Below are 110,490 nucleotides of genomic sequence, written 5' to 3'. Positions count from 1 at the left end.
CGGGCGGATCACCACATGCTTGCCGTCGTCGCTCACCAGCTTGGGCGGCATGCCTTTCATGCGCCCGCCGTAGAACAGGTTGAGCATCAGCGTGGTGACGATGTCGTCGCGGTGGTGGCCCAGCGCCACCTTGGTCGCGCCCAGTTCGCTGGCCACGCGGTAGAGGATGGCGCGGCGCAGGCGCGAGCACACGCTGCAGGTGGTCTTGCCCTCGGGCACCAGGCGCTTGACGATGCTGTAGGTGTCCTGGCTCTCGATGTGGAAGTCCACGCCGATGTGGGTGAGGTATTCGGGCAGCACGTGTTCGGGAAAGCCCGGCTGCTTCTGGTCCAGATTGACGGCGACGATGCTGAATCGGATCGGCGCGCGCCGCTGCAGTTTGCGCAGGATGTCCAGCAGCGTGTAGCTGTCCTTGCCACCCGAGAGGCAGACCATGACCTTGTCGCCCTCTTCGATCATGGCGTAGTCGATGATGGCGCGCGTGGTTTCGCGGCACAGGCGCTTCTCCAGCTTGTGCGCCTCGTGATCGGCCTTGCGCGTGTCGTGGGTGGAGGGGACGGTTTCGAGAACGGATTCGCTTGCTTGCATGGGGTTTACCACTGTCCGGTTTCGACGCGAATGGCGACTTCGCAGTCATCAAAAATTTCCAGCTTCGCGATCTTCACGCGCACGCCGCGCACGCCCGGCAGCAGCAGCAGGCGGCGGGCGAGCTTGCCGATCAGGCTCTCCAGCAGGTTCACGTGCTCGGCGGTGCATTCGTCGATGATGATCTGGCGCACTTTGCGGTAGTCGAGCACGTGCAGGATGTCGTCGTCGGGCGGCGCCAGCGGCTGGGTGCCGAGGTTGAGCTCGGCATCCACGCGGATCGGCTGGGGCGCGTTGCGTTCGTGCGCGAGGATGCCGAGGTTGGCGTCAAAGCGCAGGCCATTGAGCGTGAGGGTCTGCTGGCCTTGGTGGGGCTGGGGTGTGGGCATGGGGTGTGGTGGATGCGTCTACCAGGGCTTGATGCCTATGCGCTCCGTGCCGACCGATGCGCTGTCCGGGTACACGTCCGGCTTGCGCGTGGCAACGCGGGCAGCCTGCACGTCGGGGCGCCGGAGCATGGCGGCGAGGAGGGTGTCGCACAGCGTTTCCTGCAGCTCGTGGTGCTGCGTTCCCACCGCGCTGGCGATCGTCTGGCGGATGAAATCGTAGTCGACGGTCTGGGAGATGTCATCGCGCGCGGCCGGGGCCTGCTCCAGGCGCACGCACAGGTCCACGTCGAACCACAGGCGCTGCGGCGCCTGGCGTTCGAAGGCGTGCACGCCGATGCGCACCTGCTGCTCGTGCTGGCGCAGGCTCAGCAGGCGGCAGTGCGTCGCCAGGCGGGCATCGAGCGCGCCAAAGGCCAGCAGCATGGAATTCATGGCTGCGGATTTTCGCCGATGGCGAACATCACGTCGCGCGCCAGGGGCACCAGGTGCTGGCCGTTGTCCGCCTGCAGCGTGCAGCCGCTGAGCGCGGTGTTCCCGGCGATGAACACGGCGGCGCGTGCAACGTCGGCGGGGTCAATCGGCTGGCGCAGCAGATTGATGCGGCTCGCGCGGTCGAAATTGGCCTGCGTCTGCGGCCCGCTCAGATACATCAGCCCGGGCGAGAGGCCGCACACGCGCACCTGCGGCGCCAGCGCCTGCGCCTGCAGCGCCACGCTGCGCTCCAGCGCCAGCTTGCTCACGGTGTAGGAGAAATAATCCGGGTTGAGGTTGTGCACCTTCTGATCAAGCACGTGCACGACCGAATGCCAGCCGTGTGCCGCATGCGATTCAGCACGTACCTGCGCCGCCAGCGCATTGGCCAGCAGCAGCGGGGTGATGGTGTTGCTGGCAAGGTGCCGCTGCAGCGACTGCGCGTTGGCGTTTGTCGCATCGTCCGCGTCGAACAGCGAGGCGTTGTTGACGATGCACCGCGGTGCGGCGCCGATCAGTGCCGTGCATTGGGCCAGCAAGTGGGTGGCGGCATCGGGCTCGGCCAGGTCGGCGGTCATCAGTCGGCATTGGCGGCCGAGCGCCGCGATCTCGCCGGCCGTGGCCTCGGCGGCGGTCCGCGAATGGCGGTAGTGGCACAGCACATCCCAGCCGGCGCGTGCGAACGCCAAGGCCATTTCCCTGCCGAGGCGGGTGGCGGCGCCGGTGATGAGAACCCAGGAGGACGGTGGAGGCATGGCGCTGTGCACGATGGGATGGATCAAGTCCGGCCATTGTGCACAAGGCAAAATCGGGTCAACGATGACAAGCTTGAGTGCACTTCTGGCGCAGCAGATCCGCGCCACCCTCCGCGCTGCGGGCGGCTGGATAGGCTTTGACCGCTTCATGCGGCAGGCGCTGTACGCGCCCGGCCTGGGCTACTACGCCAACGATCTGCGCAAATTCGGCGCGATGCCCGAAAGCGGCAGCGATTTCGTCACCGCGCCGGAGCTCTCGCCGGTGTTTGGCGCCGTGCTGGCCGGGCAGGTGCGCGAGGCGCTCGCCGCGACGCAGACCGATGACATCTGGGAGTTCGGCGCCGGCAGCGGCGCGCTGGCGGCGCAGGTGCTGGGCGCGCTCGGCGATGGCGTGCGGCGCTACACCATCGTGGATGTCTCCAGCAGTCTGCGCCTGCGCCAGCAGCGGACGCTGGCGCCGTTTGCCGGCAAGGTGCGGTGGGCGCAGCGCCTGCCCGAGCGCATCGAGGGCGTGGTGCTGGGCAACGAGGTGCTGGATGCCATGCCGGTGCAGCTGCTGCAGCGCACCGATGGCGTGTGGTATGAGCGCGGCGTGGTGCTGCAGGGCGACGGCTTTGCGTGGAGCGATCGCCCCACCGACCTGCGCCCGCCGGTGCAAGTGCCGGGCGATCACGACTACCTGACGGAAATCCATTCGCAGGCGGAAGGCTTTGTGCGCACGCTGGCGCGGCATCTGGTGCGCGGCGCGGCCTTTCTGATCGACTATGGCTTTCCCGAAGCCGAGTACTACCACCCGCAGCGCGCGCAGGGCACGCTGGTGTGCCACCGCGCGCACCAGGTGGATGCCGATCCGCTGGCGGATGTGGGCCTGAAGGACATCACCGCGCATGTCAATTTCACCGGGATTGCGCTGGCGGCGCAGGAGGCCGGGCTGAACGTGCTGGGCTACACCAGCCAGGCGCATTTTCTGATGAACAATGGATTGCTGCAAAAATTAGAGCTATTACCACCTGTGGATAAAGCGCCAGCGCTCAAATTGATGCTGGAACACGAGATGGGCGAGCTGTTCAAGGTGCTGGCGCTCGGCCCTGGACCTGCGTGGCAGCCGCGCGGGTTCGCGCAGGGCGATCGCACGCACCGGTTGTGAGGTCGCCGACATGGTGCGCTGGCTCATCGTCGTCTTTCTGGCGCTGGTTTTCATCAGCGGGCTGATGCCGCTGCTGCGCCGCCTCGGGCTGGGGCGGCTGCCGGGCGATTTCGAAATCCGGCTCTTCGGGCGGCAGTGGTCGGTGCCATTGGCCAGCACCGTGCTGCTCAGCCTTTTGCTCAGTCTCGCCGTCAAGTGGCTGTGAAAAGTCCATGAACAGGCTCGGAGCGGTGTTCCGGGTTTCTCCCGGGTATTTGTAATAATTTGTTCTGCTATCCTGCGGCCATGTCCGAATCGATGCTGGCCGAGATGGCGCTCACGCTGTTGCGCGAAAGCGAACTGTCGGTGGCGATCTTCGATGATGGGGACGTGCTGCGCTTTGCCAACGCGGGCTTCGTGCAGCGCTTTCACATGCAGCCGGACGGGCGCATCACCTGGGCGGACATCATGCGCACCAACCATGCGCTCGGCCGGGGCACGCGGGTGAGCGGCGAGGTGGATTTCGAGACCTGGCTGGCATCGGCGCGCTCGCGCCGTGGCAAGCAGCCGTTTCGCGCCTTCGAGGGCGACCGCCACGACGGCCAGTGGCACTGGTTGACGGAAACCACGCTGGCCAATGGCTGGATGCTGTGCACGGTCATGGACACCACCGAACTGCACCGGCAGGGGCGCAGCCTGCGCGCCACGCGCGACCGCGCGCTGCATGCGGCGCAAACCGATGCACTCACCGGCATCAGCAACCGTGCCTGGATGCAGCAGCAACTGGACCGGCTCATGGCCAGGCCGGGAACCTTGACGCTGGTGGCGCTGGACCTGGACCATTTCAAGCAGATCAACGACAGCCTGGGCCATCCTGCGGGCGACGCGGTGCTGCGCGACTTTGCACGCCACCTGCAGGCCGACACGCGCCGCGCCGACAGCTACGGGCGCGTGGGTGGCGAGGAATTCATGCTGCTGCTGCCGGATTGCCCGATGGCGCAGGCGCAGCCCATCGTCGATCGCCTGCTCGGCCGCGCACGCACGTCCATCCCTCTACCCGAAGCGCCGCGGCAGCGCTATACCGTGAGCGCCGGGCTTGCCATGCGCCAGCCCGGGGAAACCGCGCAACAGCTGGTGGCCCGTGCCGATGCGGCGCTGTACCAGGCCAAGCGCGAGGGGCGCGACCGGCTGGTGTGCGCCGCGTGAGCGGTTGAAAAATCCGGTTTCGGCCGCAGGTGGCAGGCAGAGTCTTCCAATGAACCCGCCATGACCACCAGCGAATCCCTGCACGTCGTCTGCCCCCATTGCCACACCACCAACCGAGTCCGCGCGGACGATCTGGCCAGCGCGCCCGATTGCGGCCAGTGCCACCGTCCGCTGTTCGAGGGCGAGCCCTTGCAGCTCGACGCAGCGAGTTTTGACAAGCACATCGCGCGCAGCCAGATTCCCGTCGTCGTGGATTTCTGGGCGCCCTGGTGTGGCCCCTGCCTGCAGATGGCGCCGTTCTTCCATGAGGCGGCGCAGCAGCTCGAACCCCAGGTACGTTTGGCCAAATTGGACACCGAGGCCCACCAGTCCATCGCTGCGCGCTATGGCATCAGGAGCATTCCGACGATGATCGTGTTCCAGGCTGGGCGCGAGCTGGCGCGCACCTCGGGGGCACGCGGCGCGGGCGACATCGTGCGCTGGGTGCGGGGAGCGCTGGGGTAAACCGCTGGGTTGATTCAGCGGGCGCGCTGCGCCGCGCGGTAGGCGGCGATGCGTTCCTGCAGGCCGGGGCGCGCGGCCGATGCCACGAGGCGCGCCAGATCCTGCGCGTCGCCCACGTCGCCCCTGGGCCGGCGCCTGGCGCCGATGGCGGCATGGATGGCGCGCTGGGTGTGGGCTTCCAGCCGGCTCACGCGCTTGAGCAGCGCGTCCTGCTCCCGCGGCAGTGCGGCGTCATCGACTTGGTGCAGCGCAAGACCGCTGGCGCAGGCGTTGGCGGCGTCGATCGTCTCGCCGCCTTCCAGCCAGCGGCTGGCCTGCGCGGCGCCCACGGTGTCGGCCAGCCGAGCGGTGCCCAGCACCAGGCCGAAGCCCGCGCCGGGAAAGGCAAAGCTTGCATCGCCGACGATCCAGCGCTCGCTGCAGGCGGCGAACAGATCGGCGCCGGCGCCCATGGTGCGGCCGTGTGCCAGGGCCAGCGTGGCGCAGGGCAGGCGGTTCAAGGTCTGGAGCATCCACTCCACGCGAGTAAAGCGTGCAAGCAGGGTTTCGTCGGTTTCCGCATCGAGGTTGGAAAGATCGAAACCGGTGCAGAAGTGCTTGCCCGCGCCCGAGAGCACCAGCAGGCGCAGACCGCCGTCCTGGGCGGCATCGTCCAGCGCCGCCTGCAGCGCTGCCACCAGCTGGGCGGACAACGCATTGCCCTTGTCCGGGCGGTTCAGCCGCAGGTGCAGCAGCGCGCCTTCGCGCGCGATGAGCAGCTCGGGCGCACTCATGCGGCAGGCCTGGGCCAGAGGTTGGGCGCGAGCAGGTTGGAATAGCCCGAGACAAAGGTTTTCACCGTGCTCGTGCCGGGCACATAGGCATGGCGGGCCACGCGCCCGATATTGCCGCCGTAGAGGTGGATGCTGATCGAGACGCTGTCGTCAATCGCATTGGACACTTCATGGACGTCGCCGCGCGCCGGCGAGACGATGTCCAGATCGCCAGGTTGCAGCGTGGCGCGCTCGCCAGTGGGCTTCCAGTGGCCCTGCGCATCCGGCGCAAAGCGCTGGCCATTTTCCGCGCCGCGCAGCATGCCGATGATGCCCCACACCGTGTGGTCGTGCACCGGCGTTTTCTGCCCCGGGCCCCAGACAAAGCTCACGAGCGAGAAACGGTCCAGCGGATCGCCGTACAGCAAGTGCTGCTGGTAGTACTGCGGATGCGATGCGGCCATGGCGTCGGGCAGCCAGTCGTCGTGCGTGACCAGGTCGCGCATCAGCGGCGTGGCGCCAGCGATCAGCGCGTCTTCGTCGCTGGTTGCCTGGACGAGCCGTGTCATCGCGGCGACGAAACCCAGCAGCCGTTGGTCATTGGCCATGGTGATTTCCTTGGTGCGTTCTCTGGTGCGCCAGGGCGGCGCGGATTTCCTCGGTGTGTTCGCCCAGGGCGGGTGGGCGGCGGCGGATGGCAAAGCCTTGGCCGTTCAGGCGCAGGGGAGAGGCAAAGGTGCGCGTCTCGTGTCCGCCCGGCAGCGTGAGCGGCTGGATCCAGCCCATGTGCCCGGTCTGCGGATCGGCGAGCGCCGCGGCGTAATCGTTGATGCGCGAGTGCGGCACGCCGGCGGCATTGAAGGCCGCGATCCAGTGCTCGACCGGCTGGCGCGTGAAGGCGGTTTCCAGAAGCTCCTTGAGCGCTCCCTGGTGCTTTGCGCGGTCGGTCGTGGTGAGAAAGCGCGCGTCCTGAGCCAGCTCCGGCAGGCCGACGACTTCCAGCACCGAGAGCCACAGCTTGTGGTTGCCCGCGGCGATCGCAAAATAGCCATCCTGCGCCTGAAAGGCCTGGTAAGGGGCGTTCCTGGGGTGTGCCGAGCCCAGGCGTCCGGGGCTCTTGCCGTTGCCGAAGAATTCACTGGTCTGCAGCGCCGCCACACCCAGGGTGCAGCCGAACATGGGCACGTCGATATGCGCGCCCCGGCCGCCGGCGCGCACCTGCACCAGCAGCGCGGCGATCGCAAACGAGGCGTAGAGCCCGGAGGAAAAATCCGCAATCGGCACGCCGCATTTGGCGGGCGCGCCATCGGCGTCGCCGGTGACGCTCATCACGCCCGATGCGGCCTGGACCGTGAGGTCATAGCCGCCTTCGCCGGAGCGCGGTCCGCTCTGGCCGTAGGCGGAAATCGAGCAGTAGACAAGCGCGGGTTTTTCGGCCGACAGCGCCTCATAGCCCAGTCCGAGGCGCGCCATCACACCGGGGCGGTTGTTCTCCAGCACCACGTCGGATTCCAGGATCAACTGCCTGGCCAATGCTAGATCCTGCGGGTTTTTCAAGTCCAGCACCGCAGAGCGCTTGTTGCGGTTGAGCGAAGCGAAGTTCTCGCTGAAGCCGTCGGTCAGCGGCGGCCACTGGCGCAGCCCGTCGCCGGCGGGGGGTTCGATCTTGACGACATCGGCGCCCATGTCGGCCAGCAGCATGGCGGAAAACGGCCCGGCGGCGGTGGAGCAGAACTCGACGACGCGTACGCCGCCGAGAGGTTGCGAGGGGGTGGATGGGGTCGCGGTCATGGTCATGGAGGCAGGCTGCGTGGGCGTTGGACAGGAGAAGGCGGGAATCAACTATAGCAATCCTGCCCGCTGTGTTGCGCCTTCCTAGCAGAAACGACCCTGTTGCGCAAGAAGGGTTTTGCGGTCATTCGCCCTCATTTGATTAGGGACAATACCTATGTTCAAAGAACTGTAACACAACTAATATTTCAGCCGCGTATTAGAATTTTCCGCCCCCTTTTCTATCTAGAGGACCCATTCCCATGAATACCTTGGCGAAAGATATCCCCCAATATGGTGGGGCATCACCGTCGCAGGCCGCCGCCCATGCAGCGGCGGGCGTCAACGTCAGCGGCCGGCTTGAGCGCCTGCCCATGACCGGCTACCAGCGCATGCTGTTCGCCATCATTGCCACGGCCTGGCTGTTCGATTCGATCGACCTGGGCATCATGACCTTCATGCTCGGCACCATCAAGGCCGAGTTCGGCCTGACGGCGGCGCAGACCGGCATGCTGGCCAGCTCCAGCTTTCTGGGCATGTTCCTCGGTGCGGCGGTGGCCGGCATGCTGGCGGACAAGTTCGGCCGCCGCCCGGTGTTCCAGGTCAGCATGATTTTCTGGGGCGTCGGCAGCCTGATGTGCGGCTATGCGGCCAACGTCGATGAGCTGATGGGCTGGCGCGTGCTGCTGGGCTTTGGCATGGGCATGGAGTTTCCCATCGGTCTTGCGATGGTCTCGGAGATCGTTCCGGCCGACAAGCGCGGCCGCTACGTCGCGATTCTGGAAGGCTTCTGGCCGCTGGGCTTCATCGTCGCCGGCGTGATCGCCTACCTGTCGCTCGGCCATATCGGCTGGCGCGGCATTTTCATCGCGCTGGCCGTGCCCGCGGTGTTCGTGCTGGTGGTGCGCCGCCTGGTGCCCGAATCGGCGCGCTGGCTGGAAGACGCTGGCCGCCATGCGGATGCCGAGCGCGTGATGTCGCACATGGAAACCAAGGTGATGCAGTCCGCCGGCCTGCGCAGCCTGCCCGCGCCGCGCCGCGCCGTCGCCGTGTCGCAGTACCAGACGCGCGGCAGCCTGGTGGGAGAGCTTTTCAAGGGCATCTACGCCAAGCGCACCATCATGCTGTGGTCGCTCTGGTTCCTGGCGCTGCTGGGCTACTACGGTCTCACCTCCTGGCTGGGCGCGCTGCTGCAGCAGGCGGGCTATGAAGTCACCAAGTCGGTGCTCTACACGGTCTACATCTCGCTGGCGGGCATTCCGGGCTTCATCTGCGCGGCCTGGCTGGTCGAGCGCTGGGGCCGCAAGAGCACCTGCATGCTGATGCTGCTGGGCAGCGCGGCAGCGGCGTATTTCTACGGCCAGTCGGCGGCCACGCAGGCGCCGGTGTCGCAACTGATCGGTGCCGGTCTGTGCATGCAGTTCTTCATGTTCGGCATGTGGTCGGTGCTCTACGCCTACACGCCGGAGCTCTATCCGACGCGTTCGCGCGCCACGGGAGCGGGTTTTGCCTCGTCCATCGGCCGCATCGGTTCGCTGATTGGCCCCTATGTGGTCGGGCTGGTGCTGCCGGTGGCCGGTCAGGTGGGTGTCTTCTCGCTGGGGGCGGCCTGCTTCGTGGCCGCGGCGCTGGTGGTGCTGTTGCTGGGCGTGGAAACCAAGGGGCGCTCGCTGGAGGAGGTCTCGCATTGATGCCAGACCCGGTGGCCGGCATTCGCCGGCCAGCGACAAGCCCGGATTCAAAGGCGCCACTGTGCTGGCGCCTTTGGCATTCAGCCGTCAGGCAGCACGGCCGAGCGGGTGTATTGCTCGATGAAATCGATCAGCCGGTCCAGGCCTTGCCCCGCGCCCTGCACGTCCGCGCGGGCGATCGCGTCGGACACGCTGGCGTGCAGCTCGGCCATTTTCGGCAGGTCGGGCGACTGCTTGTAATGGATGAACCAGAAGCGCCGCGAGAGCCCGTGCAGGCTGCGCATCGCGCCTTCGGTGAAGGGGTTGCGGGCGGCGGCGAGGCACTCTTCGTTGAAGTCCCGGTCGGCCTGCATGAAGGCGTCCGAATCCTCGTGCTGCGCCAGGCGCCGGAATTCCTCGGCCAGCTCGACAAAGCGCTGGCGCTGCGCCGGCGTGGCGCGTTTGGCGGCGCTCACGCAGATCAGGCGTTCGAGCTCGCGCCGGGTTTCGAGCACCAGCAGTTGCCTGCTCACCACGACATCGGTGATGAGCAGGCCGCGCTGCGGCAGGATGATGATGAGGTGCTCGCGCGCCAGGCGCTGAATCGCTTCGCGGACCGGTGTGCGGCCTATGCCGGTCATGTCGGCCAGGGTTTGCTCGGAGATCGCCGTGCCGGGCGGCAGCTTGAGCGTGACGATGGCTTCTTCCAGCGTCTCGTAGGCCAGATCGGTCAGGCGGGCGCGCGGCTCCAGCGCCTTGAAGCCGGGCACCGGGCGCTCCGCGCCTTTCTCCGCGCCCTTCCCGGTGTTCCTGGGCGCGGTGCTTTTGGTCGTTGCATTTCTTGGCATGAAAGAAGACTCATGAAACGATTGGTATATCAGTATCGTAGCGGCTGGCTGGCGGGGACACCATGCTGAGCGCGGCCCCTGATCGCGCAGGCGATGTGGTGGAGCTCGGCGATGGCCTGCTCCGGGTGGTGGCGCTGCATGGCATTCAGGGGACGCGTGATTCGTGGGTGCCGGTGGCTACGCGTCTGGCGGATGCCGCGCGCTGGGTGTTGCCCAATCTGCGCGGGCGCGGTGCCGCGCCGCGCGGGCGGGGCACGGCCGACTATGCGCTGGACCCATATGCCGGGGACGTGCGCGCCGTCGTGGCGCGGCATGTGCCGCCCGGAGTGCCCTGGGTGCTGGCGGGCTGGAGCATGGGCGTATCCGTCGCGCTGCAATACCTGATCCGCGACGCCGGCCCGCGCCCCGCGGGTCTGCTGCTGCTCTCGGGTACGCCAGCGCTGTGCGAGGCGCCGTGGTTCAAGGCCAGCGAACCCGGGGCGCTGCTGGCGGAGATTTCGGCGCGGGAAGAAGCCCTCGGCCTGCGCGTGGCGGCCGACCGGGAAGCGGTGGCTGCCACCTGGACCGCCATCCGCGCCACCGACCAGCGCCCGCACCTGAAAGATATTTCCATTCCCGCGCTGGTGATCCACGGCCGGCAGGACGCCGATTCACCCTGGGCCCACGCGGTGCAGCTGGCGCAATCGCTGCCGGCGGCGCGCCTGCTGACCCTGGAGGACGGTGGCCACGGCATTCCGTCCAGCCATGCCGACCCGATTGCCGCCGTGGCGCGTGGTTTTTTCACTGAACTGAAACGAGACATCCCATGAGAACCGAAGATCTGATCCATTTCTGCGCCCCCGCCCGCCTGGTGATGGGCCGCGGCACGCGTGCACAATTGCCGGCGCTGGTACAGCGCCTGGGCTGGCGCTGCGGCGTGCTGGTCACCGACCGCTTCTTCACCCAGAACACGCCCTGGGTGCGCGACTATGTGGAGGCGGCCCGGGCGCGCAAGATCGACGTCATCGTCTTTGACGGCGGCGCGCCAGACCCCAGCACCGTGCTGTGCGACGAAGCCACGGCCAGCGTGCGCCGCAAGGCTGAAGGGCGGGTGATAGACCATGTGATCGCCCTGGGCGGCGGCAGCAACATCGACCTGGCCAAGGCGCTGTGCCTGACGCTGCCGGATGGCAAGCCGGTCAAGGCCTTCGTCGGCGACATCGGTGGCGCGCGGCCGCTGCCGCTGGTGGCGCTGCCGACCACCGCGGGCACGGGCTCGGAGGCCACGCCGGGCGCGATCCTGATCGACCCCGAGAACGCCACCAAGATCGCCGTGATGGACAACGCGCTGCGCCCGCAGATCGCGCTGGTCGATCCCGAATTCACCTACAGCTGCCCGCCGCGCGTGACGGCCGATGCCGGCATCGATGCCTTCACGCACGCGATCGAATCCTTTCTGACGCTGGACAGCGCGCTCTACGACCGCCAGGGCCACCCGGATCCGGGCTACAGCGGCCGCTCGGCGCTCACCATGCTGTTCGCGCGCGAATCCATGCGGCTGTGCGCGCGCTGGATGGTGCCGGTGTATCTGGACGGCAGCCTCAAGGAAGGGCGCGACGCGATGGCCTGCGCCAGCCTGTATGCCGCGCTGTCCTACGGCAGCGCGGGGTTGAACGCGGTGCACGGTCTGGCCTACGCCGTCGCCGCGCAGACGCACAAGAGCCACGGCAGCACCAACGCCGTGATGCTGCCCTATGTGCTCGATGAAATCGCCGCGGTTCGGCCGCGGGAATTTGCGGAACTGGCCGAGGTGCTGGGCCTGGGAACCATGGACGCCGCCGCGGCCAGCCGCGCGGTGCCGGTTCGCGTGCGCGAATGGGTCGGACAGCTGGGCATTCCGACGGACCTGAAGGCCTTCGGCATTGCCGAGGACGCGCTGGAGACCATGGTCAAGGATGGACTGGACGTCGTGCGCCTGGCCAAGGCTTTCCCGGTGGCGGACGTGCCGGCCGCCTACCGCCGGATCGTCCTGAAGGCCTATGCGGGGCGCTTGAGCGGCGACGCCTGAACCGCTTCGCAGGCAACCTAGGGAAAACCATGATATCTTTCCGGTCGATGAACTAATATATTAGTCACATATCAACACCGTCACTTCAGGAGTCCATCGTGTCGATAGCAAGCCCCAGCGCTTCCACGGAAAACAGCCCCTTGTACAACCGCGTGATGACCGAGCGTCAGCGCAAGTTTCGCGAGAAGTACAAATCCAACATCAGCCCGCTGTACAACGGCATCCTGCACCTGGCCGTGACCTACGGCGTGGGCATTGCCGGCATCTGGTGGTGCCTCTCCCATATCGAGAACGCGCGCTGGGAATGGCTGCTGATGATCCCGGTGTTCCTGTTCGGCAACTTCGTCGAGTGGTTCATGCACATGCACGTGATGCACCGCCGCATCGACGTGTACGCGCTGCGCGCCATCTACGAGCGCCACACCCGCGAGCACCACCAGTACTTCACCGACGCCGAGCCCACCATGGATACCACGCGCGAATGGCGCATCGTGTTCTTCCCGTGGCGCGTGCTGACGGTGGTGGGCATAGGCGGCGTGGGCCTGGGCTACCTTGCCTCGCTGATCTTCAACGCCAACGCCGGCTTCATCGTGGCGATGACCATGATGGGTTATTACCTGACGTACGAGACCTTCCACTACTGCTGCCACGTGCACGAGAACTGGTTCGTGCGCCACATGCCCTTCATCAACACCATCCGCCGCCACCACATCCTGCACCACAACTTCGGCATCATGATGAAGTACAACATGAACCTGTCCTTCCCGATCGCCGACTGGTTCATGGGCACCTCCGACCTGCGCCGCGGCCTGATCGGCCACCTGTTCAACGGCTACAGCGAGAAGCACCAGAAGGAAGAGCTCAAGCCCATCATCGCCAGGTTCCGCATCGACGACAGCCGCGTGACCACCGACGGCCCGCAGCTGACGGCGCAGGAGCAGCAGGTGATCAACAACGACCTGAACAACCCGCGCAGCACGGCAGGGGCGATGGCCTGAGCAGGCATAGCCGAATCCACAAAAATGGCGACCTGAGGGTCGCCATTTTTACGTCTGCAGCAGAAGACATACAGCACGGCTGGATGCCGTGCATGTTGCCTATCGCAATGCTTCGTCCAGCATCTCTATCCAGTGGCGCACCGGCGTCTGGGTGCCGTTCTGCAGATGCGTGATGCAGCCGATGTTGGCCGAGAGGATGGCCTGGGCGGGGGCGTCGGGGAAGGCGGCCTCCAGGTTGGCGATCTTGCGGTCGCGCAGCTGGTGCGAGAGCTCGGGGTTCAGCACCGAGTAGGTGCCGGCCGAGCCGCAGCACAAATGCGATTCGCAGGCCGCCAGGCGCAGTTCAAACCCGAGCTCCTTCAGCCCCTTTTCCACGCCACCGCGCAGCTGCTGGCCGTGCTGCAGCGTGCAGGGCGGGTGCCAGGCCATGGGCGCGGCCTGCGGTTTGACCTTGTCCTTGAGCTGCGGCACCAGGTCGGGCAGCAGCTCAGACAGATCGCGCGTGGCGGCGCTGATTTTTGCGGCCTTGTCAGCGTACTCCGGATCGTGCTGCAAGGCGTGTCCGTACTCCTTGACGGTGACGCCGCAGCCCGAGGCATTCATCACGATGCATTCGACCTCGCCGCTTTCGAGCATCGGCAGCCAGGCGTCGATGTTGGTGCGCATCTCGTCCTTGCCGCCGCGCTGGTCGTTGAGGTGGAATTTCACCGCGCCGCAGCAACCGGCCTTGGGCGCGATCAGGGTCTGGATGCCGGCGGCATCGAGCACGCGCGCGGTGGCGCCGTTGATGTTGGGCGCCATCGTGGGTTGCACGCAGCCGGCCAGCAGCAGCACCTTGCGCGCATGCACCGTGGTGGGCCAGTGTCCGGCGCTTTGGCGCGGGGGCACCTTTTCCTTCAGGCGCTGCGGCAACAGGCCGCGCACACTTTGCCCCAGCTTCATCGCGGGGCCGAACAGCGGCGAGGGCAGGCCCTGCGCCAGCGCCCAGCGCACGGCCTTTTCCACCGGTGGGCGGGTGACTTTTTCTTCGACCACGCGCCGGCCGATATCAAGCAGCTTGCCGTATTCCACGCCGCTGGGGCAGGTGGTCTCGCAGTTGCGACAGGTCAGGCACCGGTCCAGGTGCAACTGCGTCCTGCGCGTGACTTCCTGGCCTTCGAGCACCTGCTTCATCAGGTAGATGCGCCCGCGCGGGCCGTCGAGCTCGTCGCCCAGCAGCTGGTAGGTGGGGCAGGTGGCGGTGCAGAAGCCGCAGTGCACGCATTTGCGCAGAATGGCTTCGGCCTCGATGCCGTCGGGCGTGCCGGCGAATTCCGGGGAGAGATGGGTTTGCATGGCTCAGGCCCTCCCAGTGTTCAAGATGCCTGCCGGGTCGAAAGCTTGTTTCAGGCGTTGGTGAATGGCTTGAAGCGCCGGATTTTCAATGCCAAATTCGGCGTTTGCGCTTGCTGCATCTGCGGCAGCAGCTATGAAAACAGTGGCATCTCCTCCGGCCTGGCGCGCGGCGGCGCGCAGTGCGTCACCGGCCGCCAGCGGCGCCTGCACCCAGCGCAGGCCGCCATGCCATTCCACCAGCGGGGCGGCTATGCCCGTGGGCAGGGCGAGCGCCGGCGCGGTCTGCGGCACGGAAAGCCGCCACAGCGCGTGGTCTGCGGCGCGGTTGGCAAACCAGGGCAGACGCTGGTCGCGGCAGGCGACCCAGTCATCCGTCACATCGGCAAGGCGCTCTCCGCCCATGCGTTGGCAGGCGGCTTGCACGGCAGCCTGGGCACCGCGCAGGCGAACGTAGAGCAGTTCCTGCCCATTGGCCTGCACCCAGCAACTGGCGTTCAGCGGCAGCGGCTGCCCGCCCCATTGGTTCAGGCGCTGCAGCGCCTGGTCTTGCGTGCATTCAAAACGCAGCGTGGCTTCCAGCACGGGCAGCGGCAGCACTTTCAGGCTGACTTCGGTAATCACCCCGAGCTGCCCCCAGCTGCCCGCCATGAGGCGCGCGACGTCGTAGCCCGCGACGTTCTTCATCACCTGCCCGCCAAAGCGCAGCAACTGGCCCTGGCCGTTGAGGATTTCCATGCCCAGCACGTAGTCGCGCACCGCGCCGACGCTGGCGCGCGCAGGGCCAGAAAGTCCTGCCGCCACCATGCCGCCCAAGGTGCCGCCCAACGTGCCGCCACCTGTGCCACCCGCGCCGAACTGCGGCGGCTCGAACGGCAGGTATTGGCCATGTTCGGCCAGCGCCGCCTCCATCTCGGCCAGCGGCGTGCCCGCCAGCGCGGTGATGACCAGCTCGGTAGGCTCGTGGCTCAGGATGCCCGAGAGCGGGCGCATATCGAGCGGCTCGCCCGCAAGGCCCGCGGCCTGGGGATGAAAGGCCTTGGTGGCGCCGCCCCGGATGGCCAGCGGCTGGCGAGCGGCGTGGGCGGCGCGCACCTGTTCGGTGAGGGTCTGAAGCGGGTTCATGGTCAGAAGCGCTCCAGCTCGGGGTGCGCAATCCTGCCCGCGCGCACCAGCATCTTGCCGTACTCGGCGCAGCGGTTGAGGGTGGGGATGACCTTGCCCGGATTCAGGTGGCCGCTGGGATCGAAGGCGTTTTTCAGCGCCAGCATCTGCGCGTTTTCCTCGGCGGAAAATTGCACGCACATGGAGTTGAGCTTTTCCACGCCCACGCCGTGCTCGCCGGTCACGGTGCCGCCCATGGCGACGCTGGTTTCCAGAATGTCGGCGCCAAACAGCTCGCAGCGGTGCAGCTCGTCGGCATCGTTGGCATCGAACAGGATCAGCGGGTGCAGGTTGCCGTCGCCCGCGTGGAACACGTTGACGCAGCGCAGGCGGTATTTTTTCTCCATCTCGGCGATCGCCAGCAGGATGTCGGCCAGGCGCTTCCTCGGGATGGTCGAATCCATGCACATGTAGTCCGGGCTGATGCGCCCGCTCGCCGGGAAGGCGTTCTTGCGCCCGCTCCAGAAAGTCAGGCGCTCCTGCTCGGAGTTGCTGACTGCAATTTTCGTAGCGCCAGCCGCAGTCAGCACCTGCGACATGCGGCCGATTTCCTCTTCCACCTCTTCGGGCGTGCCGTCGCTTTCGCATAGCAGGATGGCGGCGGCATCGAGGTCGTAGCCGGCGTGCACGAAGTCCTCGACTGCGGCGGTCATGGGCTTGTCCATCATCTCCAGCCCGGCGGGGATGATGCCGGCGGCGATCACCGCGGCCACCGCCTCGCCCGCGTGGCGCACGTCGGCGAAGCTGGCCATGATGCAGCGCGCCAGCTGCGGCTTGGGGATCAGGCGCACCGTGGCTTCGAGCGTGACGGCGAGCATGCCTTCGCTGCCGATCACGGCGGCCAGCAGGTCGTAGCCGGGGGTGTCGAGCGCCTCCGAGCCGAACTCCACCGGCTCGCCCGCCACCGTGAAGCCGCGCACGCGCAGCACGTTGTGCAAGGTCAGGCCGTATTTCAGGCAGTGCACGCCGCCGGAGTTCTCGGCGATGTTGCCGCCTATGGTGCAGGCGATCTGGCTGCTGGGGTCGGGCGCGTAGTACAGGCCGTGCGCGGCGGCGGCTTCGCTGATCGCGAGGTTCCTCACGCCGCACTGCACGCGGGTGGTGCGGGCCAGCGGATCGATCTGCAGGATGCGGTTGAACTTGGCCAGCGACAGCGTCACGCCCATCGCATGCGGCAGCGCGCCGCCCGAGAGCCCGGTGCCCGCGCCGCGCGCCACCACCGGCACGGCCAGGCGATGGCAGGCGCGCAGCACCGCCTGCACCTGGTCTTCGGTCTCGGGCAGGCAGACGACCAGCGGGCGCTGGCGGTAGGCGGTGAGGCCGTCGCACTCATACGGCGTGGTGTCCTCGGCGTTCCAGAGCAGGGCATGCGCGGGCACGCAATTGAGCAGGGCTTGCACGATCTCTGCCTGGCGTGCGGCGCGGTGGTCGGGGGTGGTGGCTGTCATGAAGGGGAGTGGTTTTGTGGGCGCATGGGTTTCGCGCCCCCGTTCAGCAAGACGCGCCTGATTGTTGGTCATGTGCGGAGCGGTGTCGATAGCCTTGGGCAGTGGTATGACCAGTTACCGCATCGGCCGCGGAAGTGCCATTCAGGGCGCCGTGGGCAGCGCATCCACCACAAGCGGGTGCTCAGACGCTTCTATCTCGCGCAGGCAGGCGATCACCGTATCGATATGCGCGCCAGCCAGCCGCCTGGCCTGCTCGGAATCGCGCGCCAGGATGGCCTTGTAGAGCCGCGCATGCTGACGGTCGATCACGCGCATGTCCTCCTCGCGGTGGTAGAGGTTGTTGACGGATGCGAAGACCGAGGTCAGCAGCAGATCGGCGAGAGAACTCAGCGTGTGCACCAGCACCGGGTTGTGCGAGGCCGCGCAGATTGCTGCGTGAAACGCGTGGTCGCGCTGGGCCAGCGTGGCGGCGCTGGTGGCCGGGCTGCGCGGCGTTTGCATTTCTTCGTAGCGGCGCGTGATGCGCGCGAAATCCGCCGGGGTGCCGCGCAGGGCGGCCAGGCGGGCGGATTCGGCCTCCAGCATCTGGCGCACCTCGAAGAGGTCGTACAGCGTCTCGGGGCGCGACTGCAGCTGGCGCATCAACGGCGGCAGCTCGGCTTTTTTCACCAGGCTGGCCACGATGGAGCCGCGCCCGTGGACGGTCTCGATCAGACCGCGCGCACGCAGGGCGCGCAGTCCTTCGCGTATGGCTGCGCGTGACGCATTGAGCCGCGCCGACAGGCTGCGCTCCGAAGGCAGGGCCTGGCCGGGTTTGAGTATTCCATCGGTGATCAGGGCCTCCAGCCGCTGCACCACCAGATCCGCAACGGGCATGATCGCACTCCTTGGATCAGTGACCGCCGATGGATTCGGCCCTGTGAAGTTTGTACTGGCCGTGGGAGCGGCTTCAGCCGCGAACGGCGGTATTCGCGGCTGAAGCCGCTCCCACAACTTGAGACTCACTGGGTCGACTTTATGGGGGTCAACTGGTCATACCACTTTACCCGCTTGCCGATGCGCCGGGAAGGCGCTCAGGAAGGTTCCGCTGCCGCTGGGTCGTTCAGCCACTGCTGCAGCGCCTGCACCCGCGCGCGGCGGATGGCGTCGCCCACCTGCGGGCCGCGTGCCCCGCTGGCGGCGGCCTGCGCGGCAATCGGCGCGGTGGCCACCTGCTGCACCACCTGCAGTGCCGCCGCCAGGCGCGGGCGCTGCGGGTAGGGCGAATCCTGCAGGCCGCCGCGCCCGCGCGCATCGCATTCGCAGGCCAGCAGCACGTCGACAAAGCGCGCGCTCTGGCGCAGCGCGTCGCAGCGCTCCAGCAGGCGCAGGATGGCGTCGGCATTCAGGCTCTCGCTGCGATGGATGTTGCCGTGCTCGCGCGCCACCACGTCGGCGGTTTCGCGGCAATCGGTGGGCACGCGCAGGCGCTCGCACACATCCTGCAGCAGCGCGGCGCTGCGCCCTTCGTGGCCCAGGTGGCGCGGCAGGATGTGCGCGGGCGTGGTGCCCTTGCCCAGGTCGTGCGTGAGGCAGGCAAAGCGCACGGCAAGCTTGGTCTGCAGGTGCGCGGCCATGTCCAGCACCAGCAGCAGGTGCACGCCGGTGTCCACCTCAGGGTGGTAGTCGGCGCGCTGCGGTACGCCCCAGAGGCGCTCAACCTCGGGCAGCAGCACGGCCAGCGCGCCGCACTCGCGCAGCACCTGCAGCATGCGGGACGGCCTGGCCTCCATCAGCCCGCGCGCGAGTTCCTGCCAGACGCGCTCGGGCACCAGGTGATCGATCTCGCCGTTGTCCACCATCTGGCGCATCAGCGCCAGCGTTTCGGGCGCGACGGAAAAATCAGTGAAGCGCGCCGCAAAGCGCGCCACGCGCAGGATGCGCACCGGGTCTTCGGCAAATGCCGGGCTCACATGGCGCAGCACGCGGGCGTGCAGATCGGCCACGCCGTTATACGGGTCAAATACGGCCCCAGTACCCGTCCATTCTGCGTTTGCAGCTATCGCATTGATGGTGAGATCGCGCCGCGCCAGGTCTTCTTCCAGCGTGACATCGGGACTGGCATGCACCACGAAGCCGTGGTAGCCGCGTCCGCTTTTGCGCTCGGTGCGCGCCAGCGCGTATTCCTCGTGCGTCTGCGGATGCAGAAAGACCGGAAAGTCGCGCCCCACGGGCTGGTAACCGGCGGCGGCCATCTCTTCAGGTGTGCTGCCGACGACCACCCAGTCGCGGTCGTGCACCGCGCGGCCCAGGAGCCTGTCGCGCACGGCGCCGCCGACTTGGTAGATCTGCATGCTTTCGAGTTTAGGGGTGGCTGAACCCAGCTTCGCTCTGGTGACGTATGGCCAGGACAAACGCGGTATCCAGTGGGGGGACGAAGCGGTACAGCGCCACATAGCCTCGTGTACCGTGGCCAATCACCAGTTCACGCAGGCCACCACGCGCAGGCCGTCCGATCAGTGGGCTATGGGTGAGGACTTGCAGGGCCTGCACGATCGCACCGATACGCTCGGGCGCACTCTGCGGGTCGTAGCGGGCGATGTGGTTGAAAAAACGGTCGAAATCGTCCAGGACTTCCGGGGCAAGCTCCAGCTGCGGCATTCAATGTGCGCCGGGTTTGGGTGCGGGCGTTCCGTTGGCACGCGCAGTGATCCAGGTCTTGGCTTCTTCCCAGTCCACCGTCTTGCCGGTGGCTCGGATGCGTGCCCAGCGCTCTTCGGCCAGTGCCTCGAAGGCGTTGTCCTGCTCGACCTGATTCACCCGACGCTCCAAGGCTTCGAGGATGAAGGCGTGCGCCGTTTTCCCTGCTTGCCCGGCGGCGGTGTTGATGCGCTCTTTGAGCGTGTCTTCAAGGCGAATCGTGGTGGTAGACATGGCTGCCTCCAAAGGAATTGAGCCAAATGTAGCGCATGTGTGCTACATCCCGACCGTGCTACCGCCGCAACCGGTACGGCTCCATGAACGCCAGAAAATCCTGCTCGGCGTGCGCCGCATCCACCCAGGCCTTCACGCCCGGCAGCGCCTGCACGCGCTGCACATAGTCCTGCACCTGCCGGGGCAGCGGCAGGGCGTAGGTGGCAAAGCGCATGCACATGGGTGCGTACCAGGCATCGGCGATCGAGAAGGCGCCAAACAGCATCGGCCCGCCATAGGTGGCCAGCAGCTCGGTGATGAGGTCCACGGCGCGCTGCACATCGGCGCGCACGGTCGGCTGGTCGCGCCAGATGATGGCGCCCACGTCGGGCAGCTGCGCTTCTATGCTCATCGAGCAGTGCTGGCGCAGCGCGCCAAAGCCGCTGTGCAGCTCGGCCACCACGCTGCGGGCGCGGGCGCGCGCGCTGCCGTCCTGGGGCCAGAGGTGTTTTTCGGGAAAGCGCTCGGCCAGGTATTCGACGATGGCCAGCGAATCCCAGACCGTGGTGTCGCCGTCGATCAGCAGCGGCACCTTGCCCGTGGGGCTGATGGCGCGCAGGCGCTGCTTGAATTCGGAATCCGGCCCGAAGCCGTCCATGCGCAGCACGGTTTCCTCGTGCGGGATCTGCGCCTGCGCCAGCAGCACGCCCACGCGCATGGACCAGGAGGAATAGTTCTTGTTGCCGGTATGGAACTGCAGCATGGTTTTCCTTCATTGACTCAATACGGCCAGACGATGCCGTTGTCGTTGAAGATGGCGTCAAGCGGCTCGTCGTGCGGCTCGGGCTCGAAATCATCGACATGGCCTTGCGTGTATCCCAGCCCCACGGTGAAGGGGCGCGGCCGCAGCGCGGCCAGCGTGCGGTCGTAAAAGCCGCCGCCATAGCCCAGGCGGTAGCCGCCCGCGCCGTAGCCCACGCAGGGCACGAACAGCAGCGTGGGGTGCAGCACCTCGGTGTCCTTGGGCTTGGGGATGCCATAGGCGTCTTCTTCCATCGGGCAGCCCGGGTACCAGGCGTGAAAGCTCAGCGTCTTGGTGGCCTTGTCGATCACCGGCAGGGCTATGCGCCTGCGCTGGGGCTCCTCCATCAGCTCGCCATCTTCCTTCCAGCGGTGCAGCGCGGGCAGCGGATCGAACTCGCCCTTGATCGGCCAGTAGGCGCCAATCAGCGTGTCGCTGCGCCCCACCAGCCAGAAGCGCATCACCTGCTGCAGCGCGTCGGCGCGCTGCAGGCGGTCGGGCAGGGATTGGCGCTCGGCCACCAGTTTCCGGCGCAGGGCTTGCTTGTCCATCCGATAATTCCTCTCCCATGAAGACCCTGCGCATTCTGACACCGCTGATCGCGGCCCTGGTGGTGATGGCGGCAATGCCCGCGCAGGCGCAAAACGCCAGTGACGAGGCGCTGCTGCAGATGCAGAAGGCCTATCGCAAGGGCGACCGCGCGCAGCTGGCGCAGCTTTTGCCGCAGGCGGCGGGCAGCCCGCTTGAGGCCTGGGCGGCGTATTGGGAGCTCAAGGCGCGGCTGGAGTCCGCCAGCGATGAGGAAGTGCAGGCTTTTTTCCAGCGCTGGAAGGGCACCTACCAGGAAGACCGCCTGCGCAACGACTGGCTGCTGATTCTTGGACAGCGCCGCGACTGGCAGCGTTTTTCCGATGTGCTGCAGGACTTTCGCATGCGCGACGACCCCAACGTCCAGTGCTATGCCTTGCTGGTGGCTGAAATCAGGGGCAGTGCACCCGCCGATGTGGGCGATCAGGTTCTGAACCGCTGGTATGCCCAGAAGAGAAGCAGCGACGGCTGCACCCAGGCGGCCGCGCAGCTGCTGGCCGATGGCCGCATCCAGCCGCTGGATGTCTGGCGCAAGGCGCGCCTGGGGGGCGAAATCAACCATCCGGGGCAGTCGCGTGCGGCCGTGGAGGCGGTGGCGCCGCAGCTGCTGGGGCAGTTCAATGAAGCCTTCGGCGCTCCCAGCAAATACCTCGCGTTGGGCGGTCCCGTTGCGAAGGCCAAGGCCAGCAAGACCAAAGGCAAGCACAAACCTGCGGCGGCACCGGCTGCAGCGGCGCGGCGCGAACATTCCAGCGAACTCGTCACGCTGGCGCTGGTGCGCCTGGCGATGAGCAATTACACCGGCGCGGCACGGCTGCTGTCCGATACCTGGACCGAGCGGTTGAGCAGCGAGCAGCGCGACTGGGTCTGGGGTGCGATCGGGCGGCAGGCGGCGCTGTCGCTGTCCGACGACGCGATGGCCTACTTTGCCAAGGTCACGCGCGATGCCGATTTGCCCGGCGAGATGTTGGCCTGGAAGGCGCGTGCCGCGCTGCGCGCCGGCCAGTGGAAGCAGGTGCGCCAGGCCATCGCCGCCATGCGCCCGGCGCTGCGTGAGGAAAGCACCTGGGTCTATTGGAAGGCTCGTGCGCTGATGGCAGGCCAGCCGAGCGCCGACGTCAAGGCGCAGGCCGAAGCCTTGTTCGCCAGCATCGCCGGCACCACCGGCTTTTACGAGCAACTGGCGATGGAAGAGATCGGCGGGCGTATCCAGACGCCGCCCGCGCCCGCGCCACTCACCGCTGAAGAAAAAGCCGCCGCCCGCGCCAACCCAGGGCTCAACCGCGCGCTCTACGCCATCCTGCTGGGCCTGCGCGGCGAAGGCGTGCGCGAATGGAACTACACCACCAACCTGCACCAGAGCGGCGGCATGGGCGACCGCGAGCTGCTGGCCGCCGCCGATTTCGCCTGCAGCCAGGAGGTCTGGGACCGCTGCATCAACACCAGCGAGCGCACCAAGGGCTTCATCGACAGCGCGCAGCGCTTTCCGATGCCGTTTCACGACGCGGTGCTGCGCCGCACGGCCGAGATCGGGCTGGCCCCGGCCTATGTCTACGGCCTGGTGCGCCAGGAGAGCCGCTTCATCATGGACGCGCGCTCGCACGTTGGCGCCTCGGGCCTGATGCAGGTGATGCCCGCCACGGCGCGCTGGACGGCGAAGAAGATCGGCCTCGCCGGTTTCACCACCGATCAGCTCAACGACAAGGAAACCAACCTGGCCATAGGCACGGCCTACCTCAAGCTGGCGCTGGACGATTTCGACGACTCCATGCCGCTGGCCGCCGCCGCTTACAACGCAGGCCCCGGGCGCCCCAGAAGCTGGCGCAACGGCCCGGTGCTGGAGGCCGCGATCTGGGCCGAGAACGTGCCCTTCAACGAGACGCGCGACTACGTCAAGAAGGTGCTGGCCAATACCGTGAACTACGCCGCCATCATCACTGGCCAGCCGCAGTCGCTCAAGGCGAGGCTGGGCACGATCGGCCCGCGCGCGAGCAATGACCGCGACCCGGAGCCCGATTTGCCCTGAGGGACTGAGAATCTTTCGGGCACGGCCAAAAAACTCTCAGTCTCTGAGGGCGCGATGAAGCATGACCGCGCTGCGCGGCGGTGACGCGCCTTGCGGCGCATGATCCGGGGGCGCGCTTCACTTTTCATGGCGACGCCCGTCGCCGGTCATTTCGTCATGGGTGCGGGCAGTATCCGCAGCAATTGCCCCTTGTCTTCGTCCGTCAGCACATAAAGCCAGCCATCCGGCCCCTGGCGCACGTCGCGGATGCGCCGCTTCAGGTTCTGCAGCAGGCGCTCTTCGCCCACCACGCGGCCATCCCTGAGCGTGAGGCGCGCCAGGTACCGGAACTTGAGCGAACCGACGAACAGGCCCCCTTGCCAGCCGCTGCCATACCGGTCGCTGGTGAGAAACGCCATGCCCGAAGGTGCGATCGAGGGCGTCCAGTGATGCAGCGGCGCCTGCATGCCCGGTGCGCCGCTCTGGCCCGTACCCACGGGCGTGCCGTCGTAGTTCACGCCAAAGCTCACCACCGGCCAGCCGTGGTTGCCGCCGGCGCGCGGCAGGTTGATTTCGTCGCCACCCATGGCGCCATGCTCGGTCATCCAGAACTGCCCATCGGGCGCGATGGCGGCGCCCTGGCCGTTGCGGTGGCCATGGCTCCATATCTCCGGCAGCGTGCCGCCGCGGCCAATGAAGGGATTGTCTTTCGGCACGCTGCCGTCCTTGCCCACGCGCACCACCTTGCCCAGGTGGTTATCCAGGCGCTGCGCCGCATCGCGCTGGCTGAAGCGCTCGCCGAGCGTGAGAAACAGCGTGCCGTCGCTCTTGCCGCCCACCTGCCGCTCGGCGATGCGGCAGCCGAAGTGCAGGCGGCTGGCCACCTTGGGCTGCTGGCGGAAGATCACCTGCACATCCTGCAGACTGGTCAGGTCTTCGTTCAGGCGCGCACGGGCGAGCGCGGTGCCGCTGCTGCCGTTGTTCCCCGGCTCGGCGTAGCAGAAGTAGAGCAGGCGGTTGCGCGCAAAGCCGGAATCAAGCGCTATGTCGAGCAAGCCGCCCTGGCCGCTTGCCGCCACCGCAGGCACGCCGCCAAGGGGTGCATGCACACGCCCATCGGGCTCGATCACGCGCATGCGGCCGGGCCGTTCGGTGACGAGAAAACGGCCCTCGGGCAGGAAGGCGACGGCCCAGGGGTGGTCCAGGTCGGTGGCCATCACCTCAGGCCTGACTTGCGTGGATGGCTGGGCTGCCACCATGTGGCAAAAGGCGACTGTCAGGCAGGCCCACAAGAACCACCTGCTTCGCAGCAGAACAGCAGTGGCAAGGTGTCGAGGCTGGCGTGGTGTGGTGGTAGTCACGGTCAGAGCGGGTCCAGCGGATAGACCGGATACTTCACGTTGGCAAATGTAAAGCGTGCGTAGTCCGAGGTGGTCACGCCGGGGCTGTCGCACTCGACCAATCCGGCCGACAGCGGCACGAACACCGGCCGGCAGTACATGCGTGACTTGAGCAACAGGTAGCGGAACTGCGTCGGATCCATGCCCACGCAGTGGAACACGCCCAGATCCCAGGGCTCATGGGTCTGCTCGGTGACCACGATCTGCGCACTGCCTATGTCCAGGCACACCGATCGGCCCATGTGGCAGCGCTCGCCGGTGTAGATCGGGCCGGTGACGGTGTAGCTGCCGTCGCTGATGGCTCGCACGCGGCCGCGCAGCCGCAGCGGCTGTTTGTGCAGGCCGATGCGTTCGAGCGAAACCTTGTTACCCAGCGCGATTTCGACTTCTTCGCCGATGCCGATCTGGGTCATGGTTGCCACTGCCTCAGGGTCGCAGATAGGGCCCACGGCAATGCCCGTCAGGCCTAGCGCCAGCGCCGCCTGCAGCACGTCCATGGTGTCGCAGGTGCCGCCCGACATGCAGTTGTCGCCATGGTCCAGCAGCAGCACGGGCCGGCTTGCGCCCTTCGCTAGCTCTGCGGCGCGGCGCAGCGAATCGGCCAGGGGTTCGCTGCGGTAAACATATTCGTCCCGACGCCGCCAGATCTGCTGCGCCAGGCCGTCCACGGCGGTTTGGCTTGATTGCTCATCCTTGGCGCGGCAAGTGGCGACCACGCTCATGCAGGGCGCCGCGATGTCAGCCAGCGAGAAGCCGGCGAACACCGTCACCGCAGGCATGCCATCGGCTTCCAGCGCGCGCGCGGCCTGCACGGCGCCCAGCATCGCGCCATCCAGCGTGGTGCTGCGCAGCGTGTGGCTCATCAGCGGCAGCGGGTGCCAGCAGACGCGGTAGCGGGCCTCGCCGCGCAGCATCTGCAGCAGCAGGCGCCCGGCATGCTCGCCGGTCTCGTACATGTCGATATGCGGGTAGGTCTTGAAGCCCACCATCACGTCGGCGTTGGCGATCATCTTCTCGGTGATGTTGCCGTGCAGATCCAGCGCCACGCCCAGGGGCACGCCGGGCGCGGCGGCGCGCACGCGCGCCAGCAGGTCGCCCTCGCCGTCGGCACTGTTCTCGGCCACCATGGCGCCGTGCAGATCCAGCAGGATGGCGTCGCAGCCCGGCACGGCATCGACGATGCGGCGCGTGAGCTCGTCATAGGCCGCGGCATGCACCGGGCCGCTGGGGTAGGCCATGGCCGACACGGGGGTGACCAGCGTTGCGCCCGCGCTTTCCGCCAGGTCGATGAAGGCAGCCATGGCCGTGCGCATGCCCTTGTTGGCGCGGTAGGCCTCTTCGTTATAGCTGGGGTTGAACGCCGCCAGGGGCGTGGGCACGGGCGAGAAGGTGTTGGTCTCGTGGTTCAGCCGCGCGATCAGGATCTTCATGCCACCACCTCGGCCGCCGCCAGCATGGCGCGCAGCAGCACGTTGCAGCCGGCCTCCAGGTGCGCGGGTTCGGCGTTCTCGATCTCGTTGTGGCTGATGCCGTCGTCGCAGGGCACGAAGATCATGGCCGCGGGGGCCACGCGCGCCAGGTACACGGCGTCGTGGCCCGCTCCGCTGACCACGTCCATGCTGCTGTAGCCCAGGTCGCCGGCGTTGGCACGCACGGCTTCCACCAGCTGCGGCGTGAAGGGCTGGGGCGGAAAGTACACCACCTGCTCCACGCCGATCTGCAGGCCGCGTTCGCTGGCGATGCGCGCGCAGGCGGCGCGCAGCGCGGCATCCATGTCCAGCAGCTGGGCGTCGTCGGGCGCGCGCAGGTCCACGCTCAGGCCGGCGCGGCCGGGGATGACGTTGCGCGAGTTGGGGAACAACTCCATCGTGCCCACGGTGCCGCGCGCATGGGGTTTGCGCTGCACGGCAATGCGGTTCACCTCCAGCACCAGCTCGCTGGCGGCGAGCAGCGCATCGCGGCGCAGCTCCATGGGCGTGGGGCCGGCGTGCGCCTCCATGCCCTGGATGCTCACGTCGTACCAGCGCTGGCCCAGCGCGGCGGTCACCACGCCGATGATGCGGTCGTGGTTCTCCAGCACCGGGCCCTGCTCGATATGCGCTTCGAAGTACGCGCCCACGGCCGGCGCCGGGCCGCCCTGGCCGGCGTAGCCGATGGCTTGCAGCGCCTCGCCTACGCTCACGCCCTGGGCGTCGTGCTGCGCCAGCGCATGCTCCAGCGTGAAGGCGCCGGCGAACACGCCCGAGCCCATCATCACCGGCACGAAGCGCGAACCTTCCTCATTCGTCCACACCACCACCTCGATGGGCGCGCGCGTGCGCACTCCCGCAGCGTTGAGGGTGCGCAGCACCTCCAGGCCGGCCAGCACGCCATAGTTGCCGTCGAACTTGCCGCCCGTGGGCTGGGTGTCGATGTGGCTGCCGGTCATCACCGGCGGCAGGTCGTCCTGCGCGCCTGCGCGGCGCGCGAAGATGTTGCCGATGGCGTCCACGCGGATGCTGCAGCCGGCGTCCTTGGCCCACTGCACGAACAGGTCGCGGCCCTGGCGATCCAGCTCGGTGAGCGCGATGCGGCACACGCCGCCCTTGGCCGTGGCGCCGATGCGCGCCAGGTCCATCAGCGATTGCCAAAGGCGTGCGCCGTCGGTGCGCAGCGCGGCGCAGGGGGAAGACTTCATGTCCATGAGAGACTCCTTGTCATACTAGGCCGACGCCCAGGTAACGATCCTTGATGGCGGCGTCCGAGAGGAACTCGGCATTGCTCGCCTCGTGCACGATGGCGCCCTGTTCGATGATGTAGTGGCGATCCGCCAGTTGGGTGCATACCTCGAGGTTCTGCTCGACGAGCAGGATGGTGACGCCCGCGGCCTTGATGGTCTTGAGCTGGGCCACGATCTCCTCGACGATGACCGGGGCCAGGCCTTCGACCGGCTCATCCAGCATCAGCAGGCGCGGCGCATTCATCAGCGCGCGGCCTATGGCCAGCATCTGTTGCTCGCCACCCGAGAGCTGGCCGCCGCCATTGCTGCGGCGCTCCTGCAGGCGCGGGAAGATGCGGTACACGTCCGGCAGCTGCCAGGGCGACTTCTTGCGCTGGGCCAGCAGCAGGTTTTCTTCCACCGTCAGCAACTTGAAGATGCCGCGGTGCTCGGGCACCAGGCAGATGCCGCGCTGCGCCACCTGGTGCGTGGCCAGGCGGCCGGTCGTCGCGCCGGCAAAGCGCACCTGGCCCTGCGTGGGCGGCAGTACGCCGGCGATGGTCTTGAGCGTGGTGGTCTTGCCCGCGCCGTTGCGCCCAAGCAGCGTGACCAGTTCGCCCTCCTGCACCTGCAGCGATACGCCCTGCAGCACATGGCTCTTGCCGTAATGGGCGTGGATGGCCTCTACCGACAGCAATGTTTTCATTCCTTGCCCCCGGTGATCATGTTGCCCAGGTAGGCGCTGCGCACGCGCTCGTCGCTGCGGATTGTGCTGGGCACGCCCTCGGCCAGCACGCGCCCCAGTTGCATGACGGTGATGGTGTCCGAGATGTCCATCACGATGCCCATGTTGTGCTCGATCAGCACCACCGTGTGCTCGTCCTTCAGGCCCTGGATCAGCCGCTTCATGTCGCCCAGGTCGTCTATGCCCATGCCCGAGGTGGGCTCGTCCAGGAAGATGGCCTTGGGCCTGGCGGCCAGCGCCATGCCCACCTCCAGGCGCCGCTGCTGGCCGTGCGAGAGGTTGCCCGCGGGTGTCGCTGCGTAACGGGTCAAGCCCACGCGCTCCAGCACCTGGGCCACGGTGTCGGCACAGGAGCGCGGCCCCACGGGCGGGCTCCAGCAATTGAGCGCTTTCGCGGGCGCTATGCCTTGCGCGGCCAGGCGCAGGTTTTCGCGCACCGGGAGCGACAGAAACAGGCTGGTGACCTGGAACGAGCGTGCCATGCCACGGCGCACGCGCCGGTGGTCGGGTTCGTGCGTCACGTCGTGGCCGTCGAAGACGATGCGCCCGCCGGTCACGGTCTTGGTGCCGGTGAGCATGTGAAACAGCGTGGTCTTGCCCGCGCCGTTGGGGCCGATCACCGAATGCACGGTGTTGGCGCGTACCTGCAGGTCAACGCCGCCCAACGCGACGAACTTGCCGTAGTGCTTGGCCACGCCCTGTGCTTCGAGCAGGATGGGCGATGCGGTGGGGGCGCTCATACCAAGCCTCCGCTGCGTTCGGTCGGGCTGGATTCCGGCAACTCCGCAGGCGCAGCCGGTTCAAGCTTCTTGCGCCGCACCAGCGCCCACAGGCTCTCGCCCAGGCCCCACAGGCCGCGTTGCAGGCCCAGGCTGACCACCATCAGCACCACGCCCAGCAGCAGCAGCCAGCGCGGCCACAATGTGGACAGCCAGTCGCCCAGCAGCACGTAGAAGGCGGCGCCGAGCAGCGAGGCGAGCAGGTTGCTGGTGCCGCCGATCACAGTCATCACGATGATCATCTCGCTGGTGTGGTATTCCACGTTGGACAGCGGTGCGATACCGGTCATCATGGCGTGCAGCGCGCCGGCCAGGCCGGTGACGGCACCCGAAATCACGAAGGCCTGCAGCTTCAACAGGCGCAGGTCGTAGCCCACGGCGGCGGCGCGCTCCTCGTTGTCGCGCACGGCCAGCAGGGTGCGGCCGAAGATCGAATCACAGATGCGTCGCAGCAGCCAGAAGGCGAGCAGGAACAGCACGGCGACGAAGCCGTAGTACTGCCAGGGTGTGGCAAGCGGCCACAGCGTCTGGCCCGCGATGGCAAGCGAGGGGCGCGGAATATCGAGCAGGCCGTTGTCTCCGCCGGTGAGGCCAGGCAGTGAATAGGCGATGAAATAGAACATCTGCGCAAACGCCAGCGTGAGCATCACGAAATAGGTGCCGCGTTGCCGGATGGCGATGGAGCCGATGATGGCAGCGCCCAGCGCCCCCACGGCGATGGCGGCCAGCAAGGCCAGCGGCATGGGCAGAGGCCAACGCGTGAGCAGCAGCGCGATGGTGTAGCTGCCCAGGCCAAAGAAGATGCCCTGGCCGAACGAGAGCAGCCCGGTATAGCCCAGCAGCAGGTTGCAGCCCATCGCAGCCAGCGCGTAGATCAGGACCTCGCTGGCCAGGGACCCCGAGCGCATGAACAGCGGCATGGTCAGAACAATGGCCAGCGCGAGCAGAAAATGTGAATGCTTGGTCATGGTGATTACACCTTGCGGCCCAGCAGGCCATGGGGACGCAGCAGCAGCACGGCGGCCATGGCTACGTAGATCATGATGCGCGCGCCCTCGGGCCAGAGCGTGCTCATCACGCTCTGCACGATGCCGATCAGCAGGCCGCCGACCAGCGCGCCGCTGAAGCTACCCAGGCCGCCCACGACGACGATGACGAAGGCCACGCCCAGCGCCTCTATGCCCATGAAGGGCTCTGCGCCGCGAATCGGCGCCGCCAGCACCCCGGCCAGCGCCGCCGTGGCCGCGCCCAGCGCGAACACCAGGCTGAAGATGGCGAACACGTTCATGCCCAGCAGCGACACCATCTCGGTTGATTCGCTGCCCGCGCGCACCGCGCTGCCCAGCCGTGTGCCTTCCAGCACCCACCACAGCAGCACTGCCAGCACGGCGGTGAAGCCGATCACGAACAGCCGGTACTTGGGGTAGACGAACGCGCCCCACATCACCACGCCCTGCAGCAGATCGGGGGTGGCCACGCTGTCGCCCAGCGGCCCCCACTGCAGTATCACCAGCTCCTGCACCACCAGCGCCAGGCCGACGGTGACCAGGATGTGGAACTCGTGCGGCTTGGCGTAGACATGGCGCAGCAGCAGCTTTTCGGTGGCCCAGCCGATGGCCCCCACGGCCAGCGGCGCGAACAGCAGCGACCACCAGAAGCTGATGCCCCAGCGCGTCATCTGATAGCAGAAGTAGGCGCCCATCAGGTAGAACGCGCCATGCGCGAAATTCACGAAGCGCAGCAGGCCGAAGACGATGGACATGCCGACGGTCAGCAGGAAATACAGCATGCCGATGCCGATGCCGTTGATGGTCTGCAGCAGGTAGATGTTCATGGCGCGGGCTCTGATGGACGGGCCGCGTGGGAATCAGCCCAGCTTGCAGCCGGTCTGATCCACCGGCAGGAAGGATTTGCCGGAACTGACCACGTCCACGAAATCGTCCTTGTTGCTCATCTTGGCCTTGGCCTTGCCCTTGAGCAGGTAGTAGTTCTTGAGCACCTGGTGGTCGCCCTTGCGCACCTCTTCTTCGCCCGTCAGGCCCTGGTATTTCATGCCCTCCAGTGCCGCGATCACGGCCTTCTGGTCGGTGGTGCCCGCCTTGATGATGGCGTCGATGAACAACTTGGTGCAGATGTAGGAGCCGGCCAGGCTGTAGTTGGGGTTGGACTTGAATTTTTCCTGGCAGCGCTTGACCAGGTCCTGATTGAGCGGCGCATCCACCGTGTGCCAGTACTGCGCGCCGAAGTACACGCCTTCGCACAGGTCCGCGCCGAGCGATTCGAACTGCTCCAGCCCCGAGGCCCAGGCGATCAGGATGGTCATGTTCTTGTGCATGCCAAAGCTCACGGCCTGGCGCAGCGTGTCCGAGGACTGCGCGCCGAAATTCAGCAGCAGCAGCACGTCGGGCTTGGCGGCGGCGGCGTTGGTCAGGTAGCCGCTGAATTCCTTCTCGGTCAGCGAGTGGTAGCTGTTGCCCACATGCTCGATGCCCTTTTCCTTGAAGATGTTCTTGGCCGCCGACAGCAGGCCGTCGCCGAAGACGTACTGTGGCGTGATGGTGTACCAGCGCTTGGCCTTGGGGTTGGCGTCGACCAGCGGGCGCACGGTCTGCTCGATGGCGCCAAAGGTGGGCACGGACCAGCGGAAGGTGGCGTTGTTGCAGTCCTTGCCGGTGATCTCGTCGGCGCCGGCGGTGGTGATGAACATGCCGCCGATCTTGTCGAGTTCCTTGCCCATGGCCAGCGCTTCGGACGAAAGAATGCCGCCCGCGAAAAAGCGCGCGCCCTGCTGTTCGGCCGCTTCCTGCACCTTGCGCACGGCGGTGGCAGGCTTGCCTTCGGTGTCTAGCAAGGTATAGGCCAGCGGCTTGCCGAGCGCCTTGCCGTACTGCTCGATCACCAGCTTCATTCCCAGATCGGCGAACTTGCCGTTGGCGGCGAATGGCCCCGACATGGGCACGGGGCAACCGAACTGGATCGTGTCCTTGGCTTGCGCCCAAGCGCTGGAGAGCAAGGACAGGGACGAAGGGAGCGCGCCGAGCGCGGCGGCTTGCAGAAGTTGTCGACGTTGCATGAAGGGGCTCCGGTAGGTGAAACACAAGGGGCGGGTCGGGTACACGTGCAGATTCGCTGATGCAGACACCCCAGCGGGCTAGCCATGTTCCCCGTACCGATTTATAGTGATAAATCGGATAAACATGACGAGTGAAAACCCTAACCGCTGGGCCGTTCGGGTTGCTCATCGCCCACCATTCGCCGAGGACAGCATCACCATGGCCACCCGAAAAGCCGCTTCGCCACGCATTCGCCAGCTCAAGCGCTCCGATCTCGTCGCGCAGGAGATCAAGCGACTGATCACCGAAAAAAACCTGACGCCCGGCGACCGTCTGCCGCACGAAAGCGACTTGCAGGGGCAGTTTCAGGTCAGCAAGGGCACGATCCGCGAGGCGCTCAAGGCTTTGGAGGTGCAGGGCCTCATCACCATTTCCACGGGCCCGACGGGAGGCGGCACGATTGCCGAGGTACCGCTGGATCGCACGCTGCAATTCATGCAGAACTACCTGTTTTTTCAGGAAGTGACGATCGAAAACATCTATACCGTGCGGCAGATGCTGGAGCCCGAACTGGCGGCGGGTGCCGTGCCCCATCTCACGGACGCGGATTTCGAAGCGCTGGAACACAGCATTGCCTGCTGCGACCCGACGCAGAGCCGTGAAGATCTGGTAACGCAGCGGCGTGAGGACGTGAATTTTCACGACATCCTGGCCGCCGCCAATCCCAATCCGTTCCTGCGCTTTTCCTGTGAGCTCATCAACGAGATGATTCGCCATCTCATCGTCTTCGGCAACCGCACGCCGCAGGCCGAGCACCGGCGATTTGGCGAGGCCAATGCGCAGTTTCACCGCGACATCGTGAAGGCGGCGCGGGCGCGAGACGCCGAGGCAGTGCGCGCGCTGATGGCGCAGCACATGCGCGACGCGGCCAGCAGCGTCAAGCGCATGAAGGGGCGGATTCAGGGGCGGTTGATCCTGGATGCGGACACGCTGCGCCGTCCGCGTGGTGTGCTGGCGGGCTCCAGCGTTGTCGTTGCCGCCAGGGGTGTCCGCAAGCGCGCCGCTGGCGGTGGGTAGAAAACCTGCCGCGGCATGGACGGTGCATCGCCTGCGGCTCTTGATGCACCAGCACGGGGCAGTGGCGATCACGGCCGCTTGTGTGCCTGAACGCCGGCAATCCATGCCCAGGCGCGCCCTGCCAGCGGCCACAAGCACTCTCGTGGCGCAAGGGGCGGGGCTTGCGTTCGGGGCCCTGCTTGGGTGAATGCGTTGCCGGCCGTCACCAGCCGGGCTGGTGCGCTGTAGGCCAGCTGGCCGGCGTTCAGTGGATTGTCCAGCAAGTCCGCCACCGTTGGGCCGTCGTCGTCTTTCGCCCGCTGCGCCGCTCACTCGTCCGCCATCCGCCGCGCGGCTTCCGCCAGGAACGCCGTCTCCCGCCCGCGCACCTCCGCATCGGTCGCCAGCCATACGCCGGCCAGCCGCACGGCGACCATGTCCGGCGCTTGCTGCTTCAGCACGCGCAGTTCGGCGATGGCGCGGGGCCAGTCGCCCGCGCCCGCCAGACAGAGAATCAGGCACAGCCGTGTGCTTGCAAGATCGGACTCGCGCAGCGATTGGCGCGCCGTGTCGATGGCGTCGTCGTACGCCCGTGCCGCGAACTGCGCCCACACCAGGTTGCCGAGCAGGTGAAAACGCGCCGGGTCGCGCGGGCTCAGGCGAATGGCTTGCATGCAGCGGCGCAGGCCGCCAGCGGGGTCGCCGGAGACCGCCTCGCACATGCCCAGCCGGGCCAGGGTGATGGCGTCGTTCGGGTTCAGCTCCAGCGAGCTTTGGAAATCCGCCACTGCCTCTGGCAGCTTGCCGCTCACGAACATCAGCCAGCCGCGGCCGCGCCAGGCCAGCGCGTCGTTGCGGTCCATCGCCACGGCGCGCCCGGCCGCCTGGAGCGCGTCGGCCTGTGCCGTCGGCGCGCCGGTGGCGAAATAGATGTGCCATGAAAGCGCATCGACGATGGCGTTGAGCGCCGCGCCGCAGCGCCCGTCGATGGCCAGTGCCTCCTGGGCCAATGTGATGGCGGCATCGCGTGCGCCCCGGTTGGAGCGCGACAGCCCCTCTCGGCACTGAGCCCAGGCGCGCTGCGCCAGCGCGTAGGCGCTGCTGCTGGGCGGCCGTGGCAGCCATGCCCGCTCGATCTCGGCGTGTTCGATATGCGGGGCCATCGCCATCACGATGGCGCGGACCAGCCCGTGCGGTAACGCGGCCTGCTCGCCGACCCCGCTGTCGTAGTGCTCGCTCCAGATCTGCTGGCCGCTCTGTGCATCGATCAGGGCCGCGGCCACGCGCATCTGGGGGCCGAGGCGGCGCGCGCCGCCTGTCAGCAGGTAGCGCACGCCCAGTTCGCGCGCCACCTCGCGCGGGTGCACCGGGCGTCCGCGATAGCCTTGCACGCCGTGGCGCGAAAGGACAAACAGCGAATGCAGGCGCGACAGCGCGTCGATCAGTTCATCGCCCAGCGCGTCGATCAGCATGGCATCGTCTTGATGGTGGCCGGCGCCATCGAAGGGCAGCACGGCGATCGACGGCTTGTCGGGCAGGCCCAGCACCCCATCGCCACCCACTGGCGGCGGCGCCGGCGCGCTGATCGGCAGCGTGAAGCGGTAGCCCTGACCCGCCACGGTGTCCAGCGCGTCGGCGCCCAGCAGCTTGCGCAAGGTGGAGACCTGCACGCTGAGGTTGTTTTCCTCGACCACCGCATCGCGCCACACGCAGCGCAGCAGTTCGTCCTTGGATACCACGCGGTCGCGGTGCTGCACCAGCGTGGCCAGCAGGTCGAACGCCCGCGCACCCAGGCTGACCGGCGCGCCGTTGTCCAGCAGACGGCGCTGATCCAGCAGCAAGGTAAAGCGACCAAACACCAGGGGCTCGGACATGGGGGCTTTCGTGCGACGACGCGCAATCTAACCGCCGCTGTGTCCGTTTAGCAAGATTTAAGAACGATAAAGGACGCAGCACGCGATGGGGCCCACACTGCCAGCGGCATGGCCGATGGCCGTGCCCGGGAGCCAGCCGCGCCGCCAGGTCCTGGCCCCGATACCCTGGTTCGGCGGCATTCGGAGAACCTCATGATTGCATTCGTTCGCGTGGCCAGCATCAAACCCGGAAAGCAGGTGGCCGCAATGGGTTTTGCCAAGGAAATCGCCGGCTTTCTGAAAAGCAGCCACCATCTGGACGTCGAAGTGCTGCGCCCCGTGGGCGGCAACCCGCAGCGTGTTGCCTGGTCCGCCCGCCATGCCGACCTGGCGGCGCTGGAAGCCGCAAACGCCAAGATGACGGCCGACCCAAAATATTGGGACATGGTCAACGGCGCCGCCGACTGCTTCATCGCCGGCAGCATGCACGATGGCATCTGGCAGACGGTGTGAGTGGGCCGCGGCGACTGGCACCGGCACCGGCAATGCCACCAGAGCCGGTGCCCGAATCAAATTCCGAGAAAAGGAGCACATGATGAGCACGCAAGGCTTCACCGTCACCCATGCCCGGGACGCCCGTTTCGAGCGCGGCCTTCGCGCGTTCTTCGAGTACCGCGATCTGGGCATCCGGAAAGCCACCGATGGGCGCGTCGGTGCCCACATCATCCGGGCGGTGGCAGGGCAAAATTTTTCCAACCAGCCGCACCGGCACGACACCGAATTCCAGCTGGTGTACGTCCTGAAAGGCTGGATCGAGTTCGAGTACGAAGGCCAGGGCGCCGTGCGGCTGGAGGCCGGCTCCTGCACCTACCAGCCGCACGACATCCGCCACCGCGAGCTGGGCCACAGCGGCGACGTCGAGATACTGGAGGTGGTGCTTCCGGCCGACTTTGCGACGCAAGAGCTCGAGTCGGTCGAACCCTGAGGTCTTTCGTGCTGCTGCGGGCGCACGCACACCCGCATCAACCCACCGGAGACGAAGATGGAAATCGCCGTGCCAGCCCGGCATTTCCAGCCTGGTGGGGGCCAGCGCTTGCACATCGGCCGCATGCCGATGACCTTCAAGACCATGGCCGCGCACTGACCAAATAGTTGCGGTACCTGGACTGGCCTGATTGGGATACGTACCTCAGCCGCGAAACAACGCTGCTCTGAGATGTGTAAGTAATCGGGTTGACTTGAATCTTTCTGGCTTGAAATCTGCGGATGCAGCTATCAAAAAAGAGCTACACCGTCTCTGCGAATGCATCCCCCAGCGCGCTCACCAGCCGCTGCAGCTCCGCCTCGGTGCTGATGAAGGGTGGCGCGAGCTGGATGCTGTCGCCGCCATAGCGCACGTAGAAGCCCTTCTTCCAGCACGCCATGGCGATCTCGTAGGGGCGCCGTCCCGGCTCGCCCGGCATCTGCGCGATGCTGAAGCCCGCGGCCAGGCCGTAGTTGCGGATGTCCAGCACATGTTTCGCACCCTTGAGGCCGTGCACCAGGTTTTCAAACACCGGCGCCAGCGCCTTCACGCGTGCCGGGGCGTCTTCCTGCTCCAGCAACTGCATCGTGGCGTTGCCCGCCGCGCAGGCCACCGGGTGGGCGGAATAGGTGTAGCCGTGGGCAAACTCCAGCAGGTATTCGGGGCCTGCGGCGTGCATGAAGGTGTCGTAGATTTCCTTGGCTGCCACGCAGCCGCCCAGCGGCTGCGCGCCGTTGGTGATCTGCTTGGCAAAGTTCAGGATGTCGGGCGTGGCGCCGAACACTTCCGAGCCCGTCCAGCCGCCCGCGCGGCCAAAGCCGGTGATGACCTCGTCGAAGATGAGCAGGATGTTGTTCTGCGTGCAGATTTCGCGCAGGCGCTGCAGGTAGCCCGCAGGCGGAATCACCACCCCGGCTGAACCGGAGAAGGGCTCGACGATGACGGCGGCAATGGTGCTCGCGTCGTGCAGCGCGATCACGTCCAGAAGGCGATCGGCCAGCGCCTTGCCATCGAGCGGCGGCATGCCGCGATGGAACGACCCCAGCGGCGGCTGGGTGTGCGGCAGGTGGTCGGCCTCCAGGCCCTGGCCAAAGGCCTTGGTGTTGCCGGCCATGCCGCCCACCGAGATGCCGCCGTAGTTCACGCCGTGGTAGCCCTTCTCGCGCCCCACAAGGCGTGTCTTGCCCGCCTGCCCCTTGGCACGCCAGTAGGCGCGCGCCATCTTGAGCGAGGTATCGGCCGCCTCCGAGCCCGAACTGGTGAAGAACACGTAATCCAGCCCCTGGGGCATGCGCGCCTTGATGCGGTTGGCGAGTTCGAACGAGGCCGGGTGGCCGAACTGGAACGCCGGCGCGTAATCCAGCGTGGCGGCGGCCTGGCCGATGGCCTGCGCGATCTCCTTGCGGCCGTGGCCCAGGCCCGTGGTCCACAGACCCGAGAGACCGTCGAAAATCTTGCGGCCGTCCACGTCGGTGTAGTACGCGCCCTGGCCGCCCACGATCATGCGCGGGTGCGCCTTGAAGTTGCGGTTGGCCGAAAACGGCATCCAGTGCGCTTCGAGCCAGGCGGCATCCAGGCGGGGGGCGGCGGTGGCGGGGGCTTCATCGATCACGGCGAAAGACATGGTGTACTCCTCGGGAAGATGCGGCATTGTGGTAGTGGATAATGATTCGTCAAATCAACAAATATCACAATTTACTTGCGAATTTGTGAAAGCGAATGACGGCTATTGCTCCATCGGTTAGCATGCTTGCACATTCACGTGATGGAGCCGCCATGACCGCCATCGATATCGCCGAGCTGCCTGTGGCCGAGAAGCTGATGCTCATGGAAAAACTGTGGGACGCGCTGAGTGCGCAGGCTGCCAGTGCGGCCGTGCCGACGTGGCACCAGGAGGTACTGGTCCAGCGCCTTCAGCGCCTGGACAGTGGCGCGGAAGCGGCTGCGCCGTGGGCGCAGGCCAGGGAGCGCATCCGTACGCAGACCAAGGCGACGTGACGTGACGCAGGTGCGGATTGCGCGCGTCGGCGACTATTTTTTTGACAGCCTGTCTGCCGATATCGATGCGCTGGCCCTCTACGCGGGTATTCATCCCAAGCCCGATGGCCGCTTGCATCGTGCCCTTGCCGCCCGTTTCCCCTTTGCGATTTATTACGATCTGAAGGACGGCATTGCCACGGTCGTGGCCATACTGGATTGCCGCCAGAATCCCGAATCGATTGTGCAGCGGCTGGGCGATTCGTAGGCAGTGCTCGTGTCGCGCTCGCCGCCACCTTCATCTCGCCCGCGCGCCGTGCTTGGCCAGCTCGCCGACATGGACCTGCGCCTGCTGCAGGTCTTCAAGGCGGTGGTCGAATGCGGCGGCATGGCGGCGGCCGAACTGGAACTGAACATCGGCACCAGCACCGTCAGCCGCCACGTGAAGGACCTGGAGACGCGCCTCGGAATGACGCTGTGCCGCCGGGGCCGCGCCGGGTTTGCGCTGACGCCCGAGGGCCAGCGGGTGTACGAGGAAACCCTGAGGCTGCTGACGGCGATGCGCGGGTTTCGCGACAGCATCGACGACATCCATGCGCGCATGGGCGGGCAGCTGGCGTTGGCGGTATTCGACAAGACCGCCAGCAACCCGGCGGCCCGGATTCACCAGGCGATCGCCGCCTTTGCGGTGCAGGCGCCCGACGTGCAGATGCAACTGCATGTGGGCTCGATCTCGGCGATAGAGCGCGGGGTGATGGACGGCAGCTTTCAGGTGGGCATCATCCCGGCGCACCGCAGTTCGCAGAGCCTGGTGTATGCGGATCTGTTCGGTGAAACCATGCGGCTGTATTGCGGCGTGGGCCATCCCCTGTTCAAGGTCTCGCATGCCGCCCTGGATTGGGACGCACTGCGCCAGCATCCGTTTGCGGGTCTGGGCTACCACTCGCCCAACATGGAACTCTCGCACGAGGCGCGCCTTGCGCGCGCGGCCACAGGGTTCGATCAGGAATCGATAGCGACGCTGGTGCTGTCCGGGCGTTTTCTGGGGTTTCTGCCCGACCATTACGCCGAATCCTTCGAACGCGCCGGGCGGCTGCGGGTGGTGCGGCCGGATCGGTTTCACTACCACTGCCAGTTCGTCAGCCTGCTGCGCCGCTCACCGGCGCCCAGCCGCGCGGCGCTGCTGTTTCAGCAATGCCTGGTGCAGGCGCATGCGGCCTAGGGTTTGCTCCAGCGCCTGAGCAGGTTGTGATAGACGCCGGTGAGCTGCACCAGCCGCGCATCGCCTAGCGCCACCAGCGGCGTGAACTGCTGCACGCTCTGGTCCAGATCGAACAGCAGCGTGCGTTCGGTCTCGTCCTGCACCAGGCTCTCGATCCAGAAAAACGAGGCGATGCGTGCGCCGCGCGTGACGGGCGTCACGCGGTGCAGGCTGCTCGACGGGTAGAGCACCATGTCGCCGGCGGCGAGCTTGACCTGCTGGACGCCGAACGGCCCTTCCACTTCGAGCACGCCGCCCTCGTACTCCTCGGGCTCGGCGAGGAACAGCGTCGCCGATAGATCGGTGCGCATCTGCCGGCTGGCATCGGGCAGAAACATCAGCGCGCTGTCCACATGCGCGCCGTACTCTCCGCCATCGGCGTAGCGGTTGAATTTGGGCGGGTAAATCGTGCGCGGCAGCGCGGCGCTGACGAAGAGCGGCGTGGCCGCCAGGCGCCGCAGGATGTGCTGGCCCAGGCGGGTGGCGAGGGCGCTGCCGTCCTGAAGCTGCTGGTTGTGCTTGACCGCCTTGGCCAGCGTGCCGGCGGTGCGCGCGCCGTCTTCCCAATCCGCTGTGTCGAGCTCGGCGCGAAACTGCGCGACTTCCGTTTTGGTGAGGACTTGGTCAATCGAAATCAGCATGGAGTCAAGACCTCGGGGGTGATGTCGGACAAGGTGGCGCAGCCCGCCTGCGCCATGGTGGCGTGCAGTTCTTCGGTCAGCAGTTGCAGCAGGTGCGCCACGCCGAGCGCGCCGGCGACGGCCAGCGCGTAGAGCTGCAACCGGCCGATGAGCACGGCGTTGGCGCCCAGCGCCAGCGCCTTGAAGGCGTCGAGCCCGCTGCGCACACCGCCATCCATCAGCACCGGGTAATCCGGCCCGACGGCGGCGCGTACGGTGGGCAGCATGGCAAGGCTCGCCGGGCTGCCGTCCAGCCCGCGCCCGCCGTGGTTGGAGACGACGATGCCGGCCACGCCCGCGTCCTGGAGCTGGCGCGCATCGTCTGCATGCAGCACGCCCTTGACCCAGATCGGAAGGCGGGTTTGGCTCAGTAGCCAGCGCAGATCGTCCCAGGTGGGTGCGTGGCGCATCGCGCCCTGGAAGATGCGGCTCTGGCCGTCACGCGGCGCGGGCGCAGGCACCTGCGGGTAGTGCGCCAGGTTCGCCGCCACGCAGTCGGCGGGCAGCACGAAGCCACTGGCCAGCGCGCTGCGGCTGGGCAGCTGCAGATTCGCGTCCAGCGTCAGCACGATGGCGCGATAGCCTGCTGCTTGCGCACGCGCCAGCAAGTCCAGCGTGCGCGCGCGCTCGGGCTGCAGGTAGAGCTGAAACCAGCGCGCCGGGCCTGCTGCCGCGGCGATCTCTTCGAGCGTGCAGGACGTCAATGTGCTGGCGACGAGGCAGCTGCCGGTGGCCTGCGCGGCGCGGGCGGTGGCGCGTTCCGCCTCGGGATGTGCCAACAGGCCATGCGCCACCGGCGCAAGCAGGAAGGGGTGGGGCAGGTCCATGCCGGCAAGCTGCAATCTGGAGTGCCCGCCGCGCACATCGCGCAACAGGCGGGGCACGATGGCCCAGCGCTCGAATGCCGCGCGGTTGGCGGCCACCGTCACGTCCATGCCGCTGCCGCCCGCGATGTAGGCAAAGCGCTGCGCGCCCAGCGCCTCGGGCGCCAGGCGCTCGTAGTCGATGGCGTTGTGGATGCCGGCGGGAATGCGTTCGGTGCTTGCCATCAAATTGCTAGCTGCTTGCGCATGATGGATATGCGCAAACAGCGTATTTCATTCAAAACTCCGGCATTACCTTGGGATCGAGCTTGATGTCGATCAGAAACGGCTTGCTGCGGTCACGCGCCTTGAGCTGCTCCATCGCGGCCTCAAGCTCTTCGCTGCTGGCCACCGTCGCCGCCGGGATGCCCAGCGCCTGTGCCACGGGGGCAAAGTCTGGCCAGTCGAGCAGCGAGAGCGACGGATCCATGTCCTTCTTGGTGAACTGGATGTACTCGGCGCCGTAGCTGCCGTCGTTGCAGACCACGATCACCAGATCGAGCTTCTCGCGCACCGCGGTGGTCAGTTCCGAGAGGCCCGAGAGCATGAAGCTGCCGTCGCCCGCCACCAGCAGCGTGGGTTTGCCTTCGGAGGCGATGGCCGCGCCTATCGCCTCGCCCAGCCCCAGGCCGATCGCGGCAAAGCTCTGCGTGTGCACGAAGTGGCGCGGCGTCTGCACGTCGATCTCGGCCCAGGCGGCGATGGCGAAGCGCCCGCCGTCGGTGGCGAACAGCCGCTCGGGCGGCAGCGCGGCGTTGATCGCCTGCAGCGCCTGCAGCACGTCCACCGTGCCGGGGCGCGGCGTGCCGCGAACCCGGGTGGCCGGTTGCCAGCCCTGGATGCGCTCGCGCAACTCGTCGGTGCGGCAGCCCGAGCCGGGGATTTCGGCCTCGTCCATCAGCGCCACCATGGCGTCGGCGAGGATGTCCAGATCGCCCACCAGTCCGGCCTCGAAATCGGTGTAGCGGCCGATGTCCTCCTGGTGCGGGCTGATCTGGATGATGCGTTTCTTGCTGGTCAGGCTGCCGAGCGCCGCGGTGTATTTGTTCAGGCTCGCGCCAAAGGCGATGATGCAATCGCTTTGCGTCAGCACCTCCAGCGCCAGGGGGTTGCTCAGCGTGCCGCAGAAGCCGAGGTTGAACGGGTCTTCCTGAAACAGGTCCTTGCCGCGCAGCGTGGTGGTGAGCGGCGCCTCGATGCGCGCGGCAAAGCGGCGGATGGCCGCCTGTACCTCGGGCGCCATCGCGCCGCGCCCGGCCAGCACCACCGGCAGGCGCGAGGAGGCGATGATGCCGACCGCGTTGTCCATGTCGTTGCTGGCCGTGGTGGCGCTGCGCACCTCGGGGAACTTGAGCGAGACCTTCTCCGGCGTCGCCTCCTGCCACTGGAAGTCCACCGGCATGTTGAGCACGATGGGGCGGCGCTCCAGCCAGGCGCGGTGAAACGCCCGCACCACGTCCCTGGCGACGGTGCGCGGGCTGCGCAGCTGTTCAAACCCCGCGCCGGTGGCGATGACGAATTCGTGCTGGTTCACCTTCTGCAGGTGCTCGCGGTCTTCCATCGGCGTGTCGCCGGCCAGCAGCACCATGGGCGTGCCCGATTTCACGCCTTCCACCAGCGGCGTGAGCGCGTTGGTCAGGCCGCCGCCATGCGTCACCGTCGCGGCGCCGATGCGGCCCGTGACCTGCGCCCAGCCCAGCGCCATCAGCACCGCGCCGGCTTCGTGCACCGCGCGGACGTAGCGCCCGCCGCCCTGGCGCACGAAGCTGTCCACCATGTAGAGGTTGCCGTCGCCGATCAGGCCGAACAACTCCGTGACGCCCACCTCGTGCAGCGTCTGGGCGATGGCTTCATGGACCTTCATGGCGGGCTTTCAAACGGTGGCAAGAGCCGAAATTTTAGGAGCCTGCGGACAGGCTCCAGGGAGTTCCCCACCAGGATCCCCCCGAAACGCACTCGCGGCCTGCTGCCTTACAGGTCGATGTCCAGCGTCACCCGCACGGCGCGGGCGTCACCCTTGTAGAGGAAGAAGCCGCCGCGGTAGACCGAGGTGTAGTAGTCCTTGTTGCCGACGTTGAGCAGGTTCACGCGCAGCGCGGCGTGCTTGTTGAAGCGGTAGCTGCCGAACAGGTCAAACACCGTGAAGGCCGGAACGGGCTGCGCGCACATGCCGTTGCTGAAGGCCGCGCCGGTATCGGGCTGGCCGCCGCAGCGGCTGCTGTCGTGGCGCATGCGCGCGCCAAACGAGAAGCCGGGCGTGAACTCGTATTTGCCCTGCACCGTATAGCTGGTGTTGGCAAAGTTGGCCAGCGGCAGGCCGACGTTGGCCGGCAGCACCGAATGGAGTACCTTGGAGCGCATGAAGGCCACGCCCGCCTGCACCTGCAGCTTGGGCGTGACGTTGCCGGTCAGGCCGAATTCCACGCCGCGCACGCGGTTCTTGCCGGTGTTGGTGCTGCCCTCGGTGGCGTATTCCTCGGTGCTGAGCGCTTCCATCACGCCGGACTTGGTGGTCTGGAAGGCCGCGGCGGTGAAGAGCAGCTTGTCGTCCAGCAGGTTCCACTTGGTCCCCAGCTCGAAGCTCTGCGAGCGCTCGGGCTTGGAATCGACATAGGCGCCGTTGACCAGCACGATGCCGCCGTAGCCGGCGTTGGTGCCCGCGTCGGGCTCGCCGCCGTTCACATCCTGCGAGGTGGCGTAGCTGGCGTACACCATGCCCTGCGGGTTGATCTTGTAGCTCAGCCCCAGGTGGCCGTTGATGAGCGTGTCGCTGTAGCCATAGTCGCCGGCAAGCGTGCCGGCGTTGGCGCCGGCGTTGTTCCAGCTCTGGATCGAGAGCTTGAGCATGTCGGCGCGCAGTCCGCCGAAGACCGTCCAGCGCGGGTTCAGATCCACCGTGTCCATCGCATACAGCGAGGTGGTCTTGGCGCGCCAGTCCAGGTTTTTGCCCAGGCGCGACCAGCTGCGGCCCGCGAGCTGCGGGAGATTGCCCATGAGCGAGCCATCGGGGTTGTTCAGGCAGTAGGCCTGGCGCGGCCCGTTGCGGCCGCTGACGGTGCAGTTGGTGGGGTTGGCATCGTGCACCTGGTAGGTGCCCTGCCGCACCTTGTGGTCGGTGTACTCGAAGCCGAAGATGAAGGCGTGGTCCATGCCGCCCAGCACGGTGTCCACGCGCAGATTGTCCTGGTGGTCGAAGTAGTTCACGTCCTGCCAGCGGCTGTGGCCGGTGTCCAGCGCGCCGACGTTGGCGCCCGTCATCGCATAGGCGTTCTGCGACGTGCCATAGCGCGTCAGGCTGGTGAGCTTCACGTCGGGCGCGAACTGGTAGTTCACGCGCGCGGTCAGCGTGTCCACGTCCGAACCCAGGAAGTCGTTGGCCTGCGCATACACCGGCACGTTGCGTGCGGGCACGCGGTTGGGCACGGCGCCCACCAGCCAGCCGCCCAGGTCGGGCTGGTCGTCCCGGGCGCGCATGCCGTAGTAATCCAGCGTGACGGAGAGGTCGTCGCTGGGCTTCCACAGCCCGGACAGCGCCAGGCCCTTGCGCTCGCGGCTCGAAGGCCCGCGGTCGGGCACGTCCTCGCTGCCGTACAGGGCGTTGACGCGCAGCGCGAATTTGTCGTTGAACACGTGGTTGGCATCGGCCGTGCCGCGCCAGTACTTGTCCGTTCCGGCGCCCAGATTGAAGCGCGTGAAGTCGTAGTCCAGCGTGGCCTGCTTGGTGATGGCGTTGATTGCGCCGCCCGCCGTGCCGCGCCCGGCGAAGCTTGAATCCGGGCCCTTGGAGATTTCGATCTGCTCCACCGCAAAGCTCTCGCGCGTGGTCATGCCGGTGTCGCGCAGGCCATCGACGAACACATCGCTCTTGGCGGCCTGGCCGCGGATGAAATAGGTGTCGCCGAACATGTTGCCGTTCTCGCCCGTGCCCATGGTGATGCCGGGCTGCGCGCTCAGGATCTGCTTGAGGTCGGTCTCGCCCGAATCCTGGATCGCCGCGCCGGTGATGACGGAAATCGTCGCCGGCGTCTCCGCCAGCGGCTTGGTGTGGCGCGAGTCGGCCGAGGTCTTGGCCTTGTAGGGCGCGCCGACTTCGGCATTCGGATTCGGGTCGATCGCTTCCTCCTTGACCGTCACCGTGGGCAACGCGGCCCCCGTGGGCGCCGCGCCGGTCTGGCTCTGGGCCTGCGCGGCCAGCGGCAGCAGGGCGGCGGCGGACAGGCTGGCGGCGACGCTGGTGGCCAGGCGCAGGCTGGAAGGGCGGAAGATTTGGGAGTGGGATGGCATGGGAATTTGTGAGTGAATGCAAAAGCGATGCGTATTATTATTGAGAATCACTCGCATTCAACAAAAAATCGCCAAACCAAGGGAAAACCCGGATGCTGCAAGGGGCGTGCGCCGCGCCCGCTGTTGCGCCGATGCCAAAAAAGCCGCGCCGCGCGCCTGGGACTGCCCGCGTTCAGGCGTCGTGCAGCACGCCGTCTTCCAGCCGCAGCGCGCCCGACCGGGCCAGCGACTGCACCAGCTGCCCGAACCACGCGCGCCGGTCGGTGGCGCCAAAGAAGCGCTGGTGCACGCACTGGAAATACGCGGTGCGCGAGAGCCAGGCGTAGGCATCGTCCAGCGGCTGGGTGCGCCATTCGATCAGCTTGTATTTGAGCAGCACCTTGGCGGCATGCAGCGCGTGCTTGGCGGGGTCGGCCTCAAAGCCCGCCAGGCGCGCACGGGCGCGCGCCAGCGCGCCGGGAACGTCATCGAACACCCTGCCGTGGCCCGGAATGACGGTGGCCGGCGCCAGCGACTCGATCAGATCCAGCGTGGCGGCCACCTGCGCGAAGGCGTGCTCGCCTTCCAATTCCGGAAACACGACGCCAAAGCCGTTCTCCCACAGCGCATCGCCGGAGATCAACAGGCGCAGATCGGGCTGGAAAAGCACCACCGCATGCGGATCGTGCCCCGGAGCCGCATGGATCCGCCAGCCGCGGCCGCCCAGCACCGTCTCGGTGCCCGGCTGCAGCACGGCGTCCGCATGAAAGCGCGGGCAGAACTGCCCCGTCGGCTCGTAGGAAAGCGCGACCGGGTCCCAATCGCGCACCTGCGCCAGCTGCCCCGGCGGGATGGCGGTCCGCGCCCCCGGCCAGCGCGCCTGCAGCGCGGCATTGCCGCCGCAGTGGTCGCTGTGCAGATGGGTGTTGAGAATGCGCGCGAGCGGACGATCGCCCAGCGCCCGCTCCACCAGCGCCACGGTTTCTGCCGCGTTGGCGTGGTAGCCGGTATCGACCACGGCCGTATCGCCCGTACCGGTGAAAAGGATGTTGTTCGCCGAAAGCCAGCCGCGTTCAAATACGGTCATTTCTGGCGGTAGCGCTTGTGGGCTCTGCGTCATGCACTATCAAATCAAAAGTAATCGATACCTGCGGGTTGTCGGCACTGTAGTGCACGGGCCCGCGCGCCGAGGCGCGAAGGCTTCAAGGCTCCGGATCCCCGCCCAAAGGGGCTCATCTTTGGCCTTTCCCGCTGCGCGTGCAGGTTAGCATTCGGCGATGAGGCGTCCGGGGGGCGTCTGCGCACCGGATGGAACGCACGCATGGCCGCACCGAGCACTACCTTGAACATCGACGATGAAGCCGATCTACTGATCAACCTGCATCTGGCCGGCGAGGCCGATCGCGGCCAGAACCTCGTCGCCGCGCTCACCCAATACACCTCGGCCCTCGCCATCGATCCCCGACGCGCCGACATCTGGGCACGGGTCGGGCGCATCTACGTGAAGATGGACAACTTCGCGCAGGCCCTGCCGGCACTGGAAACGGCGCTGGCGCTGCAGCCCCACATGCCGGCGGCGCAGCACGCGCTGGCCTTCAGCTACTACAGCCTGGGCCAGCGCGAGCGCGCCTGCGAGCTCATCGACCAGGTCGCCAGGCGCAGCCAGCAGAGCTACATCTGGGCCATGCGCGCCTACATCCGCGCGCACACCGACCGCGACCCGATGAACGCGCTGCAGGTCTACCGCGACTGGGGCCGGCGCTTTGCCGATCCGCTCACGCGCAAGGCCAAGCCGCTCATCGCGCGGGACCGCAACCCGCGCAAGCGCCTGAAGGTGGGCTACGTCACGGCGGATTTCCGCGAGCATTCCATCGCCTTCTTCATGCGGCCGGTGCTGGAGCACCACAACCCCGAGAACGTGGAAATCCACGTGTATTCCAGTGGCCGGCACGATGCGTACACCGCCGAGCTGCAGCGCTTCGTGGCGCACTGGCACGACGCCATGGGCGTGAGCGACGAAGACCTGTGCGCGCAGATCCGCGCCGACGGGATCGACATCCTGGTGGATCTTTCCGGCCATACCGCGGGCCACCGCCTGCTCGCCTTCGCCCGCCGCGCCGCGCCGGTGCAGCTCACCTGGCTGGGCTTCATGCTGCCGCTGGGCATGAAGGCGATGGACTATCGCATCGTCGATTACGGCATCGCCCCGGCCGGGCATGAAAAGTATTACGACGAGACGCTGTTTCGCGTCGGCAGCATGGCCAGCTACGCGCCGCCCGCGTATGCGCCGCTGTGCGAAGAGCCGCCGATGCGCAAGAACGGCCATCCCACGCTGATATCGCTCAACAGCTCGGCCAAGATCACCGACGCCATGCTGCGCCTGTGGGCGCGCATCCTGCAGGCGCGTACCGACGCGCGCCTCATCATCATGGTCAAGGAGCGCACTGCAGAGGCCGCGCAGGCCAACATGCAGCCGCGCGTGGAGGCCGCCGGCATGCCACTGGAGCGCGTGTTCGTGATGCACCAGCAGCCGCTCAACCAGTTCATGGAACTGGGCCATGTCGCCGACGTGGCGCTGGATACCGCCCCCGTCTCCGGCGGTACCACCACGCTGCATGCGCTGTGGATGGGCCTGCCCATCGTCGCCCTCAATGCCGAGCGCGGCGTGGATGCCTCCACCGCCCGCATGCTCCAGGGCCTGGGCTGGCCCGAGTGGGTTGCCGATGATGGGGACGGCTATGTGCAACGGGCGCTCCAATGCATGGGCGATCCCGATCGCCTCGCCGCCCTGCGCCATGAAACCCGCGCGCAACTGCAGCGCAGCGTGCTCATGGACTACGCCGCGCGCACCGGCGAGCTGGAAGCCGCCTACCGCCTGATGTGGCTCAACTACCTGCGCGGCAACCGCCAGAGCCGCAGCGTTGAAGACGACCTGCAGGCGCAACTGGACGCCATGGAAGCCCCCGCATGAGCACCAGCGCACCAGAGTGGATTCCCCTGCTGGTGCCCGACATGCCCAGCCCCGAAGAACTGCTGCCCTGGCTGCGGCGCATGCACGCCACGCACCATTACTCCAACTTCGGCCCGCTGGTGCGGGAGCTGGAAGCCGCCTTTGCCCGGCGTTTTGCCCTGCCCCAGGCGCAATTGACCACGGTGGCCAATGCCACCCAGGGGCTGGAACTGGTGCTGCAGGCGCTGGATTTGCCCGCCGGCGCCCGGGTGCTCATCCCCGCCTTCACCTTCGTCGCCACCGCCACCGCCGTGCTGCGCGCCGGATTCACGCCCGTGCTGGCGGATGTGGATGCGCATTGCTGGATGCTCACCCCCGCGATCGCGCGTGACGCATGCCAGCACATGCATATCGACGCCGTGCTGCCCGTCGCCACCTTCGGCATGCCGCACGGCATGCTTGAGTGGCACCAGTTTGAAAAAGAAACCGGCCTGCCGGTCGTCATCGACGCCGCCGCCGCCTACGGCAGCCAATGGCTGCAGGGGGCCGAAGGCACGCTGGTCTTCAGTCTGCACACCACCAAAAGCCTGCCCGCGGGCGAGGGCGGACTGGTCGTCTCCACCCGCCCCGGGCTGGCGGCCAAGGTGCGCCAGCTTTCCAACTTCGGCATCAATCTGGACCCGGCGGCAGACGTTCCGGTGGGCGCGCTGGCAGGCGTGGGCACCAATGCCAAGATGAGTGAATACCATGCCGCCATCGGGCTGGTATCGCTTTCAAAATGGGAGCTTTCCGCGCAGAGTAGGCAGGCGCTGCAGTGCGATTTGACTACTGCTTTGAGTGCTGCCGCCAACGGTCGGCTGGTCTGGCAGGCGCAGGGCTGCGATGCCTCTTTGATGGCACCCACCCTGCTGTGCGCGCGCCTGCCGGACGCGCAAACCCGGGCCACGCTTGAACGCCTCTGCGCAGAGGCGCGCATCATGACGCGGCGCTGGTACCAGCCGCTGTTGACGGGTATGCAGGTTCTCCAGGGTCGGGCGATCGAATTGAATGCGCACCGCGCCATCGACTTGGGCGAAACGCTGCTGGGGCTACCGTTCTTTCCGGATATGGCGCTGGAGCAGCGGCAGCGGATCCAGGACGTGGTGGCGCGGGCCTGCGGGGGGCAGTGAGTTTGCTCGTCAAGCCTTGCCACTGGAAATGACGTGCACCGGGTTTTCGAATGATGGCGAATAAAACGTGCCATCCGGGATCTGGCCGCCATATTGGCGCGGTATGTTGAGGTAGCAGTGGGCCCCAATATCACTCATGCGCGCCAGGCTGGTATTGGCGCAAAGGGTGGTGAAGTTCCCGATCCTGGACAGCTCGCGCACAGAGACGTTGGCTTCCAGCGTCACATAGTCACCGAGGGTGACATCCTCACCCAGCACCCCATTGGGTCTCAGCACGCAGTGGTGCCCCAGGGTGCTTCCGGCGCCGACGAAACAGCCCGGATGAATGATGGTGTTTTCCCCCACGATGGCGCTGGAGTCCACATGTGCATGCGGTGAGATCAAGGATATGGCGTGGTAGCCCAGAGGTTCCACCAGGGTGTGCAGGGCGCGCCGTACATCGTTGATGTAGAACTCATTGACTGCTATGCAGATATTCCATTTTTCAGGTGGAAAATCTGCCAAACCAGTCAGATCAAAACGGTAGTAATCTTCTGATGGAAGATGCAGCGCTTCCACGCGACGATCCGGGTGCACTTCCATCGCCAGGGAATAAACGTCACGCAGTGTGCTGTCGGGGCCGACAATCAACAGGGGTTTCATTGTGCGCTCCTTGTGTCGAGGTGCTGTATGTACCAATGCCCCACCGCTGCTAGCGATGCCTCGTGATCCCCCATCACTCCGATGTGGGGTGCCGAGGCAAGAGCCCTTTGCAAGGCATCAAGCAATACCCTGTCTTCGTCAATGACTCGTTTTTCCGCATGGTGAATACCCCATAGCAAATGAGGTTGGGGTGGAATATTCGGTTTGAGGCGCGCTGTGAAAACCCATGAATGGTATTCAATGCGGTCAGGTGCTGTGGGGGAAAATTGCTGAACGTAAAAATGTTCTCCATGAATCGATCCGAAGTTGACGTTCGGGAAGATGTTGCAAGCGAAGAAAGCACCAGGATCGACTGGCGCATTCAGCAATGGAGAGAACCACCGCGGTGCGTACGGCATGCTGCTGCGCCCGATACGGCTGATGTCTTGGAGGTGGATGGGGTTTGAGAGCTGAATATCTCCGGAAAATCGAATATCAGCGAGAGGCGAGCCCGGGACGAAGAGAAGGGATTTGTCCGGCGCGGCTGCGCTGAATATCCCTCCACTTTCAAATTTCAGCAATGGAGCCAGGGTCTGCCTGTGCACGAATTGCGCGTGGTTCCAGTCAAGAACGTTCTCGAAATTGAGCTTCCAATTGTAGTTTCCCGTGAAAGTGGTGTAGGAAATTTCTGGTGCAAAGTGCACAGATACTTCCTTGAGCAGGCGCAGCAGATCCGTGGAAAATTGCTCTGTTATTGGAATAGGATGAGTGTTCAAATTGACAAAAACAAAATTGCCAATGACTTCCACGGCGTAAGCCAGGAGCTTGATATTTGCTTGGTCACTTTGGCATAGGTTGTATATTTTTTCGTTGGGTATGCCGCGCAATCGGCCATCGTTGTGGTAACTCCAACCATGGTATGGACAGATCAATTTACGGTTGCCGCAGTCTTCAATTTGCAATGGCATGCCGCGGTGCGCGCAGGCGTTGCGGAACGCGCGTATCTCTCCCCCGAGGTTTTGAATGAGAACGGGCACACCACTGAAATTGCGTGTGATGAAGCTGTGTTCCGTTTGCAGTTGCTGCTTGAGGCCCGCGAGCAGCCATAGTTCACCAAATATTTTCTTTTTTTCCAGGTCGAACCACGATTGCTCTGTGTAACAGGCTGGCGGGAGTACTGGATGGATCATGGGTTTATATCTGCGTACAGGATGGTGTCGTAGTAGTAAAACGAATGATGGCGCAGCCGCAGCCGGTACGCAGGCTCGATTTCCCGCACGAGTTGGGCGATGTCCAGCAGGTCATCTGCAAAGTGATAACCCGTGATGGCCAAGCGGGGCTTGCTTTGGGAGATGAGTCGGCGCGCACCACGCAAAATACTGGCCTCGTGACCCTCGACGTCCATCTTGATGAAAGTGGCGTGCTCTACTTCGTCATCCAGCGTGGACGCCTGCACTTGCACGTTGCCGTTGTCGTCCAGGTGGCTGCCCATCGTCCCTGTTTCGGCGAATCGCAATGTGCTCTTGGTACTGGATAACGCCATGTTGCGCGGATGGAAATTGGCAAGATTCTTGAAAATCCCCTGCTGCAATTTTGCGAAGTTGCCGGCGTCTGGCTCAAAGGCGTGGATAGCGTCATATTGCCAGCGGGTGGCAGCCAGGAATTTGCAGACCGTCGTCCCCACATGTGCACCGACGTCGCACAAAATTTCGTTTGTACCCATCGCGAAGGTCACGTCCTTGCCGGCAGGAAAGGGTGAAAAATATTCATCCTCCAGGCTGCACAGAACGGGGGTCATCGCTTCGCGGTCCAGCGTGGTGCGCATCTCCAGCGCCGATCGGAGGGTCTGGATGCTGAATGCGTCGTCCAGCAGGCCTGCCAGCTTGACGTAGTCATCAAGACGGGCCAGCGTTGCATCGCGCATGGCGCTGGCGGTTTGGTAGATGACGGGCAAATCAAATGCATCCAATACCGCCACGATGTCAATGGCGGGAATGCCTGCGTGCCGCGCAGCAGTGGCGAACAGACCGTGCACGAAGACGGAGTTCGCCATATGGATCGCAAGACATGAGACGGGGCGCTCCTGGGCGAAAGCCATGGTGCCCAATACGGAGCATCCCTCGATGCCGGCGGGTGGCGCCGACATTGTGTCGTCAACCAGGACGACTCGCTTGCCAGCCGCCAACAGCCGTTGGGTGATTGGGATGGTGAAGGACTGCCCCAAAAAGGAAGAAGGGGCGAGCAAATAGAGGGTGGAGGCTTGTGCGATCCGCTCAGCGGATTGATTTGAGAGCGATTGAGGGCGGAGCTGCGCAGCCCATTGGCTGAATTCAGATAGCGCTTCTGTACGAAACATGGTGGCTTTATGCATAAATGATCCGGGCGGGATTGCCAAAGACGGTGACATGCGCGGGGACGTCCTTCAGAACGACCGAGCCGATGCCGACCGTCGCGCCATGTCCGATCGTCACACCCTTGGCGATGGTGGCGCGAGGGTGGATCGCCACGCTGTCCTCCACGCGCACGGATCCAGCCAGAAAGCTCATGGCGCCGACCGTGCAGTGTTCGCCTATGTGCACGTCGTGTCCGAGCACGACGTAGGTGTCCACATAACTGAAATCACCAATGGTGCAATCGGTGGACACCACGGCGCCTGGGGTGAGAAAAACACCTGTACCGATGCGCGCGCGTGCTGCGACGGAGGCTTGCCGGGTGTAGCTGTGGAAGGCGGCGCCTTGGGCAATGAGGGGTGCGAGCAGATCGCGCCGCCATTGGGGGTCGCCCACGGCGGGGATGAAGACTTCGTCCGGCTGGGGGCGGTACGTCAGCGGGGAACCGAGCAACGGACACGTCATTTCCGCCGGAAGTTGAAGATCGGCCCGGGTGTCCAGAAAGCCGTGCAGCACGAAAGTCTCGGCGAATGCCGCATCGTGGGACAGCACGTCGTGAACGATGCGGCCCAGCCCGCCAGCGCCTACGATGATGAGTTTCTTGCGCATGCGCGGCTCAGCCGACGGTATGTCCGCCATCCAGCACCAGCGTGGTGCCGGTGATCCAGCGGCTGGCGGGGGAGAGAAAGAAGACGCTGGCATTGGCGACGTCCTCGGGCAGGCCCAGCCCCAGCGGGTAGGCCTTGATGGTTTCATCCAGCCCGCCCGTGGTGCTCAGCGCCGCCTCGAACATGGGGGTGCGCACCAGGCCGGGCGCGAGGCAGTTGACGCGGATACCCTTTTTTGCCACTTCCATCGACAGGCTGCGCGCCATGGCTTCCAGAGCCCCTTTGCTGGCGGCGTAGGAAGACACGCCGTGCACGCCGATGTGCGCGGAGATGGAGGAGATGAAGACGATGGCCCCTCCGGGCTGAATGGCGTTGCGCAGCAGTAGTTGCTGCGTCAGCAGCATGGGCCCGACCAGGTTGGCGGCCAGTTGGCTTTCAATGTGCGAGCGTGTCGCGAGCCGCAGCGGTGCCAGCAGGGAGATGCCCGCACCATGCACCACCCCGTCCAGTTTGCCTATGGTCGGAATCGCGGCTTTGATCGCGGCTTCATCGCACACGTCGAGAACCAAGGCATGGTGCCCGGTGCCATCCAGGGCGGCCAGCGTGGCGTTCAGCCGATCGGTATCGCGCCCCGATGCAACGACGGCGGCGCCGGCTTGGGCACAGCCGAGCGCAATTTGCCGCCCGATGCCCGAACTGGCGCCTGTCACCAGAATGCGTTTGCCACCGAGGGAAAAGGGATCGGTTGAATTCATGGAGTTTGCTTGTTCCCGTTGGGTCATTTCAAACGTCACGCACCCAGTTCTCCATTTGCAGACCGGGGTAGTCGCGAAAGTCGGCCTCGTTGTTGGTCACCAGAACGGCGTTGGCCTCTATGGCGTGTGCCGCAATCAGGCGGTTGAGCGCATCGCGACGGCGTTCACGCACGGCGGCGCACAGTACGCCATAGGCTTGGGCTGTGGTTGCGGTAAATGGCAGTACGGGAATGCGCTGAACAAGCAGTGCGAGCACCCGCGCATCGTGCTCACGGTTGCGTGATTGCATTTCCAGGCCTGCGCACAACTCCGCATAGGTGACGACAGACATCAGCACCTGCCCCTGGCGCAGCGCCGCAAGGCGCTGCAGCACATGCGGCGGCTGGCGCTGGATGAGGTGGATGCAGATGTTGGTGTCGAGCAGGTAGCGCATGGCAGGGTCGCGGTCAGCCCCAGTTGCGTTCCGCCTGTTCGTGCGCTTCGCGTCCGGTGGCCATGAAGTCGGGGCTGAAGGCGGCAAGAATGGACGGCAGATCAGCCAGGGTCTGCTCCTGTACGGGGCGCAGCACCAGAGTGTTGCCGACGCGCTCGATTTCAATGTCCTGCGCCGGGTCAAGGAAGGCCAGGTCCTTGGGGATGCGAACGGCCAGTGAGTTGCCGCTCTTGAAGGCTCGCGTACGCTGCATAGGACGCCTTTCAAAGGATATACAGTATATACAATTCGGTGGTGGCAACAGCGTTGGCGAAAGCGCCTGAGATCAGTCAAGCCTCCAGCAGGGCTGGAAATCCGGCATTTTCAATATCCATAACCACAGATCCCCACGACAGCCCGATGCCAAAGCCCGACAGCAGCAGCTTGTGTTTGCCTTGCGCCAGCGTGTCATGCAGCCGCGCGGTCATGGTCACGGGCAGCGATGCGCCGCTGGTGTTGCCCAGGTCGTGCAGCGTGCTCGGTACCTTTTCCGCTGGCAGTTGCAGCTTCTTGCGGATGGTCTCGTTGATCATCCGGTTGGCTTGGTGGAAGACGAAATAGTCGATCGCGTCCTTGTCCAGCCCGGTGTATTCCAGCAGGCGCTGCACGGCGGGCGGGACGCGCTGGGTGGAAAAACTCAGCACGGCGGGTCCATCAAGGATCAATTCGGCAGGCCAGCGCTGCACGCCGTGTTCGTCGCGCGTGGGAATGAGGTGCTGCACGCCAAAGGGCTCGCGCCCCCCGCCAGCCGGCAGCATGATGGCGCGCTTGCCGCTGCCGTCGCTGTTCAGGTCGAAGTACATGGGCGGTGCGCTGGCATTGAACTCCAGCGCCGTCGCGGTGCCGGCATCGGAAAACAGCGGGTCTTTCACGTTGGCGCACTTATCACCCACCAGCAACAGCGCCTTTTTCACCCCGCCAGCGCTGACCATGCTGCCCAGCAGGTGCAATCCGAACGGATACCCCGAGCAGCCCAGGTTCACGTCAAACGCGATCGTCGAATGCGGCAGCCCCAACTGGTCCTGCAGGATGATGGCGGTGGCGGGGATCAGGTAATCGGGCGATTGCGTCACGACGATCAGCGCATCAACCTCTTCGCGCTGCCACTGCAGTTCTTCCAGCAGCTTTTCCGCCGCCACCAGCGCCAGGTCAGAGAAGGTCTGCCACTCGGGGCAGATGCGCCGGGTCTGGATGCCGATGTTGCGCACCAGGCGTTCGCGCTCGCTGCGCTGGGAGGGCGGGCAGTCGCGCACGTTGTCCAGGACGCGGTGCGGCACGCAGCTGGCCATGCCGGCAAAGCGCACGTTGTGCAGGGTGGAGAGTGCCATGGCGCCTACCCCAGCAGCTTGTATAGGTCGGCGAGAGTCGCGCAGTTCTTGATGTCGTCGCCGGTGATGGTTTTGCCGTGTTCCACGTCAAACATCACGATCACCCCCAGCGCTGCGAGTGAATCCCATTCGGGCAGGCTGCGCAGCTCGGTGCCGGCGGTCACGTTCACGGGCTCCTGAAAGTCCACGGCGGTCTGGAATTGCTCGATGAAATCGTCGATGGAAATAGTCATGGTGTGCGCAGGACGCTATGAAAAATAAAAAAACCGTTCTGCCGCCCATGATAGACGCCAGAACGGCCGAGGCCTTGGAGAAACCTTGTGGAGAGCTGCTCAGCGCTGCAACAGCTGCAGCACCTGCTGCGGTATGGCGTTGGCCTGCGCCACCATGGCGGTGCCGGCCTGCTGCAGGATCTGCGTGCGGCTGAGGTTGGCGGTTTCCTTGGCGAAGTCGGCATCGATGATGCGCCCGCGCGAGGCCGCCAGGTTTTCCACCTGGATATCGATGTTGTTCACCGCGTTTTCAAACCGGCTTTGCAGCGCGCCCAGCTCGGCGCGCGCGCCGTTGACCTGGTCGATGGCGCTGTCAATCTTCTTGAGCGCGATCCAGGCGTCTTTCTGGGTGGCGATGGTGAGCTGGTCTATGCCCTTGATGTCGGTGCCGGTGGCGGGGCTCAGCATGGCGTTCATCGAGGCGTCCGCCAGGCCGGTGGAGGCGGCCTGGAAGCCGGCGAAGGTGACGGCCTCCGGCATCGGCGGGGTTGCGCCATCGAGCTTGGACGACATGAACTCGATCTTGTAGCTGCCGTCGGGGTTCTTGGTCATGAAGGCCGTCACCCCGGTATCCGCGGACTTGTTGTTGATGGCGGCGACCACGTCGCCCAGGCGTTGCACGCCGGAGCCGGCGGGACGGATTTCGCCGATGTCCACCGCCGGGGCGCTGCCGACCTGGATGGTGAGCGATCCGGCGTCGATTTTTGCGGCGAAGGTGCCGACCGTGGCATCGGTGGCATCTACCGCGGCGAGCGAGCCGGTAGAAAACATGATGTTGGAAAGGCCGGCGGCCCGCGTGTCGGTGAGCGCGCCGACGGTGACGTTGTCGCCGGAATTGGCGCCCACCTGGAACACGGCGCCGATGAAGCTGCCGTCCAGAATCTTCTGGCCGTTGAAGGTGGTCTGCTTGGCCACGCGGTCGATTTCGTCCGACAGCTGCTTGACTTCGGCCTGCAGCGCCTTGCGGTCATCGGCGCTGTTGGTGGCGTTGCTCGATTGCACCGCCAGCTCGCGCATGCGCTGCAGCATGTCGCCGATCTTGCCCAGCGATCCTTCGGCCGTCTGCGCCAGCGAGATGCCGTCGTTGGCGTTGCGCGACGCCATGGTCAGGCCCTTGATCTGGGTGTTCATGCGCTCGGCGATGGCCAGGCCTGCGGCGTCGTCCTTGGCGCTGTTGACGCGCAGGCCCGAGGACAGGCGCTGCATGGAAACGGCCAGCGACGCGCTCGACAGGCTCAGGTTGCGCTGGGCGTTGAGTGACGGGACGTTGGTGTTGATAGTGGCAGCCATGTCGGGAAACCTCCACGTTGATTGGGCTTGTTCATCGCCGAAATCCCGGGTTGGGGGACGGTCGAGCAAGCGGCAAGCCCGGCGATGGAGGTGATTCTTCCTGTTTGCCGCCGCGCCATAAGGGGGAAAAAAGCCGGGAACGGGCGCTATCTCGGCGGTTCTGAAGGCGGCCCACAAGGCAGGGTCGAGAAAATTTGTTGCAAAGCCCTCAAGTTCCCCGGCGGCGCCCCGATAACCCTGATAACAAATTCGCGTGAATTTGTCGGTAGCCGGGCTCAGCCGGTACAAGCAATCGAGGCGCTGGACCGCCTCTCAAGGAGTGAGATCATGGCAATGACCATCAACACCAACGTTCCGTCGCTCACGGCCCAGCGCAACCTGGGGCTGTCCGGGGCTTCGTTGTCTATTTCAATGCAGCGCATTTCGTCGGGTTTGCGCGTCAACAGCGCCAAGGACGACGCGGCCGGCCTGGCCATCGCCGAGCGCATGACGACGCAGATCCGCGGTTTCACGGTAGCGTCCCGTAACGCCAACGATGGCATCTCGCTGGCGCAGACGGCTGAAGGCGCCTTGGGCAAGGTGGGCGACATGCTGCAGCGCATGCGTGAACTGGCCGTGCAGGCCAGCAACGCGACCAACAGCAAGGCCGACCGCGAGGCGCTGCAGGCCGAAGTCAAGCAGATGACCAATGAAATCGACCGGGTTGCCAAGTCCTCGTCGTTCAACGGTCAGAAAATCCTCGATGGCAGCTTCGCAGGCGCGCTGTTCCAGGTGGGCGCCAACGCCGGCGACAACATCACCGTCGGGGCACTCACGGATACCCGCGCCGAAGGCCTGTCTTCCATCAAGTACAAGACCAACTACACGGGGTCGGTCGGCGGCGACAACGCCATGGCGGGGAATGCTGCCAGTCTCGATGTCGAGAACACCACGGTGACCGGCTTCGACACGAAAATCGATGCCGGTACCCTGACGATCCAAGTGGGTTCGGGCTCCGCCGTGGATCTGGGTGAAATCCGCGCTGCCGGCTCGGGTGCCCAGCGCCTGGGTGACGTGGTGGCTGCGATCAACAACAAGTCGGCGGAGACGGGGGTGACTGCCTTCCTGACGCTGAACGATGATGGCAAGACCTACAAGCTGGAAGTGGTCTCCCAGAAGCTGGATACGTCGGAGCCGCCGGTGCCGGAAACCGTCACGTTCTCCGCCGGGTTCACGGCAGCCAGCACGGGTTTTGCTGTCGCCGACGTGGCAACGGTGGATGCCGCTGGCACGAACGACAAGGACATCAAGGGCATCGATACGCTCAAGGTGGACACGCAGTTCAATGCCTGGGTGGCCCTGAAGAAGATCGACAAGGCGATCGATCAGGTCAACTCCGCCCGTGCCGATCTGGGCGCCATACAGAGCCGTTTCGAGAACTCGGTGAACAACATCGACATCATGGTCGAGAACGTGTCCGCCTCGCGGGGCCGCATCGTGGATGCCGACTTCGCCAAGGAAACGGCGAACCTGAGCCGCTCGCAGATCCTGCAGCAGGCCGGCACCGCGATGGTGGCGCAGGCCAACCAGCTGCCGCAGCAAGTGCTGTCGCTGCTGCGGTAAGCGCATCGGGCAGGAGGCCGCCTTGGGCGGTAAGAAGGAGCCGGGCCACTGCGCCCGGCGCCCAAAGCGGCTTCAGGCAATGCCTGAGGCCGCTTTTCGTGCTTTCGGCCGCGGGCGTCGCGGCCACAATCGTGGGCGGCGGTGCACCTTGCCGCATGCGTGAACCGCAAGGAGTCTGACATGGCAACGATTTCATCCATAGGCGTGGGCAGCGGGCTCGACGTGCAGGGCATCATCTCCAAGATGGTGGACCTGGAAAAGCAGCCGCTCGCGGGCCTGCAGGCCAAGCAGGCGGGCATCCAGGCGCAGGTGTCCACCTATGCGCAGATCAAGTCGCTCACCGGCAAACTCTCGGATGCGGTATCCAAGCTGACGCTGGACAGCGGCTGGAATGCGCTGGCCACCAAGTCCAGCAGCGATGCGGTCAGCCTGACGGTCTCGGGCCTGGCGCAGCCGGCCAGTTACGACATCGGCGTGAGCCAGCTGGCGCGCGCGCAGACCTCGGTGAGCGACGCGCGCGCGCCGGGCGCCAAGCTGACCGCGGCGGGCACGCTGCAGTTCACGCCCCAGGGCGGCACGGCGATCAATATTGCCTATACGGGCGACGACACGCTGGAGTCGCTCGCCGGCAAGATCAACGATGCGGTGGGCAGCGTGACGGCCACCATCATGCGCGATGCCTCGGGCGAGCGGCTGATGCTGCGCTCCAAGGCGACCGGGGCCGATGCGGCCTTCACGGTGACCGGCGATTTGAATTTCACCCAGAGCCAGACGGCGCAGAACGCCCGGATCACCGTCAACGGCGTGGCCACGGAATCGGGCACGAACAGCTTCGACAGCGTGCTGCCGGGCCTGAAGATTGCCGTCAGCCAGGTGACGACCACGGATGCGCATGTCAGCGTGGCCGCCGATACGGCGGCCACGCGCAAGAACATCCAGGATTTCGTGGATGCCTACAACGAACTCAATGGCCTGCTGGCGGATTCGACCAAGTACGACGCCGATACCAAGACCGCTGGCCTGCTGCAGGGGGATTCGGCCACGGTGGGCCTGCAGAACGCGCTGCGCATGCTGACCATGGGCAGCGCGGGCAATGCCACCGGCAGCCTCAGGCGCCTGGCGGACGTGGGCATACAGATGCAGGCGGGCGGCAAGCTCGCGGTGGACGACACCAAGCTGGGCAAGGCACTGCAGGAGTCGCCGGACGACATCAAATCGCTGTTTGCCGCCAAGGCATCGCCCGATGGCTCCGGCGGCGGCATCGCCGTGAATTTCAAGCAATACACCAGCCAGCTGCTGGCGTTTGACGGCACGCTCAACAGCAAGAGCGATTCGCTGGCGCTGCGCATCAAGTCCAACCAGGGCGAGCAGGACAAGGTCAATGACCGTGCCGGCGTGCTGCAGGCGCGCCTCACGCGCCAGTATTCGGCGCTGGACACGCAGATGGCATCGCTGCAGTCGCTCAGCGCCTACATGCAGCAGCAGGTGGCCAATTGGAACAAGAAAACTTGACGATGCGGGGGCGGGGTTTGTACTTCAGTTTCGGAGGCGTTTGCCGAAAACACAAGGCAAGACGTTGACTACCAAGGATGGCCGATATGTACACCCCCGCAAGCTCCCGCGCTGCCAATGCCTACCGCCAGGTGGGCGTGCAATCCGGTGTCACCAACGCCACGCCGCACACACTGGTGCAGATGCTGTTCGACGGCCTGATGCAGCGCCTGCAGGCGGCGCGCGGCGATCTGCAGCGCAGTGATGTGCAGGCGAAAGGGGTGCACCTGGGGCAGGCGGTGCAGATTTTGGGCGAAGGGCTCAAGGCTTCGCTCAATGCCGAGCAGGGCGGAGAGCTGGCGCAGAATCTGGGCGTCTTGTACGACTACTGCATCCGGCAGCTGACCATGGCCAATCTGCACAATGACATCGAGCCGGTGGAAGAGGTCATCGCGCTCATCGCGCCGGTGGCCCGCGGCTGGAAGGAAATCGGCGCCTCCGGCCAGGCCGCGGAGGGCTGAGTGATGGAGCAGTCCTTGATCGATCTCTACCGCGCCATTGAAGACAGCAGCGCCGCCATGCTGGCCGCCGCATCCCGCGAGGATTGGGATGGCGTGATGCACCATGAAGGCACCTGCGCCGTGCTCATCGAGCAGCTGCGCAGCAGCGCGCAGGGCTGCCGGCTGGCGCCGGAGCTGCGCAAGGAGAAGGCCCGCATCATGCGGCGCATTCTCGACAACGACGCGCAGATCCGCATTCTGGCGGAGCCCTGGCTGGCCAGCCTGGACCCGCTGCTGCAGGGGCGGCCGCAGTTCGTGCATTGACGGCAGGTGCATGCCGCGCGGCAATAATGCGGCGCGCATCCGCTGCGCCGCGGATTGGCTTGTTTTGCTGGGCCTGATTGCGCGTTTGCGGCGCGACCTGACCTGACACAATCAACGCACCATGTTCATTGTCATCGGCTACCTCGTCGTCTTCGGAAGCGTCTTTGGCGTTTTCGTGGCGCATGGCGGCAACATCCATGTGCTGATGGAGGCGCTGCCGTTCGAGATGATCACCATCGGCGGCGCTGCCCTCGGGGCCTTCGTGGTGAACAACCAGTCCAAGGTGCTCAAGGCCACGCTTTCGGCCGTGCCCAGGCTCTTCAAAGGCAGCAAATACACCAAGGCACGCTACCTTGAGCTGCTGGCGATGCTCTACGAGATTCTGCAGAAGGCGCGCAAGGAGGGCCTGATGGCCATCGAGGCGGATGTGGAGGAGCCGGAAAAATCCGAGCTGTTCAAGAAATTTCCCTCGGTCGGTTCGGACCACCACGTGCTCGAATTCACCACCGACTACCTGCGCATGATGGTCTCCGGCAACCTCAACGCGCATGAGATCGAGGCGTTGATGGACAGCGAAATCGACACCCATCACCAGGAGGCGTACGCGCCCGTGGCGGCGCTCACGCGGCTGGCGGGTGCCTTGCCCGCCTTCGGTATCGTGGCGGCGGTGCTGGGGGTGGTGAACACCATGGGTAACGTGGGCCAGCCGCCGGCCGTGCTGGGCGGCATGATCGCCTCGGCGCTGGTAGGCACTTTTCTGGGCATTTTCCTGGCCTACGCCGTGGCCGAGCCGCTGGCGGGGTTGCTGGAGCAGCGCAACGAGGACGCGAGCAAGGAGTTCCTGTGCATCAAGTCCACGCTGCTGGCGAGCATGCAGGGCTACAACCCGGCGACGGCGATCGAGTTCGGCCGCAAGGTGCTTTTCTCCGATGTGCGCCCGAGTTTCAATGAGCTCGAACAGCACGTGAAGGGCAAGAAGTAGGCTCCGGGCCTGCTGGGACATGGCGGTCATGGCTGACAAGCTGCAACCCATCATCATCAAGCGCGTGAAGAAAGGCCGGCACGCGGCGCACGGCGGCGCGTGGAAGATCGCCTACGCCGACTTCGTCACGGCGATGATGGCCTTCTTCCTGCTGATGTGGCTGCTGGGTTCCACGGCCAAGGGCGATCTGCAGGGCATTGCCGAGTATTTCGCATCGCCGATGAAGGTCGCGATGCAGGGCGGCGATGGCGCCGGCAACAGCTCCAGCGTCATTCAGGGCGGCGGCACCGATCTGGCGCGGGTGTACGGCCAGATGAAACGCAGCGAAAGCGATGCGAGCAAGGGCCATTCCAGCCAGCAGCAGAAGCAGGCGCAGAGCATCGAGGCGCAGCGCGCCGAGCGCGCCCGCGTGGATGCGCAGCGCATCAAGGAGCTGCAGGGCAAGCTCGAATCCGTCATCACGCAGGACATGACGCTCAAGGAATACCGCTCGCAGATCCGCATCGACGTGACGCCCGATGGCCTGCAGGTGCAGATCGTCGATGAGCAGAACCGCCCGATGTTCGATAGCGGCAGCGCGCTGGTCAAACCCTATATGCGCAACATTCTGAGCGCCATAGGCGGCGCGTTGGGCGGGGTGGAAAACCGTATCAGCATTGCCGGGCATACCGATGCCACGCCCTATGGCAATGGCGACCGGGGCTACAGCAACTGGGAGCTGTCGGCTGACCGCGCCAACGCTTCGCGCCGCGATCTGGTGGCCGGCGGCATGCCGGACAGCAAGCTGATGCGCGTGGTCGGGCTGGCGTCGAGCGACCCGCTGGAGCCGCAGGACCCGCGCGCCGCATCCAACCGGCGCATCACGGTCACCGTGCTCACCAAAGAGGCGGAGGAGCGCCTGATGAGCCGCGATCTGCCGACGATCACCGTGCCTGCGGAGCCCGAAGAAAAAAAGCCTGACAATGCGGCCAAGGCTGCGCCCGAGTAACCGCTTGTTGCATGTGCCGGCGGCAACGGCAATAGCGTCCCCCTGTTTTTTGACCGAAAGGGTCTCTTGTGTCCTCACCCCTTCGCTTTCTGATCGTTGACGATTTTTCGACCATGCGCCGCATCGTGCGCAATCTGCTCAAGGAGAGCGGGTTCACCGAGGCGGATGAGGCGGAAGACGGCGTGGCGGCGATGCAGAAGCTGCGTTCGAGCAAATTCGATTTTGTCGTCTCCGACATCAACATGCCGAACATGAACGGCTTTCAGCTGCTGAGCGAAATCAAGAAGGACGACGCCCTCAAGCACCTGCCGGTGCTGATGGTGACGGCCGAGGCGCGCAAGGAAGACATCGTGGCCGCGGCGCAGGGCGGAGCGGCGGGTTACATCGTCAAGCCCTTCACCAAGGCCACGCTGGAAGAGAAAGTCACGCTCATTCTCAAGAAGCTGGGGCTGGCCGCATGAGCGAGGATGAACCGAAGGCCGGCACACCTGCTGCCGAGGCCGACGACGTTCACACCCGCATAGGACAGCTGACCCGCCAACTGCACACGGCCCTGACCGAGCTGGGCTACGCCAACCAGCTGCGCAGCACCATGGGCGAGCTGCCGGATGCGCAGAGCCGCCTTTCCTATATCTCGCGGCTGACGGGAGAGGCGGCGGAAAAGGTGCTGGGCCGTGTGGAGATGGCCAAGAACATCCGCGACCAGATGGCCGATGACGGTGCGCGGGTGCTCAAATCCCTGGTGGCCGATCCGGTGGCCGCGGTGGCCAGGGGCGAGGTCTACAACTTCCTCGTGGACCTGGGCAAGGCGGGCGATGCGCTGGATTCGCACCTGACGGAAATCATGATGGCGCAGGATTTCCATGACCTCACGGGCCAGGTGATCGCCCGCGTGGTGACGCTGGCGGCGACGATTGAAGAGCAGCTGTTGCAACTGGTGCTGCAGACGGCGCCGCCGGGCAATGCGCCGGCGCCTGAAACGCCCCAGGCCCCGGCGGCACTGCAGGGCCCGGTGGTGGACCCGGCGAATGCGGCGGACGTGGTGACGGACCAGTCGCAGGTGGATGATCTGCTGGCAAGCCTTGGTTTTTGAATTGTTTATGCCAAAAATGGCATTTACGAAGGCTGGACAAGCGCAACCAGCTATCTTTTTGTTTTGACTCGCCACGGCCTCTTCCGGCCGAATAGCGGCGTACTCCACCCCCTGTTCGCGCTTTAGTCCTTCGCGCTTGTTCCGACAATGGGCTGACCTGATAGCAGGCCAGCCATGGACTCCAGCGAAGACAAACAACTACCGGCAACGGAGCGCAGGCTCCAGAAAGCGCGCGAAGACGGGCAGGCCCCGCGTTCGCAGGAACTGGCGCATCTGGCGGTCCTGGGTGTTCTCGGCCTCATTCTCTGGACCTTCTTCCCGACACTGATCGACGTGCTTTTGCGCGAGATGACGTGGCAGTTCACCTTCGATGCCGCCACCGTGCATGTGCCGGCCAGCATGCTGGCGCGCCTGCGGCCCATGCTGCTGGCGGGTCTGGTGATCAGCCTGATCCTGGCGGTGCTGGCAGCGCTGGCGGCGGTCACTGCCAGCCTGGGCTCGGGCGGCTGGATCTGGAGCCTGAAGGCGCTGCAGCCGCAGTTCAGCCGATTGAGCCCGTTGCAGGGCGCCAAGAACCTGGTGTCCAAGCAGAAGATGGCCAACCTCGGCAAGATGCTGCTGCTGGCCACGGTACTCGTCTGGGCGGCGTGGAAATACATGTCCGGCAGCGCCGAGAAGATGGCGCAGCTGGTGCTGCAGCCCAGTGCCCCGTCGCTGCGCGAGGCGGGCCAATGGATGGGCACCGGCCTGGCCTTGCTGCTGCTGGTGGTGTTCCTGTTTGCCGTGGTGGACGTGCCGCTGCAGCAGTACCTGCACAAATCGCGCCTCAAGATGAGCCATGAGGAGGTGAAGCAGGAGCACAAGGATTCCGATGGCAACCCGCTGATCAAGCGGCGCATCCGCCAGAAGCAGCGCGAGGTGGCCGAGCGCGCCAGCGTGCGGCGCGTGCCCGAGGCGGATTTTGTCGTGATGAACCCGACGCACTACGCGGTGGCGCTGCGCTACGACGACGCCACGATGAGCGCGCCGCAGGTGATTTCCAAGGGAACGGATCTGGTGGCCTTGCGCATCCGCGATCTGGCCACCGAGCACAAGGTACCGGTGCTGCGCTCGCCCATGCTGGCGCGCGCGCTCTACGCCCATGCCGATCTGGAGCGGCCGATCCCGGCGCAGCTCTACACCGCGGTGGCGCAGGTGCTGGCCTATGTCTACCGCCTCAAGGCGGCGCTGCGCGGCGAGGCGCGCATGCCCGACGCCGAGCCGATCCCCGACGCGCACATTCCGCCGGAACTCGACCCCCATTCGCCGCGGGCAGGTAGCGCACGATGAGCCCTTCCATCCAATCCGCCCGCAACTGGGTGGGCGACAACCGCTCCGCGCTGCAGGGGCTTTCCATTCCGGTGCTGGTGGTGGCCATCCTGGCGCTGATGGTGCTGCCCTTCCCGCCGTGGCTGCTGGATACCTTTTTCACCTTCAACATCGCCGTGGCGCTGATGGTGATGATGGTGGCGGCCTACATGATCAAGCCGCTGGATTTCGCGGCGTTTCCGGCGGTGCTGCTGCTCACCACGCTGATGCGGCTCTCGCTCAACGTGGCATCGACCCGCGTGGTGCTGCTGGAAGGCCACACCGGGCCGGGCGCGGCCGGCGCGGTGATCGAGGCCTTCGGGCATTTCCTCATCGGCGGCAATTTCGCCGTCGGCCTGATCGTGTTCGCCATCCTCGTGGTCATCAACTTCATCGTCGTCACCAAGGGTGCGGAGCGCATCGCCGAGGTGTCGGCGCGCTTCACGCTGGATGCGATGCCCGGCAAGCAGATGGCGGTGGATGCGGACCTGAACAGCGGCCTGATCGACGAGAAAACCGCCAAGCAGCGGCGCATCGACATCCAGGACGAGGCCAACTTCTTTGGCGCCATGGACGGCGCGAGCAAGTTCGTGCGCGGCGACGCGATCGCCGGCATTCTGATTCTCATCATCAACATCATCGGCGGCTTTGCCATCGGCATGCTCTCGCACGACCTGAGCGCGAGCCAGGCGGCCAACAGCTACATCCTGCTGGCGGTGGGCGATGCGCTGGTGGCGCAGATTCCGGGCCTGTTGATTTCCGTGGCGGCCGCCATGGTGGTCTCGCGCGTGGGTGCGCGCGACGACGATGTGGGCAGGCAGATCCTGCAGCAGGTCTTCATGTCGCCGCGCGTGCTGGGCATGGCCGGCGGCATTCTGGTGCTGCTGGGCCTGATCCCGGGCATGCCGCACACGGTGTTCCTCATCATCGGCAGCGGGCTGGGCTGGATCGCCTGGATGCTGCTGCAGCGCCAGAAGAAACCGGCGGCCGAGGAAGCGGCGCCGGCGCCGGTGAGCGACGGCGAGGCCAGCTGGGACGATCTGCAGCCCGTGGATCTGCTGGGCCTGGAGCTGGGCTACCGCCTGATCGCGCTGGTGGACAAGAACCGCCAGGGCGATCTGCTCACGCGCATCAAGGGCGTGCGGCGCAAGTTTGCGCAGGAGGTGGGTTTTCTGCCGCCGGCGGTGCATGTGCGCGACAACCTGGAGCTCAAGCCCAGTGGCTACCGCATCCTGCTGCGCGGCGTGGTGGTGGGCGAGGGCGAGGCCTTCCCCGGCATGTTCCTGGCGATCAACCCGGGCGGCATCACCACGCCGCTGATCGGCACGGCCACGACGGACCCGGCCTTCGGCCTGCCGGCGCACTGGATCGACGCGGCGCAGAAGGAAGCGGCGCAAATGGCTGGCTTTACCGTGGTTGATTCGGAAACCGTGATGGCCACCCATTTGTCACACTTGATGCAGGTGCAGGCGGCGCGGCTTCTGAGCCGCACCGAGACGCAGCAGCTCGTGGAGCATGTGATGCGGCTTGCGCCCAAGCTGATTGAAGAAGTGGTGCCCAAGATGGTTTCGATCACGACGTTCCAGAAAGTGCTGCAGCTCTTGCTGGAAGAGGCCGTGCACATCCGCGACATCCGCACCATCATCGAAACCCTGGCCGAATTTGCCGGCAGCACGCAGGACCCGGCAGAGCTGGTCAAGCAGGTGCGCATTGCGCTGGCCCCGGCCATCGTGCAGCAGATCTACGGGCCGACGAACGAGCTCAGCGTGATCGCCATCGAGCCCGGCCTGGAGCACCTGCTGGTGCAGGCGCTTGCGGGCAGCAACGGCCCGGCGCTCGATCCGGGCGTGGCCGACCTGCTCACGCACAAGGCGGCCGAGGTGGCCAACCAGCAGGAAGAGCAGGGCATCCCCGCCTGCCTGCTGGTGCCCGATGCCATCCGCGGCACGATTGCCCGCCTGGTGCGCCGCATGGCGCCGCGCCTGCAGGTGCTCTCGCACAGCGAAATTCCTGAAACCCACACCATCCGCATCGGTCCCGTTCTCAAAGGAGCAACGTCATGAACATCCAGCGTTTTCACGCCTTCACCGCGCGGGAGGCCCTGGCCAAGGCGCGCATGACCTTTGGCGACGGCACGCTCATCCTCTCCAACCGGCCGGTCGATGGCGGCGTGGAAGTGGTGGCGACGGCGGAAGACACGCTGCCCGAGGCACAGACCCAGCCGCAGGCGCGACTGCAACCGGTGGCCGAGACCCGGCGCGGGCGCCTGCAGGACCGTGCCGATGACCTCGCGGCGAGCCCGGTGCGCAGCCAGCACGCCGCGGAAGGTCTGGTGCGCAGCTCGGTGGCCAAGGACACGGAGAAGCTGGCGATGAGCACGCTTTCGTTTCAGGACTATGTGCGCGAACGCATGCTGCGCCGCCGGCATGAGGCCCTGCACGGCGATGCCGCGGCCGCGGGCGCGGAAGCCCCGGCGCCATCAACGGCAGCGCCTGCGCGGCGCAGCGAGGCTGTGCAGCCCCTCTCCGAACGCGCCCTGCAGACGCCCGCGCCGCGGCGCAGCGCGCCGGTCTCCGCCGCGCCCACGCTGGCGGCCGGGGTGGGCCAGCAGCACCTGATGCAGGAACTGCAGGCGATGAAAGACCTGATCGAGGACCGCTTCAATACCCTTGCCTGGCTGGGGCAGGCGCGGCAGAACCCGATTCAATCGAGCCTGATGCTCAAGCTGATCCGTGCCGGCTACTCGCCCGCGCTGTCGCGCGCGGTGCTGGAGCACCTGCCGGACAACCTGCCGGCGGCCAATGCCCTGCACTGGCTCATGGCGGTGCTGGAGCGCAACCTCAAGACCGATGCACTGCAATTGCCGCTGTACGAGGAAGGCGGCATCTACGCGCTGGTGGGCGCCACCGGCGTGGGCAAGACCACGACCGCGGCCAAGCTGGCTGCCATGTGCGCGCGCGTGCACGGCCCGGGCAGCGTCGGATTGATCACGCTGGATACCTACCGCGTGGGCGCGCATGAACAGCTGCGCTCCTACGGCCGCATGCTGGGCGTGGTGGCGCACCTGGCGCATGACCGCGCGGCGCTGCAGGATTTGCTGGGGCTGCTGTCGTCCAAGAAAATGGTGCTGATCGACACCACCGGCATCGCTCCGCGCGATCCGCGCCGCCAGGAGATGCTGCAGGTGCTGGACCTGCCCGACATCCGCCGCCTGCTGGTGCTCAACGCCTGCAACCATGGCGATACCTTCGACGATGTACTGGCCGGCTTCAAGACCACGGGCGTGCAGCAGGCCATTCTTTCCAAGATCGACGAGGCGGTGAAGCTGGGGCCGGCGATCGATGCGCTGATCCGCCACCAGATGGTGCTGCGCGGCGTGACCAATGGCCAGCGCGTGCCCGAGGACTGGCAGGCCGCCGACGCGAACCAGCTGGTGGCTGCGTCCATGCGCAGCACGGTCAAGTCGGCGTTCGACCCCAAGGACATCGAGCTCAATTACTTTTTTGCCCAGGCGCCTGCGGTGCTGACGGCCGACACGGAGCTGGCAAGTGTGGCCTGAAATCCACCAGGGCGCGGGGTTGCTGGGCTTCGCGGCCGGGCAGGGGCCGCGCCTGCTGCCGGTGCTCAGCCATCCCGAGGCGGCGATGGAGCTGGAAGTGCTGTGGCAGCTGGCAGTGCAGTTGCAGCAGCAGGGCTACCCGGTGCTGGTGCTCGATGCCACGGCCGGCGAACAGGCGGGAGAGCCGGGCCTTGCACCGTGGCTGGCACGCCAGACTTCGCCCCGGCCCGATGACACGGGCCTGCCCACCGTGGTGCCTGCCGCACGCGGGGTGGCGCGGGTGCTGATGGCTGGGGCGGACGCTCCGGCGGTGCAGGGCCTGGCGGATGCCGTGCGCCATTTCGCGGCGGTGCTGCTGTATGCGCCGGTGCCCGCCGTTGCCGCACTGATGCGTGACCAGGCCGTGACCCCGCTCGTCATTGCGGCGCCGGGTGAAGCGGCCCTGCTGCGCAGCTATGCGCTGCTCAAGCAGATGGCAGCCTGCAGCCCCTTGCCGTGCACGGTGGCCGTGGTGCTGCCGCCGGGCGGCCGGCGCGACGGCGGAGAGCGGGTGCTGCAGGCGCTGCGCCAGGGCAGTGCGCAGTGGCTCGGCGCCAGTCCGCGCGGGGTGGTGGTGGGCGCTGGCGACGAGGCCGCGCTGGGCGCGCTGGCGTTGCAGCTATTGGAAAACGCTTGCACGATGGCCGGCCCGGCTGCCTCCTGTGCAGTACCGGCCCGCAGCCCTGGCGCAACGCACTGCCACCCTAACCTGACGCATTGAATTTTTCGCATGTACACCGCCAAAGGCCAGCTTGACCGCGATGCTTTGTTTCACCAGCATGTACCGCTGGTGCGCCGCATTGCGCACCACATGATCGCCAAGCTGCCGCCCAATGTGGAGCTGGACGATCTGATCCAGGTGGGCCTGATCGGGCTGAATGACGCGCTGACGCGCTACGAAGTCACGCAGGGCGTGCAGTTCGAGACCTTTGCCACCCAGCGCATCCGCGGCGCCATGCTCGACGAGCTGCGCGAGAACGACTGGATGAGCCGCAGCTCGCGCAAAAGCCAGAAGGACATCGAGCAGGCGGTGCGCCGCGCCGAGCAGAAATTCGGGCGCTGCGCCACCGAGTCGGAAATCGCCCAGGAACTGCAGATGGACCTGGCCGACTACCAGTCGCTGCTGGGCAAGGTGCGCGGCGCACAGCTGGTCTATCTGGAAGACATGGGCCACGCGAGCGATGAAGACGGCGGCAGCGACGGGTTTCTGGACCGCAATGTGGCCGACGAGGGCGCCGATCCGGTCACCCTGCTGCGCGAACAGGGCATACGCAGCGCGCTGGTGGCCGCCATCAAGCTGCTGCCCGAGCGCGAGCAGCACATCATGGGCATGTACTACGAAGAGGACATGAACCTCAAGGAAATCGCCGCCGTGCTCGGCGTGACCGAATCACGCGTGTGCCAGCTGCACAGCCAGGCCGTTGCGCGCCTGCGCAACAAGATGCGTGAACATTGATCGGGTTTGCTTCCAAAAAAGAAGCTGACGGCGCGCGTGCAGCATGCGCAAAGCCGTGATTTTGATCCGAATTTAACCGGGTGCGCGGTAGATCCTGGCCTTGCTGGCGCTCGATGGCCCGTAGGTGACGGCGTCTGCCGGGGGCAGCAGCGATGCGGCCTGCTGCCCGGTGATTGCCAGCACGCGGGCCAGTTGCTCGCGGGTGCTGCCCAGCTGTGCGCCCAGTGCCTGCATGCGCGGTGCGAAATCGTGCGGCAATGCGTCGGCAGGGGTTTGCGCGACCCAATCGGCCAGTGCGCCCATGGCGGCGCGCACGGCCTGGGCGTGCGCCGACACGCCATCGGGGCTGGAAGGGGAGGCAATGCTGGCCTGCAGCTCGGCCAGCGCCGCTTCCAGTCGTTCCAGAGGGGTGCCCACAGGCATGGAGGCCGTCTGCTTCAGTGACTGCGGCGCGTCTGCGCGTAAGACAGGGTTTCGGCGGCGTTTTCCAGCATTTTGTCCGCCACCGCTTCGGCGTTCACGCGGAAGGTTCCTTTTTCCAGGGCGCTTTTGACGGCGGCCACCTTCTCGGCATTGAAGTCGGTGCTGCTGCGCCCCAGCGCCGCCGTGCGCACGTTTTCCGACAGCGTGACCGGGACACCGGCGTTGCCCACCCCGGCGGCGGAGCGCGTCGCGGCTTCGGCGGCGGGAGCAGGCGTGGCTGCGGCTTTGGCCTGCTGCTTGGCGGCAGCGGCGTGCGACAGCGTGCTGGCAAGGTCTGCGTTGTTTCCGATTTTCATGGCACTCTCCGCCGCCCCGGACATGGCATGGGGCCTGTAGGCAGGTTAACGGCAACTCCGGCGCGATCTTGAGGAATTTTGTCCGCGGGGGTGTTGCGCATCATAAGGCGGCTTCAATTGTTCCGTCAGAGTTGACAATTCCTGAAATGACCTTGCCATTGGCCATGCGTATGCGCACATTTTGCCCTGCGGCCCCCGCCGCCATCGCCTGGCCCGATGAGGTGACGGCAAAGCCCGGCCCCTGCACCCGGATCTGTACCGGAGCGCCTGCCTTGAACAGATAGGGCGCGCGCACCATGTTCTGGCGCAGCGCCTGTCCGGCGGACAGCGGCAGCGCGGCCACCTGGCCGACCCAGGCCTGCGGGTTGGTCACCACGGCGGCGGGGTTGGCGGCCCAGTCCACTTCAGACTGCATGGCATCGTTTTCGGTCAGCGTGGCGCCGGTGGCGACGTTGCCGGTGAGCACCCAGGCCGGGCCGAAGGCCTGCACCGTGAGGGGCAGGAAGACGTTCCAGCGGGTTTCCCCCTCCAGGCAGCGCAAGCCCAGCCGGGTGCGCCCCCACAGGCGCGCGCCCGGTGGCAGATAGGGTTCCACGCGGTTGCACGGCGCGAGCCGCAGGCGTGCGTCGAGCTGCCCGACCTGGACCTGCATGCGCAGCGGCGAGGCATCGGCAGGCAGCTGGGCCAGCGCCTGGTCCACCCACTGCTGCGTCAGCGCCACCAGGTCTTGCGGGGTGCTTGCCTGCTGCGCATGCGCGGGCCACGCCAGCACCGCCGACAGAACCGCGGCGGTCATTGCGTGCATCAGGCGAAATGGGTTCATGCTGCCCAACCTCCAGTCTTCCCTTCTCCGGCCCCGCGCAGGGAGCATGCAGGGACTATGGGACGCCTGCCACTGTAGGGCAGCCGCGGCGCGCCGAAGCCGGAAACAGCGGTCGGCAGCCACCCCTTATCGCCCTTTAGAAATCGGCGGCGGTTTCCATAATCGACGCACGCCATGAAGCCCCGGGGCCATGGCGACCCATCCTCTGCACCGTGCGAGGTAGAAGCATGCTCGACAAATTGACCTCTTCGCTGAATCTGCAAGGCAATGCGCTGATGCTGCGTTCCGAGCGCCAGCGCGTGCTTGCGAGCAACATTGCCAATGCCGATACGCCGGGCTACAAGGCACGCGATTTCAAGTTTGCCGAGGCCTTGCAGCAGGCGGGCACGCCGCAGACCGGCAGCCGCCTTGCGGCACAAAGTACCAGCAACCCGCGCCACATTCCCCTGCAGCCGGTGGCTTCCGGCGCGAACAGGCCCGGCTATGCGCTGCAGACCGAGCCGGCGCTGGACAACAACAGCGTGGACATGGACCGCGAGCGCGCCGCCTTCATGGACAACGCGGTGCGCTACGAGGCCACGCTGCGCTTCATCAACTACCAGTCGCGCACGCTGCAGAGCGCGATCACCGGCCAGTGAGGTGACCGCCATGTCGATGTTTTCCATCTTCAACATCTCCGCCAGCGCCATCGGCGCGCAGGCGCAGCGCCTGAATGTGGTGGCCAGCAACCTCGCCAACGTCGATGCGGTGGCCGGCCCCGACGGCCAGAGCTACAAGGCGCGCCAGGTGGTGTTCCAGACCACGCCCATGGGCGGAGACGGCGGCGCCGGCGTGAAGGTCTCCAACATCCAGGAAAGCGATAGCCCTGGGCGGCGCGTGCTCGATCCGACCAACCCGCTGGCCGATGCCCAGGGTTATGTGACGCATTCCAACGTCAACGCCGTCGAGGAGATGGTCAACATGATCTCCGCCTCGCGCGCCTACCAGAACAACGTCGAGGTGATGAACACGGCCAAGGGGCTGCTGCTCAAGACCTTGCAGATGGGCCAGTGAGCCCAGGAGTGTTCCCATGTTCATCAGCCCCATAGACACCAGCGCGCTCGATGCGGGCGCTGCGAGCACGTCCAGCACCACGCAGAAGAACACCGATCCAAATGCCATGCAGGACCGGTTCCTGAAGCTGCTGGTGGCGCAGCTGCAGCACCAGGACCCGATGAACCCGATGGACAACGCGCAGATGACCACGCAGATGGCGCAGATCAACACCGTCACCGGCTTGCAGCAGCTCAACCAGACGGTGCAATCCATGGCGCAGCAGTTTGCCGGCATGCAGCAGCTTGCGGGCGTGTCGCTGATCGGCCGCTCGGTGCTTGCCGATGGCGATCGGCTGACGGTGAGCAATGGCGAGGCGCAGGGGCTGTTCGACCTGGACCAGGCGGCGACCGACGTGAAGGTGGAAATCCTCACCCCCGGCGGGAACGTGGTGGACACGGTGCCACTGGGCGCGCTCGACGGCGGGCGCCACGCCTTCGGCTGGGATGCGAGCGGCTACAAGGGCGATACCAGTGCGCTGCACTACCGCGTCGTCGCCGCCAACGGCAAGGACGCCGTGACCGCCACGCCACTGGTGCAACAGCCGGTCATTGCCACCGGCAGCGATGCCAAAGGGCTCACGCTCACGTTGGGCAACGGCTCCACCGTCGCCTATTCCGCCATTCGTGGCGTCGTCTGACGCCAGCCCCGCGCATTTCAGGAGCACAGGAGCACAACCATGGGATTCCAGCAAGGATTGACCGGCCTCAACGCGTCCAGCAAGAACCTGGATGTGATCGGGCACAACATCGCTAACTCGCAGACGGTGGGTTTCAAGGCCTCGCGCACCGAATTCGCGGAGATGGTGGCCACGGCCATCGGATCGGCGGGCGGCAACAATGCCGGCATCGGCGTGCAGGTGGATGCGATCGCCCAGCAGTTCACCCAGGGCAATATCTCGATCACCGGCAACACCATGGACGTGGCCATCAACGGCAATGGCTTCTTCCAGGTCAGGCAACCCGATGGCAGCATGGCCTACACGCGTGCCGGCAATTTCAAGCTCGACGACAAGGGCAATGTCATCACCAACAACCTGGCGCAGCTCATGGGCTACCCGGTGGATCCCCTGACCGGCCAGCGCAGCGCCAGCTCGCCCATCCCGATGGTGTTTCCGACGGGTGCGCCCATCGCGGCCAAGCAGACCGACAACATCGTGGTCTCGATGAACCTGGATGCGCGCGCCACGGATGCGGCGGGCAGCGCCGGCCCGCCCCCCATCCCTGCAACCCCGCGCTCGGCCTATGGCACTTCCATCAACGTCTATGACAGCCAGGGCGTGGCCGTTCCCGTCAGCCTGTATTTCCAGAAAACGGCCACCGCCAACACCTGGGACATCTACGACAAGCTCGATGACCCGACGGCGACGCCGCCCGTGGTGGCGACACCGGTAGGCCAGCTGGTGTTTGACGGCACAGGCGTGCTGACCAGCGGCTCGCCGCTGACGCTGACCGTGGACCCGGCACTGACCAACCCGAACAACCCGCCGGCGCCGTTTCCGGTGACGATAGACCTGAGCAAGGCGACCCAGTTTGGCACCAAGTTCGCCGTCACGGAGCTGACGCAGGACGGCTATACCTCGGGGCAGCTGACCGGCATCAACATCAGCCCGGATGGGACCATCCTCACGCGCTATTCCAATGGCGTGAGCCGCCCCGAGGGGCAGATTGCGCTGGCGTCATTCCGCAATACCCAGGGGCTGGCCGACGTGGGCAACAACCTCTGGATGGAGACTTTCAGTTCGGGCCAGCCCATCATGGGCACGCCGACCAACGGCAACTTCGGCGCCCTGCGCGCGGGGGCGCTGGAGGATTCCAATGTCGACCTGACGGCCGAACTGGTCAACATGATGACCGCGCAGCGCGCCTACCAGGCCAACGCGCAGACCATCAAGACGCAGGACCAGGTGCTCTCGACCCTGGTCAACCTGCGCTGACGCCGTTTGATGCCCGGAGCACGCCATGGATCGCATCATCTACACCTCGATGACTGGGGCCAACGCCTCGATGAACCGCCAGGCGGTGCTGGCCAACAACCTGGCGAATGCGTCCACCACCGGCTTTCGCGCCGAAATGGCGAATTTCCGCTCGGTGCCCATGCAAGGCGACGGCGCCAAGACGCGCGTTTTCGCACTGGAGGCCACCTCCGGCCATCGCACGGCCGCCGGCCCGGCGCAGACCACCGGCCGGCCGCTGGACGCCATGGCGACGGGCAATGCCTGGTTTGCGGTGCAGGGGCTCGACGGCACCGAGGCCTATACCCGCGCGGGCGACTTTCAGGTGACGGCGCAGGGGCAATTGGTGACCGGCAACGGCCTGCCGGTGCTCTCGGACGGCGGCGCGCCGATCGATATTCCGCTGGGGGCGGACATCGTGCTCGGCGGTGATGGGACGGTCACGGCCAAGCTGCAGGGGCAGCCGGCGCAGACGGTGGGGCGGCTGAAGCTGGCCACCGAAACGGCCGACACGCCGCTCAAGCGTGGCGATGACGGCTTGTTCCGCACCGCGGCCGGCGACCCGCTGGCGCAGGACCCGAACGCCCAGATGCGCGCCGGCATGCTCGAAGGCTCGAACGTGAACCCGGTGGAGTGCATGGTCGGGATGATCGCCGCGGCGCGCCAGTTCGAGCAGCAGATGAAGCTCCTGCAGACGGCGGAGAGCGACGACAAGAGCGCCGGGCGCTTGCTCAGCCTCAACGGATAAGGAGTTTTCGCCATGATGAATTCGCTCTGGATCGCCAAGACCGGCATGACGGCGCAGCAGACGCAGCTGGACGTGATCTCGCACAACCTGGCCAACGTCTCCACCACCGGCTTCAAGCGCAACAACGCGGTGTTCGAGGATCTGGTCTACCAGAATCTGCGCCAGGTCGGCGCGCAGACCGACGAACAGAACCAGCTGCCCACCGGCCTGCACCTGGGCCTGGGCGTGAATGTGGTGGCCACCAGCCGCAAGTTCACGCAGGGCAGCCTGCAGCAGACCGACAACAACCTGGACGTGGCGATCGACGGCAAGGGTTTCCTGGAGGTCAGCATGCCCGACGGCACCACCTCTTACACGCGCGATGGCTCCTTCAAGCTGGATTCGCAGGGGCGCGTGGTGACTTCCAACGGCCTGCCCGTGGCGCCGGGCCTGACGGTGCCGCCCGACACCAAGAACATCAGCATCGCGCAGGACGGCACGGTCTCGGTCACCGTGGCGGGCAACCCGCAGCCGCAGCAGATCGGGCAGCTCACGATGTCCAGCTTCATCAACCCGGCGGGGCTGGAGCCGGTGGGGCAGAACCTGTTTCGCGAGTCGGCCGCCTCGGGTGCGCCGCAGCAGGGCCAGCCCGGCACCAATGGCCTCGGGATCATCAAGCAGGGTTTTGTGGAGAACTCCAACGTCAACGTCGTGGAGGAACTCATCAACATGATCCAGACCCAGCGCGCCTACGATCTCAACTCCAAGGCGGTGCAGACCAGCGACCAGATGCTGGCGCGTCTGTCGCAGCTTTGACGGGAGACCCCCATGCGCGTGCTTGTCCGTCTGCTTTTCTCCGCTCTGGCATTGTTCGCCGCAGGCTGCGCCAGCATCAATCCGCCGCCGCCGGTGGATGTGCTGCCCACCGAGCCGCCGCGCCTGGCGCCTGTGCCGCAGGCCACGGGTCCGGCCTCGGGCAGCCTCTTCAATGCCGCCACCTACCGCCCGGTGATGGAGGATCAGCGGGCCCGTTTCGTCGGCGATCTGGTGACGATTGAAATCCTTGAAACCATAGACGCCAAGCAAAACAGCCAGTCCAACGTCGGCCGCACGTCCAAGAACAGCGGCAGCATCACGGCGCTGCCGCTGCTGGCGCCCGGGGCGGTCAGCAAGATCGCCGGGCGCAGCGGCATAGGCGCGGGCTACGACAGCGATTTCAGCGGCAAGGGCAACACCAGCAGCACCAACCAGTTCAAGAGCAGCGTCACCGCCATCGTCTCCGAGGTGCTGCCCAACGGCAATCTGGTCATCACCGGCGAGAAGCAGGTGGGCGTGAACCGCGCCGTCGATGTGCTGCGTTTTTCCGGCATCGTCGATCCGCGCCATCTGCGCCGCGGACCCAACGGGCACACCGGCAACGTCATCGATTCGCAGTATGTGGCCAATGTGCGCGTGATCTCGCGCGGCCTGGGCGAGCAGGCCGAGGTGCAGGCCATGGGCTGGCTGGCGCGTGCGTTCAACAGCATCACACCCTTCTGAGGCGATGATGCGGCGGGCTGTTCGGTTGCGCTGGTGGATGCTGTTGCTGTTCTGCGGCATCACAGCCGGTGCCGGCGCGCAGGATTTCCGCGGCCCGGCGCAGCAGCGCTTTGCCGTCTGGCCCAACATCGCGGTGGTGCGCGCCTCCGACCTCGCGGAGTACGCGCAGGACCGCCAGGCGCTTGCCGACCTGCATACGGGCAAGGGCGACCCGGAAAAGCTCGCCGCCGCGCTGCAGGCGGTGGACAGCCTGCAGACCCATGCCCAGCAAGGCGCGCTCAACGAACTGGGGCGCAGCCTGAACGTGCAGCTGATCGCCGAGCTCGATGCGCTGGCGCGCCAGCGCGGCATCGCCAACCCCAAGCTGCATTTCGACTTCGCCGACATCACGCCCCAGCAACTGCAGCGCCCCATGGTGCCCGATGACCTGAAGAAGCGCGTGGCCCGCGTGCAGCTTGTCGGCTACATCACCTACACACGGCTCGATGGCAACCTGGTGCAGGCCACGCTCACGCTGGTCAAACTGCGCACCGGCGCATCGCAAAGCTTTTCCGCCACGGTGCCGGTGAACCTGCTGGCCAAGACGCTGGCCACGCAGGTCTTTGATTATTTTGAAGGTACGCGCCTTGCCGCCCACCGCCGGCCCGCCAGCGCGGGCGAGTGGATTGCCGCCGCGCCGGGACATGTGGACCGGCTGGTGTCGCGCGATGTGGCGGCGCGCTACTGCGCCACACAGGGCGCCGAGCTGCCCACGGCCGCCGAGCTGGAGACGGCCGAGGCGGCGGGCTTTTACGGCGGCGGCGTGGCGCTGCGCGATGGCGGCATGTACCACGTGCAGGGCGGTCTGTACGACACCGCGCTGGCGCAGGACGGCGATTCGCGCGTGCGCCCGAATTTCATCGCCAGCGTGCCCAATGGGCTGTACTACTGCCTGCGGCGACAGCCACCGGTTCGAGCCACGAAAGCTGCCCAACCGAACCGTTGACCTTGGTGTGCGCCAAGGCAACGCTGAACCAGCCCCTCGCATGCCGCGCACGCCTGCTTTCGGCGATCCGCTGCGTGGCAAATCCTCGCGCTGGCTACGGCCATTGCCGCGGTTGGCGCCTTGCCGCCCATCCAAAACCGGGGCGCGCCCCATCGCGGCGACTTGTGCGGCGCCGCCCTGGGTATTGAAATGGATGTTCCGGTACGCGAAGAACCGATCCGCAGCCGCCCTATGCCGGACCTAAGTTTTCGCCTTCACGATCCACGCACTGCTGCTTTTCGGGAGTCGAACATGCATACCCTCTCCATGCCATCCGGCCATCACAAAGCGGCCGCCGCATGGGTGGCCAAGGTGCCCCAGGCCACACTCGCGTTCTGGACCATCAAAATCATGCACCACGGTGGGAGAAACGGCGGCCGACTACCTGGCCTTCGATGCGGGCTGGGGGCCATCGGCGACGCGCGCATTGATGTTCGGCCTGCTCGCGGCAGCACTCGTCTGGCAGCTGCGCACGACGCGCTACACGCCTTGGATCTACTGGCTCGGCGTGGTGCTGGTGAGCATCGTGGGCACGCAGATCACCGATTGGTTCACGGACGGCCTGGGCGTCAGCCTCCATGTCAGCACGCCTGTCTTCGCCTTGCTGCTGGCGAGCATCTTCCTCGCCTGGGCGCGGGTGGAGCACACGCTGTCCATTCACGACATCGTCACACGCCGGCGTGAGCTGTTTTACTGGGCAGCCATCCTGTGCACCTTTGCGCTGGGCACGGCCGCGGGAGACCTGGCCACCGAAGCGCTGCACCTGGGCTTCGCCCGTGGCGCACTGGCCTTTGGCACCTTGATTGCGATCACCTGCGGCGTATGGCGCTTGGGAGGCAATGCGGTCGCCACCTTCTGGATCGCCTATATCCTCACGCGTCCCTTCGGCGCCGCCATGGGCGACCTGCTCACGCAGTCGCATGCCGATGGTGGCCTGGGCATGGGGACGATGTGGACGAGCGCGCTGTTCCTGTCCGTCATCGTGGCACTGGTTGGAATCGAGCAGTACATGCACGGCAATGACGTACCGCAGCACCGAGGCGTGTGAATCCGCGCGATGGCTCCAGCGACAGGCGCATCGAAATCAAGGAGAGCGGTAACTTGAGAGTCGTCACTTCGAAAAGAATTTTCTTCATCGCAATCTGGCTGTTGGTGCTGTCGGGCTGCGCCAGCTACCAGGCCAAGCCCTTGCCCGGGGGCGAGAACCTGGCGCGCAGCGTGGCCGACATCCGCATCGACCGCGACCTGATCGCATTGCCGCAGCTCAAGGCGCATGCCTTTGCCGAGGGCGGCGTGCTGGACATGGACGGCGTGGCCGTGCTGGCGGTCGTGAACAACCCGGATCTGAAGCTGGCGCGCGCCGATGCCCGCATCGCCCATGCCCAGGCCTTCGCGGCCGGGCTGCTGCCCGATCCGACGCTTTCTCTCACGCGCGATTTCCCGCAAAACGGCGGGCCGGGGTCGAGCAGCGCCTTCAACGCCAACCTGGGGTTCGACCTGAACGCCCTGCTGCGCCACCCATCCGACAGCAAGGCGGCTGAGCTCGATGCGCGCAAGACCGATCTCAATCTGCTGTGGCAGGAGTGGCAGGTGGTGGCCCGCGCGCGCGCGCTCTACATCAGGCAGGTGCAAGACCGCCGCCTGATGCAGGTGCTGCAGGACAACCGGACGCTGTTCGCCGACCGCTACCAGCGCACCCAGACCGCGCTCGATCGCGGCCTGCTCACGCTCGACGCGGTGACGCCCCAGCTCAGCGCGCTGCAGGACACGCAGCGCCAGATCCACGACCTGGAGCGCCAGATCAACACCGACAGCCACGATCTGAACGCGCTGCTGGGCGTGGCCCCCGAAGTGCAACTGCCGCTGGGCGATGCGCTGGCCCTGCCGCCGCTCGATGAAGCGGCGGTGCTGGCGGCGCTTTCGCAGCTGCCGGCGCGCCGCCCGGATCTGATGGCGCTGCAAAGCGGCTACGGCGCCGAGGACGCACGCTACCGCGCCGCCATCCTGGGGCAGTTTCCGACCTTCACCGTCGGCTTCACACGGGCGCGCGACACAAGCCATGTCTACACCAATGGCTTCGGCATCTCGCTCAGCCTGCCGATCTTCAACGGCAACCGCGGCAACATCGCCATCGAGCAGGCCACGCGCGACAAGCTGCACGAGGACTACCAGGGCCGACTGAACGCCGCCAGCAGCGACGTGCACCGCCTGCTGGACGAGCAGCGCATCAACCTGCGCCAGCTGCAGGAAACCGAGCAGGGCCTGAAGCGCCTGATGCAGGCCGCCGTCCAGTGGCGGCGGGCGTTCGAAATGCGCCAGATCGATGCCCTGGCTTATGCCAATCTGCAGGCTTCTGTGCTGGCCAAGCAGATCGAAAAAATCAACCTGGAGCAGGCCATCCTGCTGCAGCGCGTGGCGCTGCAAACCCTGTTGGGCGGCGAACTGCCGCAGGTGCCGAATGGAGGGAATGGGTCATGATTCAGACGAAAGCGCGGGCGCTTTGCGCGGCGGCAGCAACGCTGCTGGCGGTGGGCAGTCTGGCCTGGCCGATGGGCGCACGCGGCCAGACGGCGGATGGCGTGGTGCAGCCGCCCGTGAGCGCGCTGGTCAAGACCGCGCCGTTGCGGCGCCAGGCGCTGGCACGCGAGCTCGCGGTATTGGGCGATGTAGCCACCGGCAAGGTGGAAGGGGTGAACTTCCCGAGCGCCGGACAGGTGGCTCGGCTGCTGGTTTCGCCCGGCCAGCAGGTCCGGCGCGGCACGCCGCTGGTGGTGCTGAGCAGCGATCCGGCCGCCCAGCTCGCTTACACGCAGGCCGGCACGGCGGTCCATTTCGCCCGCGAGGAACTGCGGCGCAACGAGGAGCTGTTTGCGCTGCAGCTGGCCACCAGCGCCCAGGTGGATGCGGCGCGGCGCGCGCTGCGCGACGCTGAGGCCAATCTGGCGGCGCAAGGCAAGCTGGGAGGTGCCACCGCTGAGGCCACGGTCAAGGCGCCGTTTGACGGCGTGGTCACCGCGATTGCCGTGGCCCAGGGCGACCGCGTGCAGCCCGGCGCGCAGATCCTGCAGCTGGGGCGCGCCGAAGCGCTGCGCGTGATGCTCGGCATCGAACCCGACGAGCGGCCGCTGGTGCGTGCCGGCCTGCCGGTCGTCATCACCACGCTGCAGGAGGGCGGCCCCAGCGCCCGCGGGACGGTGGCGCTGGTGCAGGACATCGTGGACGCCAAGAGCCGCCTGGTGGGCGTGGCGGTGACCGTGCCGCGCGCACCCTCAACCAGCTTCCTGATTCCCGGCATGCACGTGCGTGCCAGCATCGAACTGGGCAAGACCGAGGCCTGGGTGGTGCCGCGCGATGCGGTGCTGACCGATGCCAGCGGCGCCCACCTCTACCAGGTGGCCGGCGGCAAGGCGCGGCGTGCGGCGGTGAGGGTAGCGCGGCAAACCGGCGCGGCGGTGGCGGTCGAGGGCGAGGCGCTCGACGCCGGGCAGCCGGTGGTGGTGCTGGGCAACTATGAGCTGCAGGACGGCATGCCGGTGCGGGAGGGCGGTCAATGAACGTCAGTCAGTGGGCGCAGAACCACCGGCGCTCCATCCTGTTCCTGTTTCTGCTGCTGGCGCTGGGCGGGGTGTTCGCCGCGCTGCAGCTGCCGGTCTCGCTGTTTCCGCAGGTCGCGTTCCCGCGCGTCGTGGTGGCGTTGGAGGCGGGTGACCAGCCGGCGCGGCAGATGGAGATGCAGGTCACGCGCCCGGTGGAAGAGGCCGTGCGCAGCGTGCCGGGGGTGGAGACGGTGCGCTCCACCACCAGCCGCGGCTCGGCCGAGGTGTCGCTCAACTTCGGCTGGGGCACCGACATGGGCAGCGCGGCGCTGCAGGTCAGCGCGGCCATCTCGCAAATCCTGCCGCAGCTGCCGCCGGGCACGCGCGCCGACGTGCGCCGCATGGACCCGACCAAGCTGCCCATCATCGCCTACAGCCTGACCTCGGCCACGCTCACGCCCACGCAGTTGCGCGACGTGGCCGAATACCAATTGCGCCCCCTGCTCTCCAGTGTGAACGGCGTGGCGCGCGTGCAGGTCAAGGGCGGCGCGGTGGAGGAATACCGCGTCACGGTCAATCCCGACAAGCTGCACGCCTTCGGCCTGGCGCTGGACGACGTGGCCAAGGCGCTCGCCACCGAGAATGTGCTCAAGGCCGTGGGACGGCTGGAAGATCGTTACAAACTCTACCTGGTGGTGGCCGACACGCGCCTGAAGACGCTGCAGCAGATGCGTGAGACCGTGCTCGCCAGCGGCCCGGGCGGCGTGGTGCGGCTGGAGGACGTGGCCACGGTGAATGTCTCCGTCGAGCCGCAGTGGGTGCGCGTGACGGCCGATGGCAAGGACGCGGTGCTGCTCAACATCTACCAGCAGCCCGGCGGCAACAGCGTGCAGATCGCCAAGGACGTGCAGGCGCGGCTGGCGGGCTTCCAAGGCCAGCTGCCCGCGGGCGTGCAGATCGCCAGTTGGTACGACCAGAGCACGCTGGTCACCGAATCGGCCGCCAGCGTGCGCGACGCCATCCTGATCGGCATCGGCCTGGCGGCGCTGGTGCTGCTGGTGTTCCTGCGCAACCTCAAGATCATGCTGATCGCCATCCTGGTGGTGCCCGCCGTGCTCGCCGCCACCGTGGTGCTGCTGCAGGTGCTGGGCATGAGCTTCAACATCATGACGCTGGGCGGCATGGCCGCCGCCGTGGGGCTGATCGTCGATGACGCGGTGGTGATGGTCGAGCACATCGTGCGGCGCCTGCGCGGCGCCGAGGGCAGCCCCGATCAGCGCGTGATGCGCGCGGCGCGTGAGTTCTTTCAGCCGCTCATCGGCTCCAGCGCCTCGACCATCATCATCTTCCTGCCGCTGGCGTTTCTCACCGGCGTGACCGGCGCCTTCTTCAAGGCGCTGTCGATCACCATGGCGTCCGCGCTGTTCGTGTCCTTCGTCATCAGCTGGCTCGCCGTGCCCATTCTGGCGGGCAAGTTCCTGAACCAGAAGGATGCCAACCAGAGGGAAGGCGGGCGCCTGCAGGACTGGGTGCACGCGCGTTATCGCGTGCTGCTGGGCCGCCTGCTCGACCATGCCTGGATCGCGCTGCTGGCGGCCGTGCTGCTGGTGGTGCTGGGCGGCGTGGCGTTTCGCCAGGTCGGCTCGGGCTTCATGCCGGCGATGGATGAGGGCGGCTTCGTGCTCGATTACCACAGCGCGCCGGGCACCTCGCTCACCGAAACCGACCGCCTGCTGCGCCAGGTGGAGGACATCATCCGCGCCACGCCCGACGTGGCGGCGTATTCGCGGCGCACCGGCACGCAGATGGGCGGTGGGCTGACCGAGGCCAACCAGGGCGACTTCTTCATCACGCTCAAGTCCGGCCCGCGCCGGCCGGTGGGTGAAATCATGGCCGATATCCGAGGCCGTGTTGAAAGCACCGTGCCGGGCCTCTCGATCGAGATGGCGCAGCTGATGGAAGACCTGATCGGCGACCTGACCTCGGTGCCGCAGCCCATCGAGGTCAAGCTCTACGCCAACGACCCGGCGCAGCTGCCCGCGCTTGGGCGCAAGGTGGCCGAGCTGGTGGGCAAGATCGGCGGCGTGGTCGATGTCAAGGACGGGCTCAACCCCGCCGGTGATGCGCTGCAGATCCACGTCGATCGCGTGCGCGCGGCGCTGGAGGGCATGGACCCGGATGCCATCACCAAGGCGGTGAGCGACTACCTCAGTGGCAACGTCGCCACGCAGGTGGCGACCGATGTCAAGGTGATCGGCGTGCGCGTCTGGGTGCCGCAGGCCACGCGCGCCACTTCGGATGCACTGGGTGCGCTGCGCATCCGCGCGCCCGACGGACACAGCTTCGCGCTGCGGCGCGTGGCCACGTTTGAAACCGTCACCGGCGAGCCCGAGATCAACCGCGAGAACCTGCGCCAGATGCAGGCCGTCACCGGCCGTATCGAGGGGCGCGATCTGGGCTCGACCATCGTGGACGTCAAGGCGGCGCTGGACGCCCCGGGCGTGCTGCCCCAGGGCGCCTACTACGAACTGGGCGGCGTGTACCAGCAGCAGCAGATTGCCTTTCATGGCCTGATCGCGGTGTTTGCCGCCGCCGCCGCGCTGGTGTTTTTTCTGCTGCTGTTCCTCTACGAGAGCTTCCGCCTGGCGCTGGCGATCCTCACGACCTCGCTGCTGGCGGTCACCGCGGTGTTCGCCGGTCTGTGGCTCACCGGCATCGAGCTCAACATCACGGCGATGATGGGCATGACCATGATCATCGGCATCGTGACGGAGGTGGCGATCTTCTACTTTTCCGAACAGCAGGAATTGGCTGAGCAAATCGACTGGCGCAGCGCGCTGATCGAGGCCGGCGTCAACCGCATGCGCCCCATCGCCATGACCACGGTGGCCGCCATTCTCACGCTGCTGCCTCTCGCATTTGCCATCGGCACCGGCTCGCAGATGCAGCAGCCGCTGGCGGTCGCCATCATCGCGGGACTCGTGGTGCAATTGCCGCTGGTGCTGCTGGTGATGCCGGTGCTGTTCAATTTGATGCACCGCACCCGAGGGCACCCCACCCAGGCCGCAGAAACACCTTCAGATGCGCATCCTTCTCGTTGAAGACGACCCGATGATCGGCGCTGCCGTGCAAGCCGCACTCAAAGATGCGGCCTACGCGGTGGATTGGGTGCGCGACGGCCAGGCGGCATTGAATACGCTCGATCTGCAGCACTACGATCTGGTGCTGCTCGATCTTGGCTTGCCGGGCAAGGATGGCCTGGCGGTGCTTGCCAGCATCCGCGGCCATGGCAACCCGGTGCCGCTGCTCATCCTGACGGCACGCGACGGTTTGCAGGACCGCCTGCAGGGCCTCGACGGGGGCGCCGACGACTACCTCGTCAAACCCTTCGAAATGGCTGAGCTGCTGGCGCGCATGCGTGCGGTGCTGCGGCGCAAGGGGGGCCAGGCGGCGCCGGCACTGGGCAATGGGGTGCTCCTGCTCAATCCCGCCACGCGTGAGGCGAGCGTGGAGGGTGGCGCGCCGATGCTGCTGTCGCAGCGTGAATTCGCCTTGCTGCACGCTCTGCTGATCCGCCCCGGCGCGATTCTGTCGCGCAGCGATCTGGAAGACCGCATCTACGGCTGGGGCGAGGAGGTGGAAAGCAATGCGGTCGAGTATCTGATCCACGCGCTGCGTCGCAAGCTGGGGGCGCAGGCGATCCGCAATGTCCGGGGGCTGGGATGGATGGTCGCTCGCAGCAGGTGAGCGGCTCGGTGCAGCGGCGCCTGTCGGCGGCGCTGGCGCTGGCGATTGGCGCCATGGCGCTGGTGGCCGGAGCGTTTTCGTTCGTCGCCGCTTACGACGAGGCGCGGGAGCTGCAGGACGACGCGCTGCGCCGGGTGGCGCAGTTGATCGAACATCAAAGCGCGCACGGGCAGCCGCTGCCACACAACTTGCAGGTGCAGGGCGAGGAGGATGACTCGCGCATCATCATCCAGCGGCTGGATGCGGCCAGCACGGAGGCGCGCACGGGACCGTCGGATGCCCGACTGCCTTTGTCGGCAAGCCTGCCCGATGGCCCGCGGACGGTTGATCTGGGCGGTGAACCGTTTCGCGTTCTGGTGCGCACCACAGCGCGCGGCGAGCGCTTTGCCGTGGCGCAGGATTCGCGCCTGCGGCGCGAGCTGGCGCGTTACGCCGCGCTGCGTACCTTGCTGCCATTCATGCTGCTGGTTCCGGTGTTGCTGCTGCTGGTGGCGCGGCTGGTGCACCAGCTGTTTCGCCCGATCCGGCGACTGGCGACCGAGGTGGACGAACGCAGTGAGGAAGACCTGAGACCGATTGCCGACATTGACTTGCCCACTGAGGTGCGCCCCTTCGTGCGCGCGATCAACCGGCTGCTCGGGCGTGTTGGCGAGACCCTGGCTGCGCAGCGCCGCTTCGTCGCGGACGCCGCGCACGAGTTGCGCTCTCCGCTCACCGCCCTGTCGCTGCAGGCCGAGCACCTTGCCGCCACCGATCTGCCCGCCTCCGCCCGCGAGCGTTTGGCGGCCTTGCGCCAGGGCATCGAACGCGGGCGTGGTTTGGTCGAGCAGCTCTTGGCGCTGGCGCGTGCGCAAACCAGTGCACCAGCGGCGCCAACGCAGCCGCTCTCCCTCCAGGCCATCTTCCGCCGCGTGCTGGAAGATCTGCTGCCGCTGGCCGAATCCCGCGCGATCGACGTTGGGGTTGAGGGCGAACAGGACGCGGCGATCGACGCGCCCCGGGAGCTGCTCTACACCCTGGCGCGCAATCTGGTGGACAACGCAATCCGCTATACCCCGGAGGGTGGACGGGTCGATCTGTCGGTGGTGGTCGAGCCGGATGGGGCGACCCTGCGCGTGTCGGATACCGGCCCCGGCATACCGCCGGGCGAGCGCGGCCGTGTGCTCGAGCCTTTTTATCGCGTGCCGGGCCACGATGCGGTCGGTTCTGGGCTTGGCCTGGCGATCGTGCAGAGCATTGCCGATCGCCTGGGCGCCGAGCTGACGCTTGGGTATGCAGACCCGATGCGGCAAGTGGGCCTGGAAGTATCGGTGCGGTTTGCTCCGGCACGCGCAGGACGGGCCACGGATTGAAGGGGTGGCTCGTTGCGCTGGCCGCAAGCGCAAGCCCTGCCGTTTGCCAGCGTCGCGCATTCGGCCAATAACGCGGTTTCCGCATTGCTTATCGCGCTTTAGAACGGCGGTGACCTGACCACAATGGGCGCATGAAACCCCTGTCCCTGCATCGCTTCCTGCGCTGGCTCCTGCCATTTCTGCTGGCGTTGGCCTGGGCTCTCCCGGCCCAGTCGGCGCGCGTGAAGGAAATTGCCGCGGTGCAGGGCGTGCGCAGCAACCAGCTTTCGGGCTATGGCCTGGTGGTCGGGCTCGATGGCACGGGCGACCAATCCACGCAGATGCCGTTCACCGCGCAGGCCATGGCCAACTATCTGCAGCAGATGGGTATCTCGCTGCCGCCCGGCACCACGGCGCCGCAGCTCAAGAACGTGGCCACCGTGGTGGTGACGGCGGAGCTGCCGGCCTTTGCGCAGCTCGGGCAGGCGATCGACGTGGTGGTGTCTTCCATTGGCAACGCCAAGTCGCTGCGCGGCGGCACGCTGATCGCCACGCCGCTGCGTGGCGCGGACGGACAGATTTACGCGCTGGCGCAGGGCAACCTGGTGGTGGGCGGCGCGGGCGCGTCGGCCGGTGGCTCCAAGGTGCAGATCAACCATTTGAGCGCCGGGCGCATACCCGAAGGCGCGCAGGTGGAGCGCAGCGTGCCCACGCCGCTCAATGATGGCGACACCATCACGCTGGGGCTCAACGCCTCGGATTTCCAGATGGCGCGCAAGGTGGCGCTGGCCATCAATGCACGCTCCGGCCCCGGCACGGCCATGGCGCTCGATGGCCGCACGGTGCAGGTCAAGGCGCCGATGAGCCCGGGCGCGCGCGTCTCCTTCATCGCCGAGCTGGAAGAGTTGCAGCTGCCCGATTCCATGCCGGCCGCCAAGGTGGTCATCAATGCACGCACCGGCTCGGTGGTGCTCAACCAGGCGGTGACGCTCGGGCCCTGCGCGATCGCGCACGGCAATCTTTCGGTCACGATCAGCAGCACGCCGGTCATCAGCCAGCCCAATCCGCTCTCGCAAGGGCAGACCGTGGTGGCGCAGCAAAGCGCGATCACCATCCAGCAACAGGGCGGGCAGGTGCAGCAGATGCCGGCCTCGCCGCAGCTGGCGGATGTGGTGCGCTCGCTCAACGCGCTGGGCGCCACGCCGCAGGATCTGCTGGCCATCCTGCAGGCCATCAAGGCCGCGGGTGCGCTCAACGCGGAGCTGGAGGTGATCTGATGGCCCTCTCGCCGACAGCCATGGGTTCTGCGGGCCTGGCCGCCGACGGCCGGGGCCTGGATGCGCTCAAGCTGCAGGCGGGGCAGGGCGACCCGCAGGCGCAGCGCGCCGCGCTCAAGGAAGCCTCGCGCCAGCTCGAATCATTGTTCATGCGCGAATTGCTCAAGAGCATGCGTGAATCCACCAAGCAGCTCAATCCCGAAAGCGGCGGCGAAGGCGGCCTGGCCACCGATTTGTTCGACCAGCAGATGTCGGTGCAGATGGCGGGCCAGCCCGGGGGACTGGCAGGCTTGATCCAGCGCGAACTTTCGCGCCAGCTGGGCGCCAGCGAGGCTGCGAGCGCACCCGCCAGCGGTGCTTCCGTACCGGGCAAGAGCACGTTCAGCTTTGCGGGGACAGGTATCGGCGTACCGGTCACGCCCTCCAAAGGCCGCGACGATTTCGTGCAGCGGCACCGCGCCGCGGCAGAGCGCGTGGCGCAGGAGAGCGGCATTCCCGCCGCCTTCATGCTCGGTCAGGCGGGGCACGAAACCGGCTGGGGCAAGAGCGCGATCCAGACTGCGGCCGGCGGCAATTCGCACAACCTGTTCGGCATCAAGGCCACCGGCGGCTGGACGGGCAAGGTGGCGCAGGTGACGACGACGGAATATGTGGATGGCGAGCCGCGCAAGGTGGTGGCGAAATTCCGCGCCTACGACTCCTACGAGGAATCGTTTCGCGACTACGCGCGGCTCATCACGGAAAACCCGCGCTACGAAAAAGCCCAGGCGATCGCCAAATCAGGATCGGCCCAGGCCTACGCCGCGGAACTGCAGAAGGCCGGCTATGCGACCGATCCCCGGTACGCCAGCAAGCTCAGCCGCGCGATCCAGAGCACGCTGTCGGTTGCGCGCACGCCAACGGGCACCCAGGCATGACGGGGGCTGAACCATGAGCGGGCTTCTTGATGTCGGCGCGCGCGCCCTGATGGCCAACCAAGTGGCGCTGCAGACGGCGGGCCACAACATTTCCAACGTCAACGTTGTCGGCTATTCGCGCCAGAACGTGGTGCTTGACCCGGTCCAGGGCCAGTTCACCGGCGGCGGCTACATCGGCAAGGGGGTGAGCGTCACCACCGTGCTGCGCAACCACGACGAATTGCTGACGCGCCAGGCGGCGGCGGCGCAAGCCGTGCAGGCGGGTGATGCGGTGCGATCGCAGCGCCTGCTGCAGCTGCAGAACATTTTTCAGGGCGGCACGCAGGGCCTGGGCGCGTCGGTGAACGACATGCTCAATTCGCTCGGCGATGTCGTCAGCTCGCCGACGGACATCACGGCCCGCATGGTGTCGCTGACGCGCATGGACGAGATGGCGGCGCGCATGCGCTCGAGCGCCCAGCAGCTGCAGGAGCTGGGCTATGCGGTGGATCAGCAGCTTGCGAGCGACATGGACCATGTCAATACGCTGGCGAAGAACATCGCCGCCGTGAACGAGCAGATCGCGAGCGCCAGGGGCAACGGCCAGACGCCCAACGATCTGCTGGACAAGCGCGACCAGCTGATCCGCGAGCTCAACCAGTATGTGCAGACGACGCAGATACCGGCCGATGACGGCACCATGGGCGTGTTCGTCGGCGGCAGCCAGGCGCTGGTGCTGGGCAACGTGGCGGCCAGCCTCTCGGTGCGCGAATCGCAGACCTTTCCGGGCAGCGGCCAGCGCGCGCTGTATTTCACGCCGCCGGGCGGCAAGCCGATAGAGATGAGTACGGACTTGCTCGGCGGCGGCGAGGTGACCGGGCTGATGCGTTTTGCCAACACCGATCTCACCGACGCCGGCAACATGCTCGGGCGCATGGCGCTGGGCATTGGCCAGACCCTCAATGCCCAGCAGGCGCATGGACTGACGCTGGATGGCGCGGCGGGCGGCCCGCTGTTTTCCGTGCCGACCAGCATGCCCGGGCACAGCAGCAACCCCGCCACGGCAGGAACCGTCACTTTCAATGACCCATCGGCGTTTGCCGCTTCGGATTACGAAGTGCGCTTCACTTCGCCGCCGGCGGGCGTGGTGGTGCGCCTCTCGGACAACAAGGTCACCAGCGTGGCCGATTTCACCACGGGCCAGGTGATCGACGGGCTGAATTTCCAGTTCACCGCTGCCGGCGCTGCCGGCGAGCGTGTGCTGTTCAAGCCGTTTTCCAGCGCCGCCGGCAGCATTCAGGCGCTGGTGAAGTCGCCGCGCGATCTGGCGGCCGCCAACCCGATCAACGCCGCCATGGGCACGACCAACACCGGCACCCTGCAGCTGGCGGGCCTGCAGGTGGGCGCAGGGTTTGTCGCGCCGCCGCCGGGCGATACCGCCAGCCCGCCGACCTATCCGGGTGGCATCCAGCTGCGTTTTACCGCGGCGGGTACGTTCGACGTGCTCAGCCGTGGCAGCAACCCGCCCGCCACGGTGGCCACCGGCCAGAGCTACGTCCCCGGTCAGTCCATCGCGGTCAACGGCTGGAGCATCACGCTGCAGGGCACGCCGCAGGTGGGCGACACGGTGAACGTGGGCAATGCCGCCGACCCGCAATACGGTGATTGGTTCACGCGCGATGCCGGCAATGCCAAGGCGCTGATGAACCTGCGCGATACCAGGCTGTTCGACGATTCCACCATGGCCGACGGCTATGCCAGCCTCATGGCGCAGGTGGGTACGCGCACGCAAAGCGCGCTCTATGCGGCCCAGGTTTCCGGCCAGATCGCCGACAACCTGGAGGCGAGCCGCACCGCGGTTTCGGGCGTGAATCTGGATGAGGAAGCTTCCAAGCTGATCCAGTACCAGCAGGCCTACCAGACCTCGGCCAAGGTGCTGCAGATCGCGCAGAACATCTTTGACAACCTGATCTCGGTCATCAGCCGATAGCGTGCGGCACCACCCCAGGGAGGACGGTCATGGCAGACAGTTTCTACCGTGTTGGCACGGCCAACATGTATGACAGCGCGATCCGCAATCTGGGCGCGCGGCAGAAATCGCTGGTGGATCTGCAGGAGAACCTGACCAGCGGCAAGCGCGTGGTGCGCCCCAGCGACGACCCGGTGGCCGCCGCCCAGGCCGAGCGCGCGCTCACGCGGCTCACGCGCATCCAGGCCGAACAGCGCCAGCTGGAAGTGCAGAAGGGCAACATCGCCCAGGCGGAATCCACGCTGGGCGATGCCGTCGGCCTGGTGCAGGAAATCCGCCAGACCATCGTCGCCGCCGGCGGCGGCACGCTGACGCAGGACGACCGCAAGACCTACGCCATGCAGTTGCAGAGCCTTCAGGACCAGCTCAAGGAGGTCGTCAACCGCAAGGATGTCAACGGCATGCCGCTGCTGGGGTCGCTGGGCAGTGCGCTCGCGCCCTTCATAGGGCCGCTGCCCGGCGCGCCGGACTATGTCTTCGACGGTTTGCCCGGCCAGGGCGCGAGCGAGGGCACGGCGATAGCGTCGCAGATGGATGGCCACGCGGCGCTGATGTTCGACCCGGTGCGCGACGGCGTCTATACCGCCACGCTGGCGCGCGGCAGCGCGGCGAGCACGGTGTTTTCCAGTGCCGTCAAGACCTCCAACCTGCAGCAGCTCGATGGCGCCAGCTATGCGCTGCAGGTGACGGGTGTGACGACCGCGGGTGGCACCACGTCGGTGAACTATTCGCTCACCAAGACCGCGCGCGACGGCACGGTGACGACCAGCGCCGGCAGCACGCCGGCGGTGCTCAGCGGCCAGCCCATGCCGGTCACGATCACCGAGGGACCGGAAACGGTGGTGCAATTCACCCTGCAGGGAACGCCCGCGACGGGAGATACGGTGACGGTGGCGCCCAGCGCCAGCCTGATGAGCAGCGTGCAGAGCGCCATCAACGGCATCGCCAATGCGCCCGACAGCATCCAGGCGGCGCAGGCCAGCAATTCGGCGCTCGCCAGCATTGACGCCGGGCTGCAGCGCCTGAGCAATGTGCGCGGCTATGCCGGTGAGCTGCTCAACCGCGCCGACCGCATCTCGGGTGATCAGGAGAACCGCTCCATCCAGCTCGAAGGCGACCGATCGAAGGCGGAGGATCTGGACATAGTCAAGGGCATTTCCGACTTCCAGAACGCCAATGTCGGCTACGAGGCGGCGCTCAAGTCCTACGCCTCGGTGCAGAAGCTGTCGCTGTTCAACTTCATCAATTGATGCGCGGCCGCATGCCCCGTGGAATCGATCGCGGACAATAGGTCAAAGGCATCACGTTCGCTTCAAAGCCCATGGTTCAATCGGTTCTAGGCAGTCTGGTTCTGGGGTATCGCCCGCTGTGGAATGGGGCGCGGCGCATGGCGGGCGTGCAACTGTTCGTCGAAGGCGATGCGCAGGTCGCCGTGGATGCGCTGCACCTGCTGCGCACGATCGAGGAGCTGTGGACGGCTTCTTCGCCGCCGTTGCTGCTGGCGCCGCGCACGCCCCAAATCCTGGCTGATTGGCTGGAGCATGCGCCGCCGGGCTCACCCCCCATCGAAGTCGCTGATGCCTGGCTGGCCGATGCCGCCCTGCTGGCGCGCGCGCGCACCGCGCACCGCAGAGGGCTCAAGCTGGTCTGGAGCGGGTCGCTGGCGCGACTGCCCGAACCGGAAGTTGCCAGCCTGTTCCACACCAGCATTCTCATGCTGGACTCCCGCGATGCCGTGGCAGCGTTGAACGCCGACAAGGCGGCCGATACCAAGGCTGGCCGGCCAGCGGCCAGTCCCATCATTGCCGGGCAGATGTACGACGGCGTGGCCAGCCGTGCGCTGATGGCGCATTGCCTGGGCCCGGGCGGGGCCTTGGCACTGGCGGGCTGGCCGATCGACGATGTGCTGTACAGCCTGCGCCATCAACCGCTGCAGGCGGCCCATGAGGTGGTGCTCAAGCTCCTCAAGGCGATTGACGACGAGCAGTCGATCGACGGCCAGGAACAGATCCTGGGCGAAGACCCGCTGCTCGCCTACCGCTTCATGACCTACACCAATTCGGCCGCGCTGGGCTTGCGCACCGGCGTCGATTCGCTGCGCCGCGGCCTGGTGATGATGGGCTATGGCTCCATCAGCCAGTGGCTGGGGGACCAGTTGCCCAATGCATCCACCGAGCCGGATGTGCGCCCCGTCCGCGAAACCATGGTGCTGCGCGCGCGCCTGGCGGAAAAGCTCATCGAAGCGGGTGTCGGCAAAGACCTGCGCGCCGAAATGTATCTGTGCGCGCTGTTCTCGCAGCTCGATGCGCTGCGGGGTGAACCGCTGGGTACCATCCTGCGCCGCCTGCCGCTCTCGGACCGCGTCTACGACGCTGCGGTGCTGCACACCGGCCCCTATGCGCCCAGCCTGGACATGGCAGTGGCGCTGGAGGGCGAAGACAGCGCCGTGGTGCGCCAGCTGTGCGAGGCGCATGAATTCGACCGCGAACAGCTCAATCGCAATTTGCTGCACATGCTGCGCTCCTGCGTGGTACAACGGGCTGAATGAAGGAGCATGATGGTGCTCCGAAAGGAGCCCTCTTGTGCCTGAATTTCATTCGCTTGCGCCCACGCCGCTGTGCCATCTGCTGGGTTGCCGCCACCCGCTGATTCTGGCCGGCATGGGCGGCGTGGCGCGCGCGGAACTCGCGGCTGCCGTCAGCGGCTTTGGCGGCTTCGGCTTTCTCGGCATGGTGCGCGAGCCGCTGGCGCTGATCGAGCGCGAAGTCGCGCAGGTGCGCCGCCTGACCGACCAGCCCTTTGGCGTGAACCTGATCCCGGCGGGCACGGCGCGTGCGCTGCTGCGTTCGCAGGTCGATCTGTCCATCGCGCTGGGCGTGACCGCGGTCGAGCTGTTCTGGGACGTGGACGAATGGGCGATAGACCGGCTGCGCGGCGCGGGCATCACCGTGGTGCACCAGGTCGGGTCGGCCCGGGATGCGCTGCACGCGCAGGCGGCCGGCGCGCACGCGGTGATCGCGCAGGGCGTGGAAGCCGGCGGGCATGTCTGGGGCCGCCAGCCCCTGGTGTCGCTGCTCGACGAGGTGCTGGGCTGCGTCAGCATTCCCGTGGCTGCGGCCGGTGGGCTGGCCGACGGGCACGACGTGGGCCGCGTGCTGGCGCAGGGCGCGCAGGCGGCGGTGCTGGGCACCGCGCTGATGGCCACCACCGAATCGTTTGCGCACGGGGTGCACAAAGAGCGGCTGGTGTCCGGCAAGGCCAGCGACACACTGCTGACCGAAGACTTTCACATCAACTGGCCACCGCACGCCGCGGTGCGCGTGCTGCCCAACGCGGTCACCCGCGGCGAGCGCGGCGACCCGTTCACCAGCGCACCGCAGGTGATAGGCGAGGAAGAAGGCCGCCCCATCTACCTGTTCAGCACCGACTCGCCGCTGCGCTCCATGACCGGCGCGCTGGAAACCATGGCGCTGTACGCGGGCAAGGGCATAGACCGCATCACCGCCATCGTGCCGGCGGCCGAGCGGCTGCAGGGCATCCTGGAAGGCGCTGCGGCGCATCTGCGTCTGGTGGGCGATGCAGCGCAGCCGCTGGCCTCGCCGGTCTGCTACGCGGCCGAAGTGCAGCACCGTGAGCGCGCGCCCGTGGTGGCTGCCCTGCAAGCGCTGCTGGCCGATGAAAGGGCATGGGTGCAGCAATTGTTTGCCTGCCGTGCCCAGACGCCGGACGCCGCGCTGCGCCAGCGCTGTGGCGCGCTGCTGCAGGTGCAGACCAAGGCATGCGGGCTGCTGGTGCGCTGTCTGCGCGGTTTGGATGCCCAACCCGACCCTGCACAGAGTCGGCCTGCCACGGAATTGCAAGTGCCGTGGCAGGCACTCATGGACCTGCGCCCTGGGCTGATGCAGCAATGGCGCGTAGTGGCGAGCCAGTTGGATGGTTCCGACGCTCTGGCGTGCACGGAAATGATGCGTCTGCACGAAGCAGCAATGGCGTAGGCGGCCACTTGGGCCGACCAGACCATGGAAGGCGCTGCTCATCGGTTCAGCGCCCCAAGCGCGCAGGAAAAAGGCGGGTGATGGCACTGCCTCGCCCGCCCAAAGGCGCCCACCAGCGCCTGCCGCCTTGGAGAAAAATCGGCCGGTGAATCAGAAGCGGTGCGAAATTCCCACTGCAAAACCGGTGCTGGACGAACCGCTGATCACGGGTGGCTTGGCTTGCAGGTCCACAAGGCCCAGCAGCGCAAGGCTTACCGGATCGGTCTTGAATGCCCCCGAAAGGCCGCCGTGAAACACCCCGGCGTTGATGCTCGTGCGCTTGGACAGCGCGTAGTCGCCCATCAGCGCAAAGCTGTCGCGCTTGCCCGCCATGCCGGCCACTCCCCCCACGTCCTTGCCGCTGTCGCGGTAGTAGGCCGCGCGCAGGGTCACCGCGGGAGAGATGGAATACGCTGCTCCGAGCGACCAGACACCATCGGACTGGCGTATTCCCGTGGGACGATCATGGCGCGCATTCATGTAGTGCACATACAGCCGCACCGGTCCCAGCAGATAGTTGCCGCCCAGACCCCACACGCGCTGGTGCATTTGCGCCGTGGGATGGTTGTAGTCGATGGCATACGCGCCCAGGCCGAATTCCTTGGTCTGCCAGCCTGCATCGACCGAGACGCTCTTGCCCGAGGTGGCGCTGGAAAAACCGTAGCTCACGCCGACCGTCGCATTGGCCGGCAGTTTGGCGCGCAGCTTCACGGCGTTGCCCACGCGGGTATCAAAGCCGCCGAAGGCATTGGTGGCGTTGGGCACCAATGGAAACAGCACCGTCTTGTTGGCGTTGGCGTAGAAAACGTCCAGGGTCTCGACAATCCGATCCACGCCGGCGTGCAGCTGGCGCCCGCCGGTGAGGCTGAACATGGTGTTGTCCAGGCTGACCCAAGCGGCCCGGTCCCAGAACTTGCTGGCGCCCGCCACCGTGGCACCGGCCAGCCCCTGTGTGAGATCCCAGCCCGATTCGAAACGAAAGCTCGCATGCATGCCCCCACCCAGGTCTTCCGTGCCGCGCAGCCCGAATGTCGATGCAGACCAGGGGCCCGAGGACATGCGCGAGCCGCTGCCGGTGGCCTGGTTGCTCTGGTGCACCAGCGAGGCGTTGATGCTGCCAAACAATTGCACGTGGCTCTCCTGTGCTCCTGCGATGCCGGCGAACGCCATCAGCGCGGCAGCCATCGTGGTTTCGCGTCGTGGCCACGCGCGCAGTGCATTTGATTTCATGATTTCTCTCCTTGGTGTGGTTGAAATGAACGGCGGCAGTTGTCCGCTCAAGGGTCGGGTGGGGTGCAGCGCCGTTGCGATGGCGAACACCGCTTCATGCAGGCTGGGTGGAGTGCGGTGGCGCATCGATCTGCATTTCGCCGACATCGCTTGCATCCCGTGCATAGGTCGTTCGGCCCAGCAGGAAGGCGATCCCGGCCACGACAGACGCCACCGGGATCCATTGCAGCGCAGACAGCAGACCCACTCGGTCCGCCAGCCAGCCGACCAGCAGCGGCCCGGACGCAAATCCGATCAGGTTGTCCGCCAGTGCCAGCACCGCAAAGCTGGAGGAGTGGATGCTCCTGGGTGTCAGGTTGGCGGTGATGGCGCCGGCCGCTCCCATCGTTCCCACCGACAAAAACATGCCGCAGCCGATCAGCGCGAGCTGCGCCTTTCCTGACCCCAAGGCCATGGCAGAGGTCAGGGCAACAAAGGAGCCGAAGGCGATGCACGCGGCGACCAGCCATGCGCGATCCGGAGCGCGGCGGCTGAGCCGGTCCGTCACCGCACCGCAGACGACCATGCCCAAGGCGGCAAACAGCACGAACAGCGCGGCCGTCACGCCGGCCTTGTCCAGGGCCATGCCGTAATAGCGGTTGAACAGGCTCGGCAGCCATACGACGAGGGCGCCGGCCGACATCAGCTGGATGCCGTTGCCGAGATAGGCCGCCTTCAGCGAGCGGCCCCGAAACACCGACCGCATCAGTGCGCCGATACGCAGATTCGAGGCGGGTTGGTTGGCTTCTACGGCCTTTGCATCACCGGTCGCGCCGCCAATCCGCCTTTCGGTGACGACGATGCGGTAGACCACCACCAGCACGACGCCGACGATGGCCATCACGCCAAAAGACCAGCGCCAGCCCATGTGCCGCGCAACGATGCCGCCCAATGCAACGCCGAACACCGACCCGAACACGCCGCCCGATGTCATGGCGGCCGTCAACGTGGCCCGCATGTGGCGCGGGAAGATGGAAATGACCACCGCACCACCGATGCTGGCGTAGGCGGCCTCGCCGACACCGACCAGCAGGCGTGCGGCCAATAACTCTTCGTAGTTGCGAGCCAGCGCGCAACCCAGCGTCGCCAGGCTCCACACCAGCACCATGGCGACGATGCAGTTCACCCGGCCCCAGCGGTCCGCGACGATGGACAAGGGGAGCGTGAGCAGCGCAACCGAAATGGCCACCACGCTGCTGAGCAGACTGAGCTGCAGGTCCGTCAGCAGCCACTCGGTCTTCAGGTCCGGAAATACGGCGTTGAGGACCTGCCGCGACATGAAGTCCGAGATCATCAGCGCAAAGGTCAACGCAAACACGACCCATGCGTAGCCGCGTGCGACGGTTGGTTCGTCGGCGTGCTCGTCGGTGATCGCATCGAGCGAGGTCGTTCCCATGTCTGTCTCCTTTTTATGACTGACCCTTTGGCATGGATGAAACACGCCGGGCATCAACCGGGTCGATGCAGGCAGCATCGATGCCACCGCTCGCGATGCGAGCGGGATGGCTGCAGGCGGCACCCGTGCGGCTCGCTGGCCTTACGCCGCGAATGACGACACGTCGATGGGCGTGATCCCGTGCGTGCTGCAGTGGTTGAGGTAGCGATCCATCACGGATCGCCAGTTTTCTATGGCCAGCACCTGGTCGTCATCGCTCATCAGGTTCCAGTCGCCCTGCACGATGTTGAGGGTCACCACTTCGTCTTTCCCAACGCCGATAGGGGTATGGCGCGTGCCTGCTGTTTCGTAGACAAAGCTGCCCGGCTTGGCCACCCAGTCGTGCTCCAGGTAGCGCCATTCGCCGCTGATGGTGTAGACCATGACCCAGCCCGCGTGGTGGTGGCGCGGCAACCTGGCGTGAGCGGGGGTCTTGAGCATGGTCACCCACTCGCCGGTGATGGGGTTGACCTTGAGCAGTTTGATGAACACATCATCGGCGTAGGGCAGAAACGGATGCCAGGGTGCTTCTTCGCCTTGGATGATGGACGAGTGGACGGTGTCACAGAACATGGTGGTCTCCTGAGTGCTTGGGATGGCTCGTTTGCGAGCCGGGGTAATCGACGCGAACGTCGTGAATCACGCCTTCGAACGGAAAGGGCGCGCGATCGAAGTACTGCCGGGATACGGGCGAGCCCTGGTCCCGTCCGACTTCAAAGGTCTCGGTGGCGGTGAAGGCCAGCGGCACGGTGTAGAACAGCACCGCCTCGGCCACCTTTTCACCGTCCAATCGCATCACCAGACGTCCGGGCGTGCCCGGCTTGGCCGATAGAACGACGGTCTGCAATTCGATGCGGTGTCGGCCCGCCGGCACTGGCACCCTGGAGCGCAACACCGTGCGCTTGAGCATCAGGGCGTTGTATTCGTAGTGCAGATGGCCGGCATCGAAGAACAGCGTGACCCCGCCGCTGATGCCCCCCAAGGCGTAGACCACGCCCGAAGCGTTGGCCGGCACGGTTGCGTCCACGGTGACCACGCTGTTGGCCGCGCGCAGGTTGGGCGCCATGAACTCCGGGATGCGCTCCAGGTCTGCGCTGTAGGCGTTGGCCTGCAAGCCAGGGCCGACGCGATCCTGCGGGTGGAGAAAGGGCCAGAGCCCGGCACCCAGCGGGTAGACGTGGTTGGCTAGCGCCTGCTCGTGAAAGCGCTGCTTGAGTTCTTCGAGCTTGGCCGGGTGGCTGCCTGCCAGATCGCAGGCCTGCGAATAGTCCTTGTCGAGCCGGTACAGTTCCCAGCGCTCGGCGTGAGGGTCCCAGTTTTTGTACGTCTCGGGCGTGCCGGTCACCCAGGGGATGCGCGGCCCCCAGGCCGATGCCATCCACCCCTGATGAAAGATGCCGCGGCTGCCCAGCACTTCGAAGTACTGCTCAGCTTTGCGTGTGGGTTCGGTTGCGCTATGGAAGGTGTAGCTCATGCTCACGCCGTCCAGCGGCTCCTGCGCGTGCCCATCCACCATTTCCGGCGCCTGGATGCCGATCAGTTCGTACAGCGTCGGCGCCAGGTCATTGACGTGGTGAAACTGCGGTCGCACAACCGCATCGGGCTGGACGCGGGCCGGCCATGAAATCGCCAGCGGCACCCGTGTGCCGCCAAAATGACCCGCCAGCAGCTTGGTGCCCTGCAACGGCGCCATGCCGGCCCAGGCCCAGGCGGCGTGGTACATGCTGTCAAAACGCGCGCTGCCCAGCGCCTCCAGGCCGCCCTCGCGTTCGAGCAGCGCCATGTGCTGGGCGGGGGTGGACGGAATCCCGTTCTGCGCATTGAGCTCGGCGATGGAGCCCGTCATACCTTCGGCCGATGCGCCGTTGTCCGAGAACACATACAGGATCAGCGTGTTCTCGCGCAGCCCTTGGCGCTCGATTTCGTCAATGAGCTTGCCCACCTGCGCATCTGTGTGCTCCAGAAAGCCGGCGAACACCTCCATCAGGCGCGCCTGGAAGCGCTGCTCCACCGGGTCCAGGCTCTCCCAGGCCGGCAGTGTGGACGGCCGCGGCGTGAGCAGCGCATCCTGCGGGATGAAGCCGATCGCCTTTTGCCGTTCGAACGCGCGCTCGCGGTATACGTCCCAGCCGTCGTCGAACTGACCCTTGTAGCGGTCGGACCACTCCCGTCGCACATGGTGCGGCCCATGCACCGCCCCGGGCGCCCAGTACAGGAAGAACGGGTCTGAAGCAGCATGCACGGCGCGCTCGCGCAGCCAGTCGATGGCCCGCTGCGCCAGGTCTTCGCTCAGGTGGTAGGACTCGGTGTGCGGCGGCTCGATCGGAGTGGTGTTGCGGTACAGACGGGGTTCATATTGCGAGGTCTCTCCGCCCAGAAAACCATAGAAGGTGTCGAAGCCGTGCCCGGTGGGCCAGCGGTCAAAGGGCCCCATCGACGTGATCTGCGTGACCGGCGTGTTGTGCCATTTGCCAAACGCAGCCGTGCGGTAGCCGTGGTGGCGCAGCACCTCGGGGATGGTGGCGCAGGCCTTCGGGATCTCGGCCGTGTAGCCATCCCAGTCGCTGGCCAGCTCCGCAATCACGCCGTTGCCCACATGGTGATGGTTGCGCCCGGTCAGCAGGGAGGCGCGGGTGGCGGAGCAGATGGCGGTGGTATGAAAGGCGTTGTAGTGAATGCCGGTTTGCGCGATGCGCGTAAAGGCGGGCGTGTGTATCGGCCCGCCCACGGTGTCGGCCTGGGCAAAGCCGGCATCGTCCAGGAGGATCAGCAGGACGTTGGGTGCATTTGCAGAAATCACCCGATGCGGCTTGCGCCACGTGTGGGTCGATTCACGCAGACTCTCCCCGGCCTTGCTGGCGGATGGCGGCGTGCCCAGCGGCAGAATTCGATCGTTCAGTGGCAAAGAGGACATTCGGATTTCCCGGGAAGATTCACGCAATGGATTCTGACGATTTCAGGGTCTTAAAAATTAACTTTGCGTGCCTTTTATTTAATTATTGGTGACATGAGAATGCGGTGATTCCCTGATTCGCCTGCTCGGGGCGGCCTTCAGATCCAGCCCATTTTTTTGGAGTCGGCGATCAGAATCCGCCGCAGCAAGGTGCGAGACAGCCGCCGCAGGTGGTAAATCGTCTTGGCGTACGGCCCGACAAGCACCAGCGCTCGCCTGGTGCGCACCGCTTCCACGATGGCTTCGGCAACCACGCGGGGAAGGGCGCCGTTGGTGCGGTAGTAGGCGGCCAGACGATCGAGCTGCTCGTGGGTGATGCTGGGGCCGACACTGGCGGGAGAGGGCCGAACGATGGGCGTGTTGATGATTCTCGGGCACACCACGGTAACCCCGACGGGGGAGCCGTCCAGTTCCATCGACAGGGTTCCTTCAGCCCGACCGCAGGCAAAAAAGTTGAGCCCGGATGAAGAAAAGACCGGGTGGCCGGTTGCGGTAATCTATGAGATTGGGTAGAAATATCGTTAACCTTGCGTGACATGTAATTGATCATTGGTGCCAGGCTGCGATGAAGACCTATTTGCGATCAGCGACGATGGCCAATCTGCCCGCCGTGTTGCGCAGGCATGGCGTGGACATACTTCCCTTGTTGCGCAAGGTGGGCATTCCGGTGGCCTCTTTGCACGATCCGGAGCGGCCTGTCCCTGTCGAGCAGGCCTATCGTTTGCTGGAGTTGGCGGCGGTCACGGCTAACTGCCCGTCGCTCGGGCTGGAGGTTGGGGAGGCCAACCGCCTGTCGGTGCTGGGCCTGCTGGGCCTGGTGCTGCGCGAGGAGCCGACGTTCGGGGACGCGCTCAACACGCTGTTGCGCTATCGACAGCTGCACAACGAATCACTGGTGCTGGCGCTGGAGTGGTTTTCGGAAAGCAGTCGTGATTTCTGCCTGCTGAAAATGACTCTGAGAGCCAGCCAGGGGGTCCCGGTCGCACAGGCCACCGAGCAGGGTTTGGCCATGCTGCTGCGCTCGCTCAGGGCCTTGATCGGCTTGCAATGGCGGCCGCGGGTGGTGTGCATTCGGCACCTGCCGCTGGGGCCGCGCCTGGTGTACCAACGCGTGTTGGATGCGCCCCTGCAATTTCAGGCCGAGTTCGACGGACTGATGTTTGACCGCGGTGATCTTGATCTGCCGGTGCGCAGCGCCGACCCGGTCATCGCCCTGCAGGCCCGCCAGCAGCTCGAACAGTTGCTTTCCGCCCGTGGCGCCAACTCGGCAAGTCAACGCGTCAGCGAGTTGGTTCGGGTGTTATTGCCTGCGGGGCGCTGTTCGATCGAGCAGGTGGCGATGCACCTGGGGCTGCACCGCAGAACACTGCACAGGCATCTGCAGGCAGAAGGGACCACGTTTGAAGCCATCACCGAGCAGATACGGACAGACATGGCGGTTGCGCTGTTGACGGCCGATCGCCGCCCCTTGGGGCAGGTTGCCGACCTGCTGGGCTTTTCCTCTCCCCCCGCGTTCTCTCGATGGTTCAGGCGCATCCATGGTCAATCGGCGCGCGAATATCGGCGCAACAGCTACGGTAACCCGGCGCATTCCAGCGGTGATCCCGGCGCGGTACTGTCGCGCTAGCAGTAATGCAGCGGCTTCGCTCAGCGGCTACGGCCTTCGTTGCGCTCATGTGGTGTGCGATGCTTGTGCATTTCCCCGCCGCCCCATGCCCCTGACCGAATTCACCGCTCTCTTCCTGCTCGCCACGGCCATGAGCTTCACGCCCGGGCCCAATACCTCGCTGGCCACCGCGATCGCCGCCAACCGCGGGCTCAAACCCGCGCTGCGCTTCGTGCTGGCGGTGCCGGTAGGCTGGTGCCTGATGCTGCTGCTGTGCAGCGCCGGGCTGGGCGCGGCGGTGCTGGCGGTGCCTGCGCTGCGCTGGGCCATCAAGGCGGCGGGCATCGCCTACCTGCTGTGGCTGGCCTGGCGGCTGGCGCGTTCCACGCGGCTGGCGCAAGCCGATGGTTCGCATCTTTCGGTGGGTTTCTGGGAGGGCGTGGCGCTGCAGTTCGTGAACATCAAGGCCTGGCTGATGCTGTTGGCCATCGTCGCGAGCTGGATCATCGGGCGGGACGATGGCGGCACACGCCTGCTGCTGGTGCTGCCGGTGATGGCGGGTTTTGCCTTTGCCAGCAACTTTGCCTACGCGGCGCTGGGCTCGCTGCTGCGCGGCTGGCTGGCGCAGGGGCAGCGGCTGCTGTGGTTCAACCGCGCCATGGGCCTGGTGCTGGCGGTGACGGCGCTGTGGATGATTGCCGCGTAGGTGACAGGCGGGCCTGCGCCGCGTCGCCGCCGGGACAAGCGCGCGCGGGGCGGCTCGGGACAATCGTCCCGCATGGGAACGCTCTACCTTGTGCGCCACGGCCAGGCCTCTTTTGGCGCCGCCAATTACGATGAGCTCAGTGGCCGCGGCTGGAATCAGGCGCGGCATCTGGGTGCGCACTGGCAGGCGCATGGCCAGTGCTTTGATGCGGTGTTCACCGGCACGCTCAAGCGCCATGCGCAGACGCTGGCTGGCATTGCCGAAACCTTGCCCGGCCTTCCCCCTGCCACCGCCGTACCTGGGTTGAACGAATACGACAGCGCGGCGCTGATCCGCGCGATCCACCCCGGGCCGCTGGAGAAGGCCGATACGCCCGAGCGCTTTCGCGCGCATTTCCGGCTGCTGTGCGACGCGCTCGCGCAGTGGATGGCGGGCACCATCAGCCCCGAGGGCATGCCGGATTGGGAGCAGTTTTCCAACGGCGTGCATGGCGTGCTGGAGCAGGTGCGCCAGGGGCACAAGGATCAGGACGTGCTGGTGGTCTCCAGCGGCGGACCGATATCAACCGCGGTGGCGCAGGTGCTGGGCGTCACGCCCGAGGTGGGCATCGCGCTCAACATGCGGCTGCGCAACAGCGCCATCAGCGAACTGAGCGTGAGCGCCAGGCGGCTGATGCTGCAGACCTTCAATACCCTGCCGCATCTGGCTGCGCCCGAGGATGCGGGTTTGATTACCCACGCCTGATGCAGGATGACCGAGCTGCGCGGCGATGACGCGTCAACCTGCTTATGCAGGGCGATTTGCCAGCGTGTCAGGCGGCAGCGCGTGCAGTTCCACCAGCAGTTGCGCCAGAGCGGCGCCCGCGGCCTGCACCACTCGCGCCCCCTTTTGCGCCGTGGCAGATAGAGCGTTGCCGACGGCGCCGCTGGCGTTGTAGTCCTCGATCGCCCAGCCCATCTTCGCGCTCCTGCCGTTGCCGAGGATAGCGTGGCGCGCCGCGCGCTCCTGCGAGCTGGAATGCCAGTCGCGCGCATGTTCCATGTGCACCAGGTGCGGCGCGAGGTGCAGCATCATCGAGGTCTCGATCGCGCCGGCGTGGATGCCGAAGCGCTGCTCTTCGGCGCTGAACAGGCTCTGCACCGCCTCGGGCAGCGGCAGATCAAACCAGCTGCAGCGGTAGACCAGCAGGCCATGGCGCTGGCGCAGCGTGCGCGCGGCGATGTCCATCGGTGCGACGTTGCCGCCATGGCTGTTGAGCAGCAGCAGCTTGCGCATGCCCGCGCGCGCCACCGCGGCGCCGATCTCGCCCCAGACCGCCAGCAGCGTCTCGGGCGCAAGCGTGAGCGTGCCGGGGTAGGACAAGTGCTCGGTCGAGAGCCCCACGGACTGCTGGGGCAGCAGCAGCAACGGCAGATCGGCGGGCAGCAGCGGCAGCGCCGCATCCACCACGCCGTGCAGCAGCGCCGCATCCACGCTCAGGGGCAGATGCGGCCCATGCTGCTCGATCGCCGCCACCGGCAGCACCGCCACCGTCCGCGCCGCTAGGCCCGAGCTGCGCGCTTCGGCGAAGTCGCGCGCGGAAAGTTCGGCCCACTGGCGTGACGAATAGGACATGCGCCAATGGTACTCATTCCATTTCCAGATCCATCGATTACTTTGTCGGCTTCGCTCGCCGTGCTACAGCACTGTCTTCGCTTCGCCTTCGCGTACTCGAATGATATGGAATTGGAATCAGGAGCCGTGGTGCCCGTGCGCTGCAGCAGGGGCCGCGCCTGCCGGCGGCTGCTGGAGCACCGGCACCTGCAGCGTCTGCGTGATGGCGGCGCCGGCCGCATCCTTGAGCTGCAAGGTGATGGGGATGGTGCTGCCCGCGGCCAGCGGCTGCTTGAGATCCATCAGCATGATGTGGTTGCCGCCGGGCGTGAGCGTCACGCTCTGGTGCGCGGGCAGCGCCAGCGCGCTCAGGTGCTGCATGCGCATGGTGTTGCCCTCGAGCTTCATTTCGTGCACCTGGGTCACGCCTGCCACCGGCGTGGAGGCGCCCACCAGTTCGAGTGCCTGGGGCGACTGCAGCGTCATGAACGCGCCGGTGCCGCCCTGGCCCGGGACGGTGGCGCGCACCCAGGCGCCGGAAATGGTGATGGGGGATTGCTGGGCGAAGGCGCCGGCAGCGGCGCAGGCCAGCGCCGCGATCGCGCTGCGCAAGAGATAGGAAGGCATGTGAAGAAACTCCGGAAATGCGGGAATCGATCTGGCGCGGCACAGCCGGCTGCGCCAGGAGGCATGGATGTCGCTGTCAGAGCACCGGGGGGGCGCGCACCGGCGGAACCGCAAAGCGCCAGGCGGCGGGCGCGATGCTGGCGACAGGGCGCAATTCAAAAGAGAGCGCCACGGCGGCGGCGGGTTGCGCGTTCCACGCGAGCGGCGGCGCCGTTGGCAGGCACAGCGGGCAGTGCATCAGCGCGCCGCCAGCCGGCTGGCCGTCGGCACCGGCGGCCAGCGTGGGCGCGCCGCTGCTGGTGCAGATATCCTGCAGTCCCTGCGCGTAGGCCAGGGGTGCGGCCGCGGCGGCCATCACCGTCAGGGCAAACCATGCCAGGACCCCGCGCCCCAGCAGGCCGGCGGTCATTTGGCGAAGGCGCGCAAAAACTGGCATGGCCGGGCATGATAACCACGCCGGCTGCCATCGTTAAGATTCGCCGGCGCACCGCCCCTGGAACCAATTGCGGCGCAGCCGCTCCCATGTAACGCCATGTTTGACCGATTGCCCTCATTCTTTCGCCAGTTTCTTTTTTTGATAGCTGCTGGCGCCCTGTGCACGGGCGCAAATGCCCAATTTCAGCTCAAAAAAACAGGTACGCCTGCTGCCAGCAGCGTGGTCACGACCGACCATGTGCGGGCCGAGCTGGTGGCGCAGGCCCCGGAGGGAGTGGCGCCGGGCAAGCCGCTCACGCTGGGCCTGCTGCTCACGCACCAGCCCGAGTGGCATACCTATTGGCTCAACCCGGGTGACTCGGGCCTGCCGACGCAATTGCAATGGCAGCTGCCGGCGGGGCTGGACGCGGGCGAAATCGCCTGGCCGCTGCCGCGCAAGATCCCGATAGGGCCGTTGGCCAACTATGGTTATGAGGGTCAGGTGCTGCTGCCGGTGCCGGTGACGGTTTCCAGCATGTTCCAGCCGGCGCCTGGCGAGACGCAAGCCACTTTTCAACTGCAGGCCGCCTGGCTGGTGTGCCGCATGGAGTGCGTGCCGGAAGAGGGCAGCTTCACGCTGCAGGTGCCGCTGGCGGGCACGACGGCGTTCAACGCGGCGGCTTTTGCCGCAGCCGCACGGGCGTATCCGGGCGACATGACCGCCCAGGACAGCGACGCGCAGGTGGACAACGATGCGCTGGTGCTGCGCGTGCAGCATCTGCCGCAGGCATGGCAGGGCAAGCAGCTCGACGTCTTCCCTGAAACGCCCGAGGTGGTGGACAACGCCAAGGAACCGGTGCAGCAGTGGGAGGGCGCCACCTGGACGGCGCGCGTGCCGATCTCGCCCGAGCGGGCCGCCAGCCCCGAAGCCATGGGACTGGTGCTGGCCCAGGGCGGCACGGGCTGGCGGGTGCAGCTGCCGGTGGCGGGCGAGTGGCCGCCGATGAAGGCACTGCCCACCCAGCTGGGTTTTTCGCAGGATGCGGCGTCCGCGGCGGCTGCCATGGCGGCGCCGGCCCCGGTCCCCAGCAGCGCACCGCTCGCGGCCTGGCTGGTGGCGCTGGCCGGAGCCTTGGTGGGCGGCGTGCTGCTCAACCTCATGCCCTGCGTGTTCCCGATCCTGGCGGTGAAGGTCGTCGGCTTTGCCCGGCATGCGGGTGATTTGCGTGCGCAGCGCGTGGGTGGGCTGGCTTACACCGCGGGCGTGGTGCTCTCCTTCCTGGCGCTGGGTGCGCTGATGCTCATGCTGCGCACGGCGGGCGAAGCCGTGGGCTGGGGCTTTCAGCTGCAATCGCCGCTGGTGGTGGCGCTGCTGGCCGTGCTGTTCACGCTGATCGGCCTGAACCTGGCGGGACTGTTCGAGGTGGGCATGCTGCTGCCCTCGCGCTGGGCGGCGGCGCAGGCCAAAAATCCGGTGACCGATGCCTTTCTCACTGGCGTGCTGACGGTGGCGGTGGCCTCGCCCTGCACCGCGCCGTTCATGGGTGCATCCCTCGGTCTCACGCTGTCGCTGCCGGCGGTGCAGGCGCTGGCGATCTTTGCAGCGCTGGGGCTGGGCCTGGCGGCGCCCTATCTGCTGGCGAGCTGGTGGCCGGCCGTCGCAGGCTTGCTGCCGAGACCCGGTGCCTGGATGCAGACGCTGCGGCAACTGCTGGCCTTTCCCATGTTTGCCACCGTGGCGTGGCTGGTCTGGGTGCTGGGCCAGCAAAGCGGCATCGATGGCGCGGGTGCGCTGCTGGTGCTGCTGGTAATGCTGGCGCTGGTGGTCTGGGCGTTCACGCTGCGTGGCCGTACACGCACCGTATTTGCTTCTCTATCGATAGCTGCTTGCGCATGGCTGGTAAGCGCCTGGGGCCCAAAAATCATTGAATTGCAGGCACCTGCCACAGCGCAGTCTGCGCAGGCGGGCGGCTGGCAGCCGTGGCGCGCCGAGCTGCCGGCCGAGTTGCTGGCCCAGGGGCAGCCGGTGTTTGTCGACTACACCGCCGCCTGGTGCGTGACCTGCCAGGTCAACAAGAAAACCACGCTGGCGAACACCGGCGTGCGCCAGGATTTCGCGGATAAAAAGGTGGCGCTGCTGCTGGCGGACTGGACGCGGCGCGATCCGGCCATCACCGCCTCGCTGGCCTCGTTGGGGCGCAGTGGCGTGCCGCTGTATGTGCTGTACGCGCCGGGCAGGAAGCCGGTGGTGTTCAGCGAGTTGCTCGGGGTGCGTGAACTGCGGGATGCGATGGCGGCGCTGTGACGGATGACCTCGCTGCGCTCGATGACCGCGGCTGGCGCTTGCGATGACGCGGCCTGCGCCGCATGACGGGGGTATTTGGTCATTGCGTCATTCAATCATTCCCCTCCCCCTGCAACGCCAGCGCGCGCTGGTAGAGCTGGTTGCGGCTGGTGCCGGTCAGCTCGGCCGTCAGCCGAACGGCGGTCTTGAGCGGCAGTTCAGCGAGCAGCAGGCGCAAGGTCTCTTCGCTCTGATGCTCATCGGGGCTGGCGTCGTGGCCCTGGGGATGCACCACGATGGCGAATTCGCCGCGGCTGCGCTGCGGCGTCTCGGCCAGCCAGTCACTGCAGGCGCTGGCGGGCAGCGTGGCGATTTCCTCGAACTGCTTGGTCAGTTCGCGCGCCAGCGTCACTGGGCGCTCGCCCAGCGATGCCAGTTCACGGGCGATCTGCGCGATGCGGTGCGGTGCTTCCAGCAGCACCACCGTGCGCGGCTCCTGCGCCAGCCGGGCCAGCGCGGCCTTGCGCTCGGCGGCCTTGGTGGGCAGGAATCCGGCAAAGACAAAGCCCGGCGCTGCATCGCCGGGCGCGATGGCCCCGGCGCAGCTCAGGGCGCTGACCACGCTGCTGGCGCCGGGCAGCGGAATGCAGCGCAGCCCGGCCTGCTGCGCGGCGGCCACCAGGCGCGCGCCGGGATCGCTCACGGCGGGGGTGCCGGCATCGCTCACGTAAACCACGCGCTGGCCCTCGGCCAGCCGCGCCAGCACGGCCTGCGCCGTTTGCGCCTCGTTGTGCTGGTGCAGCGCCAGCCATTGCCCCGGGCTTTTGTGGATGCCGTAGGCGCGCAGAAGCTGCTGCGTGTGGCGCGTGTCCTCGCAGGCCAGGGTATCGGCCAGCTCCAGCACATGCAGGGCACGCAGCGTGATGTCGGCGAGGTTGCCGATGGGCGTGGCGACGACATACAGCGCGCCCTCTGGATAATCCTGCGCAGCCGCCGCATCGCGGGCGGCGGCAAGTGCGGTGGCATAGGAGGCGCTCAATGGGGTTCCTTGGCGGCAGGCGCAGTGGTGCAACGGAAACAACCCGCGTGCGCGGCCAGCAGGCGGAAGATGCAGCGCTGGCGCATCTGCGTGCGGCGGGACTGGCGGTGGTTGAACGCAATTATCGAACGCCCGGACGCGGCGGCGGCGAGATCGATCTCATCATGCGCGAGTGCGATGGCACGCTGGTGTTCGTTGAGGTGCGCAGCCGTTCCCGAGCGGATTTTGGCGGTGCTGGTGCAAGCATAGGCGCGACCAAGCAGCGGCGCATCATCTTTGCCGCGCGCCACTATCTGCTGCGCTGCAAGGCGGTGCCGCCCTGCCGCTTCGACGTGGTGCTGATTGAACCGGATGGCGTGCAATGGCTGCGCGCCGCATTCGACGCGGGGTGATGCAGCGCGGCAGCCGCCGCTTGCCGGGCGGTCAGAAGCTGAGGCTGGCGGCGCCGGTCTTCAGCCGCTCATGGATGGCGCTGGCACCGCTGATCACCACGCCATCGATCAGATCCTCCTGTGTGTAACCGCGCGCCTTGACGCAGGGCGTGCAGGCATAGATGGTGCCGCCGCGCGCCATGAAATCGGTCATCAGCGCCATCAGCGGGTCCAGCGGTGCGACGTGGGTGTGGTCGGCGCTGCCGCGCCGCACCAGATCGACCGCCGAGCTGGTCAGAAACGCGCTCACCGGCATGCCGGCGGTGAGGCCGCCGCAGGCAATGGTGAACGCCACCGACGACAGTTCATGGTCGGCGCCGTGTGTCATCAGAACCACCAGTTCTCTCGGATCCTGTGCCATGGGAAGCTCCTCGGGGTGTGGGGGGTGGCGCAGGGCGCATGGCGGCGCCCGTGCGGGGACGGGCATCATGCTCCGCCCATTCGCGCGCTGTCAAGACGATGCCTTTGCGGGGCAACCCTTCGGGCAAGGCAGCAAAACGCCGCACTCGGCGTTGCCCACCTTGCCCAGGCCAGCAGCATGGGCTGCGGCGGGCGCCTTGATTGCGACGTTTTGCTGCCTTGCGGGCACCACGCGGAGACTTTGAAAACGCTCTCAGACCTGCATGTTCATGATGTCGGTATAGGCCTGCACCAGGCGGTTGCGTACGTGCAGCGTGGCCTGGAAGCTGACCTGCGCCTTCTGGATCGCAACCATGGTCTCTTCGATGCTGACCTTGGGGTTTTCCAGCTGCACCTGCTTTTGCAGCTCGTTGGCCTGGTTCTGTGCCTTGCTGACCTCGCTCAAAGCCCCTTTGAGGGCGCCGGAAAAGCCGGCCTCCTGCGCGCCACCCTGCGGTACGGCATTGCGGCGCGCCGCCAGCGCGCTGGTGAGCGGCAGGGGGGTGCTGGTGATGCGCAAGTCCATGGCAGTGGGTCTGATCCGAAGGTAGGTCTATCGTAGGGCGGCGCCCGGGCTGCAGCAGCGCAAATAGCCGGCCAAACTGGCGCCTTATTGGTGGAACGCGGCAGGGGGCGGCAGGAATAATCATTGCACCGCCGCTGCCTCTGCCTCTGCGCGGCACTAGCCCTTGCCTGGAATTGACGA

The 110,490-nt window shown here is 66.5% G+C and carries 111 protein-coding genes and 1 pseudogene (2 of these 112 running past the window's edge); 56 read left to right on the top strand and 56 right to left on the bottom strand.

The genetic code is table 11. The features are described 5' to 3' along the window. The 4 genes in view from ttcA to K320_RS0110285 are tightly spaced (at most 18 nt apart) and all read right to left on the bottom strand, a layout consistent with a single transcriptional unit that may run on beyond the window. Positions 1 to 588, bottom strand: the 5' portion of a protein-coding gene (ttcA, locus tag K320_RS0110300; RefSeq protein WP_024538758.1) for a tRNA 2-thiocytidine(32) synthetase TtcA. Its footprint begins 312 nt before the window's first position; the window shows 588 of its 900 coding nt (coding positions 1–588); it begins with the start codon at positions 586 to 588; its stop codon lies off the left edge, out of view. Between the two features lie 5 nt (positions 589 to 593). Next, positions 594 to 974: a dihydroneopterin aldolase gene (locus K320_RS0110295; protein WP_024538757.1), complete on the bottom strand. Its 381-nt coding sequence runs from the start codon at positions 972 to 974 to the stop codon at positions 594 to 596. 18 nt (positions 975 to 992) lie between these two features. Continuing rightward, positions 993 to 1,406 (bottom strand): dihydroneopterin aldolase, encoded by a 414-nt coding sequence (locus K320_RS0110290; RefSeq protein WP_024538756.1) that lies wholly within the window; start codon positions 1,404 to 1,406, stop codon positions 993 to 995. Further along, positions 1,403 to 2,200 carry an SDR family oxidoreductase gene (locus K320_RS0110285; protein WP_029696029.1) on the bottom strand — a complete coding sequence of 266 codons (798 nt, stop codon included), beginning with the start codon at positions 2,198 to 2,200 and terminating at the stop codon, positions 1,403 to 1,405. The genes K320_RS0110290 and K320_RS0110285 overlap by 4 nt, the downstream gene beginning before the upstream one ends. A gap of 64 nt (positions 2,201 to 2,264) precedes the next feature. Here K320_RS0110285 and K320_RS0110280 point away from each other — a divergent pair, with 64 nt between their 5' ends. The 4 genes from K320_RS0110280 (at position 2,265) to trxC (ending at position 5,036) form a co-directional block, all read left to right on the top strand. Further along, positions 2,265 to 3,347, top strand: a complete 1,083-nt coding sequence (locus K320_RS0110280; protein ID WP_024538754.1) for a class I SAM-dependent methyltransferase — start codon at positions 2,265 to 2,267, stop codon at positions 3,345 to 3,347. Between the two features lie 10 nt (positions 3,348 to 3,357). After that, the gene (locus K320_RS0110275) at positions 3,358 to 3,552 is read left to right on the top strand and encodes a DUF2905 family protein (protein ID WP_024538753.1); all 195 of its coding nucleotides are present in this window, start codon (positions 3,358 to 3,360) and stop codon (positions 3,550 to 3,552) included. Positions 3,553 to 3,632: 80 nt separating this feature from the next. Continuing rightward, a complete protein-coding gene (locus K320_RS0110270) occupies positions 3,633 to 4,532 on the top strand; it encodes a GGDEF domain-containing protein (RefSeq protein ID WP_024538752.1) in 900 nt (299 codons plus the stop codon). Positions 4,533 to 4,592: 60 nt separating this feature from the next. Beyond that, the gene (trxC, locus tag K320_RS0110265; protein WP_024538751.1) at positions 4,593 to 5,036 is read left to right on the top strand and encodes a thioredoxin TrxC; all 444 of its coding nucleotides are present in this window, start codon (positions 4,593 to 4,595) and stop codon (positions 5,034 to 5,036) included. Between the two features lie 14 nt (positions 5,037 to 5,050). Here the strand turns inward: trxC and K320_RS0110260 are convergent, their stop codons facing one another. The 3 genes from K320_RS0110260 to K320_RS0110250 are packed head-to-tail and all read right to left on the bottom strand — an operon-like array spanning position 5,051 to position 7,585. After that, positions 5,051 to 5,809, bottom strand: coding sequence for an enoyl-CoA hydratase/isomerase family protein (locus tag K320_RS0110260; RefSeq protein ID WP_024538750.1), 759 nt, complete (start codon positions 5,807 to 5,809; stop codon positions 5,051 to 5,053). Then, positions 5,806 to 6,396 carry a cysteine dioxygenase family protein gene (locus K320_RS0110255; protein ID WP_024538749.1) on the bottom strand — a complete coding sequence of 197 codons (591 nt, stop codon included), beginning with the start codon at positions 6,394 to 6,396 and terminating at the stop codon, positions 5,806 to 5,808. The genes K320_RS0110260 and K320_RS0110255 overlap by 4 nt, the downstream gene beginning before the upstream one ends. Further along, positions 6,386 to 7,585: a CaiB/BaiF CoA transferase family protein gene (locus K320_RS0110250; RefSeq protein ID WP_245593861.1), complete on the bottom strand. Its 1,200-nt coding sequence runs from the start codon at positions 7,583 to 7,585 to the stop codon at positions 6,386 to 6,388. Before K320_RS0110250 ends, K320_RS0110255 begins: the two co-directional genes overlap by 11 nt. Positions 7,586 to 7,932: 347 nt before the next feature. On the opposite strand from K320_RS0110250, the gene K320_RS0110245 reads away from it, so the two are divergent. Then, the gene (locus K320_RS0110245) at positions 7,933 to 9,249 is read left to right on the top strand and encodes an MFS transporter (protein WP_245593872.1); all 1,317 of its coding nucleotides are present in this window, start codon (positions 7,933 to 7,935) and stop codon (positions 9,247 to 9,249) included. Positions 9,250 to 9,329: 80 nt separating this feature from the next. On the opposite strand, the gene K320_RS0110240 is transcribed toward K320_RS0110245, so the two are convergent. Then, positions 9,330 to 10,076: a GntR family transcriptional regulator gene (locus K320_RS0110240; RefSeq protein WP_024538746.1), complete on the bottom strand. Its 747-nt coding sequence runs from the start codon at positions 10,074 to 10,076 to the stop codon at positions 9,330 to 9,332. A 62-nt stretch (positions 10,077 to 10,138) separates the two neighbouring features. On the opposite strand from K320_RS0110240, the gene K320_RS0110235 reads away from it, so the two are divergent. The 3 genes from K320_RS0110235 (at position 10,139) to K320_RS0110225 (ending at position 13,121) form a co-directional block, all read left to right on the top strand. Next, complete coding sequence (locus tag K320_RS0110235; RefSeq protein ID WP_024538745.1) at positions 10,139 to 10,885, top strand: alpha/beta fold hydrolase; 747 nt, start codon at positions 10,139 to 10,141, stop codon at positions 10,883 to 10,885. Next, positions 10,882 to 12,123 carry an iron-containing alcohol dehydrogenase gene (locus K320_RS0110230; protein ID WP_024538744.1) on the top strand — a complete coding sequence of 414 codons (1,242 nt, stop codon included), beginning with the start codon at positions 10,882 to 10,884 and terminating at the stop codon, positions 12,121 to 12,123. Before K320_RS0110235 ends, K320_RS0110230 begins: the two co-directional genes overlap by 4 nt. A gap of 152 nt (positions 12,124 to 12,275) precedes the next feature. Beyond that, positions 12,276 to 13,121: a hypothetical protein gene (locus K320_RS0110225; protein WP_024538743.1), complete on the top strand. Its 846-nt coding sequence runs from the start codon at positions 12,276 to 12,278 to the stop codon at positions 13,119 to 13,121. Positions 13,122 to 13,220: 99 nt separating this feature from the next. Here K320_RS0110225 and glcF read toward each other — a convergent pair whose 3' ends face one another. From glcF to K320_RS0110180, 9 genes are all read right to left on the bottom strand, one after another. Continuing rightward, complete coding sequence (gene glcF, locus K320_RS0110220; RefSeq protein WP_024538742.1) at positions 13,221 to 14,456, bottom strand: glycolate oxidase subunit GlcF; 1,236 nt, start codon at positions 14,454 to 14,456, stop codon at positions 13,221 to 13,223. Between the two features lie 3 nt (positions 14,457 to 14,459). Continuing rightward, positions 14,460 to 15,578, bottom strand: a complete 1,119-nt coding sequence (gene glcE / locus K320_RS0110215; RefSeq protein ID WP_024538741.1) for a glycolate oxidase subunit GlcE — start codon at positions 15,576 to 15,578, stop codon at positions 14,460 to 14,462. A gap of 2 nt (positions 15,579 to 15,580) precedes the next feature. Next, positions 15,581 to 17,065, bottom strand: a complete 1,485-nt coding sequence (locus tag K320_RS0110210; protein WP_024538740.1) for an FAD-linked oxidase C-terminal domain-containing protein — start codon at positions 17,063 to 17,065, stop codon at positions 15,581 to 15,583. 141 nt (positions 17,066 to 17,206) lie between these two features. Next, positions 17,207 to 17,941, bottom strand: coding sequence for a transcriptional regulator GlcC (gene glcC, locus K320_RS0110205; protein ID WP_024538739.1), 735 nt, complete (start codon positions 17,939 to 17,941; stop codon positions 17,207 to 17,209). Between the two features lie 197 nt (positions 17,942 to 18,138). Next, positions 18,139 to 19,398, bottom strand: coding sequence for a multifunctional CCA addition/repair protein (locus tag K320_RS0110200; RefSeq protein ID WP_024538738.1), 1,260 nt, complete (start codon positions 19,396 to 19,398; stop codon positions 18,139 to 18,141). 10 nt (positions 19,399 to 19,408) lie between these two features. Beyond that, complete coding sequence (locus K320_RS0110195; RefSeq protein WP_024538737.1) at positions 19,409 to 19,705, bottom strand: type II toxin-antitoxin system RelE/ParE family toxin; 297 nt, start codon at positions 19,703 to 19,705, stop codon at positions 19,409 to 19,411. Beyond that, complete coding sequence (locus K320_RS0110190; protein ID WP_024538736.1) at positions 19,706 to 19,978, bottom strand: hypothetical protein; 273 nt, start codon at positions 19,976 to 19,978, stop codon at positions 19,706 to 19,708. Between the two features lie 58 nt (positions 19,979 to 20,036). Further along, positions 20,037 to 20,720, bottom strand: a complete 684-nt coding sequence (locus K320_RS0110185; protein WP_024538735.1) for a glutathione S-transferase family protein — start codon at positions 20,718 to 20,720, stop codon at positions 20,037 to 20,039. Between the two features lie 17 nt (positions 20,721 to 20,737). Further along, on the bottom strand, positions 20,738 to 21,310 hold the full coding sequence (locus K320_RS0110180; protein ID WP_024538734.1) for a 5-formyltetrahydrofolate cyclo-ligase: 573 nt from the start codon (positions 21,308 to 21,310) through the stop codon (positions 20,738 to 20,740). A 17-nt stretch (positions 21,311 to 21,327) separates the two neighbouring features. On the opposite strand from K320_RS0110180, the gene K320_RS0110175 reads away from it, so the two are divergent. Then, complete coding sequence (locus K320_RS0110175) at positions 21,328 to 23,373, top strand: lytic transglycosylase domain-containing protein (RefSeq protein ID WP_024538733.1); 2,046 nt, start codon at positions 21,328 to 21,330, stop codon at positions 23,371 to 23,373. 146 nt (positions 23,374 to 23,519) lie between these two features. On the opposite strand, the gene K320_RS0110170 is transcribed toward K320_RS0110175, so the two are convergent. From K320_RS0110170 to K320_RS0110135, 8 genes are all read right to left on the bottom strand, one after another. Next, positions 23,520 to 24,611 (bottom strand): PQQ-dependent sugar dehydrogenase, encoded by a 1,092-nt coding sequence (locus tag K320_RS0110170; protein ID WP_024538732.1) that lies wholly within the window; start codon positions 24,609 to 24,611, stop codon positions 23,520 to 23,522. Between the two features lie 104 nt (positions 24,612 to 24,715). Next, positions 24,716 to 26,182: a M81 family metallopeptidase gene (locus tag K320_RS0110165; RefSeq protein ID WP_024538731.1), complete on the bottom strand. Its 1,467-nt coding sequence runs from the start codon at positions 26,180 to 26,182 to the stop codon at positions 24,716 to 24,718. Next, positions 26,179 to 27,435: a Zn-dependent hydrolase gene (locus tag K320_RS0110160; RefSeq protein ID WP_024538730.1), complete on the bottom strand. Its 1,257-nt coding sequence runs from the start codon at positions 27,433 to 27,435 to the stop codon at positions 26,179 to 26,181. The genes K320_RS0110165 and K320_RS0110160 overlap by 4 nt, the downstream gene beginning before the upstream one ends. 13 nt (positions 27,436 to 27,448) lie before the next feature. Continuing rightward, a complete protein-coding gene (locus tag K320_RS0110155) occupies positions 27,449 to 28,156 on the bottom strand; it encodes an ABC transporter ATP-binding protein (protein ID WP_024538729.1) in 708 nt (235 codons plus the stop codon). After that, a complete protein-coding gene (locus K320_RS0110150; RefSeq protein WP_024538728.1) occupies positions 28,153 to 28,935 on the bottom strand; it encodes an ABC transporter ATP-binding protein in 783 nt (260 codons plus the stop codon). Before K320_RS0110150 ends, K320_RS0110155 begins: the two co-directional genes overlap by 4 nt. Then, complete coding sequence (locus K320_RS0110145) at positions 28,932 to 29,942, bottom strand: branched-chain amino acid ABC transporter permease (RefSeq protein ID WP_024538727.1); 1,011 nt, start codon at positions 29,940 to 29,942, stop codon at positions 28,932 to 28,934. Before K320_RS0110145 ends, K320_RS0110150 begins: the two co-directional genes overlap by 4 nt. A 5-nt stretch (positions 29,943 to 29,947) precedes the next feature. Then, positions 29,948 to 30,808: a branched-chain amino acid ABC transporter permease gene (locus K320_RS0110140; protein ID WP_024538726.1), complete on the bottom strand. Its 861-nt coding sequence runs from the start codon at positions 30,806 to 30,808 to the stop codon at positions 29,948 to 29,950. Between the two features lie 33 nt (positions 30,809 to 30,841). After that, complete coding sequence (locus K320_RS0110135; RefSeq protein ID WP_024538725.1) at positions 30,842 to 32,047, bottom strand: ABC transporter substrate-binding protein; 1,206 nt, start codon at positions 32,045 to 32,047, stop codon at positions 30,842 to 30,844. A gap of 199 nt (positions 32,048 to 32,246) precedes the next feature. Between K320_RS0110135 and K320_RS0110130 the strand changes: the two genes are divergently transcribed. After that, positions 32,247 to 33,104, top strand: a complete 858-nt coding sequence (locus tag K320_RS0110130) for a FadR/GntR family transcriptional regulator (protein WP_024538724.1) — start codon at positions 32,247 to 32,249, stop codon at positions 33,102 to 33,104. Between the two features lie 308 nt (positions 33,105 to 33,412). Here K320_RS0110130 and K320_RS18110 read toward each other — a convergent pair whose 3' ends face one another. Next, complete coding sequence (locus K320_RS18110) at positions 33,413 to 34,957, bottom strand: winged helix-turn-helix domain-containing protein (protein ID WP_024538723.1); 1,545 nt, start codon at positions 34,955 to 34,957, stop codon at positions 33,413 to 33,415. A 192-nt stretch (positions 34,958 to 35,149) separates the two neighbouring features. On the opposite strand from K320_RS18110, the gene K320_RS0110120 reads away from it, so the two are divergent. Continuing rightward, on the top strand, positions 35,150 to 35,449 hold the full coding sequence (locus tag K320_RS0110120; protein WP_024538722.1) for a hypothetical protein: 300 nt from the start codon (positions 35,150 to 35,152) through the stop codon (positions 35,447 to 35,449). A gap of 82 nt (positions 35,450 to 35,531) precedes the next feature. Next, on the top strand, positions 35,532 to 35,921 hold the full coding sequence (locus K320_RS0110115) for a cupin domain-containing protein (protein ID WP_029696024.1): 390 nt from the start codon (positions 35,532 to 35,534) through the stop codon (positions 35,919 to 35,921). Positions 35,922 to 36,222: 301 nt separating this feature from the next. On the opposite strand, the gene K320_RS0110105 is transcribed toward K320_RS0110115, so the two are convergent. Continuing rightward, positions 36,223 to 37,584 (bottom strand): aspartate aminotransferase family protein, encoded by a 1,362-nt coding sequence (locus K320_RS0110105; protein ID WP_024538720.1) that lies wholly within the window; start codon positions 37,582 to 37,584, stop codon positions 36,223 to 36,225. A gap of 152 nt (positions 37,585 to 37,736) precedes the next feature. Between K320_RS0110105 and K320_RS0110100 the strand changes: the two genes are divergently transcribed. The 3 genes from K320_RS0110100 (at position 37,737) to K320_RS0110090 (ending at position 39,159) form a co-directional block, all read left to right on the top strand. Next, a complete protein-coding gene (locus tag K320_RS0110100; RefSeq protein ID WP_024538719.1) occupies positions 37,737 to 37,958 on the top strand; it encodes an addiction module protein in 222 nt (73 codons plus the stop codon). A gap of 1 nt (position 37,959) precedes the next feature. Continuing rightward, positions 37,960 to 38,205 (top strand): hypothetical protein, encoded by a 246-nt coding sequence (locus tag K320_RS18105; RefSeq protein ID WP_024538718.1) that lies wholly within the window; start codon positions 37,960 to 37,962, stop codon positions 38,203 to 38,205. Positions 38,206 to 38,274: 69 nt separating this feature from the next. After that, positions 38,275 to 39,159: a LysR family transcriptional regulator gene (locus K320_RS0110090; RefSeq protein ID WP_051384899.1), complete on the top strand. Its 885-nt coding sequence runs from the start codon at positions 38,275 to 38,277 to the stop codon at positions 39,157 to 39,159. Here K320_RS0110090 and K320_RS0110085 read toward each other — a convergent pair. The 5 genes from K320_RS0110085 to K320_RS0110065 all read right to left on the bottom strand — a co-directional run bounded on the left by K320_RS0110085 (position 39,156) and on the right by K320_RS0110065 (position 46,124). After that, entirely contained in the window at positions 39,156 to 39,839 is a 684-nt protein-coding gene (locus K320_RS0110085) for a Fe2+-dependent dioxygenase (RefSeq protein ID WP_024538716.1), read from the bottom strand. The two genes, K320_RS0110090 and K320_RS0110085, sit on opposite strands and share 4 nt — an antisense overlap. Continuing rightward, positions 39,833 to 40,927 carry an alpha-hydroxy acid oxidase gene (locus K320_RS0110080; RefSeq protein ID WP_024538715.1) on the bottom strand — a complete coding sequence of 365 codons (1,095 nt, stop codon included), beginning with the start codon at positions 40,925 to 40,927 and terminating at the stop codon, positions 39,833 to 39,835. Before K320_RS0110080 ends, K320_RS0110085 begins: the two co-directional genes overlap by 7 nt. A 52-nt stretch (positions 40,928 to 40,979) precedes the next feature. Beyond that, complete coding sequence (locus K320_RS0110075) at positions 40,980 to 42,605, bottom strand: thiamine pyrophosphate-binding protein (protein WP_024538714.1); 1,626 nt, start codon at positions 42,603 to 42,605, stop codon at positions 40,980 to 40,982. A gap of 107 nt (positions 42,606 to 42,712) precedes the next feature. Then, entirely contained in the window at positions 42,713 to 45,025 is a 2,313-nt protein-coding gene (locus tag K320_RS0110070; protein ID WP_024538713.1) for a TonB-dependent receptor, read from the bottom strand. Positions 45,026 to 45,197: 172 nt separating this feature from the next. Beyond that, entirely contained in the window at positions 45,198 to 46,124 is a 927-nt protein-coding gene (locus K320_RS0110065) for an MBL fold metallo-hydrolase (RefSeq protein WP_024538712.1), read from the bottom strand. Between the two features lie 201 nt (positions 46,125 to 46,325). Between K320_RS0110065 and K320_RS0110060 the strand changes: the two genes are divergently transcribed. Further along, on the top strand, positions 46,326 to 47,975 hold the full coding sequence (locus K320_RS0110060; RefSeq protein ID WP_084301233.1) for an O-linked N-acetylglucosamine transferase, SPINDLY family protein: 1,650 nt from the start codon (positions 46,326 to 46,328) through the stop codon (positions 47,973 to 47,975). After that, positions 47,972 to 49,123, top strand: coding sequence for a DegT/DnrJ/EryC1/StrS family aminotransferase (locus K320_RS0110055; protein ID WP_024538710.1), 1,152 nt, complete (start codon positions 47,972 to 47,974; stop codon positions 49,121 to 49,123). The genes K320_RS0110060 and K320_RS0110055 overlap by 4 nt, the downstream gene beginning before the upstream one ends. Positions 49,124 to 49,132: 9 nt before the next feature. Here the strand turns inward: K320_RS0110055 and K320_RS0110050 are convergent, their stop codons facing one another. The 10 genes from K320_RS0110050 to K320_RS0110010 form a co-directional block, all read right to left on the bottom strand. Continuing rightward, positions 49,133 to 49,765, bottom strand: coding sequence for an LbetaH domain-containing protein (locus tag K320_RS0110050; protein WP_024538709.1), 633 nt, complete (start codon positions 49,763 to 49,765; stop codon positions 49,133 to 49,135). Then, the gene (locus K320_RS18690; protein WP_084301232.1) at positions 49,762 to 50,934 is read right to left on the bottom strand and encodes an aromatic ring-hydroxylating oxygenase subunit alpha; all 1,173 of its coding nucleotides are present in this window, start codon (positions 50,932 to 50,934) and stop codon (positions 49,762 to 49,764) included. Before K320_RS18690 ends, K320_RS0110050 begins: the two co-directional genes overlap by 4 nt. Further along, complete coding sequence (locus K320_RS0110045; RefSeq protein WP_024538708.1) at positions 50,931 to 52,100, bottom strand: FkbM family methyltransferase; 1,170 nt, start codon at positions 52,098 to 52,100, stop codon at positions 50,931 to 50,933. The genes K320_RS18690 and K320_RS0110045 overlap by 4 nt, the downstream gene beginning before the upstream one ends. Before the next feature lie 7 nt (positions 52,101 to 52,107). Then, the gene (locus K320_RS0110040) at positions 52,108 to 52,743 is read right to left on the bottom strand and encodes an acetyltransferase (RefSeq protein ID WP_024538707.1); all 636 of its coding nucleotides are present in this window, start codon (positions 52,741 to 52,743) and stop codon (positions 52,108 to 52,110) included. A 7-nt stretch (positions 52,744 to 52,750) separates the two neighbouring features. Continuing rightward, positions 52,751 to 53,497: an SDR family NAD(P)-dependent oxidoreductase gene (locus K320_RS0110035; RefSeq protein ID WP_024538706.1), complete on the bottom strand. Its 747-nt coding sequence runs from the start codon at positions 53,495 to 53,497 to the stop codon at positions 52,751 to 52,753. 28 nt (positions 53,498 to 53,525) lie between these two features. Then, on the bottom strand, positions 53,526 to 53,930 hold the full coding sequence (locus K320_RS0110030; RefSeq protein ID WP_024538705.1) for a type II toxin-antitoxin system VapC family toxin: 405 nt from the start codon (positions 53,928 to 53,930) through the stop codon (positions 53,526 to 53,528). Positions 53,931 to 53,943: 13 nt separating this feature from the next. Beyond that, positions 53,944 to 54,183 carry an antitoxin gene (locus tag K320_RS0110025; protein WP_024538704.1) on the bottom strand — a complete coding sequence of 80 codons (240 nt, stop codon included), beginning with the start codon at positions 54,181 to 54,183 and terminating at the stop codon, positions 53,944 to 53,946. Positions 54,184 to 54,259: 76 nt separating this feature from the next. Continuing rightward, complete coding sequence (locus K320_RS0110020; protein WP_024538703.1) at positions 54,260 to 55,297, bottom strand: ketoacyl-ACP synthase III; 1,038 nt, start codon at positions 55,295 to 55,297, stop codon at positions 54,260 to 54,262. Positions 55,298 to 55,302: 5 nt separating this feature from the next. After that, positions 55,303 to 55,530 (bottom strand): acyl carrier protein, encoded by a 228-nt coding sequence (locus K320_RS0110015; RefSeq protein WP_034343157.1) that lies wholly within the window; start codon positions 55,528 to 55,530, stop codon positions 55,303 to 55,305. 99 nt (positions 55,531 to 55,629) lie between these two features. Continuing rightward, the gene (locus tag K320_RS0110010; RefSeq protein ID WP_024538701.1) at positions 55,630 to 56,859 is read right to left on the bottom strand and encodes a flagellin N-terminal helical domain-containing protein; all 1,230 of its coding nucleotides are present in this window, start codon (positions 56,857 to 56,859) and stop codon (positions 55,630 to 55,632) included. Positions 56,860 to 57,186: 327 nt separating this feature from the next. On the opposite strand from K320_RS0110010, the gene K320_RS0110005 reads away from it, so the two are divergent. The 13 genes from K320_RS0110005 to K320_RS0109940 all read left to right on the top strand — a co-directional run bounded on the left by K320_RS0110005 (position 57,187) and on the right by K320_RS0109940 (position 70,240). Next, entirely contained in the window at positions 57,187 to 58,461 is a 1,275-nt protein-coding gene (locus K320_RS0110005; RefSeq protein WP_024538700.1) for a flagellin, read from the top strand. A gap of 180 nt (positions 58,462 to 58,641) precedes the next feature. Then, positions 58,642 to 59,973 (top strand): flagellar filament capping protein FliD, encoded by a 1,332-nt coding sequence (gene fliD, locus K320_RS0110000; RefSeq protein ID WP_024538699.1) that lies wholly within the window; start codon positions 58,642 to 58,644, stop codon positions 59,971 to 59,973. An 86-nt stretch (positions 59,974 to 60,059) separates the two neighbouring features. Continuing rightward, entirely contained in the window at positions 60,060 to 60,473 is a 414-nt protein-coding gene (fliS, locus tag K320_RS0109995) for a flagellar export chaperone FliS (RefSeq protein WP_024538698.1), read from the top strand. A 3-nt stretch (positions 60,474 to 60,476) separates the two neighbouring features. Further along, complete coding sequence (locus tag K320_RS0109990) at positions 60,477 to 60,776, top strand: flagellar protein FliT (protein ID WP_024538697.1); 300 nt, start codon at positions 60,477 to 60,479, stop codon at positions 60,774 to 60,776. A 121-nt stretch (positions 60,777 to 60,897) separates the two neighbouring features. Continuing rightward, positions 60,898 to 61,758 carry a flagellar motor stator protein MotA gene (gene motA / locus K320_RS0109980; protein ID WP_024538696.1) on the top strand — a complete coding sequence of 287 codons (861 nt, stop codon included), beginning with the start codon at positions 60,898 to 60,900 and terminating at the stop codon, positions 61,756 to 61,758. 28 nt (positions 61,759 to 61,786) lie between these two features. Further along, complete coding sequence (gene motB / locus K320_RS0109975) at positions 61,787 to 62,746, top strand: flagellar motor protein MotB (protein WP_024538695.1); 960 nt, start codon at positions 61,787 to 61,789, stop codon at positions 62,744 to 62,746. A 68-nt stretch (positions 62,747 to 62,814) separates the two neighbouring features. Beyond that, positions 62,815 to 63,207, top strand: a complete 393-nt coding sequence (gene cheY / locus K320_RS0109970) for a chemotaxis response regulator CheY (RefSeq protein ID WP_024538694.1) — start codon at positions 62,815 to 62,817, stop codon at positions 63,205 to 63,207. After that, a complete protein-coding gene (locus tag K320_RS0109965) occupies positions 63,204 to 63,839 on the top strand; it encodes a protein phosphatase CheZ (RefSeq protein ID WP_024538693.1) in 636 nt (211 codons plus the stop codon). The genes cheY and K320_RS0109965 overlap by 4 nt, the downstream gene beginning before the upstream one ends. Before the next feature lie 174 nt (positions 63,840 to 64,013). After that, complete coding sequence (locus K320_RS0109960; protein ID WP_024538692.1) at positions 64,014 to 65,168, top strand: EscU/YscU/HrcU family type III secretion system export apparatus switch protein; 1,155 nt, start codon at positions 64,014 to 64,016, stop codon at positions 65,166 to 65,168. Next, positions 65,165 to 67,249 carry a flagellar biosynthesis protein FlhA gene (flhA, locus tag K320_RS0109955; protein WP_024538691.1) on the top strand — a complete coding sequence of 695 codons (2,085 nt, stop codon included), beginning with the start codon at positions 65,165 to 65,167 and terminating at the stop codon, positions 67,247 to 67,249. The genes K320_RS0109960 and flhA overlap by 4 nt, the downstream gene beginning before the upstream one ends. Next, entirely contained in the window at positions 67,246 to 68,745 is a 1,500-nt protein-coding gene (gene flhF, locus K320_RS0109950; protein ID WP_024538690.1) for a flagellar biosynthesis protein FlhF, read from the top strand. The genes flhA and flhF overlap by 4 nt, the downstream gene beginning before the upstream one ends. Continuing rightward, positions 68,735 to 69,505: a hypothetical protein gene (locus K320_RS0109945; RefSeq protein ID WP_029696020.1), complete on the top strand. Its 771-nt coding sequence runs from the start codon at positions 68,735 to 68,737 to the stop codon at positions 69,503 to 69,505. The genes flhF and K320_RS0109945 overlap by 11 nt, the downstream gene beginning before the upstream one ends. A gap of 9 nt (positions 69,506 to 69,514) precedes the next feature. Further along, entirely contained in the window at positions 69,515 to 70,240 is a 726-nt protein-coding gene (locus tag K320_RS0109940; RefSeq protein WP_024538688.1) for an RNA polymerase sigma factor FliA, read from the top strand. A 72-nt stretch (positions 70,241 to 70,312) separates the two neighbouring features. Here K320_RS0109940 and K320_RS0109935 read toward each other — a convergent pair whose 3' ends face one another. The 3 genes from K320_RS0109935 to flgA all read right to left on the bottom strand — a co-directional run bounded on the left by K320_RS0109935 (position 70,313) and on the right by flgA (position 71,842). Beyond that, positions 70,313 to 70,663 carry a hypothetical protein gene (locus K320_RS0109935; RefSeq protein ID WP_024538687.1) on the bottom strand — a complete coding sequence of 117 codons (351 nt, stop codon included), beginning with the start codon at positions 70,661 to 70,663 and terminating at the stop codon, positions 70,313 to 70,315. Between the two features lie 14 nt (positions 70,664 to 70,677). Beyond that, the gene (gene flgM, locus K320_RS0109930; RefSeq protein ID WP_024538686.1) at positions 70,678 to 71,019 is read right to left on the bottom strand and encodes a flagellar biosynthesis anti-sigma factor FlgM; all 342 of its coding nucleotides are present in this window, start codon (positions 71,017 to 71,019) and stop codon (positions 70,678 to 70,680) included. 100 nt (positions 71,020 to 71,119) lie between these two features. Next, positions 71,120 to 71,842: a flagellar basal body P-ring formation chaperone FlgA gene (gene flgA / locus K320_RS0109925; RefSeq protein ID WP_029696019.1), complete on the bottom strand. Its 723-nt coding sequence runs from the start codon at positions 71,840 to 71,842 to the stop codon at positions 71,120 to 71,122. A 227-nt stretch (positions 71,843 to 72,069) separates the two neighbouring features. Between flgA and flgB the strand changes: the two genes are divergently transcribed. From flgB to K320_RS18090, 20 genes and pseudogenes are all read left to right on the top strand, one after another. Continuing rightward, entirely contained in the window at positions 72,070 to 72,480 is a 411-nt protein-coding gene (gene flgB / locus K320_RS0109920; protein WP_024538684.1) for a flagellar basal body rod protein FlgB, read from the top strand. 10 nt (positions 72,481 to 72,490) lie between these two features. Then, entirely contained in the window at positions 72,491 to 72,895 is a 405-nt protein-coding gene (flgC, locus tag K320_RS0109915) for a flagellar basal body rod protein FlgC (protein WP_024538683.1), read from the top strand. Positions 72,896 to 72,911: 16 nt separating this feature from the next. Beyond that, positions 72,912 to 73,574 carry a flagellar hook assembly protein FlgD gene (locus K320_RS0109910; protein WP_024538682.1) on the top strand — a complete coding sequence of 221 codons (663 nt, stop codon included), beginning with the start codon at positions 72,912 to 72,914 and terminating at the stop codon, positions 73,572 to 73,574. 39 nt (positions 73,575 to 73,613) lie between these two features. Next, the gene (gene flgE, locus K320_RS0109905) at positions 73,614 to 74,870 is read left to right on the top strand and encodes a flagellar hook protein FlgE (protein ID WP_024538681.1); all 1,257 of its coding nucleotides are present in this window, start codon (positions 73,614 to 73,616) and stop codon (positions 74,868 to 74,870) included. A gap of 25 nt (positions 74,871 to 74,895) precedes the next feature. Next, complete coding sequence (gene flgF / locus K320_RS0109900; RefSeq protein ID WP_024538680.1) at positions 74,896 to 75,636, top strand: flagellar basal-body rod protein FlgF; 741 nt, start codon at positions 74,896 to 74,898, stop codon at positions 75,634 to 75,636. A 12-nt stretch (positions 75,637 to 75,648) separates the two neighbouring features. Beyond that, complete coding sequence (gene flgG, locus K320_RS0109895) at positions 75,649 to 76,431, top strand: flagellar basal-body rod protein FlgG (RefSeq protein ID WP_024538679.1); 783 nt, start codon at positions 75,649 to 75,651, stop codon at positions 76,429 to 76,431. Positions 76,432 to 76,443: 12 nt separating this feature from the next. Next, positions 76,444 to 77,154, top strand: coding sequence for a flagellar basal body L-ring protein FlgH (locus tag K320_RS0109890; protein WP_024538678.1), 711 nt, complete (start codon positions 76,444 to 76,446; stop codon positions 77,152 to 77,154). 37 nt (positions 77,155 to 77,191) lie between these two features. Next, a complete protein-coding gene (locus K320_RS0109885) occupies positions 77,192 to 78,139 on the top strand; it encodes a hypothetical protein (RefSeq protein ID WP_024538677.1) in 948 nt (315 codons plus the stop codon). Positions 78,140 to 78,430: 291 nt separating this feature from the next. After that, positions 78,431 to 79,226 (top strand): annotated as a pseudogene (locus K320_RS18095) (COG4705 family protein). Between the two features lie 53 nt (positions 79,227 to 79,279). After that, positions 79,280 to 80,656: a TolC family protein gene (locus K320_RS0109875; protein ID WP_029696017.1), complete on the top strand. Its 1,377-nt coding sequence runs from the start codon at positions 79,280 to 79,282 to the stop codon at positions 80,654 to 80,656. Beyond that, entirely contained in the window at positions 80,653 to 81,732 is a 1,080-nt protein-coding gene (locus tag K320_RS0109870) for an efflux RND transporter periplasmic adaptor subunit (protein WP_024538675.1), read from the top strand. The genes K320_RS0109875 and K320_RS0109870 overlap by 4 nt, the downstream gene beginning before the upstream one ends. Further along, a complete protein-coding gene (locus tag K320_RS0109865; RefSeq protein WP_024538674.1) occupies positions 81,729 to 84,815 on the top strand; it encodes an efflux RND transporter permease subunit in 3,087 nt (1,028 codons plus the stop codon). Before K320_RS0109870 ends, K320_RS0109865 begins: the two co-directional genes overlap by 4 nt. Next, on the top strand, positions 84,796 to 85,461 hold the full coding sequence (locus K320_RS0109860; protein ID WP_024538673.1) for a response regulator transcription factor: 666 nt from the start codon (positions 84,796 to 84,798) through the stop codon (positions 85,459 to 85,461). Before K320_RS0109865 ends, K320_RS0109860 begins: the two co-directional genes overlap by 20 nt. Next, positions 85,437 to 86,813, top strand: a complete 1,377-nt coding sequence (locus K320_RS0109855) for an ATP-binding protein (protein WP_024538672.1) — start codon at positions 85,437 to 85,439, stop codon at positions 86,811 to 86,813. Before K320_RS0109860 ends, K320_RS0109855 begins: the two co-directional genes overlap by 25 nt. A gap of 131 nt (positions 86,814 to 86,944) precedes the next feature. Then, positions 86,945 to 88,069 (top strand): flagellar basal body P-ring protein FlgI, encoded by a 1,125-nt coding sequence (locus tag K320_RS0109850; protein WP_024538671.1) that lies wholly within the window; start codon positions 86,945 to 86,947, stop codon positions 88,067 to 88,069. After that, entirely contained in the window at positions 88,069 to 88,986 is a 918-nt protein-coding gene (flgJ, locus tag K320_RS0109845) for a flagellar assembly peptidoglycan hydrolase FlgJ (protein WP_024538670.1), read from the top strand. The genes K320_RS0109850 and flgJ overlap by 1 nt, the downstream gene beginning before the upstream one ends. Before the next feature lie 13 nt (positions 88,987 to 88,999). Next, positions 89,000 to 90,955 (top strand): flagellar hook-associated protein FlgK, encoded by a 1,956-nt coding sequence (gene flgK / locus K320_RS0109840; protein ID WP_024538669.1) that lies wholly within the window; start codon positions 89,000 to 89,002, stop codon positions 90,953 to 90,955. 29 nt (positions 90,956 to 90,984) lie between these two features. Then, on the top strand, positions 90,985 to 92,244 hold the full coding sequence (gene flgL / locus K320_RS0109835) for a flagellar hook-associated protein FlgL (protein WP_024538668.1): 1,260 nt from the start codon (positions 90,985 to 90,987) through the stop codon (positions 92,242 to 92,244). A gap of 71 nt (positions 92,245 to 92,315) precedes the next feature. Continuing rightward, positions 92,316 to 93,542: an HDOD domain-containing protein gene (locus tag K320_RS0109830; RefSeq protein WP_024538667.1), complete on the top strand. Its 1,227-nt coding sequence runs from the start codon at positions 92,316 to 92,318 to the stop codon at positions 93,540 to 93,542. Positions 93,543 to 93,576: 34 nt separating this feature from the next. Continuing rightward, positions 93,577 to 94,989, top strand: a complete 1,413-nt coding sequence (locus K320_RS18090) for an NAD(P)H-dependent flavin oxidoreductase (RefSeq protein WP_024538666.1) — start codon at positions 93,577 to 93,579, stop codon at positions 94,987 to 94,989. Positions 94,990 to 95,139: 150 nt separating this feature from the next. Here the strand turns inward: K320_RS18090 and K320_RS0109820 are convergent, their stop codons facing one another. The 5 genes from K320_RS0109820 to K320_RS0109800 all read right to left on the bottom strand — a co-directional run bounded on the left by K320_RS0109820 (position 95,140) and on the right by K320_RS0109800 (position 101,101). After that, complete coding sequence (locus K320_RS0109820) at positions 95,140 to 96,258, bottom strand: porin (RefSeq protein ID WP_024538665.1); 1,119 nt, start codon at positions 96,256 to 96,258, stop codon at positions 95,140 to 95,142. A 94-nt stretch (positions 96,259 to 96,352) separates the two neighbouring features. Beyond that, a complete protein-coding gene (locus tag K320_RS0109815; RefSeq protein ID WP_024538664.1) occupies positions 96,353 to 97,693 on the bottom strand; it encodes an MFS transporter in 1,341 nt (446 codons plus the stop codon). Between the two features lie 141 nt (positions 97,694 to 97,834). Beyond that, complete coding sequence (locus K320_RS0109810) at positions 97,835 to 98,305, bottom strand: 2,4'-dihydroxyacetophenone dioxygenase family protein (protein WP_024538663.1); 471 nt, start codon at positions 98,303 to 98,305, stop codon at positions 97,835 to 97,837. After that, on the bottom strand, positions 98,295 to 100,646 hold the full coding sequence (locus tag K320_RS0109805) for an arylsulfatase (protein ID WP_024538662.1): 2,352 nt from the start codon (positions 100,644 to 100,646) through the stop codon (positions 98,295 to 98,297). The genes K320_RS0109810 and K320_RS0109805 overlap by 11 nt, the downstream gene beginning before the upstream one ends. 137 nt (positions 100,647 to 100,783) lie before the next feature. Continuing rightward, positions 100,784 to 101,101 (bottom strand): hypothetical protein, encoded by a 318-nt coding sequence (locus K320_RS0109800; protein WP_029696011.1) that lies wholly within the window; start codon positions 101,099 to 101,101, stop codon positions 100,784 to 100,786. Positions 101,102 to 101,277: 176 nt separating this feature from the next. On the opposite strand from K320_RS0109800, the gene K320_RS0109795 reads away from it, so the two are divergent. The 3 genes from K320_RS0109795 to K320_RS0109785 all read left to right on the top strand — a co-directional run bounded on the left by K320_RS0109795 (position 101,278) and on the right by K320_RS0109785 (position 103,741). Beyond that, positions 101,278 to 102,312 carry an AraC family transcriptional regulator gene (locus tag K320_RS0109795; RefSeq protein WP_051384890.1) on the top strand — a complete coding sequence of 345 codons (1,035 nt, stop codon included), beginning with the start codon at positions 101,278 to 101,280 and terminating at the stop codon, positions 102,310 to 102,312. An 85-nt stretch (positions 102,313 to 102,397) separates the two neighbouring features. Continuing rightward, positions 102,398 to 102,997 (top strand): LysE family translocator, encoded by a 600-nt coding sequence (locus K320_RS0109790; RefSeq protein ID WP_024538660.1) that lies wholly within the window; start codon positions 102,398 to 102,400, stop codon positions 102,995 to 102,997. Between the two features lie 72 nt (positions 102,998 to 103,069). Beyond that, positions 103,070 to 103,741, top strand: coding sequence for a histidine phosphatase family protein (locus K320_RS0109785; protein WP_024538659.1), 672 nt, complete (start codon positions 103,070 to 103,072; stop codon positions 103,739 to 103,741). 42 nt (positions 103,742 to 103,783) lie between these two features. Here the strand turns inward: K320_RS0109785 and K320_RS0109780 are convergent, their stop codons facing one another. The 3 genes from K320_RS0109780 to K320_RS18085 form a co-directional block, all read right to left on the bottom strand. Further along, on the bottom strand, positions 103,784 to 104,611 hold the full coding sequence (locus tag K320_RS0109780; RefSeq protein ID WP_024538658.1) for a creatininase family protein: 828 nt from the start codon (positions 104,609 to 104,611) through the stop codon (positions 103,784 to 103,786). Positions 104,612 to 104,728: 117 nt separating this feature from the next. After that, positions 104,729 to 105,217, bottom strand: coding sequence for a copper chaperone PCu(A)C (locus K320_RS0109775; protein ID WP_024538657.1), 489 nt, complete (start codon positions 105,215 to 105,217; stop codon positions 104,729 to 104,731). 76 nt (positions 105,218 to 105,293) lie between these two features. Then, positions 105,294 to 105,626, bottom strand: a complete 333-nt coding sequence (locus tag K320_RS18085) for a DUF2946 family protein (protein WP_024538656.1) — start codon at positions 105,624 to 105,626, stop codon at positions 105,294 to 105,296. A 123-nt stretch (positions 105,627 to 105,749) separates the two neighbouring features. Here K320_RS18085 and K320_RS0109765 point away from each other — a divergent pair, with 123 nt between their 5' ends. Then, entirely contained in the window at positions 105,750 to 107,936 is a 2,187-nt protein-coding gene (locus K320_RS0109765) for a protein-disulfide reductase DsbD family protein (protein WP_024538655.1), read from the top strand. A 91-nt stretch (positions 107,937 to 108,027) separates the two neighbouring features. Here the strand turns inward: K320_RS0109765 and rsmI are convergent, their stop codons facing one another. Beyond that, the gene (gene rsmI, locus K320_RS0109760; RefSeq protein WP_024538654.1) at positions 108,028 to 108,954 is read right to left on the bottom strand and encodes a 16S rRNA (cytidine(1402)-2'-O)-methyltransferase; all 927 of its coding nucleotides are present in this window, start codon (positions 108,952 to 108,954) and stop codon (positions 108,028 to 108,030) included. On the opposite strand from rsmI, the gene K320_RS0109755 reads away from it, so the two are divergent. Beyond that, positions 108,954 to 109,346 carry a YraN family protein gene (locus K320_RS0109755; protein WP_024538653.1) on the top strand — a complete coding sequence of 131 codons (393 nt, stop codon included), beginning with the start codon at positions 108,954 to 108,956 and terminating at the stop codon, positions 109,344 to 109,346. The genes rsmI and K320_RS0109755 overlap by 1 nt on opposite strands. Before the next feature lie 31 nt (positions 109,347 to 109,377). Here the strand turns inward: K320_RS0109755 and K320_RS0109750 are convergent, their stop codons facing one another. Both K320_RS0109750 and fliE read right to left on the bottom strand, forming a co-directional pair. Next, a complete protein-coding gene (locus tag K320_RS0109750; protein ID WP_024538652.1) occupies positions 109,378 to 109,746 on the bottom strand; it encodes a DsrE family protein in 369 nt (122 codons plus the stop codon). 252 nt (positions 109,747 to 109,998) lie between these two features. Continuing rightward, positions 109,999 to 110,310 (bottom strand): flagellar hook-basal body complex protein FliE, encoded by a 312-nt coding sequence (gene fliE / locus K320_RS0109745; protein WP_024538651.1) that lies wholly within the window; start codon positions 110,308 to 110,310, stop codon positions 109,999 to 110,001. Between the two features lie 179 nt (positions 110,311 to 110,489). Here fliE and fliF point away from each other — a divergent pair, with 179 nt between their 5' ends. Continuing rightward, position 110,490, top strand: partial view of a flagellar basal-body MS-ring/collar protein FliF gene (gene fliF / locus K320_RS0109740; RefSeq protein WP_024538650.1) — a 1-nt sliver only. Its footprint extends 1,697 nt past the window's final position; a 1-nt sliver of its 1,698-nt coding sequence is all that appears in the window; its start codon straddles the right edge of the window (only 1 of its three bases is visible, at position 110,490); the stop codon falls past the right edge of the window.

Source organism: Comamonas badia DSM 17552, from assembly GCF_000484635.1.
Classification (GTDB): domain Bacteria; phylum Pseudomonadota; class Gammaproteobacteria; order Burkholderiales; family Burkholderiaceae_C; genus Comamonas_C; species Comamonas_C badia.
Note: the sequence above shows the minus strand (reverse complement) of the source record. Positions and strands in the feature narration are given on the sequence as shown.

Coding starts and splice junctions, on each gene's coding strand:
- K320_RS0110045 (WP_024538708.1), bottom strand. CDS start 52,100: ATGTTTCGTACAGAAGCGCTATCTGAATTCAGCCAATGGGCTGCGCAG.
- K320_RS0109855 (WP_024538672.1), top strand. CDS start 85,437: ATGGATGGTCGCTCGCAGCAGGTGAGCGGCTCGGTGCAGCGGCGCCTG.
- flhF (WP_024538690.1), top strand. CDS start 67,246: ATGAACATCCAGCGTTTTCACGCCTTCACCGCGCGGGAGGCCCTGGCC.
- fliD (WP_024538699.1), top strand. CDS start 58,642: ATGGCAACGATTTCATCCATAGGCGTGGGCAGCGGGCTCGACGTGCAG.
- K320_RS0110195 (WP_024538737.1), bottom strand. CDS start 19,705: ATGCCGCAGCTGGAGCTTGCCCCGGAAGTCCTGGACGATTTCGACCGT.
- K320_RS0110130 (WP_024538724.1), top strand. CDS start 32,247: ATGGCCACCCGAAAAGCCGCTTCGCCACGCATTCGCCAGCTCAAGCGC.
- flgG (WP_024538679.1), top strand. CDS start 75,649: ATGATGAATTCGCTCTGGATCGCCAAGACCGGCATGACGGCGCAGCAG.
- K320_RS0109780 (WP_024538658.1), bottom strand. CDS start 104,611: ATGTCCTATTCGTCACGCCAGTGGGCCGAACTTTCCGCGCGCGACTTC.
- K320_RS0109790 (WP_024538660.1), top strand. CDS start 102,398: ATGCCCCTGACCGAATTCACCGCTCTCTTCCTGCTCGCCACGGCCATG.
- K320_RS0110070 (WP_024538713.1), bottom strand. CDS start 45,025: ATGCCATCCCACTCCCAAATCTTCCGCCCTTCCAGCCTGCGCCTGGCC.
- K320_RS0110175 (WP_024538733.1), top strand. CDS start 21,328: ATGAAGACCCTGCGCATTCTGACACCGCTGATCGCGGCCCTGGTGGTG.
- K320_RS0110255 (WP_024538749.1), bottom strand. CDS start 6,396: ATGGCCAATGACCAACGGCTGCTGGGTTTCGTCGCCGCGATGACACGG.
- K320_RS0110105 (WP_024538720.1), bottom strand. CDS start 37,584: ATGTCTTTCGCCGTGATCGATGAAGCCCCCGCCACCGCCGCCCCCCGC.
- K320_RS0110245 (WP_245593872.1), top strand. CDS start 7,933: ATGACCGGCTACCAGCGCATGCTGTTCGCCATCATTGCCACGGCCTGG.
- K320_RS0109795 (WP_051384890.1), top strand. CDS start 101,278: ATGGCCAATCTGCCCGCCGTGTTGCGCAGGCATGGCGTGGACATACTT.
- K320_RS0110270 (WP_024538752.1), top strand. CDS start 3,633: ATGTCCGAATCGATGCTGGCCGAGATGGCGCTCACGCTGTTGCGCGAA.
- K320_RS0109885 (WP_024538677.1), top strand. CDS start 77,192: ATGCTGTTGCTGTTCTGCGGCATCACAGCCGGTGCCGGCGCGCAGGAT.
- K320_RS0109935 (WP_024538687.1), bottom strand. CDS start 70,663: ATGCCTGTGGGCACCCCTCTGGAACGACTGGAAGCGGCGCTGGCCGAG.
- K320_RS0109775 (WP_024538657.1), bottom strand. CDS start 105,217: ATGCCTTCCTATCTCTTGCGCAGCGCGATCGCGGCGCTGGCCTGCGCC.
- K320_RS0109870 (WP_024538675.1), top strand. CDS start 80,653: ATGATTCAGACGAAAGCGCGGGCGCTTTGCGCGGCGGCAGCAACGCTG.
- motA (WP_024538696.1), top strand. CDS start 60,898: ATGTTCATTGTCATCGGCTACCTCGTCGTCTTCGGAAGCGTCTTTGGC.
- glcF (WP_024538742.1), bottom strand. CDS start 14,456: ATGCAAACCCATCTCTCCCCGGAATTCGCCGGCACGCCCGACGGCATC.
- K320_RS0110015 (WP_034343157.1), bottom strand. CDS start 55,530: ATGACTATTTCCATCGACGATTTCATCGAGCAATTCCAGACCGCCGTG.
- K320_RS0109810 (WP_024538663.1), bottom strand. CDS start 98,305: ATGTTCTGTGACACCGTCCACTCGTCCATCATCCAAGGCGAAGAAGCA.
- K320_RS0110060 (WP_084301233.1), top strand. CDS start 46,326: ATGGCCGCACCGAGCACTACCTTGAACATCGACGATGAAGCCGATCTA.
- K320_RS0109940 (WP_024538688.1), top strand. CDS start 69,515: ATGTACACCGCCAAAGGCCAGCTTGACCGCGATGCTTTGTTTCACCAG.
- flgJ (WP_024538670.1), top strand. CDS start 88,069: ATGGCCCTCTCGCCGACAGCCATGGGTTCTGCGGGCCTGGCCGCCGAC.
- K320_RS0110080 (WP_024538715.1), bottom strand. CDS start 40,927: ATGGCAAGCACCGAACGCATTCCCGCCGGCATCCACAACGCCATCGAC.
- K320_RS0110055 (WP_024538710.1), top strand. CDS start 47,972: ATGAGCACCAGCGCACCAGAGTGGATTCCCCTGCTGGTGCCCGACATG.
- K320_RS0110115 (WP_029696024.1), top strand. CDS start 35,532: ATGAGCACGCAAGGCTTCACCGTCACCCATGCCCGGGACGCCCGTTTC.
- motB (WP_024538695.1), top strand. CDS start 61,787: ATGGCTGACAAGCTGCAACCCATCATCATCAAGCGCGTGAAGAAAGGC.
- flgF (WP_024538680.1), top strand. CDS start 74,896: ATGGATCGCATCATCTACACCTCGATGACTGGGGCCAACGCCTCGATG.
- K320_RS0109965 (WP_024538693.1), top strand. CDS start 63,204: ATGAGCGAGGATGAACCGAAGGCCGGCACACCTGCTGCCGAGGCCGAC.
- K320_RS0109860 (WP_024538673.1), top strand. CDS start 84,796: ATGCGCATCCTTCTCGTTGAAGACGACCCGATGATCGGCGCTGCCGTG.
- glcC (WP_024538739.1), bottom strand. CDS start 17,941: ATGCCCGTTGCGGATCTGGTGGTGCAGCGGCTGGAGGCCCTGATCACC.
- K320_RS0109830 (WP_024538667.1), top strand. CDS start 92,316: ATGGTTCAATCGGTTCTAGGCAGTCTGGTTCTGGGGTATCGCCCGCTG.
- K320_RS0110145 (WP_024538727.1), bottom strand. CDS start 29,942: ATGACCAAGCATTCACATTTTCTGCTCGCGCTGGCCATTGTTCTGACC.
- flgE (WP_024538681.1), top strand. CDS start 73,614: ATGGGATTCCAGCAAGGATTGACCGGCCTCAACGCGTCCAGCAAGAAC.
- K320_RS0109805 (WP_024538662.1), bottom strand. CDS start 100,646: ATGTCCTCTTTGCCACTGAACGATCGAATTCTGCCGCTGGGCACGCCG.
- K320_RS0110260 (WP_024538750.1), bottom strand. CDS start 5,809: ATGAGTGCGCCCGAGCTGCTCATCGCGCGCGAAGGCGCGCTGCTGCAC.
- K320_RS0109865 (WP_024538674.1), top strand. CDS start 81,729: ATGAACGTCAGTCAGTGGGCGCAGAACCACCGGCGCTCCATCCTGTTC.
- K320_RS0110065 (WP_024538712.1), bottom strand. CDS start 46,124: ATGACGCAGAGCCCACAAGCGCTACCGCCAGAAATGACCGTATTTGAA.
- trxC (WP_024538751.1), top strand. CDS start 4,593: ATGACCACCAGCGAATCCCTGCACGTCGTCTGCCCCCATTGCCACACC.
- K320_RS0109750 (WP_024538652.1), bottom strand. CDS start 109,746: ATGGCACAGGATCCGAGAGAACTGGTGGTTCTGATGACACACGGCGCC.
- K320_RS0109820 (WP_024538665.1), bottom strand. CDS start 96,258: ATGAAATCAAATGCACTGCGCGCGTGGCCACGACGCGAAACCACGATG.
- K320_RS0110285 (WP_029696029.1), bottom strand. CDS start 2,200: ATGCCTCCACCGTCCTCCTGGGTTCTCATCACCGGCGCCGCCACCCGC.
- K320_RS0110025 (WP_024538704.1), bottom strand. CDS start 54,183: ATGCAGCGTACGCGAGCCTTCAAGAGCGGCAACTCACTGGCCGTTCGC.
- K320_RS0110135 (WP_024538725.1), bottom strand. CDS start 32,047: ATGCAACGTCGACAACTTCTGCAAGCCGCCGCGCTCGGCGCGCTCCCT.
- K320_RS0110150 (WP_024538728.1), bottom strand. CDS start 28,935: ATGAGCGCCCCCACCGCATCGCCCATCCTGCTCGAAGCACAGGGCGTG.
- K320_RS0110140 (WP_024538726.1), bottom strand. CDS start 30,808: ATGAACATCTACCTGCTGCAGACCATCAACGGCATCGGCATCGGCATG.
- K320_RS18110 (WP_024538723.1), bottom strand. CDS start 34,957: ATGTCCGAGCCCCTGGTGTTTGGTCGCTTTACCTTGCTGCTGGATCAG.
- K320_RS0110240 (WP_024538746.1), bottom strand. CDS start 10,076: ATGCCAAGAAATGCAACGACCAAAAGCACCGCGCCCAGGAACACCGGG.
- K320_RS0109910 (WP_024538682.1), top strand. CDS start 72,912: ATGTTCATCAGCCCCATAGACACCAGCGCGCTCGATGCGGGCGCTGCG.
- K320_RS0109765 (WP_024538655.1), top strand. CDS start 105,750: ATGTTTGACCGATTGCCCTCATTCTTTCGCCAGTTTCTTTTTTTGATA.
- K320_RS0109990 (WP_024538697.1), top strand. CDS start 60,477: ATGGAGCAGTCCTTGATCGATCTCTACCGCGCCATTGAAGACAGCAGC.
- flhA (WP_024538691.1), top strand. CDS start 65,165: ATGAGCCCTTCCATCCAATCCGCCCGCAACTGGGTGGGCGACAACCGC.
- fliS (WP_024538698.1), top strand. CDS start 60,060: ATGTACACCCCCGCAAGCTCCCGCGCTGCCAATGCCTACCGCCAGGTG.
- glcE (WP_024538741.1), bottom strand. CDS start 15,578: ATGAACCCGCTTCAGACCCTCACCGAACAGGTGCGCGCCGCCCACGCC.
- K320_RS18690 (WP_084301232.1), bottom strand. CDS start 50,934: ATGATCCATCCAGTACTCCCGCCAGCCTGTTACACAGAGCAATCGTGG.
- flgM (WP_024538686.1), bottom strand. CDS start 71,019: ATGAAAATCGGAAACAACGCAGACCTTGCCAGCACGCTGTCGCACGCC.
- K320_RS0110040 (WP_024538707.1), bottom strand. CDS start 52,743: ATGCGCAAGAAACTCATCATCGTAGGCGCTGGCGGGCTGGGCCGCATC.
- K320_RS0110230 (WP_024538744.1), top strand. CDS start 10,882: ATGAGAACCGAAGATCTGATCCATTTCTGCGCCCCCGCCCGCCTGGTG.
- K320_RS0110295 (WP_024538757.1), bottom strand. CDS start 974: ATGCCCACACCCCAGCCCCACCAAGGCCAGCAGACCCTCACGCTCAAT.
- K320_RS0109755 (WP_024538653.1), top strand. CDS start 108,954: ATGGGGTTCCTTGGCGGCAGGCGCAGTGGTGCAACGGAAACAACCCGC.
- K320_RS0110290 (WP_024538756.1), bottom strand. CDS start 1,406: ATGAATTCCATGCTGCTGGCCTTTGGCGCGCTCGATGCCCGCCTGGCG.
- K320_RS0110020 (WP_024538703.1), bottom strand. CDS start 55,297: ATGGCACTCTCCACCCTGCACAACGTGCGCTTTGCCGGCATGGCCAGC.
- K320_RS0110165 (WP_024538731.1), bottom strand. CDS start 26,182: ATGAAGATCCTGATCGCGCGGCTGAACCACGAGACCAACACCTTCTCG.
- K320_RS0110075 (WP_024538714.1), bottom strand. CDS start 42,605: ATGAAGGTCCATGAAGCCATCGCCCAGACGCTGCACGAGGTGGGCGTC.
- K320_RS0110210 (WP_024538740.1), bottom strand. CDS start 17,065: ATGACAGCCACCACCCCCGACCACCGCGCCGCACGCCAGGCAGAGATC.
- K320_RS0110235 (WP_024538745.1), top strand. CDS start 10,139: ATGCTGAGCGCGGCCCCTGATCGCGCAGGCGATGTGGTGGAGCTCGGC.
- K320_RS0110010 (WP_024538701.1), bottom strand. CDS start 56,859: ATGGCTGCCACTATCAACACCAACGTCCCGTCACTCAACGCCCAGCGC.
- fliE (WP_024538651.1), bottom strand. CDS start 110,310: ATGGACTTGCGCATCACCAGCACCCCCCTGCCGCTCACCAGCGCGCTG.
- flgA (WP_029696019.1), bottom strand. CDS start 71,842: ATGAACCCATTTCGCCTGATGCACGCAATGACCGCCGCGGTTCTGTCG.
- K320_RS0110275 (WP_024538753.1), top strand. CDS start 3,358: ATGGTGCGCTGGCTCATCGTCGTCTTTCTGGCGCTGGTTTTCATCAGC.
- K320_RS0110250 (WP_245593861.1), bottom strand. CDS start 7,585: ATGACCATGACCGCGACCCCATCCACCCCCTCGCAACCTCTCGGCGGC.
- K320_RS0109850 (WP_024538671.1), top strand. CDS start 86,945: ATGAAACCCCTGTCCCTGCATCGCTTCCTGCGCTGGCTCCTGCCATTT.
- flgB (WP_024538684.1), top strand. CDS start 72,070: ATGCTCGACAAATTGACCTCTTCGCTGAATCTGCAAGGCAATGCGCTG.
- K320_RS0110180 (WP_024538734.1), bottom strand. CDS start 21,310: ATGGACAAGCAAGCCCTGCGCCGGAAACTGGTGGCCGAGCGCCAATCC.
- K320_RS0110155 (WP_024538729.1), bottom strand. CDS start 28,156: ATGAAAACATTGCTGTCGGTAGAGGCCATCCACGCCCATTACGGCAAG.
- K320_RS0110035 (WP_024538706.1), bottom strand. CDS start 53,497: ATGAATTCAACCGATCCCTTTTCCCTCGGTGGCAAACGCATTCTGGTG.
- flgC (WP_024538683.1), top strand. CDS start 72,491: ATGTCGATGTTTTCCATCTTCAACATCTCCGCCAGCGCCATCGGCGCG.
- K320_RS0110100 (WP_024538719.1), top strand. CDS start 37,737: ATGACCGCCATCGATATCGCCGAGCTGCCTGTGGCCGAGAAGCTGATG.
- flgL (WP_024538668.1), top strand. CDS start 90,985: ATGGCAGACAGTTTCTACCGTGTTGGCACGGCCAACATGTATGACAGC.
- K320_RS0109960 (WP_024538692.1), top strand. CDS start 64,014: ATGGACTCCAGCGAAGACAAACAACTACCGGCAACGGAGCGCAGGCTC.
- K320_RS0109800 (WP_029696011.1), bottom strand. CDS start 101,101: ATGGAACTGGACGGCTCCCCCGTCGGGGTTACCGTGGTGTGCCCGAGA.
- K320_RS0110005 (WP_024538700.1), top strand. CDS start 57,187: ATGGCAATGACCATCAACACCAACGTTCCGTCGCTCACGGCCCAGCGC.
- K320_RS0110185 (WP_024538735.1), bottom strand. CDS start 20,720: ATGCTGCAGTTCCATACCGGCAACAAGAACTATTCCTCCTGGTCCATG.
- K320_RS0110160 (WP_024538730.1), bottom strand. CDS start 27,435: ATGGACATGAAGTCTTCCCCCTGCGCCGCGCTGCGCACCGACGGCGCA.
- K320_RS0110170 (WP_024538732.1), bottom strand. CDS start 24,611: ATGGTGGCAGCCCAGCCATCCACGCAAGTCAGGCCTGAGGTGATGGCC.
- K320_RS0109815 (WP_024538664.1), bottom strand. CDS start 97,693: ATGGGAACGACCTCGCTCGATGCGATCACCGACGAGCACGCCGACGAA.
- K320_RS0110190 (WP_024538736.1), bottom strand. CDS start 19,978: ATGTCTACCACCACGATTCGCCTTGAAGACACGCTCAAAGAGCGCATC.
- K320_RS0110280 (WP_024538754.1), top strand. CDS start 2,265: ATGACAAGCTTGAGTGCACTTCTGGCGCAGCAGATCCGCGCCACCCTC.
- K320_RS18085 (WP_024538656.1), bottom strand. CDS start 105,626: ATGACCGCCGGCCTGCTGGGGCGCGGGGTCCTGGCATGGTTTGCCCTG.
- K320_RS0109890 (WP_024538678.1), top strand. CDS start 76,444: ATGCGCGTGCTTGTCCGTCTGCTTTTCTCCGCTCTGGCATTGTTCGCC.
- K320_RS0110030 (WP_024538705.1), bottom strand. CDS start 53,930: ATGCGCTACCTGCTCGACACCAACATCTGCATCCACCTCATCCAGCGC.
- K320_RS0110120 (WP_024538722.1), top strand. CDS start 35,150: ATGATTGCATTCGTTCGCGTGGCCAGCATCAAACCCGGAAAGCAGGTG.
- K320_RS0110200 (WP_024538738.1), bottom strand. CDS start 19,398: ATGCAGATCTACCAAGTCGGCGGCGCCGTGCGCGACAGGCTCCTGGGC.
- K320_RS0109785 (WP_024538659.1), top strand. CDS start 103,070: ATGGGAACGCTCTACCTTGTGCGCCACGGCCAGGCCTCTTTTGGCGCC.
- K320_RS0110050 (WP_024538709.1), bottom strand. CDS start 49,765: ATGAAACCCCTGTTGATTGTCGGCCCCGACAGCACACTGCGTGACGTT.
- K320_RS0110090 (WP_051384899.1), top strand. CDS start 38,275: ATGGACCTGCGCCTGCTGCAGGTCTTCAAGGCGGTGGTCGAATGCGGC.
- K320_RS0110085 (WP_024538716.1), bottom strand. CDS start 39,839: ATGCTGATTTCGATTGACCAAGTCCTCACCAAAACGGAAGTCGCGCAG.
- flgK (WP_024538669.1), top strand. CDS start 89,000: ATGAGCGGGCTTCTTGATGTCGGCGCGCGCGCCCTGATGGCCAACCAA.